Here is a 115,343-nt window from a genome sequence, read left to right as displayed (position 1 = left end):
TATTCGAAAAAGATAGAGATAGTGGCACTTTAATTTCACATCTTAAAAAAGAATACCCAAATGTGTGTAAATTTGTAAATGAAACAAATCATATAGAAAATGATTATATATTCCAATTAAATCCAATGGAGTTTTTCGAAATACCATTATCTTATTTAAACCAGTTAAAGATATTTTGCAATGAAAAATTAACTAACTAATTTAACATATACTATAATTAATTATTTTCTCCGGTACTGGGATTGGGACGGGACTAAAAAATTTGAAAATGTCCTATAATTAGATGGATTTGGTGATACTCTAAAAAATAGAATATAGTATTTTGAATAGTTTGGGATATATCGTACGTTTGGAAAAGAAGAATGGGAATAAGATACAAGATAAATTGAAATACCTAAAAATATACGTTTATCGTGGTGAAAGATGATTAAAAATCATTAAAATTAACCTAGTTTCTTTTCAAAAGCTTACAGTATTTCGGATATTAAATGCAAGATTGAATTATTCATCTTGCATTTTTTTGTTTGAAATATAATTTTTTATTGTATAAATATAGTCTTACTTTTAATAGATAAGCATTTTATAAGTAAAAACAACAGAGAGAAAATAAGTTGGGGAATGGTGGAAATATCAGTTTTACAATAATTTTTGTATTGTATATTGAAAAAATACAAATGTGAATTTTTATAATGAATGATATAATATAATTATAAATATAATTTTTAACAAGGGGTAGTAGTTGTATGGAAATCATTGTTTTATTACTTATAGCATTGGCTATTATAGGAATTCCTTCATATTTGATTTTTCGTATTTTTAAGAAATTCGATGAAAATAAGATTGTTTATTCTCCGGAAGAAGTTACTAAAAGACTTCGAAGAGGATTCTATTTGTCGAATTGGGGGATTGACTTATTATTTGGGGGGATCCTTTCTTTTATAATAATGTTTTGTGACGTTGATGAGGTTTTTATGCTTGTTGTTACAGTTGCTACATTAGTTATTGGGCTTATTGTATTTTTTGTTGGAAGAATTCAGGTGGGAATGATGACAAGATACATTAATTTTTGTAACAGAGAACGTACAGAATTTGAAGAATGGATTTTACAGAATATGCTGGACATAGAAGAAGCGGCTGCAAGTAGAAATGTATTAAATTCTATAACAAAAGTAACTCCTGGAGTTACAGATGATATGATTTCAGCTATGAATAGTAAAGACATAATCAGTGGTTATAGATCAGTAGGAAAAATTTATACTGGAAATAATATTTTTAAAAATCATTGGCCGATAATTTCTATTATAGGGATAATTCTAATCTCTGTTGTAACTACTATAGTAAAATGATCTTTATTGAAAAATTTATAAGAATTGGGTAGTAAAAATATTCGAAAAATATAATTAGTTTTAACGAATATTTCATTAGAAAATGTATGATAAATTTAGATATTAGGAAGTTTGCAAAAGAAACACTGCAGTAAGAGAGGGATTATGAAATTTATTTATATAATTATAGGGCCTTTTGATTCAAAGGTTGATAGGAAAGCCATTGGAAAAAACGATAATGCTGAAATTATTGGTGTTAGAAATTTGGATGAGGCTAAAGTGGTTGCTAAATCTTTAATTGGGATTGCTGATGTGATTGAGCTTTGTGGGGCTTTTGGGGAAAGTGGTGCAAGGGAGATTATTGATGCAACTTGCGGGAAAATTCCTGTTGGCTTTGTTGGACATTTGGATTGCCAAAATGATTTGTTTGATGAAATTTTTTCTTGAATTTTATTTTAAGTGAAATTTTTAACAATTGATATATAATTTTATAGGAATAATTTGGGGAAATTTAATGATTAAAAAAAGGATAATAGGAATTTTTTTATTTATTACTATATTTTTATCTGGATGTGGGAGAGCTTTTATGGCTGATTATTTATTTTCTTCTGATGATGAGGATTTTTCTAACATTCTTACGGATTTTCTTAGTGCGGCTGATGAAAATGATAAGGAAGCTATAAAGAAGATGTTTGCAGAAAATGTAAGAAATAAGGATAAGTTTGATAAGAAATTAAATGATTTTTTGAAATTTTATAAAGTAAATGCTAGATCCAGCGATTTTGATAGGAATGATATTTTGACTCGTACACAAGGCATTCAAGATAAGAGTTATTGGTGTCTGGATGCTGATTTGATGTTGAAAAAGGGTAAGGAAGAATTTTTTATTTATATGAAAGTTGTAACTTCGGATAAAAATAATCCAAAAAATCAAGGGATTCACATTATTGATTTGTCGACAAAAAATGCTTACGAAGATGGATATTTCCTTTGGCATTCTAAAGATGGAATATATGTGCAAAAAGAAGCTTGTGAAGATTACAAAACTATGATTTTGTATGGAAATAGAAGAGAATATGAGCCCGTTGATAGGAAGCTTTCTGTTGATTTTTTTAGAAATTTTATAAGAGAAAGTACTGACTATAAAAAACTTTTAAAAGAAATAGGAAAAGCTAATGGAGAGGTCTTAGAAGATGAAAATGTTTTTGAAATAAGGCAAGGGGTAAGTGAAAAAACTTATGTAATCTGCTATGTTTCGGGAGATGAAATAATTAAAATGGAAGTGGTAAATGAAGATGAAAGACTTGAGACAATTTATTCGAAAGATGGAAAAAGTGATTAAGTTTTTTTCTTGAATGTGTTTTAAATAAAAACAAATCCTCAAATACAAATTTTAGGCTTTTAAAATTTTTGATTTTTAAATTTGAAATCAAATAAATTTTTGCATGAGGATTTGTTTATTTTTTAGTTGTAAGTGCCTTTAAGGCACTTTTTTAAATTCTTATTTTTCAATAAGTTTTGCTAATTCGATTTATTTTTAGAGTTTATTTATTCCACAATTCTTCTGCGACTGGCTTCCAATCTTTGGCGTAGTCTTCGCATTTGTCGCACAAATCGTCTACGTTTTCTTTTTCTAGTATATCTGTGGATTTTGCCATTGATTTTTTCACCATATCTCTTAATAAATTTGGTTTATTTTTTAAAAGATTTTTTAGCAGATAAAAATTTTTAAAAGGGGAAAATATTTGTCTGATTTTAATTTGTTTTTATGTTTGAAATATTTATTTTTCAATTGTTGTTTTATATTTTTTATGATAATATTATAACTAGGTGAGATTTTTGAAAAATCTTTTATCTTAAAAAAATTATTTGGAGGAATTATGCAATTATCGACTTTATCGTCTTTGCAATGGAACCTTATTGCAGGGGGACTTGCAATATTTTTGTTCGGTATTAATTTGATGGGGGATTCTCTTACAAATTTTGCTGGACCAAAACTTAGGGGATATGTAGAAAAGTATACGTCAAATCCTATTAAGGGAATTCTAGTTGGAATTGTTATTACAGGATTAATTCAATCATCATCAGCAACCACCGTTATAGCTATTTCTTTTGTTAGGGCAGGTGTGATGAGCCTTGAGCAAGCAATCGGTGTAATTTTGGGTGCTAATATTGGTACAACTGTTACAGCTGTTTTGATTGGTTTTAATTTAGATTATTTATCTTATTTTATTTGCCTTATTGGAGTTATTGTTTTTTTATTTTCAAAAAAGAGAAAGGGCAAATATATTGGAGAAATTTTAATTGGTTTTGGACTTTTATTTATTGGTCTAAAAATGATGGGAGATAGCCTTGCTGAGCTTAAAAATATTCCAGGCTTTGAAGATATAGTTACAAATCTTGGCAAAAATCCTATAATTGCTGTTTTGGTTGGAGCAGTTCTTACTGCTATTATTCAATCTTCATCTGCTTTTATTGGTATTGTTCAATCTTTGTATGCGTCTGGAGCTATTGGCTTGAATCTTTCTTTAGGATTTTTATTTGGAGCAAATATCGGAACTTGTATAACTGGAATTCTTGCATCTTTGGGTGGTTCTTTGTCTGCAAAAAGAACAAGTTTATTTCATGTATTGTTTAATGTTTTAATTTCAGCAATATTTTTGCTATTATTGGTGCCTTACGAAGGATTTATTTCTTTTGTTTCTGATAAATTTTCCTTTAATCCTATGATGACAATTGCCTTGGGACATTTTTCATTTAACTTTGTGGGTATGATTTTATTTGTTCCAATTATTAAGCAAGTATCAACAATACTTCACAAAATTATTCCTGGTAAAGATTCAATTTTCTCTGACGTTTCAGACATTGAACTTGAAGAAAGTCTAATAAATACTTTCCCAGCAGCAGCTCTTGACCAAGCAAAAACTGCCATTATAAAAGAAAGTAAAATTGCTCTTGAAACTATAAAATCAACTCAAAAATATTTAAATTCAAGAGATAAAAATGATTTATCAACTGCCAATCAAGCTGAGGCTTTGGTAAATGAAATGGATACAAAAATTCAAAAATATATCTTAGATATTTCTAAATCAAATTTGGTAAGTGAGCTTGAGGGAGAAATTCACAATTATTTACAAGTACAAATAAATGTAGAAAGAGTTTCAGACCTTGCTCAAAATCTTGGAGAATATTTTGATGAAATAAATGAGGCAGGAGAAAAATATAATGATGAGGCCTTGGCTGATTTAAATAGTATTTATGAGCTTGTAATTAATAACTATGTAAATGCCATAGAAGTTTTTGAATCTGAAGATTCAGCTTTGTACGAAACTCTCAGAGAAGATGAGGCAAACTTGGATTTATTAGAACAAAATTTAAGAAGATCTCATTATAGAAGACTTACCGAAGGCGAAAAATTATCTACAGTTGCAAGTTCAGTTTTTGTCGATATTGCATCAACAGTAGAAAGAATTGGAGACCATGCCTTCAATATTGCTCGTCTAACAGTTGATCCTGTAAAGGTTCACGGCGAATACGAAAAGCCAGTTGTTAAAATTGATGACATAAATTAAATAAATTTTTAAAAATCTCACGGAAAATTCTGTGAGATTTTTTTGTGTAAATATTGGGTAAATATTTTCTAGGGTTTAAGATAAAGGAGATTTTATGTTAGAAGTTAAAAATTTTACAAAAAAATACAATAATGGCAAGCTTGCCGTTGATGATATTTCTTTTGAAGTGAAAAATGGAGAAATTTTTGGATTTTTGGGGCCAAATGGTGCTGGAAAATCTACAACTATAAAGGCAATTGTAGGTCTTATCAAAAAAACAAAAGGAGAGATCAGTATTGATGGATTAAAATTAGAAGATGATCCTATTTCATACAAAAATAAATTTTCCTATCTTGCCGATAATCCAGATTTATTTGATAAATTTACAGGAGTTGAATATATAAATTTTGTGGCAGATATTTATGGAATTGATGAAAAAACTAGAGATGAAAGGCTCAATACTTATCTTGATTATTTTAATATAAGAGAGGCTATGGCTGATTTGATTTCTTCATTTTCTCATGGAATGAAACAAAAACTTGCAATAATTGCATCCCTTATCCACAATCCAGATCTTTTGATTTTAGATGAGCCAATGGTTGGTCTTGATCCAAAATCTTCTTTTAATCTTAAAAAAATAATGAAAGAAAGAAAAGATGAAGGAAAGATGGTTTTCTTTTCAACTCATATTATGGAAGTTGCTGAAAATATTTGTGATAGACTTGCTATAATTTCCAAAGGAAAAATTGTAGCAGTAGGTTCGCTTTCAGAAATGAGAGCAAATCTTAATGAAAGTAAATCCCTAGAAGAATTATTTTTGGAGCTTACAGATGAAAAATAAAAGATTAAAAATTCTTTTTAGGAAAAATTTTAAGGAAGAAATCGCCCAATATTTGCCAGGAACAAAAGTTTATGGACTTCCAAATGATTATACACTGAGGATTTTATACATACTTTTGATGTATGGATTTTATACTGTTATGGGACTTGCAACATTTTCTTTGTTGGCGTTTTCGTATTTAAGTAAAAATGATGAATATTCCTATTTTTTATCTGCCAGTTTACTTATAAGTATTTTTACAATAATTTTATCGGCGGTTGATTTGATTTCTGATTATTCAAAAAGCAAGGACACAAATATTTTGATGACTATGCCAATAAAAGATGAAGAAATTTATTTGTCAAAATTTCTTGCCATAGTTTTATCCAAATTTGAAATATTTTATTTTTATATTTTGATGATTTTGGTTTATATATTTAATATGGGATTTTCCTTTATTAAATTTTTTGGCTTGATAATAAATTCATTTCCAATATTTGTAACATCAGTTGCCATAATTTCTATTTTTATAATGGTAATTATGAGGTATTCAAACATAAGATTTTACAAAACCAGTTTAAAATTTATTGGATATGGATTTTTGCTTTTGCTTTTGGGCTTTATATATTTTTATTCTTATAGGAAAAATGGAGATGTAAGTATAATCAAGCTAGTAACAAAATTTTTTCTTGACCATAAAGATAAGCTGTCACTTATATTTTTCCATACAAGAATTTACGGAAAAAGTTTAGGAGGAAGTGGAATAGATTTTATTATTTATACTTTCCTTCTTTATATATACACTTTTTTAATCCTATACATTTTGGCAAAGCTTGCATCAAAAATATATTTTGATTCCCTATTAGGAAATGAAAAAAGAAAAATTCACAAGAAAAATATAAAAATATCAAGCAAAAAATCATCAACTATAATAGCGATTTTTAAAAAAGACTTTAAAACTATTATAAAAAGTCCAGTATATTTGTTTCCAATTATTTCATCTATGATTATTTTTACATGTATATGGGGATTTGGGACAATTGAAATGTTTGATTTTATAAAAAAACTTGATATTTCAAATGTAGAAATATATTTATTTATAATTATTGGAGCATTTGTCTTTAGATTTTTCATAACAGCAAACGACTTGGCAATAAATTCTTCCCTTTCAAGAGAAGGAGAAAGCTTGTACCAAACCCTAACCTTGCCAATAAGCCCAAAAGAAAATATTTTGGGAAGAGCCCTATCAATAAATCTTGTAAATTTAATTATAAATATTTCATTTTGTATGGTATTAAAATTTATAATTAAAATAAATATTCTTGTAAGCTTTGTAATTTTTTTGGGATTTACACTTGCAAGTCTTGTTTCATCTTTTTTGGGACTTTTGATGGATGCAAATTCAGTCAACATTCATTGGCAAAAAGAAAGAGATCTTACAAAAGGCTCATCACAAAACGTAGGTTATTATGTAATTAGTGGAATAATAATGACAATAGTTGGAGTTTTTGCGTATTTAATTTATAATTTTACAAATGTTTACTTGGGATTTTTATTTGTAATAAGTTTAATAATAATTTCTATAATTTTTTTATACAAATCATGTTTGAAAAAATATCAAAAAGGATTTTATGATTTATAAAAAATACAAGAGTTTGATAAAAAAAGATTAGTTTATTTATCGAACTCTATTTTTTTACTAAAATTCAAAATAAAAAAATAAATTTTGAAATTATTTCCTAGAAAACGGTATTTTTAAAAGGAAAAATTGAAAGTATTTTCACACTCTAAGCCTTGAAAATGTTTCTAAAAATTCTTGACTTTTTGAAAGTTATTAATTATAATAACAATATAGGTAATTACCATATACGAGGAGGAAAATATGAAAAAATGGAAAACAACTTTGGTGGCATTGTTAGCAGTATTTGCACTTACATCTTGTGGAAATAATAAAGCAAACGATACTAGTAACAATGCAGCGTCAAACAAGTCTTCAGAAACTGAAAAAAGTTCAGATAATTCTGAAAAGGCTTTCGAAGGTAAGACATTAACACTAGCAGGTCTTGACGGCGGATATGGAACAAAAGGCTGGAAAAAAGTTATAGCTAACTTTGAAAAAAAGACAGGCGCAAAAGTAGAAGCAAAATTTGAAAAAAATATTCACGAAGTAATAAGACCAGAAATTCAAGCAGGAAATGCTCCTGACGTAATTTATAATAATATTGGACAAGAATCAGGTCTTACAGAAACAATGATTAAAGAAAAAATGCTTATGGATATAAGCGATGTTTTGGACAAAAAAGTTCCAGGAGAAGAAAAAACTGTAGGAGAAAAAATAATTCCAGGATTTACAGATACTGCTGTAACAAATCCTTACGGCGACGGCAAAACATATCTTGCTCCATTATTCTATTCACCAACAGGACTTTGGTATAACAAAGCAATGTTTAAAGATGGTGGCGGAAAATATGAACTTCCAAAAACAATGGATGAATTTTTAGCACTTGGTGAAGAAGCTAAAAAAGATAAAATTTCATTATTTACATATCCTACAACAGGATATTTTGACACATTCTCATTTGCAATGTTCTACAACATTGGTGGAAATGAATTATTTGATAAGTTGATGAACTACGATGCAAAAGCTTGGGAAAATGAAGCTACACCATATTTTGAAACAGTAGGAAAAATTTTGGAATACTTAAATCCAAATACAGTAGCTCAAGCTAACAACGAATCATTTACACAAAACCAACTACAAGTTATGAAAAACGAAGCATTATTTATGCCAAATGGAACTTGGGTAGTTGAAGAAATGAAAGATGCAAAAGGCGTTGCTGATGGATTTGAATGGGGCTTTATGCCACTTCCTTCAATGAAAGACGGCGAAAGATATGCATATTCTTGGTTTGAACAAATATTTGTAACACAAACTGCAAAAGAACCAGAACTTGCTAAAGAATTTCTTGCTTACTTGTATTCAGACGAAGCAGCAAAAGCATTTATAGAAAACGGTGGAGCAGTTCAACCAATCAACGATGTTGAAAATATGATAACAGATGAAAATCAAAAATTATTCTATTCAATCTATGGCGATGATGTAAAAGCAGCTCTAGGTGGATGGGCAGCAGCTCCAGCAGTTGAAGGTGTAGATATGTCAAAAGAATTATTTGATGCTATAAACTCAGTAGCAAATAAAGATAAATCTGTAAAAGATTGGCAAAAAGATGTAGTTTCTGCTGCACAAAAAATATCAGAAGCTGTAAAAGCTGAAAAGTAATTGAAAATAATTAAGGCGGTCTATTCCGCCTTAAATTTTTATAAGGAGATATTATGAGAAATAGTAAGGAGAAAAAAAGATTTATAGTATTCGGATTATTACCTTCATTGATACTTTATACTATCTTTATGGTCTATCCTACCATAAATGTATTTTATGAGTCTTTGTTTAAAACGGGGGGCTTATCTGGAAATAAAACTTTTGTTGGTCTAGCTAATTTTAAATTATTATTTTCTGATAGTAATTTTATTAGGTCTTTTCAAAATACAATATTTTTAATAGTAATAGTTACAATCGTGACTATGTTTTTGGCAATTATTTTCGCATCAATTTTATCAAGAGAAAAAATAGCAGGCCAAAATTTCTTTAGGATTATATTTTATATACCAAACATCCTTTCTATAGCAGTTATTGCATCAATTTTTGCAGCAATTTATGGAATGGATCAAGGTCTTATAAATGGATTTATGAGATTATTTAATAGTAATCATACAAACATTCCTTTTTTAGGAGATAGGATGTATGTTGTTTATTCAATTGGCTTTGCGATGATTTGGCAAGCGATTGGATATTATATGGTAATGTATATGTCAACTATGAGTCAAATTCCTGAACATTTATATGAGGCAGCAAATCTCGATGGAGCTGGAAAAATTCGCCAATTTTTTGATATTACCTTACCACTTACATGGCAAACAATTAGAACTACATTAACATTTTATGTAATTTCAAATATCAACATAGCTTTCCAAATTATAAAAGCTTTGACAGGCGGAGGACCTGATGGTGCAAGTCTTACCCTATTAAATTATCAATATGAACAAGCCTACACCAATTCATCTTTTGGTTATGGACTTGCTATTGGTGTTGTCGTGTTCTTATTCTCTTTTATTCTTTCAGCAATAATTCATAGATTGACAAAAAGAGATATCATGCAATACTAGGAGAAAAAAATGAAGAAAAAATCAAAACTTTTTAATATATTTATTTATTTGTGTTTGGTTATTTTTGCCTTATCAATTTTAGTCCCAGTTTTTTGGGTTTTTATGGCATCAATAAAAACAAATCCAGAATTTTATGGCAACCCTTGGGCCTTGCCTATGAGTTTTTACTTAAATAACTTTAAAGATGCATGGGCCGCTGCTAATATGGGAGATTATTTTTTAAATTCTTTGATAGTTACAGCAATTGCTTTGGCTTTGCTTTTGCTTATATCACTTCCATTTTCATATATTTTGGCAAGAATGCAATTTAAAGGAAGAAGATTCGTAACTTCATATATAAAAGCAGGTTTATTTATAAACTTGTCATACATCGTTATACCAATATTTTTGATGTTAAGAGATGTTTCAAAATCTATTCCATTAGCTTTATTAAATAATAGATTTGTCCTTGCATTAATATATGCGTCAACAGCAGTTCCATTTACAGTTTATCTTTTGACAAACTTTTTCTCATCAATTTCTAAATCTTATGAAGAGGCAGCTTATATTGATGGGGCTGGTTATTATAGAACTATGATGGACATAATGATACCTATGGCAAGACCAGCAGTTATTACAGTTATTTTGTTTAATTTTTTGATGTTTTGGAATGAATATATTTTAGCCCTAACTCTTATGACTGATCCATCAAAAAGAACCTTGCCAGTTGGATTAATAAATCTTCAACAAGCAGCAAGAGGAGCAGCAAATTATGGAAGACTTTACGCAGGTCTAGTAATTGTAATGATACCAACATTAATAATTTATATTTTAGTTCAAAAACAACTTACTGAAGGAATGATGGTAGGAGGAGATAAGGGATGATAGATAAAAAAAGAGGAAGATTGACTCTTCCAAGTGAAGCTAATTTTTATGATGAAACTTGCGAGATGCTTGAAAAGCTTGGAGCAGATGCAATAAGAGATTCTGATGGAACATATCTTCCAGATGAGATTAAAGATATAGAAGGAGTTGACATATATACAAACTTCTTTCCAACTCGTGGTCACAACGAATTTGCAGAAACTGTTCCTTTTGAAAGATCTAGATTTTTCTTGATAAGTGATTTTGTAACAGCAACTAGCAATATTACAAAAATAGATTTTCTAAAAGGCTATTACAAAAAACAATTAATAGCTGATTATGATTATGATCCAAAAAAATGGTGGCAAGTTTATGATAGAAGCACAGGCGAAGTAGTTGATCCTTCAAATTGGGAAATTGATAAAGAAAAAGATATAGTTAGTGTAAAAACAATTCCTTATCATGTTTATACAGTAAACTTTTTGGCTTATGGAATTTGGGATCCAGTTCAAATGTACAATCACATAACAAATGATTGGGGAGATGAAGTTGCTCATCATATTCCTTTTGATGTTAGATATGAAAAATCTAGCGAATTTGTAGAAAAAAATTTAGAAAAATGGTTACAAGAAAATCCAAAAACAAATGTAGTAAGATTTACAACTTTCTTCTATCAATTTTCGCTTTTCTTTAATGAAGATGCTAAGGAAAAATATGTAGATTGGTTTGGATATTCAAACAGCGTTTCCCCAGAGGCTATGATTGCTTTTGAAAAAGAATATGGTTATAGATTAACAAGTGAAGATTTTGTTGACCAAGGTTTTTATAATAGTAATTACAGAATACCAAGCAAAAAATATTTAGATTACATTGATTTTCAACAAAGATTTGTTTCTAATAAGGCAAAAAAATTAGTTGATCTTGTTCATAAATATGGCAAAAAAGCAATAATGTTTTTGGGAGATCATTGGATTGGAACAGAGCCTTATGGAAAATATTTTAAAAATATAGGACTTGATGGAGTTGTTGGTTCAGTTGGAGATGGAGCAACTTTAAGAATAATTTCAGATATAGATGTTCCTATGACAGAGGGGAGATTTTTACCATACTTTTTCCCAGATGAATTTTATGAAGGAAATGACCCATCAATTGAAGCAAAAGATAATTGGGTAAAGGCAAGACGTGCTTTATTGAGAAATCCTCTTGATAGGATTGGATATGGCGGATACTTATCTCTTGCTTACAAATTTCCAAAATTTATTGATTATATAACAAAAGTTGCAGATGAATTTAGAGAAATTTATGATATTTCATCAAAGGCAAAACCTTATAAGGCTTGTAAAGTTGCAATTTTAAATTCTTGGGGCTCTATAAGAACTTGGGGAGCTTATGTTGTAGCTCATGGAAAATGGTTTAAATTAGCTTATTCATACAGTGGAATAATTGAAGCACTTTCTGGTATGGACATGGATGTTAAATTTATTAATTTTGAAGATGTAAAAAAAGGAATTGATAAGGACATTGATGTAATAATTAATGCTGGAGATGCTTATACTGCATTTTCTGGTGGAGAAAATTTCTTAGATCCAGAAGTTCTTGCAAATATTAGAAAATTTGTTTATGAAGGCGGAGGTTTTATTGGAATAGGAGAGCCAAGTGCTTACCAACATCAAGGAAGATTTTTCCAACTTGCAGATGTATTGGGAGTTGATGTTGAAAAAGGATTTTCACAAGGATTTGATAGATATTTTACACAAGAAACTAAAGATCATTTTATAACAAAAGATTTAAAAGAATATAAATATGGTGAAGAAAAACCAAATGTTTATGCGATAAATGAAAAGACTCAAATATTAAAATATGAAAATAATGAAGTCTATATGGCAGCAAATGATTATGGTAAAGGAAGAAGTTTTTATGCTATGGGCCTTTCCTATAGTTTAGAAAATACAAGATTGTTAAAAAGAGCTATTCACTATGTTTCTCATAAGGAAGATATTTTAGAAAAATATTTTGCTAAAGACATTAGGCTAGAAGTAACTGCTTATCCTGAAATTTCTAAATATTGTGTAATAAACAATTCAAATGAAAAAGTAAAATCTATTGTTTATGATGGAGATAAAAATGCGCACGAAATAGAAATTGATGCAGGCGAAATTATCTGGTTTGAGGAGTAAATATGGATTATTACAAAAAAGAAAAATTAAATAATATTGTACTTTTTATAATATTTGTTCTTGGAGTTATTTTGCAATTTGTAGGACATAGAAAAGCAGGCTATGGCCCACTTTTAATTCAATTTGTTTCACTAGCGCTTATGCTTTTAGTTTTGTTTTTATATAATAGAAGACATGTTTAAGGAGGTTTGATATGGCTGGATTAAAATTCGAGCATATTTATAAAATATATGATAATAAATTTACTGCTGTAAATGACTTTAATTTAGAAATAAAAGATGAAGAGTTTATTGTTTTTGTTGGGCCATCTGGTTGTGGAAAATCTACAACTCTTAGAATGGTTGCAGGACTTGAAGAAATATCAAAAGGAAAGCTATATATTGGAGATAGGTTAGTAAATGATATTGAACCAAAAGATAGAGATATAGCAATGGTATTTCAAAATTATGCTCTTTATCCACAAATGACTGTAAAAGATAATATGAGCTACGCTTTAAAAATTGCAAAAGTTCCAAAAGAAGATATAAATAGAAAAGTAAAAGCGGCAGCAGAAGTTTTGGGACTAGAACAATATCTTGATAGAAAGCCTGCAGCTCTTTCTGGTGGTCAAAGACAAAGAGTAGCCTTAGGTCGTGCGATTGTAAGAAATCCTCAAGTATTTTTGATGGACGAGCCTCTTAGTAACTTGGATGCAAAACTTAGAGTGCAAACTAGAGCAGAAATATCAAAACTTCACGAGCAACTTGCAACAACATTTATATATGTAACCCACGATCAAACAGAAGCAATGACTATGGCAGATAGAATTGTTATTATGAATAACGGAGTTATCCAACAAGTAGATACTCCTATAAACGTTTATTCAAAACCAGAAAATCTATTTGTAGCAACTTTCATTGGTTCTCCACAAATGAATTTAATAAGTGGTAAAATAATAAAAGAAGATGACGATTATTATATGGAAAATGAAAATGTAAAATTCCATATTAGTCAAGAAAAAGCATTAAAACTTCAAGATTTAGGATATTTATCAAAAGATATTGTTTGTGGAATTAGACCTGAGCATATATATGATGGATTTAGAAAAACTAATTCAACATTAATAGGACAAGTTGATTTTGTAGAATTATTAGGAGCTCAACAATATGCTTATATTAAGTGCAAAGAAGAAAAAATTACTTGCGCTTTGAGCGTTGAAAATTTATTGGAAAAGAATAAGGAAATAAAAATATACCTAGACGAAGAAAAAATGCATTTCTTTGATAAAGAAAGTCAAAAAAATATTCTTCTATAAGGAGATTTTAAATGAAAAATGTATTGATAACCGGTGGAGCAGGTTATATTGGAAGCCATGTAGCAGTTGAATTATTAAATAAAAATTACAAGGTTATAGTATATGATAATTTAACAAACTCATCAAAAATTTCTGTAAAAAGAGTAGAGGAAATTACTGGCAAAAATATAATTTTTTATGAAGCTGATATACTTGATGAAAAAAAATTAAGCGAAGTTTTTGAAAAAGAAAATATAGATGTAGTAATCCACTGCGCAGCTTTGAAAGCTGTAGGAGAATCAGTGAAAAAACCTCTAGAATATTATCATAACAATATAAGTGGAACCTTATCCTTATTAAAGATTATGAGAAAATATTCTTGCAAAAATATAATTTTTTCATCATCTGCAACAGTTTATGGAGATCCAGAAAAAGTTCCAATTACTGAAGATTTTCCAAAAGGAATTTGCACAAATCCGTATGGTTGGACAAAATCCATGATGGAACAAATTATGACAGATTTACAAAAATCAGATCCCGAATGGAAAGTTGTTCTTTTGAGATATTTTAATCCGATAGGAGCACATGAATCAGGAAAAATTGGAGAAGATCCACAAGGAATTCCAAACAATCTTTTACCATACATCGCCCAAGTTGCTGTAGGAAAACTTGACTATTTGAGAGTTTTTGGAGATGATTATGATACAGTTGATGGAACAGGAGTTAGAGATTACATTCATGTAGTAGATCTTGCAAAAGGCCATGTGCTTTCTGTAGATAAAATTGATAAGCTAGAAGGAGTTTCAATTATAAATCTTGCAACAGGCAATGGTTATTCTGTACTTGAAGTTTTAAAAGCATTTGAAAAAGCCTGTGGCAAGAAAATTTCCTATAAAATTGTAGAAAGACGAGAAGGAGATATAGCAAAATGTTTTGCAGATGCAAGCAAAGCTTACGAAGTATTAGGATGGAAAGCAGAAAAAGGCATTGATGAGATGTGCGAGGATTCATGGAGATGGCAATCACAAAATCCAAACGGTTACGAAGAAAAGGAGTAATAATGAATACAACATTAGTAGTTCTTGCTGCAGGAATTGGCTCAAGATATGGACAAGGAATAAAACAGCTTGCAAAAATGGATGACAACGGTTATACCATAATAGATTATTCAATTTATGATGCAATAAAAGCTGGATTTAATAAGGTTGTTTTTATAATTAGAAAAGATATAGAAGAAGACTTTAAAGAAATAATTGGAAATAGAATTGAAAAAATAGTAGAAGTAGAATACGCTTACCAAGATATGGATTTGCCAAAAGGATTTGAAAGTCCAAAAGACAGAAAAAAACCATGGGGAACAGTTGATGCTTTACTATCTACAAAAAATATAGTAAAAGAACCATTTTTAATAATAAACGCAGACGATTATTATGGAAAAGGCGTGTTTGATTCCCTACACGAATTTCTTGTAACAAGCGATAAAAAAATCGACGACAAGTTACAAATAGCTATGGCAGGATATAAATTAAAAAACACCCTATCAGATAAGGGAGCTGTTACAAGAGGAGTATCTATAGGAAACGAAGAAAATAAACTAGTAGACATAATAGAAACTCACGAAATAAAATTAGAAAAAGATGGAAAAATATCAAGTAAAGAGAATTTAGATAGCGATATACTTAATCTAGAAACAACAGTATCAATGAACCTTTGGGCATCATTCCCAGAATTTATTGATATGAGTGAAGATTATTTTATAAAATATCTAGAAAAAAATAAAGAAAATTTAGATTCATGCGAATACGTTCTTCCAGAAATGATAGGAGAGCTAATAAAAGAAAATAAAGCAGATGTAACAATTCTTCCAACAAATGACAAGTGGATAGGAATAACTTACAAAGAAGACCTGGTCCCAGCACAAAAATCCTTCCAAAAAATGTTCGACCAAGGATTATACCCAGATAATATTTGGGAAAAATAATAAAGAAAAAATTTTAAAATGAACCCTCTTAACTGACTAAAATCAGTAAAGAGGGCAATTTTTTTGATTATATGGGATTATCAAATAAAATCACGTGAAAAATAATTTATTAAGAACTAATAAAATATTTTTAAATTTTAAGTAAAAATCAGCAATAATTAAGAATATTTTAAAAGTTTGGGTATAAGTAAAGTAATAAAACTTGGAGGGTGGTATGTTTTTATTTTTTGTATGTTTGATTATTCCTATTTCTTTCTTTTTTATGTATTTTTTCTTAAAGAACAAGGCTTATAAAAAAATTTCTAAGTGGTCTGGTTTTAGAACTAGGCTTTCTATGAAAAATGAAAAAAATTGGGAAATTGGAAATCTTTATGCTAGCAAATTGTCTTTGATTTTTGGGATAATTAGTATGGTTATGACCTTGTTTGTTTTTTACAAATATGATTTGAATGATAAAATTGTTTTGATTTTAATTGGAATTCAAATTGTTTTTTTGATTTTGATTAGTGTGCTTAGTGAAATAAAATTATATTTTGTGAATAAGAAAGGGACTGTTTGAAATGATTATTTCATTTTCAAACAGTCCCTTTTTAATTTCTATTTTATATTTAATTCTTTATATTCGTAGCCGTTATCTTCTGCTATTCCTTCGTTTGTAACATATCCATCGTAAGTATTAACTGCAGAAATTATTTCAGGAGATTTTTCGCAGGCATTTTTTAGTCCAAGATTTGCTATTGTTTTTATATATTTCGTTGTTGCATTTGATAGGGCATAAGTTGATGTCATAGCAACTGCTCCTGGAATATTAGCAACAGCATAATGAATTACTCCGTGTTTTACAAAAACTGGATCGGTGTGGCTTGTTGGATGTCCTTTTGTAATATCTGTTGAACCACCTTGGTCGATTGCAACGTCAACTATTACTGAGCCATCTTTCATTTGTTTTACCATATCTTCTTTGATAAGTTGTGGAGCACGTCTTCCTGGAATTAAAACTGTTGAGATTACTAAATCTGCATCTTTAACAGAATCTTCAATATTTATAGGATTTGAATAGAGTGTTTCTATTTTATCTGGGAAAATATCTTGTAATCTGCTCAAAGCGTCAATATTTACATCCAAAACTGTAACTCTTGCGCCCATTCCTACAGCAATTCTTACAGCTCCAGCTCCAACAGTACCAGCTCCAACAATTACAACGTGAGCAGGTCTTACTCCTGGAACTCCTTGAAGTAAAATTCCTCTTCCGCCTTCGGGCTTTGTTAAATATCTTGCACCTTCTTGAACAGCCATTCTTCCAGCAATTTCACTCATAGGAGCTAGAAGTGGTAATTTGTTATCAAGTTTTAAAGTTTCATAAGCTATGCCTGTAACTTTTTTATCGACTAATTCTTTTGTTAATTCTTCATTACTTGCAAGGTGGAGATAAGTATATAAAATCAAACCTTCTCTTAAATATTTATATTCTTCTTTTAAAGGCTCTTTTACCTTGTAAACAATATCAGATTTTTCCCAAACATCTTTTGCTGAATCGACAATTTTTGCGCCAACATCTTCATAATCTTTATTTGTAATACCAGAATTTAAACCAGCATTATTTTCAATTAAAACTTCATGACCAGCTTTAACTAATTCCGCAACAGCGCCAGGCACAGTTGCAACTCTAGATTCTTGGTCCTTAATCTCTTTTGGTATTCCTATTATCATATTTCCTCCTTATATATTTCGAAATATCTCAATTAAAATATACCCAAATCAAATAAAAAATCAAAAATTTTAATTATTTTTCATTAAAAACAAATTTTTCCAAATAGTAAGCAATTCCATCATCATCATTTGATTTTGTAATAAAATCAGCTTTTTCTTTCATAAAATTAGCACCATTTTCCATAACTACACCAAGGCCTGCCATCTCAATCATGGTTTGATCGTTCTCCTCATCGCCAAAAGCAATCACATCTTTCATATCCATATCAAAATATTTAGCAATTTCAACAAGACTTTCTCCCTTGCCAATTCCCTTTGGCATAATTTCATAAAAATAAGGAGTAGATTTTACCTGAGTAGTTTTATTAGAAAATTTATCCATTAATTTTTTTGCATCATCATCAATCAAGTTAGGATCTTGAGAAAATAAAATTTTATTAGGAGCGAAATCCAAACTATAAGCTAAATCATCAATGACTTCATAATGAGTAAAGGCTTTTTGACAAATTTCCTCAAGCTTGTAAGTTTTAGAAGAGCTTGTAATAATTTTATCCTCAGTGTAAATAATATAGTGCATAAAAAGATTTTTTTCGCTAAATTGCAAAATTTCTTTTGCAAGGTCAAAATCCATAGGATGATTAATAATCACATCCTTTGTTTTATAATTAGTAATTCTTCCACCATTAAAATTAGAAATAAGCCCACCATATTTTTCAAATTCCAAAATATCCGCAAAAGGATAAACCCCAAGAGGATCACGCCCAGATGCAATAACAACAATATGACCAAGCTCTTGCGCCTTAATCAAAGCATTTTTAGTTTTTTCAGTAATCTGCCTTTTCGAATTTAACAAAGTACCATCTATATCAACTGCAATAATTTTTTTCATAATTACTCCTTTTCTTTTCATAGTCTAATTATAATAGAGATAGCAATTTATTCAAAAATAAATTTTATTTTAAAATGAGATTTGATTTAAAAATTTTGTTCTTGTAACATAAGTTACCGATTAAATATTTTTTATTTTGTATTATAAGAATGTAAGTAAGATAAAAAAAAGAAAGGATTTTATTATGTTTTGTTTTCAATGTCAAGAAACAGCCGGCAACAAGGGCTGTACTAGAGTTGGTGTTTGCGGGAAAAATGAAAATACTGCCAACAGCCAAGATTTATTAATTTATGTTACAAAAGGACTTAGTGAGGTTGTAAATAAAATTGGAGAAGTTGATTCTAAATATTATGATTTAATTTCAAATAATATGTTTGTAACAATTACAAATGCAAATTTTGATGAGGAAGATATTTTAGATAAAGTAGAAAAAACTTTAAAGGCTAAGGATAAATTAATTGAAGAAAATAAACTTGAAAATTTATCTGATGCAGCAAAATATACAAGTGATGATAGGGATGAGCTAAAAAGAAAAGCTATTGAAGTTGGAGTTTTAAATATAATTAACGAAGATGAAAGGTCTTTGGTTGAACTTGTAACTTATGGTTTAAAAGGAATGGCTGCTTATAATCATCACGCAAATGTTTTGGGCTATAGAAATGAAGAAGTTGATAAATTTATCGCCCAAACTTTGGAAAAAACTTTAAAAGATGATAAAGATATTAATGATTTAATAAATTTAACAATGGAAACTGGAAAACATGGCCTTATGGCAATGGAGCTTTTGGATAAGGCAAACACAGAAAAATTTGGAAATCCAGAAATCACTGAAGTAGATTTTTCTGCTGGAGATAATCCTGCGATTTTAATTTCAGGTCACGACCTTAACGATATGGAAATGTTGCTTGAACAAACAAAGGGTACTGGTGTAGATGTTTATACTCACTCAGAAATGTTACCTGCAAACTACTATCCAAAATTCAAAAAATATGACCACTTCCATGGAAATTATGGAAATTCTTGGTGGAGTCAAAATGAAGAATTCCAAAAATTCAATGGACCAATTTTGATGACAACAAATTGTATAGTTCCACTTAAAAAAGATAATGACTATCTTGATAGGTTATTTACAACAGGAAATGCAGGATACCCTGGTGCAAAACACATAGAAGCGGATGAAAATGGCAAAAAAGATTTCTCTCAAATTATTGAGATGGCAAAATCTTGCAAGGCTCCAGAAAATTTAGAAAATACAAAAATTGTTGGAGGCTTTGCTCACAATCAAGTTGAAGCACTTGCAGAAGATGTAGTAAAAGAAATTAAGGCTGGAAATATTAAAAAATTTGTTGTAATGGCAGGCTGTGATGGAAGACACAAGGGCAGATCATATTACACAGAATTTGCCGAAAAATTACCAAAAGATTATGTGATTTTGACAGCAGGCTGTGCAAAATATAGGTACAACAAATTAAATCTTGGTCATATAAATGGAATTCCAAGAGTTTTAGATGCTGGTCAATGTAATGATTCATATTCTTTGGTAAAAACTGCACTCTTATTACAAGATGCCTTTGGACTTGAATCAGTAAATGATTTGCCACTTGAATTTAATATAGCATGGTACGAGCAAAAAGCTGTAATAGTTTTATTGGCTTTGTTAAGTCTAGGAGTGAAAAATATTCATCTTGGACCAACTCTCCCAGCATTTTTGTCAAAAACAGTTGTGAATTTCTTGGTAGAAAATTTTAATATTTCACCAATTACAAATGTAGAAAAAGATTTGGAAATAATTACTGCATAAAAAGAAAAAATAAATTTATATACATTTAAAAATACTTCCCCAAAATTTAAAAATTTTTTTGGGGAATTTTTTATTTTGAAATTAAAATTTAATTAAATATTTTGGAAAATTTTTTAAATCAAATTTGGAAAAAGTTTTCTTGTATGTTATCATAAACGTAGAGAGGTAATATGTATTATATTGGTATAGATATTGGATCAACTGCTAGTAAGTATGTTGTCCTAAATAATGAAAAAAATGAAATACTTTATAAAGAAGTTATAAGCAGCGGATGGAATAGCAAAGAAACTGGCAGAAAAATAATCAAAAAGCTAGAAGAGTTGGGATATGATAGAAAAGAAAGTCATATCACAGCTACAGGTTATGGAAGAATTGCCGTAGATTTTGCTGATAAAATTATTACAGAAATTACTGCCCACGGCAAGGGCGCACATTTTTTGGGCTCAAAAGATAGAACTATAATCGACATTGGCGGACAAGATACAAAAATAATTGTCCAAAACGAAGATAGGGTTGTGGATTTTTTGATGAATGATAAATGTTCGGCTGGAACTGGGAAATTTTTGGAAGTAATGGCAAACAGGCTTGGTCTTGATTTGAAAGAATTTTTTCAAATGGCAAAGAAAGGCAAGGACATAGAACTTTCTTCAACTTGCACAGTTTTTGCAGAATCTGAAGTTGTTTCTTTGATGGGCAAAGGAACAAAAAGAGAAGATATTGCAAGCGGGGTTATAAATTCTATTGTGTCAAAAGTTTCAAAACTTGCTCAAAAAAAATCTGATACTGATGGATATTTTCTTACTGGTGGTTTTTCAAATAATGAATACATAATGAAAGCTTTGGAAGAAAAACTTAACAGTAGTGTTAAAAGTCATCCCGATGGCAGATTTGCGGGAGCGATTGGAGCTGCTATTTTATGAACATAAAACTAGAAGATTTGAGAAGAGAAGCCTATGTGGATGCAATATATGCAAAAATGGAAAATGACAATGTAGTTGGAGTTTTTTCAGATAAGTTTGATGCTCTCTTAATCTCTTATGGTTTTATTGTTTACCCAATTATTGGACTTGATAGCTATATATTTGATTACTACAAATTAGAAAATGTATGTGATCCAATTAATTCTACAATTGCCTATCTAAAAACTAAAAAATGCCCCTTGATATATTCTTCAAAATTTTTTGTTCTTGATGATTATTGCAAGAAATTTAATGAGTATTTGGAAAAAAATACTAACAAAAAAATTGTTTATGAGAAAGATTTAAAAAAATTTCTTGAAAAATTGGACAATAGAAATTTTGATGAAAAAATATATTTTGAAAGTCTTGGAAAAATCGAAAAAATTAATCAGATATTAAAAGATTTACAAGAAAGTGATATTAGTGGGACTTTGCTTTATAAATTAGAATTTTACATAAGATTTATTAAAAACTTAGATGATAGAATTTCTTTTTTATTAGAGATAAAATCCAAATATAAAAAGAAAAACATAAAAAGAAAAATTATAAAAGCAACTTGTCCATTTGCTATAAGCGATATTATCGACAAAAAAGTTTACGAAAATTATAAAATAAGTAAATCAAAAAAACCAGATTTTACTTTCAAAAATTGTATCTATAAGGCGGATAAAATTTTAACTTATGAGGAGATATAAAATGGATAAAAATCATAAAATGTGGGACGATTTGAGTATGGATCTTGATAAGCACGATTTATTGTGTGAAGTTTTACCACAAGCTTTTGGGGATGTTTTTTTATCACAAGAAAACAGACCAGAAAAAATGGATTATTTTAATGCAGTTACAGCAGATATTCACGGAGTAAGACCTGCTGAATTGATTGAGGCTCAAAAAAATGGACAAAAAGTTATAGGAAGTTTTTGTATCCATGTTCCAGAAGAAGTTGTTTGGGCAGCAAATGGAATTTCTACAGGACTTTGCTCAGGCTCACAATTTTGGGTTCCAGGTGGAGAGAAAAAATTGCCAACAGCAACTTGCCCTTTGATAAAAGCATCACTTGGTGCAAGATTTGATAGAACTTGTCCATTTTTTAGAATAGCAGATTTATTTGTTGGAGAAACAACTTGCGATGGCAAGAAAAAAGCTTGGGAAATTTTGGCAGAAGATGCCCCAATGTATATAATGGATATTCCACAAATGAAAAGGGACGAAGATTTCCAAAAATGGGAAAAAGAAATCAAATTATATATTGATAAATTAGAAGAATTAACAGGAAATAAAGTAACAGCAGAAAGCTTGCACGATGCAATTGTAATGATAAATAACAAAAGACGTGCAATGCAAAGACTATACGATTTTAGAAAATTAGATAATGTTCCAATTTCAGGAAGAGATACACTTTTAATTACACAAATTTCATTTTTCGATGATCCAGTAAGATTTACCCAAAAAGTAAATGAACTTTGCGATGAACTTGACAAAAGAGTTAAAGAAAATGTATCAGTATTTAAAAAAGGAACAAAAAGAATTCTTCTTACAGGAACTCCACTTTCAATTCCAAACTGGAAATTACACCAAATAATTGAAACAAACGGTGGAGCAGTTGTTGGAGAAGAATTGTGTACAGGAATTAGATATATAGAAAATCCAGTAGACGAAACAAAGGGCGATTTGGATACAGAAGTTAAAAATCTTGCACAAAGATACTTGGGAAGTATAAATTGTGCTTGCTTTACACCAAATACATCAAGAATTGATGATATAATAAGACTATATCACGAATACAATGCCGATGGAGTAATCGACATCAACCTTAAATTCTGTAATATTTACGATACAGAAGGATATTTTGTAGAAAAAAGATTAAAAGAAGAAAATATTCCTTGCATTGGAATAGAAACAGACTACACAGACGAAGATGCAGAACAATTAAAAACAAGAATTGGTGCATTTATAGAAATGCTTGACTAATGAAATATTTTATTCTAGTAGAAAATGCAATGATTGCGACAGAGCTTTTAGAAATTTTAAGAAAAGAAAAAATAAAAGCAAGCCTTGCGCCAACACCAAGACAGGCTAGCCATGCTTGTGGAGTATCAGTTTATCTATACAATAAGGAAGATTTAGAAAAAATTGAGCCATTGGCAAAAGAAAATAAGATAAAAATTGATGAAATTTTTGAATCAAATTTAGATTTTAATACAAAAAGAAATAAATTTTTATAAGCAAAAAGCGATGGAGAAAAAACTTCATCGCTTTTTAATTTGAAAAAATTTAATAAAAGATATAATTTTAATAGAGGTGGAAAATGAATTTAAGACAAATACCAATTTTTAAAAATTTATCAGAAAAAGATTTGAAATTTTTACAAGAAAAAATAAAAATCGAAGAAAAAATTTATGAAAAAGGCTCATATATTTTTAAACAAGGCGATATAAAAGAAGATTTATATTTTTTAATAGAAGGCTCAATTTTAGTCGCGAAATTTGACGCAAATGGGAAAAGATCAATAATTCAAACATTCAATCAAAAAGCAATTTTTGGGGAAGTTTATGCTTACCTAAAAGAACCTTACGATTTTTCAGCCTATGTTCAAAAAAAATCAAAATTAATAGTAATAAAAGAATTTAGAAAATTGATAAATGAAACCATGCCAAAATCATTTTTGCTAAATTATATAGATTTAATTAGCAAAAAATGTCTTGTTTTAAGCCAAAAAAATCAAATAACAAATCAATTTACCCTAAGACAAAAAATAGGAAATTATTTATTGATAGAAGAAAATGATGGAAAAATTATTTTAGACCAAACTAGAGAAGAACTAGCAGATTTTCTAGCAACAACACGACCATCACTTTCGAGAGAATTATCAAATATGGCAGATGAAAATATAATAAAAATAAAGGGAAGAGAAATTTATATTTTGGACAAGGACTTGTTGAAAAATTTATTGTAAAAAGTTTATTTTTATACAAAATAATTTATTTTGTTGCTGTAATCTGATATAATAATAAAAGAAATTAAAAAATATATAAAAGGAGGTCTGCGATTTTTTCGCAAGTAAAATGAAAAAGAAAAATATACAAAAAATAGCTTTGATAATGGCTCTTTCAAGCACATTTATAATTAATGGAGCAAATAAGGCTATAGCTGATGAAAGCGTTTATAAAGATTCTACAATTGAAAATCCTTCTGGAGAAAAAGACACAAAGGCAAAAACTTACGAACAAGCAAAAGAAAATTACGATAAGGCAAAAGATAATCTTGACAAAGAAGAAAAAAATCTAGAACAAAGCCAAAAAGATTATGAAAATTCCAAAGAAGAAGAAAAAAATCTTGAAAAAGAAAATAAAAATTTGGAAGAAGAAAATAAAAAAGCAAAAGAAGATTTGGATTCAACAGTAGAAGATTATAAATCCCAAAAAGAAAAAGATTTAGAAAATGCAAAAAATGAAAAAGAAAGTGCCGAAAAAGATTTAAAAGAAAAAGAAGAAAAAACAAATAAGGCAAAGGAAGAGCTTGATAAGGCAGATGAAGAAGAAAAGAAGGCTAGTGCTGACTTTGAAAAAGAGAAAGAAAAAAATCCGGATGCTGAAAAAAGTTTAAAAGATGCCGAAAATAAGAAAAAAGAAGCAGAAGAAAAAGAAAGCCAAGCTCAAAAAGATTTGGATGAAAAAAGTGAAAGCCTAAAACAAGAAGAAGAAAAATTAGCTTCACTGAATAAAGACCAAGAAAATTTGAAAAATGACCTTGATAAAGCAAATGAAGAATTGGCTAAGATAAAAGATGAAGAAAAGAATCTATCAAACGAAATAGATGAAATAAAAAAATCTATTGGAGAAGTAAGCGAAGATAGCCAAAGCTATAAAGATTTACAAAATAAGTTAGGAGAAAAAGAACAAGAACTTGAAAAAATTAAAGAAAATCTTGAAACATCAGAATCAGATAGAAAATCTATTGAAGATAAATTATCAAAACTTCAAAATGATATTGAAAATCTAAAAAAAGAAAATGAAGAATTTAGCAAAAAACTTGATGATTTAAATAAGGAAAAATCACAAAAAGAAGAAAGCAAAACTGAAAAAGAAAATAAGCTGAATGAAGACGGTACTAAGATAGGAAATCTTTCCAAAGAAAATGAAAATTCACAAAAAACTATAGACGAAGAAAAGGAAAATATAGAAAATCTTAATAATGAAAAAACTGAAAAAGAAAATTCTATTAAGGGAAAAACTGACGAAAAAACAGAGCTTGAAAAAACTCTTAACAGCAAAAAAGAAGAATTGAAAAGATTAGAAGAATCTTTGAAGACTGTAAGCGAAGAAGAAAAACAAAAAGCAAAAGAGCAATGGGACAAAGGCTCAGTAGGATTTTTTGAAAAAAATGGTTCAACAAAGGCTGTTGAGGTATTTACAAAACTTCCAAACAATGATAGGGCTAAAAAAATTGGTCAAGAGTATTTGGCTGCAAATAAAAATATGTCACCTGATGATTCTAGAAGTCTTGAAAATATGAAAAAAGCTATTGAAGCTTTAAAAGTTGTTAATGAAAAAAGACAAACCGATGGTGGAATTGATGGAAGAAAATTAAGTATTCTAAAAATCAGCGATTTTGATATGGCAGTTGCCCAAGCAAATGCGAATTATTCAGCTAATAAAATCGAACATGCAGGAATTCATAAACCACCTTTTGAAAATTTATCATGGGGAGGATCTGACAAAGGACAAGCAGCAATTCAAGGCTGGTGGGATCAAGAAAAAATTTTATTTGATTATTTGAGAAAAAAAGGCTGTAAAAGTAGAGAAGAAATGGGAAACTATATAGCTTTACACAGCGACGAAATATTTAAAGATACAGGAATATCAAAAGATTTTCAACAAGTAGGGCACTATACAAATTTAGTTGATGATTTAATGTGGGGACAATTTAAATTTGGAGATTCTAATACATCTGGATATGCTATAAGACCAGGAATGTTTGGATACGTTCAATCTCTTCAATTAAATTATACTAAAGATAATGAAGCTTATTCTATAGAAGAATACGAAAAAAAATTCAACGATTATTGTGAAAATCTTCAAAATTTAATGAAGGGAATAAAGACTCCTAGTAAAGAAGAACTAGCAAAAAATCGAAGAGTTAAAAAAAGAAATTGATGCTTTAGAAAAACAAATTGCAGCTAAAGATTCTGAGATTGCAAAAGAAAATGAAGACCTACAAGCTATAAATCAAGATATAGAAAATAAGAAAAATGAAAATCAAGAAAAAATTAATATACTTGAAGCAAATAAAGAGGAAATTCAAAAATTAGAAGAAGAAAAGAAAGCCTTAGAAAGTGAAATAAATAATTTAACAGCTGAAATTAATGAGCTTGATGCTGAAATTGCAAATCACATAGCTTCTAATAAGGAATACGGAGAAAAATTAAAGACATTAGAAAGTGATTTAGCTAGTACAAATAAAGAGCTTGAAGAAAAAAATAAGGAAATAAAAACACTAGAAGATGCAAAAACAAAAGCAGAAGAAGAAAAAAATAATCTTCAAAATCAAATTTTAAACTTAAATGAGAAAAGAAAAACTTTAGAAAATAATTTGAAAGCTAAAGAAAAAGAATTAGAAGACAAAAAATCAGAAGAAAATTCTAAAAATGAAGAAATAAATAAATTAAATGAAGAAACTAATAAGCTAAATCAAAATATAGAAAATATAAATAAAAATATAAGTGATTTAAAAACTAAAAAAGATGAAGCGGCAAAGGCTCTTGCAGAGGCTAGCGAAGAATTAAAATTAGCAAATGAATTATTAGAACAAAAAAATCAAGAATTTGAAAGTTATTCTACGGCAAAAGAAAATCTAGCTAAGGCAAATAGAAAAGTAAAAGCTATGAAAAAAGTTTTTGAAGATTTAAAAAAATCAAAAGAAGATGCCGAAAATAATTTAAAATTGAAAAATGAAAATTTAGCAAAGGATGAGGCTGATTTTGAAATTGCTCAAAATATTGATGTAAATAATCCACAAAGTTATGAAAATATTGAAGAAATAAATAAAAAGGTAAAGGCAAAAGAAAATGCTCAAATTGCTTTGGATAAGGCAAAAGAAAATCTTGATAGACAAAAAGAAAAAACAAATAAATTAAAAGATGAATTTGACGAAGCTAAAAAAAGATACGCTATGGCTCTTGCAGATTTCAATTTTGCTCAAAAAGATTTGGAAAGATTTATGTCTGTAAATATAAATCTTGATCTTGACGGAGGAGATTTAAATGGAGTTTTGGGAAATGTAGCAATAAAAGGACAAAGAAATACAAAATATAAACTACCAAAACCAATGAAAAAAGGATTTAAATTTTTGTATTGGAAAGATGGAGATATAATTTATTATCCAAATTCTGAAATTTATTTAAAAGATAATATTAATTTAAAAGCTTATTGGCAAGAATTAAAAGAAGGCAAAGAAAAAACACAAAGACCTAAACAAAAAATAAAAACAAAGGATAATCAAAGCAAAATAAAAATTGAAAGTCCATCAACAAATAATCCAAAAACAGGAGTAGGAAATAAAATATCCATAATTCTAACAAGCTCACTAAGCGGATTATTGTATGCTTTATTAAGAAAAAGAAAATAAAAAATTGATAAAATAAAACTACCAGCAAAAAACTGGTAGTTTTATTTTTTATTTATATATATTTTAGGTAAATTAAGCGTTTTATAACAGTTTATATTTATTTATTTATGTAATCTGTAGTCAGTTGAATTTTTTAAAAAAAATTTAATATTTTTCTATAAAAAAAACGCCCCGATAAAGGGACGATATAAACGTGTTGCCACCCTAATTCGCAAAATAAATTTTGCCTCATTAGTAAGACTAAAACGCAGTCAACGGGAAGCTTATGTATTATACTTCCAACTCCAAGCCTCTATTCAATTAAAAATATCATAGTTTCTTTCAGCAAACGAAACCTCTCTGCGATTAATATTTTTTAATTTACTTAACTCTTCTTAGTATTGATAAGATAATACCATGCTTTTTAAACTTTGTCAAATATATTTATAAATATTTTAATATTTCACTTTTAGAGTGCAGCAAAGATTTTTTGATTTTTATAAAAATAATTGAATTTTTAAAATTAAAAACTCTTACAAATTAATGTAAGAGTTCTACCTATAAATTTTCTACCAAATTTTTAATTTTATCTCTAAATTCTTTTGCGATTTTTATATCGAAATTTTCGCCGGCTGTTTGGAAGTAGTGGTTTAATTCTTTTACTGATTTTGCTATTTCTGGATTTTCTTTGCCACTTTCTTCTTTTATTTTGCTTGCTTTTTCTAAGTAGGTATTTATTTCTTCTACAATTTGCATTGTTTTGTGTTCTTGGTCGTTTTCTTCTAGTAAATATCTAAGTGTCCATTTTATATTTGTTGGAGTGATTGTTGCTTTGTGTTCTATCACAATGCCGTTTTCTCTCATTTTATCTATAAATGGAAACAAATCATTTTCTTCAAAATCTTTAAAAAACGCAAAGGTAAAATCAAATTCTTTTATATATTCTCCTTCGGATTCTATTTTTTCAAAACCATCAATTTCTGCAAGGTAGCCTACTTTTTGTTCAACATCTTCCATGCCAATTATTTTTAATTTTACATTTTCTTTTTTGCATAAAATTCTTAATTTTTCTTTTTCTATATCATTAGCGTTAAATAAAATTATTAAAGCCATACAATCTCCTTTTATTTTTAATTATTATTACTATACCCAAAAAGTTATTTTACTCACTTTTGGGTATAATATAATAAGAGAAAAATTTGGGGAGAGATTTATGAAAGATTATAATTATGAAAATACTAGAATAAAAGAAATTAATAAATTGCTTGATGAGGCAAGAGAAGCCCTTGGAGTTTTGCAAAGAGCAAGTATAAGAGTGGGAAAGGCGTCTGATTATTCTATTACAGGTCTTGTTGGACGAAATATTGTTGGAGATTTTTTAAGATCAAATAAAAATAATGTAATTAATAAATCGATTGATAGAAGTCAAGATGTTTTATTAAAACTTCATGCTGATTTATTGATTTTTGATCCAAATCTTGCAAGTATTCTAGATCTTCCTTATAAACTTAGTGAATTTTCAAGACCTAGAAATGCTCTTTCTGATATGAAATTAAGGATTGATATGAGAAAAAAGAAATTGGATATTCAAAAATCTGAAAAAAAACTTATCACTCTTATAAAAAAACTTTCTAAGGAAAAATCTAAGGAAATAAATAAAATCAAAAAAGATATTGAACTTAAATCTTTTGAAAATTAAATATTTTGGGATAATATCACCTTTTTACTTATTTATAAGTAGGAGGTGATTTTTTTATGGAAAAAATTTTTAAAGGAGAAAATATGGATAAATTTAAGGACTTAGTAAAAATATTTTTTACTATTTTTGGCTCTTGGCTAGGATTTTTTCTTGGAGATTTGGATATTTTTATCTATAGTCTTGTAGTCTTTGTGATTTGCGATTATATTTCTGGAATTATAAGGGCAGGATTTGAGAGAAAATTATCATCAAAAATAGGTTTTAAGGGGATTTTGAAAAAAATTATGATTTTTATAATAGTAGGAATTGCAAATATTTGCGATAAAAATTTGATTAAGAACCAAGCTATGATAAGAAGTTCGATAATATTTTTTTATATTGCAAATGAGGGACTTTCAATTCTTGAAAATGCCCTTGCTATGGATTTGCCAATTCCTAAAAAATTAAAAATACTTCTTGAACAATTCAAAGAAGAAAAATAAAAGATTTAGAAAAAGCATTGGACTTTTATGTTCAATGCTTTTTTTGTGTTTTACTTATATTTTTATATTTTACACTCCATTTTTATAAAGATAAAAAGAATAGATCGCAGGAATTATTCCTATTATCATAAATGTTAAAAAAATCAAATATTCATTTCCTATAAAGGGAGTCAATAAGAAAAATATTCCTCCAAGTATAAAAAAATATCCTGCAAGTCTGTGAGTTTTATTCCAATTTTCGTCACTATTTAAAGTCCAAGGAAGTTTGATTCCAACTGTATAATTTCTTTTTGTTTTTGGCAAATAATTTCCAATTAAAATTAAAAGAAAACCTACGAATATAGAAATTATTACCATAACATTGATCTTTTTCCCAAGCCCATAAAAAACGCTGATTACAAAAGTTATGAGCATAACCAAAGGAATTGTTGCCTTGCCGATTGTTATTACAAAATTATTTTTGTCTTTGTTTTTTGGGTCGTTATCAAGCATAAAGCAAGAAAAAATATTTAAAAAAATCAAAAGCAAGGGTGTTGTTATTAGGGTTGTAAATTTACTTGAATAGCCATCGATTTTGTTATTGAATCCCCAATGAGTAGGCAAAGTTTCTGGCATTTTTTTGTAAAATAATAAATTTACAAGGGCAAATAACAAGATAGAAAAAATTACAGAAATCACACTTTCTTTTTTAAATTTAATTTTATTTTTCATTTTCTACTCCTTTAAATTTCACAAACCAAGTCATTATATCCTCAAAAATACTTGTGTTTAGCTCGTAATAAATAAAATTTTTCTTTTTTGTTTCATAAATTAAATCTTCATTTTTTAATAATTTTAAATGGTGGGAGATGGTTGCCTTTGATAAGTCAAAATTTTCAGCAATTTCTCCCGCATTCATAGATCCTTTTTTTCTCAATAAATTTAAAATTTCAATTCTTACTGGATCAGATAAAGCTTTAAAAGTATCAGAAAACAATTTATCACTCCCTTTCAATCTATTTTGATAATTATCTAAATAGTTATCTTTATTATAGAATGTAAAATTAAAAAAGTCAAATCTATTTCGAAAAATATCTAAATAGATTTGACTTATAATTATTTTAAAATTTTTAAAAGGTCCAAGAATTTTTTATTTCATTAAAATTATTTCAATGACAATTACACTAATCACTAGACTTTTTGAATATTTTAGTATTGTAAATATAATAATATAGAAATAAGGAGAATTATGGCTGAAATTTTTTATAGAACTTATCCAAAAAAATTGAATAAAGATAAATCAGATTTGGGTTTTGTGGATATTTATGATCTTGATAAAAGATTTATGCTTGCAAAAATTCTTGGGGCTGATTGTTTGATAATAGAAGATATTTTCAAAAAGGATAAAAATAATTTTTTTGATTACGCGCAAGTTGATAAAAATTTGGGTCAAACTAGAGATTTTGTAGGAGAAATCTTATTGTGCCATGAGATGTCTTTGTCTATAATTTTAAGGATTGATATAAATAAAATAAATGGGCAAATGGAAGCGAAAAATATTTTGGCAATTTTAAATTTCTGGATTGATAAGGGGATTGATGGATTTTTATTTGATGATTGTAAAAATTCTAAAATAAATTTTAGGGAAGTCCTTTTATATTTGAAAAAAACTTACAAAAATCTGATTTTAATTGTAAATACAAAAAATGGGGAAGAATATAAAAATATTTGTAAAATTGTAGATTTATCTTATAAAAGTATGGAAAATGAAAATTTGAAAGAATTTATTTTAAATGAAAATAAAAATTCAAATATATTTTCTTTAAATAATGATTTTGATTTTTCTTGTCTTAATTTTTTGGATTTTAAACATTTTTACACAATATCAGCAAAACTTATAGCTATTATTACACTAATAAGGCAAAATGATATTTTTATTAAAGAAGGGGAAGAAACTTTATATTATTTAGATAAAATTGATTCTAGGATTAGAAAGGAAATATTTGATTTTTATAGGGAGATTTTTTTGGTAAGATATGATTATCTTGATATAATTAGAGGGGGATATTTTCCCATAAAATTAAAGGATAAAGATGTTCTTTCCTATATGTTTTACAATGGGAAAAAAGCTCTTGTGATTTTAAATAATCTTTGTCAAAAAGATATAATAGTAGATTTGCCAAAATTTATTGATATAAGAAAATCAACTTTTGTAATTGGAAATATTTCCAAAAGAACTATTGTAAAAAATATCAATTTGAGAGCTTATGAATCTTTTGTATTTGAAACTTACATAAAATAATTTATAAAAGGAGATAAGAATGGTTGAAAAAAATAATAAATTTGTACCAGAAGTACATTCAAAACTTAGAAAATCTTTTATAACAATGCCTGAAGAAATTTACAAGGCAAGTGGAATAAAAATTTATGAAAAAAGAATAAAATCTTTACTTTTTACAACAGATCTTGCAATAATAAGAAATTCTAATGCGGATTCTATTATGGCAGTTTATCCCTACACTCCACAAAATACAATTGCTCAATCAATAATTTCAACTGCATCAGTTCCTTGTTTTATTGGTGTTGGTGGAGGTACAACTCAAGGAGCAAGATCAAAATATATTGCTTTTGATGCAGAGCTTGAAGGAGCTTATGGTGTTGTTGTAAATTCTCCGATTCCAAATGAAGATATTAAAGCAATCTCAGAATTTGTAGACATACCAGTGATTGCAACTGTAACTGGCTTTAAAGATGATGTTTTGGGAAAAATAGAAGCAGGTGCAGAAATTTTAAATGTATCTGGTGGTCCAAAAACTCCAGAGCTTGTCGCTGAAATTAGAAAAATAATTGGGCATAAATTTCCGATTATAGCAACTGGTGGAAGTAAAGCTGAATCAATTAAAAAAACAATTGACGCAGGAGCAAATGCAATTTCCTACACAGCACCATCATCAGCAGAAGTTTTTGGAGAAATGATGGATAGGTATAGGAAGTAGGATTTATATTTTTTAAAATTTTAATAAGGAGAAAAAATGTATAAGGGCTACATAACAGATATTGAAGGAATAAAAGTAGGTCATGCTCAAAATTTTGATGCGGGAACTGGTCTTACGGTTTTGATTCCTCCAAAAGGAAATACAGCAAGTGTTGATGTAAGAGGAGGAGGTGGGCCAGGAACTCGCGAAACTGATCTTTTAAATCCTGTAAATACTGTAAGCGAAGTTTCAGCTATAGTTTTATCTGGAGGTTCTTCTTATGGCCTTGCAGGTTCAATTGGAGTCGTTGAAGAATTAGAAAAAGATGGAAGAGGATTTGAAGTTCCAAGTGGAATTGTTCCCATAGTTCCCCAAGCAATTTTATACGATTTGGATTATAAATCTTACAAAATTAGACCGGATAAAAAAATGGGAAGCGATGCTTACAAAAATGCAAGTTTTGATGAAAATCGTCAAGGAATAATTGGGGCAGGGACTGGAGCTACAGTTGGAAAGGCCTTGGGAAAAGAATTTTTGATGAAATCAGGACTTGGCTCTGCTACGATAAGCGTTGGCGATTTAAAAGTTTCTGCTATTGTTGCAGTAAATGCCATGGGAGATATTTTTGATGATGAAAAAAATAAACAAATTGCAGGAATTTTAAAAAATAATAAATTCATTCCAACCCTTGATGTTTTAGAAAAAATTTCTGAAAAAAATTCTTTGAACACAACAATTGGAATTGTTGCAACAAATGGAAAATTTAATAAAACTGAGCTTAGAAAAATCGCCTCAATGACTCACAACGGCTATGCCAGAGCAATTAGACCAGTTCACACAATGATGGATGGAGATACAATTTTTTCTCTTGCTACAAATAAAATAAAGGCAGATTTAAATCTAGTAGGAAGCCTTGGGGCAAAAGTTATGGCTCGTGCAATTGCAAATGCAATTTATTTTTCTAATATAGAAAATTCTTCCGAATTTATTTAATAAAATTATTGACTTTTAAAACTAATTATAGTAACATAGATAAGAATTCTCTACTCCGACAAAAGATCGGGGTCAAAGACCAAAGGGAGGTGAATAAGATGAATAACTACGAAGCAGTATTGATTTACAAACCAGAAATTTCAGATGAAGAAAGAAATAAATCTTTAGAAATCTTCAAAGGTATTATAGCTGAAAGTGGAGAAGTAGAATCTGTAGATGACTGGGGAAAAAGAAAACTTGCATACGAAATCAACTACATCAAAGAAGGATATTATTATATCGTTGATTTCAAAGCTAGTGGTGACCACATCAAAGAATTTGAAAGAAGACTTAGAATATCTGATTTAATTCTTAGATATATGGTAATCAGAAAAGAGGACTAAATGAATAAAGTTTTTCTTATAGGAAGATTAACAAAAGATCCAGATTTGAGATACACTCAACAAGGACAAGCAGTTGTTAGTTTTTCTTTAGCAGTTGATAGAGGTTTAAGTAAACAAAAACGACAAGAAATGGAATCAATGAATCGTCCAACAGCCGATTTTCCACGAATTACAGTGTGGGGAGTTCAAGCTGAAAATGTATCAAGGTATCTAAAAAAAGGAAATCAATGTGCGATAGATGGTAGAATCCAAACAGGTTCTTACCAAGATAAAGATGGAAAAACAGTCTACACAACTGATGTTGTAGCAGACAGAGTTGAATTTTTAGAATCAAGATCAGATGGTCAATATCAAAATTATAACAATCCAATGAACCAAGATAATGGTTTTGGAAATATGAACCAAGATAATTCTTACAATAATTCAAATAATTTCCAACAAAACAACAATCAAAACATGAATAATAATGATGACTTTTTTGACGATGACTTTACAGAAATTGAAGACGACGGAAGAATTCCTTTCTAGATTTTAGGAGGATAAAATGCGTAGAAATTTCAGACCAAGAAAAAAAGTCGATCCATTTGTCAAAGACCCTTCAAAAGTAATAGATTATAAGGATATTGATACTCTAAAAAGATTTATTTCTGATAGAGGAAAGATCCTTCCAAGAAGAGTTACAGGACTAAATGCGAAACATCAAAGAGAAATTACAAGAGCAATCAAAAGAGCTAGACAAGTAGCTTTATTGCCATACGAAGATAATTAAAGATAAATAAAAATATAAACTTTCAATAAGCAAGCAAAAGACGCCTAAGGGTGTCTTTTTTTTATATAAAAGTAAAATAAAATTATGGAAATAAATAAAAAAAGATATAGGGATGTGGATTCCTATTTTAAAAGAAAATTTAATAAAAAAATAATAAAAATTCCTCTTGATGGTGGATTTACTTGTCCAAATAGGGACGGAAAAATTTCAAAATTAGGTTGTATTTATTGTTCAGAAAATGGGGCGGGTGATTTTACAAGAAATGATGATTTGGATAAGCAAATAGATTTTCAAATTAATAGATTAAAAAAACCAAATAGAAAAGAAGGCTACATGGCATATTTTCAAAATTTCACTTCAACCTATGGAGATTTTGAAAAAATTAAAAAATTATTTTATAAGGCTATAAATAATCCAAATATTATGGGCTTATCTATTGCAACTCGTGCGGATTGTCTTTCAGATGAAGTAATTGACTTACTTACGTGATGATTTGAATAAAAAAACTTTTCTAATTGTTGAGCTTGGTCTTCAATCTGTAAATGAAAAATCTATAGAATTTATAAATAGAGGATATTCTCACAAGGAATTTGATAAGGGACTTTTAAAATTAAAAGAAAAAAATATAAAATGCTTGGCTCATCTTATAATTGGACTTCCAAACGAAAATTTGAATGATTATCTTAGAGCAATTTCTTATATAAACGAAAGAGAATTTTGGGCAATTAAAATTCACAATCTTTATATAGAAAAAGGCTCTAGAATTTATGATTATTATTTGGAAAATCAAAATGAATTTACTATGACTTTGGATCAGTTTGTCGATTATGTTATACTTATTTTGGAGAATTTAAATCCAAACATAATTGTCCAAAGACTAACCGGAGATGGACGCCGTGATAGAATTATTTGGCCGATTTGGTCAAAAAATAAGGCAAAAGTTTTATCTACAATTGATAAAAAATTAAAGGATAGAAATAAAAATCAGGGGGATTTATGGAAAGAGAAATAGGAAGTTTTTTTATAGAAGGCTATAATTTTGACACAAAAACTTATGATAACAAGGATAATACACTTTTATTGGTAATTGATTTGCAAGAAAAATTGATGCCAGCAATTTATGAATCTGATAAAATAATTAAAAATTCAGCTTGTCTATTAAAAGTTTTTGAAATGTACGGAATTAAAAAAATTGCAACAGAACAATATCCAAAAGGACTTGGACAAAGTGTAGATGAAATAAAAGAAAATCTTGATGATGAGAATATTTTTTCAAAAACTAGCTTTGATGCAATCACAGATGAAGTTTCTTCTTATTTAAAAGAAAATAAAATCACAAATGTAATAATAACAGGAGCAGAAACTCATATTTGTGTTTATCAAACAGTAAGAAGATTGTTGTTTGAAGGATATAAGGTTTTTGTGGTTGAAGATGCTGTATCAAGTTTTAATAAAGAGCAAAAAGATTTGGGCTTAAAATCTATGTCTGATATGGGAGCAAGCCTTGTAAATACAGAAATGCTGATGTTCGATTTGGCAAGTGATGCAAAAGATGAAAATTTTAAAGAAATTTCTAAAATGGTAAAAAATTTAAGAAAATAATTTAGCCTTCTTATGAAGGCTATTTTTGTGCTTATTTTTATTTTTTTTTATAATAAATAATTTCTAAATAATCCTTGATGAATTTTTCTTTTTATCTTATTATATATTGATACAAGTTTGGTTTTTTGTGTTTTAAAATTGTTAAAAATATTAGGTAAATTTGCAATAAGTTTACAAAAAATATTTTATATAATTTAATTGATAAAACCGACTTATTTGCTTGTATTTGACTTTATTTATAATAAAATATATAAGGTAGATATTTTTATTCTATTTGTATTTAAATATTTTGATATATAGGAAAGGAAAATGTATGAATTTACATATGGGACTTGATGTCGGATCTACGACTGTAAAGATTGTTATAACTGATGAAAATTTTAACACTCTTTATTCAGTTTATAGACGACATAAATCAGATGTAAAACAAACAGTTACAAATGTTTTGATGGAGGCCTATGACAGGTTTAAAGATGATTATCTTACCGTAAATGTTACAGGCTCTGGTGGAATGTTTGTTGAAAAATATTTGGGCATTAATTTTGTGCAAGAAGTTATTGCTGAAACAAAAGCTATAAAAAAATTTATTCCTCAAACTGATGTTGTAATAGAACTTGGGGGCGAGGATTCAAAAATAACTTATCTCAAAGGCTCTGTTGAGCAAAGAATGAATTCTATTTGTGCTGGTGGAACGGGCGCTTTTATTGATCAAATGGCAGCCCTTCTTGATACAGATGCTAAAGGTTTAAATGAATTAAGTAAAAATTATAAAAAAATTTATCCAATTGCAAGTCGTTGTGGGGTTTTTGCAAAAACTGACATACAAGCTCTTATGAATCAGGGGGCAAGCAGGGAAGATATAGCAATTTCTGTTTTTCAATCAGTTGTAAATCAAACAATTTCAAATCTTGCATGTGGAAGACCAATAAAAGGAAATGTAACTTTCTTGGGAGGACCACTTCATTTTTTGAAGGCTTTAAGAGATAGGTTTATTGAAACTTTGGGTGAGGAAGAAAATAATTTTTATATCCCAGAAGATGCAGAACTTTATGTGGCAAAGGGTGCTGCAATTTTATCTGAAAATGAAAAGCCAATTTCTTACAAATCTCTTATAAAATCTTTGGAAGAAGATAAAAAAGTTGATATGGAAATGACTAAGAAAATGGATAGGCTATTTGAAGATGAAAAAGATTATAAAAATTTTAAAATAAATCACAAGACAAATCTTGTAAAATATAGAAAAATAGAAGATTATGAAGGAGAAATTTTTCTTGGAATTGATGCAGGATCAACAACTTCAAAAATAGTTCTTATAAGTGAAGATAATGAAATTCTTTATGATGATTATAGGATGAATCTGGGAAGACCTCTCGAAGTTGTAATTTCTATGTTAAAAGATGCCTATAAAAAAATGCCTGCAAAAGCAAAAATTGTCTCATCAGGAATTTGTGGCTATGGGGAAGAATTTATTAGAAATGCTCTCCACATTGATAACGGCGAAGTTGAAACTATAGCTCATTATTCTGCGGCCAAATTTTTCAATCCAGATGTAGATTTTATTTTGGATATTGGAGGCCAAGATATGAAAGCTATGCATATTCGTGATGGAATTATAGATTCAATCCAATTAAACGAATCATGCTCATCAGGTTGTGGATCATTTTTGTCAACTTTTGCAGCAAGTGTTGGTCTTTCTGTAGAAGAATTTCAACAAAAAGCCCTTTTTGCAAAAGAGCCAGCAGATTTGGGTTCAAGATGTACAGTTTTTATGAATTCAAAGGTAAAACAAGCCCAAAAAGAAGGATCAGACGTTTCTGATATAGCGGCAGGACTTTGTTATTCTGTAATAAAAAATGCCATCCAAAAAGTTATAAAAGTTCGTGATCCAAAATCTCTAGGAAAAAATATAGTTGTCCAAGGTGGAACTTTTTATGGAGATGCAATCCTTAGAGCCTTTGAGAAATTATCATCAAGAAGTGTAACAAGACCAGAAATTTCTGGCCTTATGGGAGCTATGGGTATGGCTTTGATTTCCAAAGAAAAATCAACAGACCATTCCAAAATTTTATCGGAAAGTGAAATAGATAATTTTACCTATACACAAAAATCTGCAAGGTGTGGAAGATGTACAAATAATTGTTCCCTACAAATAAATATTTTCCCAGATGGATCAAGATTTATAACAGGAAATAGGTGCGAAAGAGGAGCTGGAGTAAAACAAGAAGAAACTTTGGCAGATCTTAATATGTACAAATTTAAAAATAAACTTTTGTTTGATAGGAAGACTTTGGGAGAAAAAAATATTTTTGGAAAAGTTGGACTACCAAGAGTTTTAAATATGTATGAAGATTATCCTTTCTGGCATGAATTTTTCACTTCCTTAGGTTTTGATGTTATTTTATCGGATGAATCAAATAGAAAAATTTATGAAAAAGGGATTGCAACAATTTCATCAGAAACTGCTTGCTATCCTGCAAAAATTGCCCACGGCCATATAGAAAATTTGCTAGAAAAAAATATAGATATGATTTTTTATCCTGCAATTTTTTATGAGTACAAGCAATTTGATAAGGCACAAAATCACATGAATTGTCCAGTTGTGTCAGGTTATCCTGATGTAATTGAAAATAATGTTGATGGACTTAAAAATGTAAAATATTTAGCACCATATCTTTCATTTGAATCTGAAAAAATTATTGGAGATAGGCTAGTCGAAATTTTTGAAGGCTACGAACATGATGGATATGTTTTGAAGAAAAATCAAATAATAAATGCTGTAAAAAATGCTTGGCAAAAACAAGCTGATTATCATGAAGATATAAGAAAAAAAGGAAGAGAAATTTTAGAATATGTTCATGTAAATAAAGAAAAAGCCATAGTGCTTGCAGGTCGTCCTTATCATATAGATCCAGAAATAAATCATGGAATTCCAGAATTAATTGAATCAATGAGAATTCCAGTTTTATCAGAAGATGCCCTTGCTTATTCAACAGAAGATTTGGAAAAAGAGACAAGAGTTTTGGATCAATGGTCTTATCATGCAAGATTATATAGGGCGGCAGAATTTGTAGGCAAAGATCCTTGCCTTCAATTAGTTCAATTAAATTCATTTGGTTGTGGTCTTGATGCTGTTACAACCGACCAAGTTCAAGATATTTTAGAGGCAAACGGAAAAATTTATACTTTGTTAAAAATTGATGAGGTTTCAAATCTTGGAGCTGTAAAAATTAGAATTAGATCATTAATTCAAGCTCTAGACCAACAAGATGACAAGGAGCTTCATTTAAGAAAAAGAAAAGATAAAATTTCTTATGAAAATCATGAATTTACAAAAGCAATGAAGGAAGAAGGCTATACAATTCTTGCCCCACAAATGGCAAGAGAGCATTTCCAAATTTTGGAAAAACTTTTTAATGGAAATGGATACAAGATAGAATTTTTAAATAAAGTTGACGAGAAAGTAATAGATAATGGATTAAAATATGTAAACAATGATTCATGTTATCCTTCAATTACAGTTGTAGGTCAATTTATGGAAGCTGTAAATTCTGGAAGATATGATCCAAACAAGTTAGCACTTCTTATGACTCAAACAGGAGGAGCTTGTCGTGCATCAAATTATGTAGGCTATATTAGAAAGGCCCTAAAAGATGCTGGCTATCCACAAATTCCAGTTATTGCCTTATCAGCTCAAGGAATAGAATCACACTCAGGTTTTGATTTAAAAAAAGTTTCAAATATTCCTTTACTAGTAAATTCACTAAGAGCCTTGTTATTAGGAGATTTAATAAATAGAGTTTCAAACGCTACAAGACCTTATGAAAAAGAAAAAGGCTCTGTAGATAAATTGAAAGAAAAATGGATTGAAATTTGTAGAGATAATATTGTAAAAATGAGTTCAAAATCTTACAGAAAAATTATAAACGATATTGTAGAAGATTTTGATGAGATTGAAGTTTTAGATATTAAAAAACCAAAAGCAGGAATTGTTGGAGAAATTCTTGTAAAATATTTAAAAGAAGCAAACAACCATCTGCAAGATACCCTAGAAGCTGAAGGAGCAGAAGTAATAGTTCCAGATTTGATAGATTTCTTTATGTATTGTCTTGCAAACACACAAATAAAAAAAGATTTATATGGCAAAAGTCCAATGACAGCATTTTTTGGAAAAACAGCCATAAATACAATAGAATTTTATAGAAAGCCAATAAGAAAGGCTTTAAAAAATTCAAAAAGATTTGATGAGCCAGTCTATATAAATGACGTAAAAGACTTTGCAAAAGAAGTGACAAGTCTTGGCAATCAAGCAGGAGAAGGATGGCTTCTTGCAGGCGAAATGATAGAATTAATTCATCAAGATGCACCAAACATAGTTTGCATACAACCATTTGGTTGCTTACCAAACCACATCACAGGCAAGGGAGTAATGAAAAAAATCAGAGAAATTTATCCACAAGCAAACGTAGTAGCAATAGACTACGACCCAGGTGCAAGTGAAGTAAATCAAATAAATAGAGTAAAACTAATGATGAGTCAAGCAAGAGAAAATCTAAAAGAAAATGTAAAAGCATAAAAAAATCTAGCATTTTGCTAGATTTTTTTTATAAATTTTTCAACATGATTTGTAATAATTCCATTTGGATTTAAAATTTCTAATTTTTCATAATCTTCCTTCTTATTTGAAAACCAAATATTAGTCAAAACTCCCATATTTTTTAAATCAATAATTTCTTTTTGACTAACGGCAGTATTTTTTGGATGATAATATTGCAAATTTAAATCCTTGCAAAGATTTTTAATATTATCAACTCTTTTGCTAGTCAAATAGGCAAGGGGAATTTCAGTGTCAATTTCTCTAATTTTCTTTAAAGAATTTAAATTAAAAGAAGAAATAATAATTTTATCGACCAAGCCATAAGCATAAATTTTTCCCATCAAAAGCTTTTCAATATTTTTGTATTCAATTACATTTGTTTTTACTTCAATATTTGTAATAATATCCTTGTCTTTAAAATAAGAAAAATATTCATCAATATCAGAAATTTTTATATTTTCAAAATCCTTGTCGTAAGAAAAAGAATATTTTTGTAATTCTTCTAAGCTATGATCTTTTATAAAACCAGAACCATCACTTGTTCTGTCAATTTTTTCATCGTGAATTATAATTAATTCCTTATTTTTTGATAAATGAACATCAAGCTCAATAGCATAAACTCCCATTTCATAAGCTTTTTTAAAAGCAAGCATAGTATTTTCTGGATAAAGGGAAGAAAATCCCCTGTGCGCAATAATTTTCATAAAACCTCCTAGTAATTTATACCCAAAATAAAAATATAAATATTTGACAAGACATTTAGAACTTGGTATTATATTTAAGTACTTGCAGGATTGGCGGAATTGGCAGACGCGCAAGACTAAGGATCTTGTGTCCGATTTTAGGACGTGGAAGTTCAAATCTTCTATCCTGCACCAAATTTATGCACTCAAAATTGAGTGCTTTTTTTGTGTTTATTTTTAGATTTTCGTTTTTAAAATATATTTTTTGATTTTCCTATAAAATATTTAAAAAGAATTGAGTTTTAATTTTAAATTAATAAGCAACTTATGAAAATAAATAGTTATAAATTTATCTAAAAGGAAAAGCTTTTTTTGTTTTTATTTTTAACGGATTTTTGAATAAAATTTTGAAAAAATTCAAATATCTATGAAGTCTAGCACTTTAAATATAGACGTTATAAGTTTTGACTTATGATAACGATTATAAATTAATAATTTTACTATTAAAAACGTTTTCTATATAATTATATTTGAAAAAAGCTACTAATATTTATTATAATTGTAAGTGATTTGAAATTAGAAATTGAAAATCGCTTAGTGAATTTATGGAGGAAATAATGACTAAGTTTCGTAGAGAACATGATTCTGTTGGTGAAATGGATATTTTAGAAAATGCTTATTATGGTGCTAATGCCAAAAGAGCTGAGGAAAATTTCCCAATAACAGGTCTTAAAGCTGATGATAAATTTTTGGATGCTATGGTTGAAGTTAAAAAGGCTGCAGCTTTTGAAAATGAAAAATTAGATTTAATTTCAAAAGAGCAAAAGGATGCTATTGTTTATGCTTGTGATAAAATTCTTGCTGGAGAATATAGGGATAATTTTATTGTTGATCCAATTCAAGGTGGAGCTGGAACAAGTTATAATATGAATACTAACGAAATCATCGCAAATATTGCAAATGAAAAACTTGGTGGTGGACTTGGCGTTTATGATAAGGTTCATCCAAATGATGATGTAAATAAGGGGCAATCAACGAATGATGTTATTCCAACAAGTGGAAAGATTGCTCTTGTTAGATATTTTATTGAACTTAAAGATGAATGTGAAAAACTTTTAAAATCTTTTGAAAAAAAAGCGGATGAATTTAAAGATGTTTACAAAATGGGTCGTACTCAATTGCAAGATGCTGTTCCTATAAGTTTAGGTCAAGAATTTAATGCTTATCATTCTGTAATTAAAAGAGATTATAAGAGAATTCAAAAAGCTATTGATGAATTATCAAATGTAAATTTGGGAGCTACTGCAATTGGAACAGGTCTTAATGCAGATAGAACTTATGTAAAAGAAATTGTTGGTGTTTTAAAAGATGTAACAGGTCTTGATTTAAAACAAGCAGAAGATTTGGTTGATGGCACACAAAATTTGGACGGATTTTTATATGCTTCATCAATTTTAAAAACTTTTGCGGTTTCACTTTCAAAAATTTCTAACGATTTAAGACTAATGTCTTCAGGTCCTCAAACAGGAATTGGCGATATTAATTTGCCAGTTAGACAAGCAGGTTCTTCAATAATGCCTGGAAAAATAAATCCTGTAATCCCAGAAGTTGTAAGCCAAGTTGCTTTTGCAGTTTGTGGAAATGATACTACTGTTACAATGGCAGTTGAAGCTGGACAACTTGAACTTAATGCTTTTGAGCCTGTAATATTTTATAAACTTTTTGAATCACTAAGAGCTTTAAAGGGTGCAATTTATACATTAAGAGTTAATTGTATTGATGGTATAACTGCTAATAAAGAATTATTATTAGAAGAAGTTGAACAATGTGTAGGACTTGTTACAGCCCTTGCCCCACATATTGGATATGAAAAATCAAGTAAGATTGCACACAAAGCACAAGAGAGTGGAAAAACTGTAAGAGAAATTGTTCTTGAAGAAAAATTATTAGGAGAAGATGAACTCGATAGGATTTTAGATTTCAAAAAAATGATTACACCTGGAATCTTAGAAGAGGATAAATTGGAAGAAAAATAAATTTTAGATAATAGATATTAGGAGGATAAGATGACTACAAATGAAAATAAAAAAATGAGCGCAACTAAAAAAATATTGTTATCAATGCTCATAGGTCTTGTAGTAGGTATAGGACTTCATTATATAGTACCCGACGGATTTTTTAAAAAATCTGTTTTGATTGATGGAGTATTTTTCTTATTTGGTCAAGGCTTCGTTAGATTGTTACAAATGCTTGTAGTACCACTTGTATTTTTCTCAATTGGTACAGGCGTTATGCAAATGAGAGATGTTTCACAATTTGGAAGAGTTGCTATAAGAACTCTTGTTTTATATTTGATAACTACTGCACTTGCAATTGCCATTGCCTTATTTATAGCAAAGTTATTAAAACCAGGCGTTGGAATGAATCTTGCTGAGGCTACAAAATCAGCGGCGCCAGCAGCAGATGCTGAAGAGGCTCCAACATTAATAGAAACTTTGGTAAATATAATTCCAAAAAATCCTATAGAATCTTTGGCAAACGGAGATATGCTCCAAGTAATTTTTTGGGCATTTTTGTCTGGTATAGTTATAGGAAGATTTGGTCAAGAATTAAAATTATTAGAAGATTTTATGAATGTTGGCAATGATTTTATGATGAAAGTTACAGCATTAGTTATGAAAGCTGCTCCAATCGGAGTATTTGCTCTAATAGCAAGAACATTTACAGATATTGGACTTGGCATAGTAGGACCACTTCTTACATTTTTGGGATCAGTATTAAGCTCAATGGTAATATTGATAGTTTTAGCTTACATTCCATTAATTGCAATTACATCAAAGACAAGTCCTAGCCATTTTTTGAAAAAAGTATTCCCAGTTTATACTTTTGCTTTTTCATCAGCATCATCAAATGCAACAATACCATTAACACTTTCATCATGTGATACACTTGGAGTTCCTAGAGAAATTTCATCATTTACAATTCCACTAGGTGCAACAATAAATATGAATGGTACAGCAATTTATCAAGGATGCGCAGTAATATTTATAGCAAATGCTTATGGAATAGATTTGACATTTGGAAATTTAGTTACAGTAGTATTGACAGCTGTTTTATCATCAATTGGTACAGCAGGAGTTCCAGGAAGTGGAATGATAATGCTATCAATGGTTCTTTCATCAGTAGGTCTTCCAGTAGAAGGCGTAAGCTTAATTATGAGTGTTGAAAGAATTGTAGATATGTTTAGAACAGCACTTAACGTAACAGGAGATGTTGTGTCAACATTTGTTTCTGCAACTAAAGAAAACTTATTAGATAAAAATAGATATTTATCTGATGAAAAGCCAGAAATGGAAGAGGTTGATTTTTAGAATATGAAAAATTTCTTTGTGATTTTGGGAGGAATGGGAACTCTAGCAACAACAAATTTTTTAAATGATTTAAATGAAGCTTATAAGCCAAGCTCAGATCAAGAATATTTAAATTATTTGGTAGTAAATCACGCCACAATCCCTGATAGGACTTCCTTTATATTAAAAAAATCAAAAGAAAATCCATTTGATTTTCTAAAAGAAGATATAGAAAGTGTTGATAAATTAAATCCAGATTTTTATGTGATTACTTGTAACACAGCACATTTTTTCTATGATGATTTACAAAAATTAACAAAAAAACCAATCATAAATATGATTGAGCTTGTTGAAAATAAATTAAATAAAATCAAAAAGCCTTCTACAATTGGAATTTTTGCAACAGAAGGAACGATAAAAAGTAAATTATTTAATAATATAATAGAAAGATGTTCTCATAAGGCTTTCGTTTCATCAAGAAAAATTCAAGATAATATAAATGAATGTCTTTATGGTGATGTAAAAGAAAAAGGGACAATTAATTTTGAAAGATACCACAACACTTTGAAAGAAATGATGGATCAAGGATGCGATTATATAATTATAGGATGCACAGAAGCTTCATATATAAATAGCAAAGATGAAAATTCAAATCTTTATCCATTAATAGATAGTGAAAAAGAATTGGTAAATGAGAGTTTGAAGTTAGGACTTAAACTTCAAAAAAATATAGAAATTTAGGAGCAAATATGTCAGAGATGGACTTGGAATATATTAGAGCTATTTTAAAATATGGTTCTATTACCGCAGCCTCAAAAAAAATTTATATTTCCCAATCAGCTTTAAGTCAACACATCATTAGGATTGAGAAAAAATTGGGAGTTGAAATATTTAATAGGGATTTTAAACCTATAAAACTTACTGAGGCTGGCATAATTTATAAAAAGTCCCTTGAAGATATAGAAAAATTAAAAGAAAATACTCTATTAAAAATTGAAGAAATAAATAAGTTGAAAATCGGAGAGCTATCAATTGGTTCTACCGATTATCAAACTTATTTTTTCCTATCAAAAGTTTTAAAAGATTTTAATGAAGATTATCCAGGAATTAAAATAAATTTATTAGAAGCAAAAACTAATCAGTTAAACACTTTTGCCCTAAATGGTTTGTGTGATTTTTCAATAACTTATGAAACTGATAGGTTTGATGATATGGAAAGCATAAATCTTTATAGAGAAGATGTATATTTGGCTATGTCAAAAGAAAATAAATTAAAAAATGATTTGTCAGGCAAAGGAAAAATAAAAACAATTAGTGCCAAAAAACTTGCAGGGCAAAATATTATAAGAATGAAAAAAGGACAAAATCTTATTTTGCAATACCAAGAGCTTGATGAATTTACAGATAATTCTTTGAATACAGTTTTTGAAACAGATTCAATATTTATAGCTGAAAAATGTGTAAGAGAAAATATGGGGCTTGCCATCCTTCCTCAGACAATGTTAAAAGAAAAAAAGGATGACCTTATATATTTTAAATTAAAAGAAGGCTTATCATCAAGAACAACTATGATAAATTATTCCAAAAATCACAAATTAAAAACTATTGCAAAAATATTTATAGATAGGTTAAAAAGATACGCTAAAGAAGAATTTTAAAATCGAGGTAAAAAATGAAATACAGACAAGAAGAAGATTCTCTAGGGATAGTAAATGTTCCAGCTAATCATTTTTGGGGAGCACAAACTGAAAGATCTTTAGAAAATTTTCCTCAAGAAGTTGAAAAAATGCCACATTCTCAAATTATGGCAATAGCAAGTATAAAAAGATGTGCAGCTATTGTAAATAATAAAGAAAAAAAATTAGATGATAATAAAAAAGATTTGATTGTAAAAGCTTGCGATAGAATTTTAAAGGGAGAATTCGACAATGAATTTCCATTAACAGTTTGGCAAACAGGCTCTGGCACTCAAACAAATATGAATGTCAATGAAGTTATAAGCCATATTGCAAATGAAAATGAAAAAATAATTCATCCAAACGACCATGTAAATATGAGCCAATCTTCAAATGATGTTTTCCCAACAGCAATGCATCTTTCAACTTACAAAAATTTATCAGAAAAATTATTAAAAGAATTAGAAAAAACAATTGATGCAATTAAAAAATTGGAAGATGAAAATAAAAATATAATAAAAACAGGCAGAACTCATCTTCAAGATGCAACTCCTTTAAAACTTTCTCAAGAAATTTCTGCATGGAGAACTTGCCTTGAAAGAGATTTGAAAGTTTTAAAAGAAGTAAAAGAAGAATTGACCTACCTTGCTATAGGTGGTACTGCAGTTGGAACAGGAATCAATGCAAAAAAAGAATTTGGTAATGAAATGGCAAAAGAGCTTTCAGATTTTTATGGTTTTGAATTTAAATCAGATGAGAATAAATTTTACCAATTATCATCAAAATCTGCTCTTGTAAATGTTCACGGAACAATAAAAGCTCTTGCGACAGATCTTTATAAAATTGCAAATGATATAAGATTTTTATCTTGTGGTCCAAGATGTGGAATAAGTGAGTTAATAATTCCTGCAAACGAACCAGGCTCATCAATTATGCCTGGAAAAGTAAATCCAACTCAAGTTGAATCAATTACTATGGTTTGTATAAAAATAATGGCAAATGATTTTGCAATTTCAATGGCAAACACTCAAGGCCAATTACAGCTAAACACATACATGCCTTTGATAATTCATTCAATGGACAATTCAATTACACTTTTGTCTAAATCATTAAAATGTTTTAGGGAAAAATTATTAGAAGGACTTGTTGCAAATGAAAAAAATATTGCAAAAAATTTAGAAAATTCTCTTATGCTTGTAACAAGTTTATCTCCACATATTGGATACGATAAGGCAAGCAAAATTGCAAAATATGCTTATAAAAATAATTTAACATTAAAACAAGCTTGTCACGAATTAAAATATTTAAGCGATGAAGAATTTGATGAAATAGTAAAACCAGAAAAAATGGTATAAGGAGAAAATAATGGAAAATCTAAAAGAAAAAGCACTTGACTTACACAAAGAGATTCAAGGAAAAATTTCAACAGAATTAAAAACAAAATTGGAAAACAAAGATGATTTATCTTTAGTATATTCTCCAGGAGTTGCTGAACCTTGTAAAAAAATTCACGAAAATGAAGACGATGCTTACGTTTATACTGGAAAAGCAAATACAATTGCAGTTATTTCTGATGGAACAGCTGTGTTGGGACTTGGAAATATTGGGCCCAAAGCAGCACTTCCTGTAATGGAAGGTAAGGCTTGTTTGTTTAAAAAATTTGGAGGACTTAATGCAGTTCCACTTGTAATTGATACAACAGATACGGAAGAAATTATAAAATTTGTAAAACAAGTTTCTCCAACTTTTGGCGGAGTAAATCTTGAAGATATTTCATCTCCAAGATGTATAGAAATTGAAACAAGATTAAAAGAAGAATTAGATATTCCGGTTTTTCACGACGACCAACATGGAACAGCAATAGTTACAATTGCAGCTTTAATTAATTCTTTAAAACTTGTAAATAAAAAACCAGAAGAATGTAATGTAGTCATCTCTGGAGTAGGTGCTGCTGGATCATCAATTGTAAGAATGTTAAATGATTTTGGAATTAATGATATTTATGCTTTTAATTCTAGAGGAATTTTAAGAGAAGACGAAAAATATTCAAAAGATTTATACAACAAACTTGCTAAAGAAACAAACAAAGAAAATAAAAATTTAACATTAGAAGAAGCGATGGCAGACGCTGATATTTTTGTAGGAGTTTCTGTACCAAATAAAGTAAGTAAGGAAATGGTAAAATCTATGAGACGTGATCCAATAGTTTTAGCTATGGCAAATCCAGATCCAGAAATTACTTATGAAGATGCAAAAGAAGCAGGAGCAAGAGTTGTTGGAACAGGAAGAAGCGATTATCCAAATCAAGTTAATAATGTTCTAGCTTTCCCTGGACTTTTTAAAGGAGCTTTGTCAGTTCATGCAACAAAAATTACAGAAAAAATGAAAGTTGCAGCAGCTAAAGCTATAGCAAGTTTAATTCCTGATGAAAAAATTTCAGAAGATTACGTAATACCATCAGCATTTGATTTAGGAGTTGCTGATGTTGTTGCAGAAGCTGTAGCAAAATGTGCAAAAGAAGAAGGAATTTCTCAAAAATAAAAAATAATTAAATATTTTAAGTGAAAATAAATTAAATTCTCCCTATTAAAATTAAGAGGGAGAATTTTTTTGTGAAAATTTATTTTTAAAAAATGAATTTAAAGCCATCAACTTGACAAATGTTTTCCTAAATGATAAATTAATATAAATAATATCTAAATTTTAAATTGGATATGTAGTATGTGATTAATGATTATTTTAGTTAAAATCAAATTTTGAAACTATTTTAGTCATTAATTTTTTTGTTTTTAATAATTTGTGCAGATTTTGGAGAGGGAGTTTATGATTAGATCTTATAAATGTATCGACAATCCACAAAATCCTATTAGCTATGACATTTTATTAAATCCAAATAAAATGGCAGATTATGCTTGTGGAGAAAAATTTATTTCCTTGCCTCTTCTTCCTATGATTTCTCTTTGTTTGGGAGTTGAATTTGAAAATGGAATCAAGGCAAATCCGATTTTTGAAAAAATTCAAGATGTAAAACTTGAAATGGATTATGAAAAAGAAGAATACAAGGCAATGGTTAAAGCCATAGAAATTATTGATGATAAAAAAACTGTAATAGAAATGAGAGGGCCTCTTGCTATTTTGGATAATCTTTTGGGAATAGATAAGGTTATGAGGGCTATGAGAAAAAATAGGGAAAATTTAAATTTTCTCTACGATGAATTTATTGAAATTTATCTTGAATATATTAAGAAGATGCAAGAGATGGGAATTACAATTTTTAGTTTTGCTGAAAGCATTTTGGATATAAAATTATTTGGACCAAGAGAAGTAGGAAATTATGTGGATGATTTTTTGCTTAAATTTTTAAAAGAAATAAGAATTTTGCAAAAAGAAAATCCCTTTACCTTTCATCTTTGTCCAAAATCAAGCCTTATCCTTGTTGATTTAGAAAAGGCGGATTTTTCTCCTATTGAATATGAAAGTCCTAAAAAATATATAGATATTTTGTATGAAAATAAGACATTTCTTGGAGATAGGTGTTTGAATTTGGCAGATAAAAAATTTAAAAGTGTAAATAAAATAATTTTGAAGGAGGAATAGATGACTAGTCAAAAAGAATATCTTGATAAAATGGCAGAAATGGTTGTTGAAATGGAAGATGAAGAAATCGGAGATTTATGCCGTGAGTATTTAAATGAAGATTATGATCCAGAAGATGCAATTTTTAATGGATTAATTAAGGGCATGAATGAGGTTGGAAGACTTTTTGAAGAGGAAGAATATTTTATTTCAGACTTATTAATTTGTTCAGATGCAATGTATAACGGCATTGATGTTTTGAAAGAAAAAATTGAAAGCTACGGAGAAAATAATCTTGCCACAGCTGTAATTGGAGTTGTTGAGGGAGATACTCATGATATTGGGAAAAACCTTGTGAAATTGATGCTTGAAGTCAACGGTTTTAATATGATTGATTTGGGAAAGGATGTTCCTTGTGAAAAATTTGTTGATGAGGCAATCAAAAATGATGCTCAATTTATTATGATGTCAACTTTAATGACTACAACAATGGAAAATATGAAAAAAGTAATTGATATTTTAAATGAAAGAAATATTCGCGACCAATTTATTGTAATGGTTGGTGGCGGTCCGGTTTCTGAAAGTTTTGCAAAAGATATTGGTGCTGATGCCTACAGTGAAAATGCAAATGAGGCGGTAAAAGTTGCAAAAAGTTTAATTAAAAATCATGAAAATTGAAATTGAAAATTTGAATAAAATTATTGATTCAAAAGGAAAAAATATCCTAGAAAGTCTACTTGCAAATAATATAAAAATCGATAATTTTTGTAACGGCAAGGGGACTTGTGGAAAATGTAAAATTAAAATTTTAAAGGGAAGTCTTAATCCAATCACATCTTTAGAAAAATCTTTGTTAAGCGATGATGAGATAAATTCAGGGATTCGACTAGCTTGTCTTACTTTTCCAAAATCTGACCTTAGAATTAAAACTATAAACAATGATTTAGATTTTAAAATTTTAGATTATGGAGAAATTCCTGATTTTGAAATGAAATTTGATAAAGGTTTTGGTCTTGCCCTTGACATTGGGACTACAAGTCTTGCTATGTACTTAGTTGATTTATCAAATGGAAAAATAATCGATAAAATCTCATCCATAAATTCTCAGGTAAAATATGGCCTTGATGTCATGACAAGAATTAGTTTTGAATATGAAAATGAGAATGGCAAAAATTTACTTCAAGATGAAATCATAATAAGTATAAATAATTTGATTGATGAGCTTGTAAATAAAAACGAAATTGAAAGAAGTCAAATTAAAAAACTTGTAATTGGGGCAAATACTACCATGCTTCACATGCTAGTTGGCGTTGACGCAAAATCTTTGGGGAAATTTCCCTATAAGGCGAAATTTTTAAATTCTTTAAAAATTAATTCCAAAGATCTTGGTCTTAATATTCCAGCAAAAGTTTATACCCTTCCAAATATTTCGGCCTTTGTGGGAAGTGATGTTGTGGCGGGAATATTTTTGACAGATTTAAAAAATCAAAAAAATACACTTTTTATCGACATTGGAACAAATGGAGAAATAGTTTTAAAAACAAAGGATAAACTTTATGCAACGTCAACTGCAGCAGGACCTGCCCTTGAGGGGATGAATATTTCTTGTGGCATGCGAGCAGAAAGCGGGGCAATTGATTCGGTAAAAATTCAAGATGAAAATATAAATTTTTCTACAATATATAAGAAAAAGCCCAGAGGGATTTGTGGGAGTGGACTTTTAAGTTTAGTATCTCAAATCATTGAAAAAGATTTTGTAAATAAAAGAGGAAGGATTTTAGATCCAGAAAATTAGAAAAAGATGATTATAGGAAAAATTTTATAAGAGAAGATGAAAATAAAAAAGAATAATAATTCTTGATTCGAAGGAAAATATTTATATCAGCCAAAAAGATATTAGGCAGGTTCAACTTGCAAAAGGGGCAATTTTATCAGGATTTTTGATTCTTCTTGAAAAAGAAAATATAGAAATTGAAGATTTAAATTCTGTAATAATTGCTGGTGGCTTTGGAAGTCATCTAAAAAAAGAAGACTTGACAGAAGTTGGAATCTTGCCAAAAAAAGTAGAAGAAAAGATAAGATATGTTGGAAATTCTTCCCTAATCGGAGCCTATATGGCATTGATGAATGAAAATATAATTAGAAAAATGGAAGAGCTATCCCAAAATATTACTTATCTAGACCTTGCAACAAGTGAAAATTATGAAAGAAAATTTGCGAAAGCAATGCAATTTTAAGGAGAAAAAAATGAAAAATTACAAAAAATTATTAACCGTTATTACCCTAACAACTTTAACTCTTACTTCATGTGCAAATAAAAATGAAGAAAAAAATTCTAATAATTCAAATCAAACAAGTGTAGTGAGTATTGAGTCTAACGAAAAAGAAGAGGTCACAAACGTAAGTATTTTAATTAAAGATACAGTAAATGACAAAGAAATTTTAAAAGAAGACGGAAAAATTGATAAGGATGGTCTTCAAAAATACCTTGAAGAAAATCACAAGGCAAAATTTGAAGATGGAATGATGACAGAACTTGAAGGAATAAAACAAGACAAAGAAAAAAGCCAATATTGGATGTATTATGTAAATGGAGAAATGGCTGAAGTTGGAATAGGCGATTACCTTCCAAAAGAAAATGACCAAATAGAATTTAGATTTGAACAAATGTAGATGGATACAAAAAAACTTACAAGGCTTGCAGGTCTTTGCGCAATTTGCGTAATCACAAGGATATATTTGAAATTAATCCCAAATGTCCAAATTCTTTCAGATATAATTTTAATTCTTGCAATAAATGGAAAGCTTGACGAATCTTTGATTGTAAATGCGACTACTATGATCATAACAAGTTTTTTTCTAGGTTTTGGTTATTGGGTTATATTTCAAGTTTTGGATTTTGGAATTTTGGGAATTTCAAATTATATTTTATTTAATAAAATAAAAATTAAAAAAACAAAAATAAATAAGGCAATTGCTCTAGGGATTTCTGGTTTTATATATGGATTTTTGATAACTTTGATGCAAGTTTTTTTGGTAGATGGAAATAAATTTACTTTTTTAGGACTTTATGCTGGTTCAATTCCTTTTGATATAAACCATATGGTAGGAAATATAGTAATATATATTTTTCTTATCTTTAGGCTTGAAAAATATATTACAGGAGAAAAGCATTTTAAAAATTAAGGAGAGATGATGGATAAAATAAAACTTCAAAAAGAAATTTCAAATTATAAACCAGAAATGACTTCAGACGAAAGATTAAAAGCCTATTTTAAAGGAGAGCGAGTTGACCACTTGCCATTTAATCTAATGAGTCTTGATATGGCTTATGGAATGAATTTGGGATACACATTAAAAGAAACTGACCAAATTGAAAATTTAATAGAAATTATTAAAAAAAGATGCCAAGAATATAAAGTTTATGGAATTTCTGAAGGTTTAAATCTTAGGGCAATGGGCTATGCCCTTGGTTCAAGTGGAATTTTTCCAGAAAATGATATAGACCATGTCGAAAAATATTTGTTAGAAGATAAAATTGATATGAGTTTATTAGAAATGCCAGATCCCTACAAAAATAAATTTTTAAAAAGAAAAATTGATAATGCAAGAAGGCTAAAAGAAAATTTCCCAGACCATAAAATTTCTACTTTTGTAGCAGGACCAATGACTGTTCTTTCAGCCCTTAGGCCAATTGAAAAACTTTTGAGAGATTTGAGAAAAAATCCCCAAGGAGTAAAGGACTTGTTGGATTTTGTTCTGGAAGCAAATATGAAATGGATTGAAGTTTTTAATAAAGAATTTGGAGATGTGGGAGTGATGATTGCAGATCCAGTTTCATGTGACGATATTTTAAGCCCAAAACAAGTAAAGGAATTTTCCTTTCCATATTTAAAAGAATTGACTGACAGGATTTATAAAGTTAATAATATAAAGGCAAATCTTCATATTTGCGGTCACACAAAAAGGCAATGGGAAAATCTGAAAAAATTACAAATTGGATCATTTAGTGTTGATAATTGTCATGACCTTAGTGAATGTAAGGAAATAATTCAAGATAAATTATCTTTGATGGGAAATGTTCCGCCAGTTGATGTGATGAGAAATGGTAGCGTGGATGATGTAATAAATTCTGTAAAATCTTGTATAAAAAAAGGTGCAGATAATAAAATGGGCTTTATTTGTGCAACTGGTTGTGCAACACCTGCAAAAACTCCAAAGGAAAATTTGGATGCCTTTGTCTATGCAGTTCAAAAATATGGAGAAGATGCAAAAATCGGAGAAATTCCACAAGCTGTGTGGGAAGATTAATGGGAGGATTTATGAACAAAGAAGAACTTAAAGAAGAGATGAAAAATTATAAACCAGAAATTACTTCATCAGAAAGAATATCTAAATATTTGAGTGGAGAAAGAGTTGATCACATTCCATTTGCAATTATGAGTACAAATAGGATTATTGCAAATCATCTAAATTATACAATTAGTGATATGGAGGATGTGGACAAATTATCAGATATTGTCCAATACAAATACGATAAATATAAAATTGTGGGATTAACCGAAGAATTAAGCCTTAGGACTATGGGCCATGCTGTTGGTTCAAAATTAGTTTTTCCAGAAGATGACATTGATTACATTGAAGAATTTGTAATGGATGATAAGCTTGATATGAATTTAATTGATTTGCCAGATCCTTATACAAATGAAGTTTTGGCTCCAAAATTAGAAAGAGCAAGAATCCAAAAAGAAAGATTTCCAAATATGGCAATAGAAACAGAAATTCCAGGGCCAATAACAACAGCCGCCGCCATTAGACCAATTGAAAAACTTTTGAGAGATTTGAGAAAAAATCCTCAAGGAGTAAAAGAATTATTAGATTTTTGTTTTGAAGCAAATATGAAATGGGCGAAAGCTTTCAAAAAAGAATTTGGTCCAACAAGTGTCATGGTTGTAGATCCAGTTGGTTGCGATGATATTTTAAGTCCAAAGCAAGTTGAAGAATTTTCTATGCCATATTTGAAAAAACAATTGAGCGCATATTACGAATTAAATGGAATAAAAGCAAATTTACATATTTGCGGTCATACAAAAAAACAATGGAAATATTTTAAGGACTTGGATATAGATTTTTTCTCAGTTGATAATTGTGAAGACTTAGAAGAATGTAAAAAAGAAATTGAAGATAAATTAATTGTTGTAGGAAATATTCCTCCAGTAGAAGTAATGAGATATGGGAAGGTTGATGATGTAATAGAATCAGTAAAAACTTGCATAAAAAAAGCAGCTGACGCAAAATGTGGATATATAGCAGCAACCGGTTGTGGTTCTCCAGTAAAAACTCCAATAGAAAATTTGGATGCCTTTATTTATGCAATAAATAAATACGGCAAAAATGCAAAATTAGGAGAAATGCCACAAGCTATAAATGAATAAAAAAATTATAAAAATGAGCCAAAAATTTCTAACAAAAATTTAAGGCTCATTTTTTTTGTCTATCAAAAATATAAAAAATTTTTATTTGAAAATTTATTTTTAATTTTCAAATAAATCCAGATATTTTTCGTATCCTTCTTCTTTTAATTTCTTTTTTGGAATAAATCTAAGGCTTGCGCCGTTTATGCAATATCTTAGTCCGCCTTTTTCTTTTGGTCCGTCAGGAAAAACGTGACCTAGGTGTGAATTTGCATTTTTGGATTTTACTTCTGTTCTTATCATTCCATGAGATAAGTCCTCATTTTCTTTTATATTATTTTCTAGTGGCTTTGTAAAAGAAGGCCAGCCACAACCAGAATCAAACTTATCTAAAGATGAAAATAAAACCTCTCCGCTAATTATATCTACATAAATTCCATCCTTATAAAAATCATTGTAGATACTAGAAAAAGGTTTTTCTGTGTAAGATTTTTGAGTAACCTCATAAGATAATTTAGAAATCTTATTAAGTTTATCTTTTTTTATTTTCTCATCCATAATATCCTCCTTACAAATATTTTACTAATTTATAATAATTTAGGCAATAATTTTAATTTACTTTTAAAATGAATTAATTAGTGATACAATATTTTCAATAATAATGAAAAATGGAGATAAATTATGGGGAAAAATATTATAGCAGACCATGCGAAATGGCCTAGACTTGAAGATGCAATTTTTAAAATTAGCGGAGAGTGTAAAAAAGCAATAGCAAAAAAAGGAAAAGATAAAATTATAAATTCCACTTTGGGAACTTTAATCGATGATGATGGAAATATTATTGCCTTTGATAGCGTTTATGATACTTTAAAAAATATGGACAAAAAAGATATAGCAAGCTATGGAGCAATAGAAGGCGACAAAGAATTTTTGGATCTAGTAATTGAAAAATGTTTTGGAGCTTATAAACCAAATGGATTTATAAAATCAGTTGCAACAGCTGGGGGAAGTGGAGCAGTAAGACATACGATTTGGACTCTATCAGGTGTGGGCGATTATGTAATTTGTCCAAATTGGTATTGGCCAGCTTACGCCACAATGTGCGAAGAATACAATAGAGAATTTTTAAATTATGAATTTTTGGATGAAAATTTTGAATTTAATTTAAAAGAATTTACAAAAGCCTTGGATTTTTCTTTAGAAAAAAAAGATAGGGTAGTGTGCGTTTTTAATTCGCCTGCAAATAATCCAACAGGATTTTCAATTGAAGATTCTATGTGGGATAAAATTTTAGAAATTATAAAAGATAGAGCAGATGATGGGAAATATATTGCGATTTTATTAGATGTAGCCTACATTGAATTTGCAGGAGATGGAAGGCAAAAGAAATTTTTCCAAAAATTTGGAGATTTACCAGAAAATATTATCACAACAGTTGCCTATTCAATGAGTAAATCTTACACAGCTTATGGACTAAGGTCAGGAGCTTGTATAATTGTTTCGTCAAATGAAGAAATTGCAAATCAAGTTTTTGATTCAATGAAACACTCAAACAGGGCAATTTGGTCAAACATAACTCATGCAGGAATGAATATATTGGTAGATTTAGAAAAGGATGAAAAAAAGAAAAAATCCTACGAAAAAGAATTAGAATTTTACAGAATAATGCTTGAAAAAAGAGCCAAAGCCTTCACAGAAAATTCAAAAAAAGTAGGACTTGTTACCCTTCCATATTTTGGAGGATTTTTCATATCAATACCTTGCAAGAATTCTAAAAAAATCGCAGAAAAATTAAAAGAAAAAGATATGTATATAGTTGCAAACAAAGAAGGATTAAGATTTGCAGTATGTGCAGTAAGCGAAGAAAAATGCAAAATTTCTCCAAAGATTATAAAAGAAGTGATAGATGAGATAAATAATTAAAAAAGTTTAAAAAAATATAATGATTTATGCAAAAAAAATAGACCACGATGGTCTATTTTTTTACATATTTTTAATTAATTCAAAAAGCTCAATGGCTGCGGATCTTGGGCCTTCAAATTGCATGTTGTTAAGTCCTAGTTGGGTTTTTATTGTTCCTACTTTTACTTTATTTTCAAATAAGTTATCAAAATATTTATCTAGTAATTTGTCACATTCTTCTCTTTTTTGAACTGGGCCAAATGGATTTGCAAAATATGTTTGAACAAGTCCTGTTTCGGTTGTTGTTCCTTTGGCAAGTCTTGCACCTCTTTTGAAAACTCTTAGGGCTTCTTCTTTTTTATCAAAAATTTCTATTGAATCACATCCGTCAAGAACTGCTGAATAATTGTCAGCGTATAGGAAAAAATCAACTTCATATCCTAAATTTATTTCATCAAAAGATGCAACTGGCATTATTAATCTTGAATTTACTTTGTCAGGATTCATAAAAATTGACCTGTCGATTTGTTTAAAGGCGTAACCTGCATCAAGGTCATCAAGTCTTACAAAGGCTCCAATTTCTGTTCCATAAGCATAAACTTTATTATTTTGAATTCTAAATGAACCCATATCGTCAAAGACTATTGTCATTTCTTTTATATAATCTTTGGCAAGTGATCTGAAAGCTTCTATTGATTCGCTTTTTCCTGCTCCGCTATCGCCAAGAATTACAATATTTACAGTTTTATTATTTTGCAAAACTACAGAAAGTCCTGCACCATGAATTGGCAAATATTCTTTTTTAATATTTATTACGTTATTTAATGTAAGGACCATTTTTTTCAAATAACCAAAATAATCAATTTTATCAGAGTAAGCAATGTAGCCTACATATAATTTATTTTCCTTATCATAGTAAAAAGAATTTTTTCTTTCGCCTTGATCTTTTGGTCCATAAATATAAATTGCATCTGGCGTTTTTTCTTCGATTTCTTTAACGTCAGCTAATTCGAAAAGGTTTGATGCAGAAACCCCATGTGTTAATAAATCTCTATGAAAATATATAAAAATTAAATTATCGCCAACTTTTGCTGGATAACAGAAAAAGTGTGGATAATTTATATTTGTATTTAAAATTGGATTTTCATAAACTTCTTCAAAAACCCCATCTCTCTTGTTTGATTTTGTATAAGTTATATAAGGAGTTTCAATCATAACTTGAGTTATAAATGGAATTTTATTTAAATCTTTATAAATTTCTGGATAATTTTTATTAAATTGCCTAATCATAATAGACGCATCGGCAGCAGCTGGGACTTGCCTATAAACCTTTGGCCATTCTCCAAGAATTGACATTTCAATTCGCCTGTAGGCTTGAAGAATCATATTTTTTAATTTTTCATTTATTTCAACAAAATTTACAACTCCAACTCCTCTTGAATTTTCATTTTGTTTTATTATTGAATATCTTTCAAGATTTCTCCAATAATTATAAAATTCCTCAACTATTTTTAGTAAGCCATCTTTTTCCTTATTTAAATTGTGATATTTATTAATTTTTGATGAAACTTCATCAATATTCATTACTGTTAAAAGTTTTAAAATATCAGTTAGCTCTCTTGCAAGAGAATCGACAGATGAATTTATAAAAAACTGTTCAATATAAGCATATACTCTTGTCGAATCCTTTTTGTGATAATTTATAAAACATTTTGTCAAATCAAGAAAGGATTCACTATTTAAAAGTTCATTTACATCATTAAAAAATTGTTCGGATAAATTTAATATGGCTTTGTTGCCTGTAATCGAAAATTCTTTGCTCATTTTATCTCTCTTTCTTTACTCTTTTCTATTTTTATTAATAATTTTTATTAATTATATATCAAATCCCCATCTAAAACAAGAAAAAAAGATTCTTTATAAGAACATTCATCAAAATCATTTAATAAGTTCTTACAAAAAATCTCATTTTAAAATTACAAATTTATTTTTTTATTTTCCTATAAATATAATAAGAATAAATAAAGGAAAATAAAGTTGAAATTATTAGACTAGCTATAAAAATATAAAAGCAAATATTTAAAGAAAATGATAAGGATGTAAGTGAAATAATTCCGCTAAAGAAAAATAAAATCCCTGCAAATTTTTGAGTTTTTTTCCACACTAAATCATCTTCCATAGCCCAAGATGTCCTAAATCCCATGGTATAATTTCTTTTTATTTTTGGCATAAAAATTCCGCTAATTGCTACAAGCAAAGAAAAAAGTCCAAGTAAAATTCTGCCAACATCAATATTATCATTAAAAGTTTTCCAAACAGTCAAACTTACGATAAGAAAATTTAAAATTGGTATAAATAATAAAAAAATGTGCTTATAATTTTTGTCGTGTTTGTCAGATTTTGGATCAAGGCTAATGATAAGAAAAAATGCTATATAAAGCAAAATCATAAAAGTAATCACAAACAACAAAGCATTAGTTTTATTTGTATAAAAATTAGAATCTGCATACAAATCATAATGAATTGGAATTCTTACTGGAAGCCTATCATAAAAAATAATTGCTATTATTATAGATAAAATAAAAATAATCGTTGCAAAAATTAAATTTTTTTTATTTTCTTTCAAAAAATCCACCTACCTTTCTACTTTAATTAATATCATTATATTAAATTTACTTGCAAAAGTATATAAGTTTAAAAATTTAAAAATAAAATTATTTTGTTTTTTATTTTTAAATGCTATAATAACTATGTATGCGAAACAAGAAAGGAATATTATGAAAGAATATGATGTTGTTGTAGTAGGCAGCGGCGCTAGCGGATCTTTTATGGCCTACGAATTTACTAAATTAAATTCAGAAAAAAAAGTTTGTGTAATAGATGCAGGAAGAAAAGTAAAAGCTAGAAAATGTCCTATATCAGAGGGAAAAGTTAATTCTTGTATAGGATGCAATCCTTGCAATATAATGTATGGATTTGGAGGAGCAGGAACTTTATCAGATGGAAAATATAATATAACAACCAATTTTGGTGGAGATTTACATAATTATATTGGAGAAGATAAGGCTCTTAAATTAATGGAATATGTAGATTCTGTTCTTATGGATTTTGATAAGGGAGATGCTACACTTTATTCAACAGAAAATACAGGATTAAAAAGTGAATGTCTAAAAAATGATTTGCATTTATTAACAGCAAAAGTTCGTCATTTTGGTACAGAAAGAAACAGAGAAATTTTACAAAAAATATACGATTATGTAAAAGATACTGTAGATTTTGAATTTATGACAAAAGTTATAAGTGTAGATTTTGAAGATGGATATTATTTTGTAAAAACTGACAAGAATGAAATAATAAAATGTAAATATTTAGTTCTTGCTGCAGGAAGATCTGGTTCAAAATGGATTTCAGATACTTGCCAAGAATTTGATGTAGAAATGAAAAAAAATAGGGTTGATATTGGAGTTCGTGTAGAAGTTCCAGCAGAAGTTTTTAAACACATCACAGATAAAGTTTATGAAGCAAAAATTGTTTATCAAACAAAACAATATAACGATCTTGTAAGAACATTTTGTATGAATCCTTATGGAGAAGTTGTAACAGAAAATACAAATGGAATTATGACTGTGAACGGTCACTCTTATGCAAACCCAGAACTTAGAACAGAAAATACAAATTTTGCTCTTTTGGTTACAAATAAATTTACAGAACCATTTAAAGATTCAAATGAATATGGCGAATCAATAGCAAGAGTTTCAAATATGCTAGGTGGCGGAGTATTGATGCAAAGATTTGGAGATCTTGTAAAGGGAAGAAGATCATCAGAAAGAAGAATGAAAAAATCTTTCCTAAGACCAACCTTAAATGCAACAGCTGGAGATTTGTCATTAGTTATGCCAAAAAGACAATTAGATGACATAATAGAAATGATTTATGCTCTTGATAAAATTGCTCCGGGAATGGCAAACGACGATACACTTTTATATGGAATAGAAGTTAAATTTTATAATTCAGTTGTAGAAGTTAATGAAGAATTTGAAACAAGCCAAAAAAATCTATTTTGTCTAGGCGATGGATCAGGAGTAACACATTCCCTATCACAAGCTTCAGCATCAGGAGTTGAAATGGCAAGAATTTTAAATGAAAGAGCTTAATAATTTTAAATTTTGATTTAAAAAATTTTGATTTTTAAAATTAAATTTTCAAATAAAAATATTTGACAAAAAATATAAATTCTTGTATCATAACAAAAGAGAGTTAAAGAAGTACCCACAACTCACCTGCCGACAATTTGTTTTCAGGTTACAATCTCTTGTTAGAATAATTTTCTAATTATATTTTGTATTTTATATGGGTACTTTGAGTGCCCATTTTTTTATTTGAATATTTTGGAGGTAACATTATAAAAGATTTAAAAATTAATGACGAAATTAGAGACAATAAGCTTAGACTTATAGACGAAGACGGATCACAAATTGGAGTTGTATCAAAAGATGAAGCTTTGGATATGGCTTATGATAAACAATTGGATCTAGTATTAATGTCACCAAATGCTAAGCCACCAGTTGCAAGAATTATGGATTATGGGAAGTTTAAATACGACCAAGAAAAAAAAGCTAAAGAAAATAAGAAAAAACAAAAAACAACTCAAACAAAAGAAACAAGATTTAGCTTAAATATCGAAGATCATGACCTAGCAACCAAGGCTAATCAAACAAAGAAATTTCTTAACAACGGAGACAAGGTAAAAGTCTCATTAAGATTTAAAGGTAGAGAATTGGGTCATAAAAACTTAGGCTATGATGTATTAGATAAATTTATGGAATTTGTTGGAGATTGTGCACAAGTTGATAAGAAACCAGCAATGGAAGGAAGATCACTTGTACTATTCATTTCACCAAAGACAGAAGAAAAATAGGAGGCAAATATGGCTAAGAACAAAATCAAAACAAAAAGAGCAGCTGCAAAAAGATTTAAAGTTACAGGCAGTGGAAAAATAAAAAGACACAAAGCTTATAAGGGACACCTTACAGCTAAAAAAACACCAGCAAGAAAAAGAAGATTAAGAAAATCTACAATGGCATCTAAAGGCGATACAAAAAATATCAAAAGATTATTAAATATCTAATAGGAGGAAACAATGGCAAGAGTAAAAAGAGCATTAAACGCTAAAAAAAGACATAAAAAAGTTCTTAAACAAGCTAAAGGTTACTACGGTTCAAAATCATTACTTTTCAAAACTGCAAATCAAGCAGTAATGAAATCTTTACAATATGCATTCATTGGAAGAAAAAGAAGAAAAAGAGATTTTAGAAAATTATGGATTGCAAGAATAAATGCAGCAGCAAGAGCAAATGGAACAAGCTATTCTAAATTAATGGGAAATCTTAAAAAAGCAAATATAGATATTAATAGAAAAATGCTTGCAGAAATTGCTGTATCAAATCCAGAAGAATTTACAAAATTAGTAGAATTAGCTAACCAAGCAGCTTAATGATAATAAAATCAGAATCTAACGAAAAATATAAGTATTTAAATAAATTAAAAAAGAAGAAATACAGGAAAAAGTTTAATTCTTTCGTAGTCGAATCAATAAAAATTGTAGAACAAATTCCAAAAGACTTTGAATGTGAATTTGTTTTTGTAAATGAAGATATGAAAGATTATGAAACTAATTTTAAAAAGATAGTTTTTTCAAATAAATTATTTGATAAGCTATCTTTACTTGAAAATCCTGAAGGTGTTTCAGCTTGTTTGAAAATAAAAAATCAAAAAGAAATTTCTTCTGATAAAATTTTACTTTTAGACCATATACAAGATCCAGGAAATCTTGGCACGATTATAAGAAGTGCCGAGGCATTTTCTTTTAAGGATATAATTTTATTAAATTCTTGTGTAGATATATACAATGAAAAAACAATTAGAGCAAGTATGGGTTCTCTATTTAGGTTAAATTTTATCGAATTTGAAATAAATGATTTAAAAAAATTGTTAGATAAAAATTACAAACTGGTTTTGGCAGATATGAATGGAAAATCAGTAGATTATTACAAATCTTGTGATAAAATAATATTAGCAATAGGAAACGAGGCTAATGGAATTAGTAAATCTTTAAAAGATTTATCAAATGATTTTGTATCCATAAAAATGGATGGAAAAATCGAATCATTAAATGCGGCAATTGCTGCATCAATATTGATGAATAATTTTAGCCAAAGCGGATAAAAGCTATACTATCCAAGCAAAGCAAGTGGTAGATGATGAGAGGCCACCTTGTAACGGTATAGTAATTCCCCGCCTAGCTTTGATACGAATTAAGTAGTTGAGACGGTAATGCGTTATAATTATTGAGTGGATTATTACAATCAAATTAGGTGGTACCGCAGATAAGTCTGTCCTTTTACAGGGCAGTTTTTTTGTACCAAAAATTAAAGGAGAAAAAATGAAAGAAAAATTAGAGGCCTTGGTTGAAGAAGCGACTGAGGCAATTGAAAAAAGTGAAGACTTAAAAGCTCTTGACGATTTAAGAGTCAAATATCTTGGTAAAAAAGGTGAAATAACTTCATTAAAGAAAAATATTTCAAAATTGCCAAATGAAGAAAAGCCAATGGCTGGTAAGTTAATAAATGAAATATCAAAAGAAGTTGAAGAAAAATTAGAAAAAGAAAAGAAGAAATTAAAAAAATTCTTTTAGATAAAAAAATTAAAGAAGAAAAAATTGATGTAACTGCAAATTTCGACCTTTATTCTAGTGGACATTTTTCAGTTATAAATCAAACAATGGCAGAGCTTGAAGAAATTTTTCAAAATATGGGCTTTGACGTTGTTGAAGGACCAGAAATTGATACGGTAAAAAATGTTTTTGATGATTTAAATTCTCCAAAAAATCACCCATCAAGATCACTTTCTGACACTTTTTATATAAATGAAAATACACTTCTTCGTCCTCACACATCAAGTATGCAAATTCGTGTTATGAATGAGGGAAAACTTCCAATAAAAATGGTTTCAGCTGGAAGAGTTTTTAGAAATGATGAAGTAGATGCAACTCACTCTCCAATGTTTCATCAATTGGAATGCTTAGTTGTTGATGAGAATGTATCACTTGCAAATTTAAAAGCAACTCTTGAAACTTTTATAAAAGAAATGTTTGGTGACCAAATGAAAATGCGTTATCGTCCTCATCATTTTCCATTTACAGAACCATCTCTTGAAGTTGACGTAACTTGTCCAATTTGTGGTGGCAAGGGATGTCCTGCTTGTTCAAATACTGGTTGGTCAATGGAACTTTTGGGTGGCGGAATGGTTCATCCAAATGTATTAGAAAATTGTGGAATTGATAGTGAAAAATATACTGGTTTTGCCTTTGGTCTTGGTGTTGATAGAATTGCCATGGTTAAGTACGGACTAGATGATATTAGATTACTATTTGATAATGACAAAAGATTTATTGAGCAATTCTAGGAGGGATTATGTTAGTACCTTTAATTTGGCAAAATGATTATATAAAATTAGACGAAGATTTAAAAACAATTACAGACAGATTATCAGAAACAGGATCACACGTAGAAAGTGTAAATTCTATTTCTGATAAACTTGATGGCCTTGTTGTAGGAAAAGTTTTAAAACAAGAAAAGCATCCAAATGCCGACAAATTATTTGTTCTTAAAATTGATGTTGGAGAAGAAATTACTATAGTAACTTCTGCAAAAAATACAAAAGAAGGCGACTATCTTATAGTAATTAAATCAGGAACAGAAATTAACGGACAAAAAATTGATGACCATGAATTTTTTGGAATTGTAAGCGAGGGCATGCTTACATCATACAAAGAAATTGGCTATGATGATTCTGTTATTGAAAAAAAATCAAAGGATGGAGTTATAGTTTTATCTGGAAAATTTGAACCAGGAACTCCTGCTGTTGAAGTTTTATTTTCAAATACTCCAGTAATTGAATATGAAATCACTCCAAATAGACCTGATTGTCTTTCAATTATTGGAATGGCAAGAGAATCTGCTGCATCTTTTGATAAAAAAATTACTTATCCATCATTAGAATACCCAACAGTTTCTGATAAAAAAGAAGATTACTTTAATGGGATTGAAATCAAATCAAAAAATTGTAAAAGATTTACAGGAAGAATTATTAAAAATGTAAAAGTTGGCGAATCTCCTCAATGGCTTAAAAATTGTTTGATGCTTGCTGGAATGAGACCTGTAAATAATGTTGTAGATATTACAAATTTTGTAATGCTTGAAACAGGTCAACCTCTTCATGCTTACGATCTTGAAACTTTACATGATAGAAAAATAATTGTAAGAGATGCTAATGAGGGAGAAATAATTAAAACCCTTGACGGAGAAGAAAGAAAATTAAATGAAGAAGTTTTGGTAATTTCTGATGGAAAAGAAGCAATTGGTCTTGCTGGAATTATGGGATCAATGGATAGTGAAATTACAGAAAATACAAAAACTATTCTTCTTGAATCAGCAAATTTCGATTCTGATAATATTAGAAAATCTTCTAAATTTTTAAATTTAAGAAGTGAGGCGTCATCAAGATTTGAAAAAGAAATTTCTGTAGAAAATGCAGACTTTGCATCAAAAAGAGTGATGAAACTTATAACTGATCTTGGAATTGGAGAAGTTTTAGAAGATCGTTTTGATGAGGGAATAAAAGAAAGTCCAGAAAATAAAGTAAAACTTAGAATCTCTAGATTAAATTCTTTAATTGGAAAAGATTTTTCAAAAGATGAGGCTGTTTCTTATTTAAAATCTTTGGAATTTGATATTGAAGATATTGATGATGACACAATTGAAGCAAATATTCCAAATTTCAGAATGGATATTTCAATTGAGGCAGATTTAATCGAAGAAGTTGCAAGACTTTATGGAATGGGAAAAGTTGAGTCAAAACCACTTTATTCATCTTTGCAAAGAGGAGAAAAAACTCCAATGAGATTATTGAAAGATGAATTGAAAAATAATTTATTTGGACAAAAATTCTCAGAAATTACAACCTATTCATTTATTTCTCCAAGAGATTATGATAAATTGTTGGTTGATGAAAATTCAAAATTAAGAGATTATATAAAAATTATAAATCCTTTGGGAGAAGATTATTCTGTAATGAGAACAACCCTTCTTTCAAATATGCTTGATACTTTTTATAAAAATATTTCCAAAAAACAAAATGATTTGAGATTTTATGAAATTGGAACTGCTTTTATTAAAGATGGAGTTGACCTTCCAGAAGAAAAACAATATTTGACCATGGGTCTTTATGGAGATTATTCTTTCTATGATTTGAAAGATTTCTTTATTAAAGCTATGGGTAAAACTGGTTTTTATGGATTCAGATTTGAAACTGAAGAAAATATAAGAACTTTCCACCCAGGAAGATGTGCAAATATTTATCTTGATGGAGAAAAAATTGGTATTATGGGACAAATTTCCTATGAAGTTATGGAAGAATTTAAAATCAAAAATCCAGCCTTGGCACTTGAAATTGATCTTTCTATGATAAAAGATAAAAAAATCGACCAAGTAAAATACAAGGCCCTTTCAAAATTCCCATCAATTTTACGTGATTATTCATTTACTTGTGATAGGAATGTAGAAAGTCAAATGATTGAAGATATAATTATTTCAAGAGCGAATGGTTTGGTAAGAAATATTGAAATTTTTGATATTTATACTGGAAGTCAAATTGATGAGGGACAAAAATCAATTTCTTACAAAGTTTCCTACGGTAAAAATGATGCTACATTAAAAGATGAAGAAGTAGAAAAAATTGAAAAAGAATTTTTAGAAGATTTAAGTAAGGGAAATATAAACTTGCGTAGTTAGGAGTTAAAGTGGCAGATAATAAAATTGTTGTTAATATTGCTGGCATGGACTACACTTTGATAAGTGATCAAGATGAAAATCAAATTGAACAAATAGCAGCTTATGTCGACAAAAAAATAAGAGAAATCGATAATGACAAGCTAACTCGTGAAAACCAATTGGTTTTGGCATCTTTAAATATTGCTGATGAAATGTATAAACTTTTGATTAAGCATAAAAATTTAAGAAAAGAAGCCGAAGAGCCAATCGAAAATTATCCAAAAATAAAAGAAGCCTATGAAGATTTGGAAGAAGAAAATCAACTTATAAAAGATGATTTTGAAAAATCCAAAAAAGATTTTATGGAATCTATGAAAAAAATCGATGAATTAAATTCTACAATCAATAGGTTAAATGATGAAATTGACAAAAAAAATAAAATAAATAAATCCAAAGATGAAAATCTTCAAAAATTAAGAGAAAATCTTATGTCTTTGCAAGAAGAAAATTTAGATTTACAAAAAGAAAATGAAGATTTGAAAAGAGATTTATAATGAAAGATGTTGAAATATTAGCTCCTGTTGGGAAAATGTCCATGCTTTATGCTGGACTTTCTGCAGGGGCTTGCAGTTTTTATTTGGCACTTGACGATTTTGGAGCAAGAGCCTACGCCAAAAATTTCTCGCTTAAAAATATTGAAGAAGTAATTGATTATGTTCATTTATTTGATAAGAAAGTTTTTATAACTATAAACACTCTTATTAAAGATGAAGAAATTGATAAGGCGATTTTTTATATTGAAAAACTTTTTGAATACGGAGCTGATGCGATTTTGATCCAAGATATTGGTCTATATTCTTTGGTTAAAGATATAAATGAAAATGCAAAGCACAAATTAGAATTTCATGCCTCGACGCAGATGGCGATAAAAGATTATGAGGGAGCAATTACTGCAAAAAAATTAGGTTTTGATAGGGTGGTTGTTGCAAGAGAAACTGAAATTGATGAGATAGAAAAAATTTGCAAAATAGATATTGATACAGAAGTTTTTGTTCATGGATCTCTTTGCGTTTCTTTTTCTGGAGAATGTTTGATGTCATCATATCTTGGAAAAAGATCTGCAAACAGGGGTAGGTGTGCAGGAATTTGTAGAAAAAAATATCAGCTTATAAATGATGGGAAAGTTTTGGGAGAAGATTACTATCTTTCAATGAAAGATTTATCAACCATAGATTTTACTGATGATTTAATAAAAGCTGGAGTCGATTCATTAAAAATTGAAGGACGAATGAAAACTGATGAATATGTCTACAATACTGTAAAAAATTATAGGCAAAAATTAGAGAAAAACTCTTATGATAAGGACCAATTAAGAGATATTTCAAATAGGTCCTACACAAACGGTTTTATATTTGGACAAAAATCATCCTATCTTGCCCTTGAAAATGAAAATAAACACAGAAAAATTGGCGAAGTTTATGAAAAAAATGGTAAGAGATTTTTTAAATCAAATTCAAATTTGATAAAAGAATCAATTCTTCAAGTTACAACTGAAAAAAATAGAAAACTTCCTTTGACCTTGACAGAGGATTTGAAAAAAAATCAAGAATTAGAATTAAAAGATTTCCCAGATGCAAAATTGAATTCAAATATTTATCTTCTTTCTTCAAAAATTTTAAAAGAAAATCTAGACCAAGGTCTAAATTATTACAAAAATTTGCCTTTAGACATAAAATTTGAAGTAAAGATTGGACAAAAGCCAAAAATTACCCTCAAATATAAAGATACAAAAATTTCTTATGAAGGAGAAAATTTGGTTGAAGAAGGAAAAAATATTTCTTTAACGAAAAAAGATATTTCAGAAAATCTTACAAAACTTGGAAATACAATTTATAAGGCTAATGAAGTTGAAATAAATATAGCACCAAATATATTTTTGAGAAAAAAAGATATAAATTCAATGAGAAGAAAAGCAATAGAAATTTTAAATGAAAAAAGACTTTCAATTTACAAAAATAAACCAGTTAAAATTGAAAAAAGAAAATTAAAAGATAAGAAAAATTATAAAAGAGAAAAAACTATAGAACTTTTGTCAAATGACATAGATATTTCTTTATTAAAAGATTTTGACAATATTTATTTGAGAAAATACGACAAAAAGTTTGGTGGGCTAAATATTTTCTATATTATGGATGCTGATAAAAAATATGACCTTGATTTTATTTCTTTTTTAAAAGAGAAAAATTTTAAGGGAGTAGTTTTTAATAATTATAAAGACTTTGTCCTAAAAGATGAACTTTTAAAAAATGGTTTTGAAATTAGGATCGGTAGATACTTAAATGTTTTTAATTCCTATGCTTTTGATTTTTACAGTAATTTTTCTTCAATGATTTCATCTTCAGTTGAAAATTCTTTTGAAAATATAAACAAAAATTCAAGAATTTATCCTACAGAAATTTTGGCATACGGTCCAATTGAGCTTATGAATATGCGCCATTGTCCGTTTTCTGCCATAAAAAAATGTGGGCTTGTTGGCTGTGAATCTTGTAAATTTTCAGATTCAAAAATAAAAGATGAAGACGGAAATCTTTTTGATATAAAAAGAAGGGATGGACTTTCTAGAATTTATTCCAATGAAAGTGCCAACATTGACCTTAAAAAAATTGAAAAATCAGTATCTTTATTGTATCTTGTAAGAGATGATGAAGATTTAAAAAATATAAGAAAAAATAAGATTAACAATCTTGGATATGACAGGGGTGTTATTTAATGCAGGAAAAAACCTTAGAAGTTTTGGAGTTTGGAAAAATTCTTGAAAAACTCCAAACTTATGCAAGAAGTGAACTTGTTAAAAAAGAAATTTCAAAAATAAAACCTAAAAATAATATAAAAGAAATAAAAGATGAACTTGAAAAAACCAAGGCCATGGAAGAGGTTCTTGTAGAAAATGGAAATATAGATATTTTTGGCCTTTACGATTTAAAAGAAATTATTGGCTATGTAAGAAAAAAAGGAATACTAGAACCCTTTGAGCTTTTAAAAGTTTTAGACCTACTTAGGGTTAGCAATTATTTGAAAGAATATGGGGAAAATATTGAAAATCCTTACATAAAAGACTTGTTTGATAGGATTTCAGTAAATGATTTTATAAAAGATGAAATCGAAAGGTCAATTATTTCAGAAGATGAAATAGCAGATAATGCCTCAGCAAATTTAAGGTCTATTAGAAAAAAAATAGGCAAAAAAGAAGCTGAAATTAAAAATAAATTGTCCTTTTATATTTCATCTCCAAAATTTGACGAATCTCTCCAAGATAAGGTTGTTTCAATTAGGGACGGAAGATATGTTCTTCCAGTAAAAACAAATAAAAAAGCAGTTTTAAATGGAATAATCCACGACAGATCCCAATCAGGAAATACACTTTTTATTGAACCAAATGCCATTGTAGAATTAAACAATGACCTTTCAAATTTGCAAATTGAAGAAAGTGATGAGATTAGAAGAATCTTAGATAGGCTTTCAAGATTTGTAGAAGGCTTTGACCAAGAAATTTTAGAAAACCAAAAATTAATTCAAAGAATAGATTTCTTACAAGCAAAGGTAAAATATTTTTTGGCACACGAATACACCATGCCAAAACTTACCGACAAAAAAATAATTAATTTAAAAAATGCCCGTCATCCACTTTTAAAAGGAAATGTTGTTCCGATAGATGTAAAAATTGGAGATGGATACAAGACATTAATAATTACAGGACCAAATACAGGAGGAAAAACTGTATCTCTTAAAACTGTTGGTCTTGTTTCTTTAATGGCTCAAGCAGGATTTTATATTCCTTGTGATGATAGTTTGGTAAATGTTTTTGATGATATATTTTTAGATATTGGTGATACCCAATCAATAGAGATGAGTCTTTCAACTTTTTCAGCGTCTTTAACAAATATTGTAAAAATAACAGAAAATGTCAGCGAAAATTCATTGGTTTTACTAGATGAGGTCGGAAGTGGAACAGATCCAACAGAAGGCGCTGCCCTTGCAATTTCTATTTTGGAATTTTTGAAAAATAAAAATGTAATGACCTTTGCAACAACCCATTATTCAGAATTAAAATACTATGCCTTAGAAAAAAAAGGGGTAATGAATGCAAGTGTTGAATTTGACCTTGAAACTCTATCGCCAACTTTCAAATTAATTATAGGAACACCTGGAAAATCAAATGCTTTTGAAATTTCGAAAAGACTAGGTTTAAATAAAGAAATATTAGCAAACGCACAATCAATTCTTTCTGAAGATAATAAAAATTTCAACACTATCCTTGAAGAGCTTGACCAAAATAAAAAAGAAATGGAAATAAAAAATCAAGAGATAGAAGACTATAAGAAAAAAATTAAAATAGCGAGAAATGATCTTTTGGCTCTTTCAGAAAAAATAAAAAAAGAAGAAAAAGAAATAATTGAAAAGGCAGAAGATAAGGCAAATAAAATTTTGGAAGATGCAAATATGGCAAGTCAAGAAATGCTAAAAATCGCCAAAAAATCAAAAAATGCCAATATTTCTGATATAGATAGGTCCTTAAATGATATTAGAAATAAATATAAATCTTCAAAGATTGACAGGCAAGAAGAAGTATTTAAAGAAAAATAAGCAAAAACGCTCCACAAAATTTAAAGGTTGGAGATACAGTTATAATTGCAGGCTTAAATGAAAAGGCTCAAGTAATTGAAAATCCCGACGAAAAGGGTAATATAAAAGTACAAATGGGTATTTTGAAAATGGATTCTAATATTAAAAATGTTACAAAAGTTAAGTCAGAAAATAAGACTAAAGAAAATACTAACAGAATTTATAAAGCGAAAAAAGCCATGCACATTTCACCAACTCTTGATTTGAGGGGGCAAAGATATGATGAAGCTTTGAGAAATTTTGATAAATACCTAGATGATGCTATGCTCTCAGGCCTTGACCAAGCAAAAATCATCCATGGCAAGGGGACTGGTGCTTTGAGAAATGGCATAAACGATTATTTAAAAAATAATAAAATGATCGACTCCTATAGACCTGGAAATGAAAAAGAAGGTGGATATGGAGTTACAATTGTAAAATTCAAATAATATTGGAGGAAATATGAAAGATTTTAAAGAATTAATAGCTAAAAATCTAGAAGAAAAAGACCTAGGCTTGGATTATGAGAAAATTTATGATTTAATTGAAATTCCACCTCAAGAAAATATGGGAGATTTTGCTTTCCCTTGTTTTACATTGGCAAAAACTATGAGAAAAAATCCTAAACTTATAGCAGAAGAAGTTGCAAGTAGTTTAGAAATTGATGGCGTTGAAAAAATTGTAAATGAAAATGCTTATGTAAACTTTTATCTAGATAGACAAAAAGTAACAAACGATGTAATTAATGAAGTTATAGAAAAAGAAGATGACTATGGTAAAAGTGATATGGGTAAGGGAATCAACGAGCTTGTTGAGTTCTCATCTGTAAATATTGCTAAGCCTTTCCATATTGGTCACATTAGATCAACAGTAATTGGAGATGTTATTAGAAATATTTATGAATATCTTGGATATAATGTAACAGCTTCAAACTATATTGGAGATTATGGTACACAATTTGGTGTAATGATTGCAGCTTACAAACTTTGGGGAGATAAAGAAGCAATCGACAAAGACCCTATCAATGAACTTTTAAATTTATATGTAAGATATACAAAAGAAGAAGAAGATAACGAAGAATATCAAGAAAAAGCTAGACAAGAATTTAAAAATCTTGAAGATGGCGAAGAAGAAGCTATGAGATTATGGCAATGGTTTAAAGACTTATCTTTGAGAGAATTTGATAGAGTTTACGGAATGCTTGATATAAAATATGATAACTATCACGGAGAAAGTTACCATTCACAATGGATGCCAGCAGCCCTTGAAGAATTAAAAGAAAAAAATCTTTTAGTAGAATCTGATGGAGCTTATATTGTAGATTTGAGCGAATTTAATTTGCCACCATCAATGTTAATTAAATCAAATGGTTCATCAGCATATATTACAAGAGACGTTGCTACAGCACTTTATAGACATAGAACTTACGGACTAGATAAAAATATATATATTGTAGGAAGCCAACAAAAATTACATTTCCAACAATTAAAGAAAATTTTATACTTAATGGGACACGAAGATGTAAGCGAAGAAGTTTTACACGTACAATTTGGTATGGTTTCACTAAAAGACCAAGTTCTTTCAACAAGAAAAGGTCACGTTGTTTTCTTAGAAGATGTTTTAAATAAAACAATCGAAAAAACATATTCAATAATGAAAGATAGAGATAACCAAATTGAAAATCTAGATGAGGCAGCAAAAATTGTAGGTATTGGTGCAGTTAAATTCCAAGAATTATACAATTCAAGAATCAAAGACTATGTATTTGATTGGGATGAATTATTAAACTTCGAAGGAGAAACAGGCCCATACGTACACTACACTTATGCAAGAGCAAAATCTGTATTAAGAAAAGCTGGAAAAGAAGAATTTGAACAAATGAATTTTGAAAAATTAAATACAGATGAAGAATATAGTTTGATTAAAGCATTAGAAAGTTTCCAAGACGCAATAATACTTGCTAAAAATAGACTTGAACCATCAGTAGTTGCAAGAAAAGTAATGGAAGTTGCTCAAAAATTCAATAAATTCTACAATTCTACACAAATCTTGGTAGATGATGAAAAATTAAAAGAAGAAAGACTTGCCCTAACTAAAGCTACATCAATTGTAATTAAAAATGGTTTAGGAATATTGGGAATCAAAACAGTGGAACAAATGTAATGAGTGAAAGAATTATAGATTTTTTAGAATGTTCTAAATACGCATTTTCAGAAAGTGTAAAAAAAATAAAAAAATCCTATATTCTTTTCATATCTTTGGTAGTTAGGTCGATATTTGAAGGCATGAAGGGTTTATCAATTTTAAACTCTTCATACCTATCATCATTAATAAATTATTTTATAGAAATATTAATTTTGTGTTTTGTTGCTCAAGCCTTAAGATCAATTGTTCTTTACAATAATACAGGCAAAAAATCCATAGAAAATTCCATATCGAATTTTTTCTATTTAATAATGGCAGCAATGTTTTCAATTTATATAATTGAGCTTATATTTGATAATTTATTGAGTGGACTTGATCCTGCAATTTCTAATTTGCTTAAAATTTTATTTAAATTATTTACATCAGCTGTAATAGAGCTTGTCTATATAGATAGCGTTTATGGATTTAGTATACTTATAGACTCATTTAATTTTGTAAAAAACAATTTTTTTGTTTGGGGAATTTATGCCCTAATATTTATTTTGATAGATTCATTTTTGATAAATAAGATTGTAGTAAACACATCAGCATTTGCAAATGAATTTATATATGTAATATTGCTTGCCCTTTGGGATACAATATCTTTATTATTTAAAGGACATTTATTCAAAACATTATCAAATCATTCCTACAGACAAAGAAAATTTATGAGAGGATAAGATGGCAAAAATTGACCAATATTTTTTGAATTTTACAGATAAGCTTGGCTATATTGACCTAAAAAAAGAATCATCATACGATTTATTAAACAAAACTCCACTAGCTCTTTACACAGAAGACTTATCAGAAAATGTAATAAATGGAGAATTTGAAAATAAAATAAATCTAGATATAATTTTAGACGGCTTAATAATGAACCTTGCCATAGATAAGGATTTTAAATACAAAGATACCTATATAAAAATAATAGAAAATTATATAAAAAATATAGGAGCCTACGCCACACAAAAGGCCCTAAAAAATTTGGAAAACAAAACAGAAAAATCCTTGCTTTTATTGAGAGGAGCTTATATAATAAATCCATTTGATAAATATAATGCCTATAATTATGCAAGAATTTTGTGGCCAAAAGCCTACGAAGATACAGAATACAAGGACGAATTTATCAAAGAATCCCTTAGAATTTTGCAAGATATAATAAGCCAAGACGAAGATTTTCCACTTTCATATTATGAATTAGGAAATATATATGCAAATCTTGGAGAATATATAAAAGCAAGATCCTATTATGAAAATGCTCTACAAAGAACAAAAGACATAGAAGCCCAAAACGAAATAAGAGATAAAATCAAAATGATTTTTGACAATGCCGAAATTGAAGAAGGACTATATTATATAGGAAAAGGAAACTTCGACAAAGCAATACAAATTCTAACAAGGCTTTTATCAAAAACAAAAAGAGCAGACGCTTATTATTATTTAGGAGTGGCCTATCAAAATATAGGACAATACGAAAATTCCATCCTAGCCTTTGAAAATTCCCTAGAAAAAGGCGGAGAATTTAGAGAGCTTTATAACGATTACTCAATAAGCTTATACGCAACAGAAAAACCAATAGATGCAATAGAAATAATAAATCAAGGATTAAAAAAATACCCAGAAGATCCAAGAATGATCTACAATAGGTTGCAAATAAATTTATCACTAAATAATATCAACAAAGCCAAAGAAGATATAGAAAATTTAGAAAGCTATGACGACCTTAGCGACGAATTATCAACAAACTTACAAATAATTAAAGAACAATATAAAATAAATTAATCTCAAATTAAATTTTGAGATTTTTTTATTGCAGTTGAATAAAAATAGAAAAAAAGTATGTTTATAATGTAATAACGTTTACTTTTATAGGAGGAAATTATGAAAATAATTGAAACAAAAAATGCTCCAGGAGCAGTAGGAGCATATTCACAAGGAATAGCATCAAACGGATTTGTATATTCATCAGGACAACTACCATTAGTACCAGAAACAGGTGAATTAATTTCAGATGACGTTAAAAAAGCAACAAGACAATCATTAGAAAATGTAAAAGCTATCGTAGAAGCAGGTGGCTCATCAGTAGAAAAAATTGTAAAAGTAAATATTTTCTTAGATGACGTAAACGACTTTGCAGCAGTAAACGAAGCTTATGCAGAATTTTTTGGAGATCATAAACCAGCAAGAAGCTGCGTAGAAGTTGGAAAACTTCCAAAAAATGGATTATTAGAAATTGAAGCAATAGCAGAAATCTAATAAATTAAGAAAAAAATATTTGACAATAGAAAAAAATAATAATATACTAATATAGCTGTTAACCAACAGCTATATTTTTTTTATCACGTTTAAAAAAGCAAGAAAAAAAGTCTTGACAAGAAAAATAAACGCGATATAATAAAAAAGTCGACATCAAAAAAAGCAGTCGAGAAAAGTAAAAAAGCACAAAAAAAGAAAGAAAAAACTTGACAAGCGAAAATAAAGATGGTAGACTAAAATAGTCAGTTAAAACTGGCGAATGAACCTTTAAAACAAAATAAAACTACAAAGTTAATACTTTGAGACAAACGAAAAATGACAGAAGTCAAGATCAAACAATAATTGAGAGTTTGATCCTGGCTCAGGATAAACGCTGGCGGCGTGCATAACACATGCAAGTCGAACGATGAAACTTAGCTGATTTCTTCGGAATGAAATTAAGTGGATTAGTGGCGAACGGGTGAGTAACACGTGAGTAACCTGCCTTACACAAGGGGATAGCCTTTGGAAACGAAGAATAATACCCTATAAAGTCAAAATATCGCATGATAAAATGACCAAAGATTTATCGGTGTAAGATGGACTTGCGTCTGATTAGCTAGTTGGTGAGATAAAAGCCCACCAAGGCGACGATCAGTAGCCGGCTTGAGAGAGTGTACGGCCACATTGGGACTGAGACACGGCCCAAACTCCTACGGGAGGCAGCAGTGGGGAATTTTGCACAATGGGGGAAACCCTGATGCAGCGACGCCGCGTGATTTAGAAGGCCTTCGGGTTGTAAAAATCTTTTTTATGGGATGAAAATGACAGTACCATAAGAATAAGGTCCGGCTAAATACGTGCCAGCAGCCGCGGTAATACGTATGGACCGAGCGTTGTCCGGAATCATTGGGCGTAAAGGGTACGTAGGCGGCCTAGTAAGTTAGAAGTGAAATAATATAGCTCAACTATATAAAGCTTTTAAAACTGTTAGGCTTGAGAGATGAAAGGGAAAGTGGAATTCCTAGTGTAGCGGTGAAATGCGCAGATATTAGGAAGAATACCGGTGGCGAAGGCGACTTTCTGGTCATCATCTGACGCTGAGGTACGAAAGCGTGGGTAGCAAACAGGATTAGATACCCTGGTAGTCCACGCTGTAAACGATGAGTGTTAGGTTCTTGGAATAATCTGGGAGCCGCAGCTAACGCATTAAACACTCCGCCTGGGGAGTACGCACGCAAGTGTGAAACTCAAAGGAATTGACGGGGACCCGCACAAGCAGCGGAGCATGTGGTTTAATTCGACGCAACGCGAAGAACCTTACCAAGTCTTGACATAATACGGAGGGAATTAGAGATAATTTTCTATGACTTCGGTCTACTGTATTACAGGTGGTGCATGGTTGTCGTCAGCTCGTGTCGTGAGATGTTGGGTTAAGTCCCATAACGAGCGCAACCCCTATCGTTAGTTACCATCATTAAGTTGGGGACTCTAGCGATACTGCCGGTGATAAACCGGAGGAAGGTGGGGACGACGTCAAATCATCATGCCCTTTATGACTTGGGCTACACACGTGCTACAATGGCAGATACAGAGGGCAGCGAAAGAGCGATCTGAAGCGAAACTCACAAAGTCTGTCCCAGTTCGGATTGTACTCTGCAACTCGAGTACATGAAGTTGGAGTTGCTAGTAATCGCGAATCAGAATGTCGCGGTGAATGCGTTCCCGGGTCTTGTACACACCGCCCGTCACACCATGGGAGTTGGCAATACCCGAAGCCTGTGAGCGAACCAATTGGACGCAGCAGTCGAAGGTAGGGTCAGTAACTGGGGTGAAGTCGTAACAAGGTAGCCGTATCGGAAGGTGCGGCTGGATCACCTCCTTTCTAAGAGAAAAAAGTCGGTACGCTGACTTTTACCAAAGAAAATTTAAAAAAACATTGTTTGGAACAAAGAAAACTTTGTAGTAAATTTTTAAAGGTTACATGGGGGTGTAGCTCAGTTGGGAGAGCACCTGCCTTGCACGCAGGGGGTCAAGAGTTCGAATCTCTTCATCTCCACCAAGCCCATAATCGAGGGGTGGAAGATTTCAAAGAAATCTTTCATAATTTTTCAAAGTTTTCGAAGAAAACGAGAAAAATTACGGTAGGTTACAGTAACTAACCAAAGAAAAACTCGAACAGGGCATAAATGCGATGATTTTTGAAAAATCAAAAATCCCTGCATAAGGAATTTCATCAGCTCATAAATTCGCTGTGACAATTCCATTAGAACCTAATAAAATTAAATAGCTATAAATATTTCCAGTCAAGAAAGCAAGGGCACAAGGTGGATGCCTTGGCACATGAAGGCGAAAAAGGACGTAAGTGAACGAAAACTAGGGTAAGCTCACAAAAAGCATTGACCCCTAGGTCTCCGAATGGGGCAACCCGGTTGTGGAAGACACAATCATTACTAAGTGAATACATAGCTTAGTAAGGCGAAACCCTGCGAACTGAAACATCTAAGTAGCAGGAGGAAAAGAAAGAAACATCGATTTTCTAAGTAGCGGCGAGCGAAAGGAAAAGAGCCTAACTCAATAGCGATTTGTTAAAGTTAGTCAAATTATCTGAAAAGATAAACCAAAGAAAGTGAAAGTCTTGTAGACGAAAACATTAATAAACGAGAGGGAAAGTATCACCGGGCACGAGTAACCCGGTGTGAAGATAGGGGGCCCATCCCCTAAGGCTAAATACTAACATGTGACCGATAGTGAACAAGTACCGTGAGGGAAAGGTGAAAAGAACCCCGAAAGGGGAGTGAAATAGAACCTGAAACCTAGTGCCTACAAGCAGACAGAGCGTGAACGAACGTGATGTCGTACCTTTTGTAGAATGGGCCAGCGAGTTATTCTAAATTGCAAGGTTAATGATTTAAGATCAGAAGCCGCAGCGAAAGCGAGTCTTAATAGGGCGGAAGTAAGTTAGAATAGACCCGAAACCGGGTGATCTATCCATGGTCAGAGTGAAGTTGAAGTAAAATTCAATGGAGGCTCGAACCGGGTGCGGTTTAAAACGCATCGGATGAACTGTGGATAGGGGCGAAAAACCAAACGAACCCGGAGATAGCTGGTTCTCCTCGAAATAGCTTTAGGGCTAGCCTCTGACCTAAGATTTTAGGAGGTAGAGCACTGAATGGTCTAGGGCGGATTACCGTACCAAAACCTATCAAACTCCGAATGCCAAAAAATCAAGTCAGGGAGTCAGACTTAGGGGATAAGCTTCTAAGTCGAAAGGGAAACAGCCCAGACCGACAGCTAAGGTCCCAAAATTTGAATTAAGTGGAAAAGGATGTGAATCTACTAAGACAACCAGGACGTTGGCTTAGAAGCAGCCATGCATTTAAAGAATGCGTAATAGCTCACTGGTCAAGTGGGTTTGCGCCGAAAATGAACGGGGCTCAAATTCAATACCGAAGCTTCGGATTAATAGAGGGATTAAGTTTACAAATGAGACTAGGAAATATTTAACAAAAACAGAAGAGATTAAAAAGAAAAACAAATTTCAGACGCAGACATAAAGATAGGATATTAAAGAAAAATATTCAAAAAAACACAAGTCTAAAGTCAAAAGTGAGTAACATAAGAAATTATGAACTAACAATCACTGGTTAAGAGTTAAAAACTAGGACTCATAGCTAAACTTAATACCTCTATTAGTGGTAGAGGAGCATTGTATTAGAGACGAAGCCAAGGCGAAAGCAAAAGTGGATCTAATACAAGAGAGAATGCTGGCATGAGTAGCGAGAAGGGATGTGAGAATCATCCCCGTCGAAACCCTAAGGACTCCTGAGCAAGGCTCGTCCCCTCAGGGAAAGTCGGGACCTAAGCCAAGGCCGAAAGGCGTAGGCGATGGATAACAGGTTTATATTCCTGTACCGCTTGAAGTCGTTAAGAGAGAAGTGATGACGCAAAAGGATAAGCAAAGCCATCAGATGGAAAAGATGGTCTAAAGCCGTAGGAAGAAAAGTAGGCAAATCCGCTTTTCAAAATTCTAAAAGCCGATAGGTATCGAAAACATAAGTAGAGAAGTTGCCGATTCCAGGTTGCCAAGAAAAGTCACTATCCAGACCAAAGCGCCCGTACCAAAACCGACACAGGTAGGGAGGTAGAGAATACCAAGACGCGCGGAAGAACCTTTGTTAAGGAACTCGGCAAAATGTCCCCGTAACTTCGGGAGAAGGGGAGCCTGAGCAATCAGGCCACAGAAACCAGGCCCAAGCGACTGTTTACCAAAAACACAAGTTTCTGCAAAATCGCAAGATGAAGTATAGGAGCTGACACCTGCCCGGTGCTGGAAGGTTAAGGGGAAGGCTTAGAGCAATCGAAGGCTAGAACTTAAGCCCCAGTAAACGGCGGCCGTAACTATAACGGTCCTAAGGTAGCGAAATTCCTTGTCGGGTAAGTTCCGACCCGCACGAAAGGTGTAACGATTTGGGCACTGTCTCAACAAAGGATCCGGTGAAATTGTAGTAGTCGTGAAGATGCGACTTACCCACGCTAGGACGGAAAGACCCCGTGGAGCTTTACTGTAGGCTGATATTGGATTTTGAGATTAAATGTACAGGATAGTTGGGAGACTGAGATATCTGGATGCCAATCTAGGAGGAGTCACTGGTGGGATACCAACCTTTTAATATCAAAGTTCTAACCATAGCCCTTGAATCAGGGCATGGGACATTGTCAGTTGGGCAGTTTGACTGGGGCGGTCGCCTCCTAAAAAGTAACGGAGGCGTTCAAAGGTTCGCTCAGAATGGACGGAAACCATTCGCAGAGTATAAAGGCAGAAGCGAGCTTAACTGCGAGAGCTACAACTCAAGCAGAGTCGAAAGACGGACTTAGTGATCCGGTGGTACCGCATGGAAGGGCCATCGCTCAACGGATAAAAGCTACCCCGGGGATAACAGGCTTATCTCCCCCAAGAGTCCACATCGACGGGGAGGTTTGGCACCTCGATGTCGGCTCGTCTCATCCTGGGGCTGGAGTAGGTCCCAAGGGTTGGGCTGTTCGCCCATTAAAGAGGCACGCGAGCTGGGTTCAGAACGTCGTGAGACAGTTCGGTCCCTATCCAGCGTGGGCGTAAGAAATTTGAGAGGAGCTGTCCTTAGTACGAGAGGACCGGGATGGACGCACCAATGGTGTACGAGTTGTTAGGCCACTAGCATGGCTCGGTAGCTAAGTGCGGGAATGATAAGTACTGAAAGCATCTAAGTACGAAGCATGCCTCAAGATAAGATTTCTCAGAGTAGGTAAAGAAAATACCTTAGATAGGTCCAAGGTGTAAGTGCAGTAATGTATTAAGCTAATGGATACTAAACTTTAAATCTTGACTGGAAATATTTATAGCTATTGATTAAAAGGGTTAAAAAGTTCGTCGGCTTGTTGACAAAGTTGCAAGCAACTTTGAAACACCGCGACATCTGACCTACCAACAATTTGTTACACAAATTGGGTTAGGATCATAATATGGTGACGATGGCAGAAGGGATACACCTGTTCCCATACCGAACACAGAAGTTAAGCCTTCTAACGCCGATGGTACTCGGAGGGAGACCTCCCGGGAGACTAGGAAGTTGCCAAACTTATAAAAATATCTTCTATTTTTAATAATAGAAGGTATTTATATAAGATTTTTTTATTTAGAGTGCTTAGGTAGCTCAATGGTGGAGCACCCGGCTGTTAACCGGTAGGTTGTGGGTTCGAGCCCCACCCTGAGCGCCAATGTTTCTTTAAATAGATATAGCTTCAAGTAGCTCATAACTTAGCATTTATTATAGCGCGGGATGGAGCAGCTTGGTGGCTCGTCGGGCTCATAACCCGGAGGTCGTAGGTTCAAATCCTACTCCCGCAACCATGTGGCGAAGTAGCTCAGTTGGCTAGAGCATTCGGTTCATACCCGGAGTGTCAAGAGTTCAAGTCTCTTCTTCGCTACCATTTTTTTATAAGCTCTTAGCTTATTAACCAGCATGGAGCTTTTAGGCTCCATGGTCAAGTGGTTAAGACACCAGCCTCTCACGCTGGTATCCCGGGTTCAAATCCCGGTGGAGTCACCACTTATATTTTTTTATAATTTTATGGCCCTATGGTCAAGCGGTTTATGATCCTAACCCAATTTATGAAATAAATTGATGGTAGGTCAGATGTCGCGGTGTTTCAAAGTTTTTTGCAACTTTGTCAACAAGCTGACTAAGACATTTGTAGCTTGCTGCAAGTTAAAAAAAAGTATGTTTAATGAATATAATAATGATTGAGGCCCTATGGTCAAGCGGTTAAGACATCGCCCTTTCACGGCGGTATCCCGGGTTCAAATCCCGGTAGGGTCACCAAATGGAAGTATAGCTCAGTTGGGAGAGCATCTGCCTTACAAGCAGGGGGTCACAGGTTCGAGCCCTGTTACTTCCACCATAATATTTTTAATATTAGGCTATTTTAATTATGGCTTAGTAGTTCAGCTGGTTAGAATGCCGCCCTGTCACGGCGGAGGTCGTGGGTTCGAGTCCCATCTAAGTCGCCAGATATTTGTCCTTTTAATTTAGGACTTGGATTTCAATTGAAATCCATTTTGCTGATGTAGCTCAATTGGTAGAGCAATTGATTTGTAATCAATAGGTTGTAGGTTCAAGTCCTATCATCAGCTCCATATTAAGGTTTTCCTTTATATTATAAATTTTAACGTTTATTAAAAATAAAAATAGGAATTGGGTGCTTGCTAATTTAATAATTTATTTTAGCTTTCACTTTGTTATTTCCTTTTATATTATTTGCGGAAGTGGCTCAGTGGTAGAGTATCGCCTTGCCAAGGCGAGGGTCGCGGGTTCGAATCCCGTCTTCCGCTCCAATTTTATGCGGGTGTAGCTCAGTGGTAGAGCCCCAGCCTTCCAAGCTGGTTGCGAGGGTCCGATTCCCTTCACCCGCTCCATTTTTTTTATAAATTATTTTTATTTTTTAAAATTTTGTGGTATAATCTATATTACAGTAGGTAATGATAGTACCATATTATATTGTTAAGATATTAATAAACTTATATTTTTAATTATGCGCCTGTAGCTCAGCTGGATAGAGCAACGGACTTCTAATCCGTGTGTCAGAGGTTCGACTCCTCTCAGGCGCGCCAAATATCTTTTTAGATTATATTTTTAATTTGCGCCTGTAGCTCAGCTGGATAGAGCAACGGACTTCTAATCCGTGTGTCAGAGGTTCGACTCCTCTCAGGCGCGCCAAATATCTTTTTTAGATTATATTTTTAATTATGCGCCTGTAGCTCAGCTGGATAGAGCAACGGACTTCTAATCCGTGTGTCAGAGGTTCGACTCCTCTCAGGCGCGCCAATATTTTTATAAAAAATATTGAGCGGTATTAGCTCAGTTGGATAGAGCGACTGGCTACGGACCAGTAGGCCTGGGGTTCGAATCCTCAATGCCGCGCCAGAATTTTAGATCTTTAGTTTTGCTAGAGGTCTTTTTTATTGCTTTTTTATTTTTTCTAATTATTTTGTATTTATCTTTATATGCGTTGATTTATTTTTTGTAAATTTGCATAAAAAAACTGTTGCAAAATTTTTTTATAATCAATATTGAGTCTTTGAAATTTTGAATTTCTCTAATTATTGATTATTTTTATTTTGCAACAGACATTTTTTTCTATTTGATTTCTATGCTTGGATTATCTTTTGTTAAAAAGTGAATTTCTACTTTTCCTTCCAAATATTTTTCTAAATTTTCTGCTAGATAGTTTATTGCTTCTTTCAAATCGTCTTTTCTATCTGGATCTATGTTTTCCATAAAAAGTATTGCGTTTTTTGTATCTTCTGTTATCATTGTTCTTTGGCAATCTCTCCAATTAAAACATCTACAAATTGCGCCTTTTTCATCTCTATAGCATAATTCGCCTTCTAGGGTTGGGGAGTCTTTGTCATCTCCTATAGCTTGGAAAGGATCATTTCCTTCTGTGATTTCAAGTTTTACATCGCCTACAAATTTGTCTATATCTTCAGCTCCGCATGGTAGGGCATAATTTAATGATGCAGCATTGTAAATGTCAACTAGTGGATTGATACTTCCAACGTCTTTGTCTTTTGCCACTCTTTTTAATAGGGCTTCTATTGAACAGCGTGCTCCTTTTTTTGTTTTGAATAATTTAAAGGCATCTCTCCACACTTTTATTACTGGATTTTCGCTAAATACTGGTTTTGTAAGATAATCTAGAGCTTTTTCGTTTGCATTATCAAGTTCGTCTCTTATTTCTCTATTTGATTTTTCTTCCATTTTTATGTCTTTAAATAGGATAAGTCCTATTTCTGCTTCAGGGAATAAATCCCAAAAAGATTCGCTTGCTATAAATTTCATAATTTTCTCCTTTTCTTTTTTCCTACTATATTATATTTCCTTCAGAGTCTTGGTAGTTTATTGTTGTCCTAAATTTATTAGGGGATACACCAATTATTCTGCTAAAGGCTCTTTGGAAAGTTCTTGTTGAATTATACCCGACTTTCATTGCTATATCTATTATTTTTAAATCTGTTGTTTTTAACATTTCACATGCTTTTGAAATCCTAAGAAAATCTAAATATTCGTAGAAATTTTTTTCAAATTGGAAATAAATTAATCTGTTTACTTCAGATGTTGAAATGCCAAATTCTTTGGCTACTTTTCCAATTGTAAGATCTGTGTCAGTATAGTTTTTGATTTCATAATTTATAACACTATCAAGAAGTTTTGCCTCAGATTGTTTGAGACTAACTTGTTTAATATTGTAATAATTTCTAAATTCGCCAGGATTGATTCCTTCAGTATTTTCAAATATTTTTGTAAAGTGTGATGAGTCTGTATAGCCAACGCGTTTTGCAATTTCATTTAGACTTTTTTCAGAAAACATTAGTAAGTCGATTGCTTTTGAAAATCTAATCCTATTTAATAATTCTGAGAAAGTAAATCCAATGTTTTCTTCTAAATATTTTGTAAGACTTGATTTGCTAATGAAAAATGTAGAGGCAAGTCTGTCAAGTGTTAATTTTTCGCTCATGTGGGAATACATATACCTAAGAATTTGATTAATTTGAATTTGATGTTCATAATTTTGCTTGGTACTTATTTCATTTTTGTTTTCAAATCTTAAAAATTTAATTAAAATTCTTATAATTGATGAAATAAGATATTCATCAGAATATGGTTTTTCATCAATTTCTTCTTGGAAAGAGTCATTTCCGACTTCGTCTTTGATTTCAATAAAGGAATTTTTCATATCATGAAAAGCCTTGCTATCAAGAATTTTTATAGGATTTTTTGATAAAACTTCTATAGAATTTATTTGATTTTTCCTAAAATTACAAATATTTTTCAAATCGTCATTTATAATTTGAAAATTGTATACGATTTTGTAAAATTCCAAATCTTCTGTAACATCAGTGATAGTTGTAATATCCCAAGGCAGAATAGAAATCATGGTATTTTTTTCGATTAGATACTCAACCCCGTTTATCATAAATTTTCCCTTGCCTTTTTTGAACAAAAGAAGTCTTGCTGTACTGTGAATTAAAGTAGTGGTAGAGCTGTCTTGAAATTCTACTTCAAAATTACATATTTTTGATAAATCTGAAATTGCAGAAATTTTGGTTTGTATATTACTTATAACCATAAATAACCTCTTTAATTTTAGTTTGATATATACTTATATTATATAATATTTTAAGCTAATTTACTAATTTTTAGCCATTTATTAATAATTTTTCATAAAAACACTTATAAAAACATTTTCATTTGAATATAATTTACAATAAACTATCCGAAATTTGTCGTGTAAAAATGAAACGGTTAGAGTATACTATTGATGTAAACGATATGAGTGGCTCTAAAATTTATCTTGAATGAAAAAATCAAAACGAAACTTTATTCAAGTAAAGAGATACACTCTATTTATATATATTTTAGGAGGAATTATGAAAAAGATTCAAGTAACAAGCGAGATTAAACCACTAAAAAGAGTTTTGGTTCACAGACCAGGAGATGAATTATTAAATTTAACTCCATCAACTCTTGAAGAACTATTATTCGATGATATTCCAGATCTAGCATTAGCTCAAGAAGAACATGATAGATTTACAAATATCATGAGAGATAATGGAGTAGAAGTTGTTTATCTTGAAGATTTAATGACAGAAACATTAGATGCTAACGAAGGTTTAAGAGAAACTTTCTTAGAACAATATTTAAGTGAAACAGGATGCGAAGATAAAGAAATCCTTGCAAAAGCTAAAGAATATTTAGAAAAAATTGAAGATACAAAAGAATTTGTTGAAAAAACAATGGCTGGTTTAACATTAAAAGAACTAGGACTTTTCACAGAAGAAGATCTTCATGAAATGGTTGTAGGAAAATCATATCTTGCAATTAACCCAATGCCAAACCTATACTTTACAAGAGATCCATTTGCATCAGTAGGAAACGGTGCAGTTATCAATAGAATGTATTCTGTAACAAGAAATAGAGAAACAATCTACTGTGATTATATCTTTAGATTCCACCCAGAATACAAAGGAAATGTTCCAAATCTTTATGGTAGAGATAACGAATACCATATAGAAGGTGGAGATACATTCAACGGTAATGAAACAACACTATTAATTGGTATTTCACAAAGAACACAATATGAAGCAATCAAAGTATTAGCTAAAAAATTATTCTTTGGAGAAAATGAAAACAAGATTGAAAAAATCTACGCATTAAAAATCGATGAAAACAGAGCATTCATGCACTTAGATACAGTATTTACACAAATCGATTACGATGCATTCACATACCATCCAGCTATAATCAAAGAAATGGAAGTTAAAATCATAACAAAAGATGAAGCAAACAATGATTTACACATTGAAACAGCTTCAGGAAAATTAGACGAAATCTTAGCAAAAGCACTAGGAATCGAAAAAGTACGTCTAATCCCATGTGGTGGTGGAGACCCAATAGCTGCAGAAAGAGAACAATGGAATGATGGTTCAAACACATTAACACTTGCTCCAGGAAAAGTTTTAGTTTACAAGAGAAATACAGTAACAAACGAAGTACTAAGAAAAGAAGGTATTGAAGTATTAGAATTAGATGCATCAAACCTAACAGTAGGTCGTGGTGGTCCAAGATGTATGTCAATGCCATTAGAAAGAGAACTATAAGAAGTAAGTTAGTCACAAAATTTAAACAAAGTTATAATATAAAATATTGAAAAAATTTCAAAATAAGGAGATAATAATATGCCAGTAAATTTACAAGGACAAAGTATACTAGGATTAAAATTCCTAACAGAAGATGAAATCAAATACCTAATAGATCTAGGTGAACAATTCAAAAAATTAAAATTAACAAGAACACCACATAGATATCTAGAAGGAAAAAATATAGTATTATTATTCGAAAAAACTTCAACAAGAACACGTTGTTCATTTGAAGTAGCTGGAATGGACTTAGGAATGGGAGTAACATACCTTGATCCAGGTTCAAGCCAAATGGGACACAAAGAATCAATCGAAGATACAGCAAAAGTATTGGGAAGATTTTATGATGGAATCGAATACAGAGGATTTGACCAAGAATTAGTAGAAAAATTAGCTAAATATTCAGGAGTTCCAGTATGGAATGGTCTTACAGATGATTTCCACCCAACACAAATGATTGCTGATATGCTTACAATCAAAGAAAACTTTGGTTACCTAAAAGGATTAAATTTTGTATTTATGGGCGATTGCAGAAACAACGTAAGCAACTCATTAATGGTAGCATGTGCTAAACTTGGAATCAACTACACAGGTTGCGGTCCAAAAGAATTATGGGCAGATGAAAAATTAATTGCAGAAGCAAAAGAATTTGCAAAAGTTCACGGTTCAAAAGTAGAATTTACAGAAAACGTAGAAGAAGCAGCAAAAGGTGCTCACGCAGTTTATACAGACATTTGGGTATCAATGGGAGAACCAAAAGAAGTTTGGGAAAAGAGAATTGAATTACTTCATCCATTCCAAGTAAACCAAAAAGTTATGGATTTAGCAGATGATGATGCAATCTTCTTACACTGCCTACCATCATTCCACGATCTTCACACAACAACAGGTATAGATGTAAACGAAAAATTCGGAGACAAATATGACCTTGATGGAATGGAAGTAAAAGACGAAGTATTCCTAGGAAAACAAAGTAAAGTATTTGATCAAGCAGAAAACAGAATGCATACAATCAAAGCAATTATGTATGCAACATTAAAATAGAAAAAATAAAAATAGAAACGGATATATTTAATAGATGACAAAAAAAAGATTAGTTATCGCTCTAGGGGGTAATGCTTTAGGCAATACCCCTCAAGAGCAATTAGAATTAGTAAAAAAGACAGCTAAAACAATAGTAGATTTATCAGAAAACTACGATGTAGCAGTAGGACACGGAAACGGTCCACAAGTAGGAATGATAAATAACGCAATGGAATTTTCAGCAAACAAAGGTGGAAATACACCTGAAATGCCATTTCCAGAATGTGGCGCAATGAGCCAAGGATACATTGGTTATCATTTATCACAATCAATAAGAAATGAATTAAAAAACAGAGGCAAAGATTCCGAAATAGCTTGCGTTGTTACACAAGTTTTAGTTGACAAAGATGATGAAGCTTTCAATAAACCAACTAAACCAATAGGAAGTTTCTTAACAAAAGAAGAAGCTGAAGCCAAACACGAAGAAAACGGCTACGAATACGTAGAAGATGCAGGTAGGGGATACAGAAGAGTTGTAGCAAGCCCAATACCTAAAGAAATCATTGAAATAAATGTTGTGGAAAATTTGGTTTCAAATGGTAATATAGTAATAACAGTTGGTGGAGGTGGTGTACCGGTAATAGATACAGAAGAAGGATTACAAGGTGTGCCAGCTGTAATAGATAAAGATAGATCATCTGCATTATTAGCAAAAGAATTAAATGCTGATATGTTAGTAATATTAACAGCAGTTGATAGAGTTATGATCAATTTCAACAAACCAAATCAAGAAGAAATCAAAGAAATGACTGTTAATGAAGCTAAAAAATATATTGAAGAAGGACACTTTGCTCCTGGTTCAATGTTACCAAAAGTAGAAGCTTGTTTAGAATTTGTTGAAAAATCAGAACAAGGTCTTGCACTAATTACATCTTTAGAAAAAGCAGCTGAAGCATTAGAAGGAAAGACAGGTACTATAATAAAAAAATAGGAGAATACTATGAAAAAAGGTAAGAAAAAATCACTAAGTGCATTTTCTATCTTGATGATAGTTCTAGCTGCTGTATGTTTAATAACTTTATTAGCTAGTGGTCAAGCAATCGATTCAGATATTATTAAATCATTAGACCCAGGCAAATATGAAGATCTTATAAATGCAGTTAAAGCTGGAGAAACAGTTACTGTACAAAGTGCTAGTTTAAGTGACTTTATTATGGCTATTCCAAATGGATTTATGGATGCCGCAGATCTAATTATATTTATTTTATGTATTGGTGGATTCATCGGTATAGTAATGAGTACTGGTGCTATGGAAGCAGGAATTCGTTCCTTAGTAAGAAAAAACAAAGGTAAAGAAGGAAGACTAATTGCAGTATTAATGTTCCTATTCTCAGTTGGTGGATCAACATACGGAATGGCAGAAGAAACAATTGGTTTTTATCCATTAATCACAGCAGCAATGGTAGCAGCTGGACTTGATACAATGGTAGCAGTAGGAACAGTTCTACTTGGAGCTGGAGCCGGAGTACTAGGTTCTACAATCAACCCATTCGCTACATCAGCAGCTATGGGAGCATTAGAATCAGTTGGTATAAAATCTAATGCAACAACAGTAATGGTTATAGGTGTTATCCTTTGGTTGTCAACAGATTTAATCGTTATAAAATTTGTATTGAATTATGCTAAAAAATTATTAGAAAACAAAGAATCTTCCGTTCTAAGCGCTGACGAAAAAAACGCTATGGAAGAATATTTCTCTAACGATAACGGAGAAGAATTAGAATTTACTGGAACACACAAAGCTGTATTAACAGTTTTTGCTATAACATTTGCAATAATGATTATATCATTAATTTCTTATGTAGACATCAATTTCCACGGAGACGAAGAAGCTTATTTGAAAGCATTTGGTTGGTCAGATTTCTTGACAGGTAATCCATTAGGATATTGGTACTTCAAAGACTTAGCAGCACTATTTACCCTATCTAGTATAGTAATAGCTATAGTTGCAAAAATTGGCGAAAAAGAATTTGTAGATGGATTTATCGCAGGAGCTGCTGATTTATTATCAGTAGGTTTAATCATAGCAGTAGCAAGAGGAATTACAGTAGTAATGAGCTCTACTCACTTAGATTTCTACATCCTACAAAATTCAGCTAAATTGCTAAGAGGAGTTTCTCCATTTGTATTCGCACCACTTGCATACTTGATTTACATGTTACTATCATTCTTAGTACCATCAACATCAGGACTTGCAGCATTATCAATTCCAATCATGGGATCTCTTGCTCATCAATTAGGATATGACCCTAACATAATGATCATGATTTTCTGTGGCGCTTGTGGACTTGTAAACTTTATTACACCAACATCAGGAGTTGTAATGGGTGGACTTGCAGCAGCAAGAGTAGAATATTCAACATATTTGAAATGGGTAAAGAAACCATTCTTTATAGTAATGATTGCAAATATTGTAATTTTATCAATTGCAATGGCTGTAATGTAATAAAAACAAAACTAACAAACTCAGATTTTTCTGGGTTTGTTTTTTATTTCAAAAAAAATAAATAAGAAATTAATTATAAAAAATTAAAAATAATTTTAGAAGAATCATTTAAAGAAATTTACAAAATCAAATTTATACTTATCTATAACATATTATTTACAATTTTTTATATAATAATATAGGAAAGAATAATAAGGAGGAATAGATGGCTAGAAGAAATCGTGGTTCTGGTGGATTTTCTAATTTTCTTTCAGGACTTATAGGAGCTGTTTTGGGTGGATTTTTAGTTTTTTCACTTTTGGGTAGCTCATTAAAAACATCAGATAATAATAAAAAAGAAGCTAATACAAATTCAAATACCAAAAAAAATAATGTAGTAAATATAACAACAAACGATGAGATGACAATGGAAAGAGCAGTTGTCGAAAAAAGTATAGATTCTGTTGTAGGAATTACAACAAAAACAAAAACTACACAAAATACAATTTTAGGTCAACAAACAGGCTATGTTGAAGGAGTCGGCTCAGGCTCAATCGTTACAAAAGATGGATATATTTTGACAAATTCACACGTTGTAGGCAATGGAGATGCAAGCGAAATCAATGTTTTGTTTTCAAATAATAAAACAAAAAAAGCAAAACTTGTTTGGAATGATACAACCTTGGACCTTGCAGTTATAAAAGTCGAGGCAAATAATTTAAAACCAATCGACTTAGGCGATAGCGATACAGTAAAAGTAGGAGATAAATCAGTAGCAATAGGTAATCCATTAGGACTTCAATTACAATCAACAGTTACAAGCGGAATAATTTCAGGACTTGATAGGACAGTTTCATTCCAAAATGGAGCACAAATGGATGGATTAATGCAAACAGACGCTGCAATAAATTCCGGAAATTCAGGAGGAGCCTTGCTAAATTCAAAAGGACAACTTATAGGAATTAATACAGCAAAGGCAGGAAATTCTGATGGAATAGGATTTGCAATTCCAGTAAATTTGGCAAAAAAAGTTATAAAAGAAATAGCCAAAAACGGCAAATTTAATTCAGTATATTTGGGAATTACAGGAATAAATTTGGATTTACTTTTACAATACAATAATATAGATAGCAAAAACGTAGGAAGTGAAGACGGAGTATTTGTACAATCAATCTCAGATGATGCGAATAATTATTTCAGAAAAGGCGATATAATTACAGGAATAGATGGACAAAAAGTAAAAGATATGTCCAACCTAAAAAAGATTCTATTAAATTATAGCGTAGGAGATACTTGCAAAATTCAAATTGTAAGAGCAGGCGAGAAAAAAGAAATAGATTTCAAATTTACAATGGATTCATCAAACGTAGAAGAATTTAAAGAGGCAAATCCAAAAAAAGAAGACAGTAAAGAAGAAAAAGAAGGTCAACAATTGCCAGATTGGCTAAGACCATAAAAAATAAAGACCAAAAACATGGGTAAAATTGATTAATTTGCCCATGTTTTTTATTGGAAATAGTTTAGAAATTTTCGAATTTTCCTTTATGGATAAATATTTAAAATATTTGACAATATATATAATGTTTAGTGAAAGAATATTTAAAAAAATAAATAAAAGGAGAAAATTTATGAACAAAAATAAGAAAATTATAAGCGCAAGTCTAGCCTTGGCACTAGGAGTAAGCTTATTAATTCCTGATGCAAAAGCAAATGAAGAAAAAACACTAGAAAAAATCTTAAAAGAGCCAGCTAAAACTAGTGAAACAGTAAAAACAGAAGAAAAACCAACTGTAGAAGATAAAAAAATTACTATAAAGAAAGCTCCAGTAAATGAAAAGGGAGAAGAAAAGCCAGATGACGAAACAGAAAAGCCAGACGGCGAAACAGAAAAACCAGAAGGCGACCCAGAAAAACCAGAAGGCAAAATAGAAAAACCAGAAGGCGATCCAGAAAAACCAGAAGGTGATCCAGAAAAGCCAGACGGCGAAACAGAAAAACCAGAAGGCGGAGAAGAAAAGCCAGACGGCGAAACAGGAAAACCAGATGACAAAACAGAAAATCCAGAAACTAACGAAGAAAAACCAAAAGACGAAAAGAAAGTAAAACCTAAAGAATATAAAATGAGTGAACTTTTAAATGAAAAGGGTGCTTTTGAAAAATGTAAACAAGGAGAGTTAGGTTTTTTGGGTTTTGAAATAATGAATGGTATAAATGGAGAACCTCCTGCTCCTGAAGAAGAAGTTGATGCTATGAGACGTAAATATGAAAAATTACAAAAAGCAACAACTTGGGAAGAAATTTCAAAGATACTTGGTTATGTCAAAGAAAAGTTCGCAAGGGATCTTTTGTATGGAAAGGGCGAAAGCGATGCTTATGATCTAGAATTGGTAAAAATCATAGACGATATGGCAAATCAAAAACCACAAAATCCTAGCCAAAAAATCCTAACAGAAAAAATAAAAAAACAGGCACAACAAATACAGCAAACACAGCAAATACAGGCAATAAAGTAAATAATGCTGGAGAAAATGTACAAACAGGAGTTGGCAGCCTATCAGCAATTTTGGGCTTATTAGGAGCATCAAGCCTAGGTTTATTTAAAAGTAAAAGAAAATAATAAAATTTAATATTTTAAAAAATTAAAAATTCAAAAATGAGTATCAACCTTGTCTTTGTGACTTGGTTTGATACTCATTTTTTATCGAAATTATTGAATTTTAAATAAGAGCCTACTTTAAAGGAAAAATTAATTGATAATTTTTTTTAAAAACTTAAATCTAAATATAAATTCTTATGGTTCTGTAAATAATTTTGTGTATCAATATTTGTCAATTTTTAGTAAAAGAGCTTATCTTAATTTACATAGTCTTGAAAATAATAAAATTTAAAAATGTAAAAATGAGTATCAACCTAGCCTTTAAGACCTTGGTTGATACTCATTTTTTAAAAATATATTAAAGAGTTTGTGAGTTTATTTTCTTTTCTTTTTTAAAGCAAAAAGAGCTGATAGGGAAAGTGCCAAGGAAGTTCCTGCAAAGGATAGGCTTTCAATTCCTGTTTTTGGAGAGGTTATTCCTTGAGTCTTTCTATTATGTTCATTGTTTTGAATATTTTTATTTTTATCTTTTTGAATATTTTGTTTTTTCCCTTATCACTATCTTGTGGTTTAGTGCTTTCATCTTTTGGCTTTAATTTTACATTATTTAAGGCGTCGGTTAATTTGTTATTTAATGAAAGAATATCATTTATTGTTAGATTTTCGCCTTTAAGAGCTTTTTCTATTTCTTCAATTACCTTATTTAAATTTTTATCATTTATTTTCTTGCTAGTTTTTAATAAATTTTCAAGCGACGCTTTTGCTTTTTGGATAGATTCTTTTTCTTTTTGTAAGCTTAGGGCGTCTTTTTTATTTTTAAGATTATCTTTTGCTAAATCAAGGTTATCTTTTGCCTTGTCTATATCTTTTTGCAATTGTGTTTTTTCATCATGTGCTTTATTAAGTCTAGCTTTGATTTCATCTTCTTCTTTTTGTGCTTTTTCAAGCATTTCTTGAGCTTTTTGAGCTTCGTTTTTTGCTTTATTATATTTTTCCTTAGCTTCATTTATTTTTTCATCGTCTATTTTTTCTGGCAAATTATTTGTAAGATTTTTTATCAAATCTTCAAGTTCTTTGACCTTTTTGTCAGCTTGATCTTTTTGGATTTTTGTTTTATTCAAATTTTCGCTGGCTGTGTTTAGGTCTTCGTTTGCCTTTGCTATCAAATTTTTATTTGCTTCAATTTCTTTTTTCTTAGAATCTAGGAGATTTTTTGCTTCTTCTAATTCTTTTTGTGCTTGTTCGTATTGGGCATTAGCTTGGTTGAAAGAATCGGTTAAATTTTTAAGATTTTCTTTATTTTTATCTACTTGTTCAAGCAAAATATTTGCACTTTCTAAAGCTTTTGCATAAGCTTCTGCTTGTTCAACTTCTTCCAAAGACTCTAAATAAATATCAGCTTTCTCTTTTAATAGAGGAAGTTTTTCCTTTAATATTGCAAGATTATTTTCAAATTCTTCGGAATATTTTTTTATAAGTTTTTTGGCTTCTTTTTTGAAAATCTCATCTCTACTTGAATCGTAAGCAATATTTTTTTGCTCTTGCAAAACTTCACATGCATGTGATAAATTCATCCAAGCCTTGTGGAATTCATCATTAATCATTTCGTAATCATGTCCTTTGCCATTTCTTTTTAAATACAAGTCACCTAATTTATTATTTGCAGCTTTAGCTTTTTCTTCTAGATTATCCTTGTTTAATTTTCCATCTAAAATTTCTTGTATTACAATATTTTTGGCATTTGCTTGGCTTTTTTCTTTGATATTTTCTTTGAGATCATTGAAATTAGTATTATAATTTCTAAATATGTCAAATTCTTTTTCAGCCTCTTTATATAAATTTTTGTAATCTTCGGTAATTTTTTTGCAAATTTTATCAATTTCTTCTATTTGCTTATTTAAATCATCAATTTCATTTTGTTTTGCCTTATACCCATCACTATTCGGCTGAAGCCATTTAATATTTTCTTTGGCTTCTAGCAAATTTTGTTTAAGTTCTGACTTTTTATCGCTTATATCAGTCTTGTCTTTTTCATAATTTTTAATAGACGCATAGAGTTTATCCAAATCTTCATTTTGAGAATTTAAAGAATTGCGTGAATCATCAACTTTTGATTTCGATTTATCATAATTTTGATTTTTTTCTGTCAAATCTTCTTTTTGATCTTCCAAAAAATTATCAGAATTTTTTTTCGCTTGGTCTAAATCTTTTTTTGCCTTATCTTTTTTCTCCAAGGCATCACTTGCTTTTTTCTTTGCTTGATTCTCATAAATATCTTCTTGAGCTTTCTCATTTTTCTTAGCATCATCAAGCTTATTATTTGCCAAGTCTAGGGCTTTTTTCTTTTCGTCAGCATTTTTTTGAGCTAAATTTAAATTCTCTTTTGCTTTTTCTTGTTGATTTTTAGCGATATTAAGTTCTTCTTTTGCTTTGGCTAAATTTTTGTCAGCCTCAACTTGTTTATTCTTTTTTTCGCTAAGATTTATATATTCGTCACTTGCCTCACTTTGTTTTTTGTAAGCAGAAATAAAATCATTATCAGCTTTTTTCTTATTTTCATTGGCTTTATTAAGTTCATTTTGTAAAGATAAAACTTTTTTATCAAGTTCTATTTTTTCATTTTCTTTAGCTTTTAAATTTTCATTTGCAAGATCTAATTCTTTTTGTGCCTTGCTAAGTTCATTTTCAAGATTTTTTTCATTTAAATTATCAGCAAAGCCAGTAGAATTTTCTCTATATTCTACCATATTTTCATCATTATTAGATGCGTAAGAATTATAAACGGGATTAACAACCCCCAAGCCCATAGCCAAAATTAGGGCAGTAGCGAATTTTTTATTCTTTTTCAAAATTTAAACCTCCATAATGTTAAATTTTTTCTATTAAATTATAATTTAATAAATAATGATTATTTGATTTTCATTTGAATAGTAATTTTTTAAATTTCAAATCATTTAAATAAAAAAATTTAAAAAAGCAAATTTAAAAATAAAAATTCAAAGGAAATAATTCATAACAATAATCATTATCATAAATATGATAACAAAAATTTTTTTCTTTGAATATCAAAATATTGTCTTTTATTGAAAATAATATTAAAAAATAATTGTACAAAATAAAATTTGTAAAGTTAAATAAGAAATTTTTATTTTCAATTTTAAAATATTTTGAAAATTTTCAGAATTAAAAATATTTTCAAATTTTAAATTAATTTTGCTTGAAAAAATTTTATTTAAGATTGAAAATTCAAGAAAAAAATAGTCAAGAAAAAGTCTTGACATTAGATTGAATTGCTAGTATACTTTATAGGTCAAGAAAAATACTTGACGGGTGAGAATATGGAAAAATTAGTACAAGTTGCAAGATTGTTTGACACTTATGGCTCTCTTTTAAATGAAAAACAAAAAGACGTCATAAATTGTTATTACAATGAAGATTTATCATTAAACGAGATAGCAGAAAATAACAATAAATCAAAACAGGCAATTTCTGATATGATTCAAAGGTCTGTTGACAAGTTATTTGAGTTTGAAAATGAGCTTTCTTTAATAAAGAAAAAAAATCAATTAAGAGAAGATTTGTCTTTGTTAAGAGAGTTGATCGAAAGTTCAAATCAAAGTGAAGCTATGGATATGATCGATGAAATGATAAATAAAATTTAGGATGTGAAAATATGATTTTTTCAAATCTTTCTGAGAAGTTACAAGAATCTTTAGGAAAACTTACAGGAAAAGGAAAATTAAGCGAAAAAGACATCGACAATGTAGCCAGAGAAATAAAACTTTCTTTGCTTGAGGCTGACGTTAATTACAAAGTAGTTAAGGAGTTTGTCAAAAAAATAAAAGAAAGAGCTATGGGTCAAGATGTCATGGAATCTCTTACTCCAGGTCAAACTGTAATTAAGATTGTAAATGAAGAACTTACAAATCTTATGGGTAAGGAAAATTCTAAACTTGAGCTAAAGGGATCTACTCCTCACGTTGTGTTGATGGTAGGTTTGCAAGGTTCAGGTAAGACAACTCACTCTGGAAAACTTGTCAGGAAATTAAAAAAGGAAGGCAGAAATCCTCTTTTAGTAGCTCTTGATGTTTACAGACCTGCGGCAATTGAACAATTGAAAGTTGTGGGCAAACAAGCTGAGGTTGAAGTTTTTGAAAAGGGAAAGCAAGATCCTGTTCAAACTGCAAATGAAGCAAAAGAATATGCTAGAAGAAATAACAATGATGTTGTTATAATGGATACGGCTGGACGACTTCAAATCGATGAAGATTTGATGGATGAGCTTAAAAATATTAAAAAAGTTGTAAAACCTGACGAGATACTTTTGGTAGTTGATGCCATGGTTGGACAAGAATCTGTAAATGTTGCAAAAACATTTGATGAATATCTTGATATTACTGGCGTTATTCTAACAAAACTTGACGGAGATGCAAGAGGTGGAGCAGCTCTTTCAATTAGACAAGTTGTAGGAAAGCCAATTAAATTTATTGGTACAGGCGAAAAGCTTGATGATCTTGAAGCCTTTCATCCAGACAGGATGGCATCAAGAATTCTTGGCATGGGAGATGTCTTATCCCTAATTGAAAAGGCAGAAAAGCAAGTTTCTTTGAAAGATGCAAGAGAGCTTGAAGAAAAAATGCGAAACCAATCCTATACTCTTGATGATTTTGTTGAACAAATAAATCAAATAAGAAATATGGGACCGCTTGAAGATTTACTTGCTATGATTCCTGGAGTAAACAACAAAATGCTAAAAAATGTAAATGTTGATGAAAAAGGATTTGTAAGGATTGAAGCTTTAATATCTTCTATGACAAAAGAAGAAAGAGAAAAACCTGAGATTATTGGCAAAAGCCGTAAGGAAAGAATTGCCAAAGGCTCTGGGGTTGATATGAATGAATTAAATAAATTATTAAAGCAATTCAAAGAACTAAAGAAAATGATGAAACAATTTACTAATATGAAAAAGGGAAGAAAAGGCAAAAGAAAATTCAATATGCCTTTCTTCTAAAAAATACGGAGGTTATGATGGCAGTTAAAATTAGATTAAAAAGAATGGGACAAAAGAAAAGACCATTTTACAGAGTAGTTGTAGCAGATTCTAGAAGTCCAAGAGATGGAAAATTCATCGAAGAAATCGGAACATACAATCCAGTATCTGAACCAAAAGAATTTAAAATTGACAACGAAAAAGCTAAACAATGGATTAAAAATGGTGCAAAACCAACTTCTATTGTTGAAAAATTATTTAACGACAACAACGTTTTAGCATAATAAAATGAAAGAATTAGTCAAACTAATAGTTACAGAACTTGTCGAAGACAAAGATGCTGTAGGAATAATATTAGAAGAAGACAACGGAGAAGTTAACATAAAAATTAACGTAGCAGAAAAAGACAAGGGAAGAGTTATAGGAAAGGGTGGAAATATTATTAATTCCATTAGAACTATTGCTCGTGCTTGTGCAGTCAAAGAAGATGTTAAGGTTAATATAAGAATATGAAAATAACTGTAGCAGAGATACTTACAACACACGGGATAAAAGGAAATCTAAAAATAAAATCTTATTCAGATAATGAAAAAAGATTTGAAAAAGGATCAAAACTTTTACTTGATGGAAATTTAGTTACAATCGAATCATCTTTTAAGCATAAGGGTAGTATCATCATAAAACTCAAGGAATATGATGATATTAATGAGGTAGAAAAGTTTATTGGACACGAACTTACTATTGAGGATAAGGACTTAGAAAAATTAAATGATGGAGAATATTATTTATTTGATTTGATTGGCCTAAAAGTTTATGAAAAAAATCAAGAACTTGGTTTTATAAAAGATGTCATCACTGGAGTTTATCCAAATGATATCTATGTAATAGAAAAAGACGGAAAAGAAATTTATTTTCCAGCCTTAAATGCTACAGTAAAAAATGTTGACTTAGAAAATAAAAAAATAGAAGTAGAAAACTTCAAAGATTATGAATAAAATAACTATACTTACACTTTTTCCCGAATCATTCGAATTTCTAAAAAGCTATGGAGTTATAGGAAAGGCAATTGAAAAAGGACTTATTGAAATTAATCTTGTTGATATAAGAGATTATAGCAAAGACAAACACAACAGGGTTGATGATACAGTTTTTGGTGGGGCAGCAGGAATGCTTATGAGGCCTCAACCGATTTATGATGCTCTAATAGCAAATAAAAGTTCAAAATCAAAAGTAGTCTACATGTCTGCAGCAGGAGAAATCCTAAACCAAAAATTAGCAATCAAATTTGCAGATTTTGAAGACTTGGTAATAATTTGCGGTCATTACGAAGGAATAGATGCAAGAATTACCAATCACTATGTTGATTATGAAGTTTCAATTGGAGATTATGTTTTAACCGGTGGCGAAATCCCTGCCATGGTGTTAATAGATTCTCTTTCAAGATTTATTGGGGGAGTTGTTGGGAAAAAAGAATCATTAGTTACAGATTCACACTACAATGGTCTACTACAATATGATGAGTACACGAAGCCTAGAAATTTTAATGGATATATGGTTCCAAAAGAACTTTATAGTGGAAATCATAAAATAGTAGAAGAGTGGCAAAAGAAATCATCTCTTCAAAAAACCAAAAGAGTAAGAAGAGATTTATACGATAGATATATCAAGGAGGATCACGATGGAATTAATCAAAAAAATAGAAAATGAACAACTACGTGAAGATAATCCAGACTTTAGAGTTGGAGATACTGTAAGAGTAAGCTACAGAATCAAAGAAGGAGACAAAACAAGACTCCAAGACTTTGAAGGAGTAGTAATCAAAATAAATGAAGGAAATCTTGGAAAAACTTTCACACTTAGAAGACTTTCTTATGGTGTAGGAGTAGAAAGAACATTCCTTTATCACTCACCAAGACTTGAAGCATTCAAAATCGTTAGACGTGGTAAGGTAAGACGTGCAAAACTAAATTACCTAAGAGGACGTCAAGGTAAGGCTGCAAAAGTTAAAGAAAAAACAAATTATTAATAAAAAGGCCCAAAGGCTCATTGAATTAGGGATTTTAGAAAACTGATTTAAAGAGTATTTAGGTGTCAAGATAAAAGGCTATGAGTTTAATGCTCACAGCCTTTTTCTTATATACTCTTGAAAGTATTATCTGAGTTTTCGTTTATTGTTTTAAATCCACTTTTTATTGCTAGTAAAACTCCTACAATCATAAATACAAATACTACTATTAGAGGGATATAATTCATATTTGTTATCAGACCTTTTACCGCAAATACTAATTCATAGTTGCTTCTATATGCTCTCAATGCAATTCCCATAATGAACATAAAGATATAGGCTAAGAAAATATTTTTAAACAATATTTTTCCTTCTCCAAAGACCATCTTTTCCATTTGTTTTTCTGTCATACCTGTAGTGGATAGAAGTTTAAAATCATTGGCTCTTGCTCTAAGGTTTCCTTTAAAACTATTGTAGGCGTTGGAAAGAGCAATTGTTATAAGAATGATTTGTATGCCAAGATTTAATAGTTTTTCATTTCTCATTTGTTCTTTATTCATAGCAGCTTTTATAATTTCTGTAGAAGTTCCATGATCTGATTTTGGAACATAATTTGAAATCACTTTTTCAGCATCATCAAAAACTTTTTCTTTGTTTTTATCGGCTTTGATTTTTACAAAGTAATAATAAACTGGGTTGCCTTCATCTATTCCATATTCATCAATAAATTTTTTCATAGCACTTTCACTTGTAAAGATAGATATTTGATTGTCATTATAAGCTTCTATATTATAAGGCATTTCATCGATACTTGAATCTATTTTTATAGGCATGGACTTACCATTTGCATTATATTTTAAAGTTACTTTTCCTGTATCCTTATCAGAAATTTTTATATATTCATTAAAAGAATAAGGACTTCCACTATTTTTTGGAATTTTATTTAGTAGTAAATACTTTGCATTCGAAATATTATTTTCTTTTAAAAGCTTTTCAAAATCTTCATCTGTTAGGGCGTATATGTTGGAATACAATTTATCTTCCGGTATTTTACCGCTCTTTAAAGCTTCCTTTAAGTCTTTAGAAATAAAATTTTTATTTTCGTCAAGGTAAAACTTAGTATCATTTCTTTGATATACATGCAATTGGTCTATGCCTTCAACTTCTTCTATATCATGAACAAGGTTTTTATCCAAAAAATCATCTACATAAATACTAGAGTCAAAATTGTAAGGACTTTGGTAGTTATTATATTTTTCCTCTAAACTTTTATATGCCTGACTTACTAAAACTGTCGTCAATAAAAAAGCTGATAGAGCTATTGATATCACAATAATTCTATAGGTTGAACGATAAGACCTGTAATAATCTTTTGCTAAAGTCTTTTCTATTGGTCCATTTATTTTTGATTTTCCTAATTTTATATTTTTTTCTGTAATCCCATTTAAACCTTCGACAACATTTATCTTCGCACTTTTCTTGGCAGGGATCAATGCTGAAAAATACACCATTATCAAGGATAACAAAACAATTATTAAAATAGATATAGGGCTTGGAAATATGAAATGGAAATCCATAGATTTTACACTTTGACCTAAAATATTTGATATGTTTTGATAAGATTTTGTATTATTAAGCCACATCAAATATAAGAGCAGATTTGCAGAAGCCAAAGATAAGATTGTTCCCAAGGCTATTGGTAAGGTTGAAAGTTTAAATGCTTTCTTTCGAATTAATTGCTTTACCTGCTTATCTGTCATCCCAGTGCTTTTTAATAAAGCAATTTCCTTTAGATCCCTATTGTTCCATACATTAAAAGCCCCATAAATGATAAAAGCAAAAAGTAGGCAAAGAAAGAAGGCTGCTCCATATTGTTCTAAAGCTGAGTTTACAACACTTTTTGGTGGAATAATTCCTTTTGGATAGACCATTTTATATTCTAAGATATCTTTATTATAAAATACTCTACCAATGTCTAAGGCATGGTTCTCGTCAATATTCATTTCTGATAAAATTTTCCTAGTTTTTGTATAAGTATCTCTTATATTTTTATACCAAATTTCTGCTTCGGTACCAACATTTTTTTCAAACAAGACTTTTTTATCATCACTTTTAGATAAACCTACAAGCATAGCCTCTTCAAATGAATAGCTAAAATCATCATAAGTACCAACTATTTTATAAGTTTTATCACGAACATTTATTTCAGAACCCAAATCATATTCTTTATTTTTTATTAAAAATCTCTCTGGAACTAAAAGTTCATTTGCTTTTTCTGGCTTTTTTCCTTCCTTAATATCATAACGTAAAAGGCTTGCAGGATCTCCATTTTCATAAATATTTGCATTTAAATCTGTCTCTATGATTTTATTAAAAGAAATTTTTTCTATATCCGTATCATTTATTAATTTATCATAAAAACCTTGGTCAATTCCACTTATATTCACATGATAATCTCCAAAAGTTTTCTTTACATACTCATACTTGTCAGTTTTTAACGAGTTTAAGATAAAAATTACAGTTCCTAATAACATTACCGCTAAAAGTATGGAAATTTTAATAGCAAAACTGTCTTTCTTATTATCTTTTACAGCTCCATCAGCTAGGTCATTAATAATTTTCATAAGTTCCATCTCCTAAGAAATTTAACCTACCATCTACCATTCTATAGACCTTATCACAAGAATTTGCTACTTTTTCATCATGAGTAATGATCATAATTGTAGAATTTAATCTTTTATTTATAAGTCTGAAAAGTCCTGTGATTTCTTCTGAGTTTTTTCTATCAAGATTTCCTGTAGGCTCATCTGCTAGAATGATGGCAGGTCTTGTAATAAGACTTCTAGCAATAGCAACCCTTTGTTGTTCTCCGCCTGATAACTGCTTTGGATACCTATCAAGTTTTCCTTCTATTCCTAATATTGACAAAATTTCCTTTAAATATTCTTCATCTACTTTTTTATTGTCCAATAAAAGAGGAAGTAGGATATTTTTTCGAACGTTGATATTTGGAATCAAATTAAAAAATTGGTAGACAACTCCAATATTTCTTCTGCGAAATACTGTCATTTCGTCTTTGTTAAACTTGGTAATATTTTTATCTTGAATAAATATATCCCCACTTGTTGGTGTATCTACTCCTGCTAATAGATGAAGCAAGGTAGACTTTCCTGACCCGCTATCTCCAATAATGGCGACAAGATCTCCTTTCTCCATTTCAAAATTCACATTTGATAGAGCGTGTACTTCTACTCCACTATTGTAAGTTTTTGTTAAATCTACTGTTTTTACAATATTCATATTTAGTCCTCCTTATCTTTCTTAGATGATATTAGACTTAAGTGACTGGAAAGTGACTAGAAAAAATGACTGTGCTTTATTTACACAGCCATAATTAATCAGTTATAAAATCTCAGTTCAAAGGCATTTGATTTTTTCCCCTTATGATATAAAAGCTCTCCATTTTGTCTTTCCATTACAGATTTTGCCATAGGAAGCCCGATTCCATAGCCTTTCGAATTTGGATCCAGCTTATAAAAACGTTTAAAAACTTTTTCTAACATTTCACGATCCAAACCTTTAGAAAAATCTTCTACAAAAATACTTTTATATAGATTTGTTTCTTTAAGTTGGATTTCTATCTGTCTACCTTCTGTAGCTTCTATACCATTTTTCATCACATTGAAAAGTGCTTCATAGGTCCATTTCTTATCGCATATAAGATCAAAATCATCTCCATAAAGAGGAATTTCAATATTATCTTTTATAAAATAATCTTTTAGGTTTCGTATGATATCTTCAACTAACTCTCTAGCTGATATACTATCTTTTGCCATTTCTATTGTCCCAGAATCAAGGGCTGCCAATTTTAATAAAATGTCAGATAAGTTATGGAGTCTAAGTAAATTATCTATAAGTCTTTCTATATATTCTTCTGAAACATTATCAATTTCGTCTTCTAATAGGTCTAACAATAATAGTGATCCAGTCAACGGAGTTTTTATTTGATGGGCAATGTCTTCAGTATATTCTCTTAAAGTTTCCTTATTTTTCTCTGCATTTTCAGCTATTCTCTTGTTTTCTATAATAATTTTAATAATCTCATCTCTGAGTTTGCCAAATTCATCGTCTATAATTTCATAATTATCCGAGTCTATATCAAGTGAATGGAGGAGGCTAAATATATTATTAATCTTATCCTCAAGAGCTTTCTCTTTTTCCTTTCCAATTTTTGAAATAACTATAAACAGAATTATATTTATACCTAGAAAGCCAATAAGTGTTAGAATATCGAATCTTGGATTGAGATAAATTACAAACAAAGACATCAATAAATTTAAAATTAATACAAGTAAAATATTTTTGTTTTTACTCATTGTCCCACCTATATCCTATTCCTCTTATTGTTTTTATATGATTACCATAATCTTCAAGTTTAGATCTGAGTCTTTTTATGGTGACAGTTAGGGTATTGTCATTAACTTCATAAAAATCATAACCCCAAACATAATCTAAAATTCGTTCTCTTAGTAAATTTATATTTTGATTTTCTAAAAGCATTTCCAATATAGCAAACTCTTTTAAGTTAAGGTCTAAATCTTTTCCATCTATCGAAGCTTGTTTTGATATAAGATCTAAAGATAAATTTTCAAAAGTCAGCTCATCAACCTTTTTTATTCTTCTGCTAAATACATTGTCTATTCTCGCCTTTAGGACAGGGAGAGAAAAAGGTTTTGTAATATAGTCATCTGCTCCTTGGGAAAGACCTTTTATAACATATTCATCTTCATTTTTTACAGTAAGCATTATTACAGGAATGTCAGAAAATCCTCTCAGCCATTTTAAAAAATTAAAGCCTGATCCATCTGGAAGATTAGCATCAAGAAGAATTAAATCAAAATCATTAAAATTAAGATTTTCTGTCAGAGAAAGCTTGTTATAAATAATAGTTTCAATATTATGTTTGTTTAAGTAAGTTTTAACAGCAAAAGCAATTGTGCTGTCATCTTCAATCATTAGTATTTTCAATTCTATACTCCAAAAATTGCGATATAACACTTAAAATGCCTACAAATCCTCTTATATTTTCATACTTACATTATCATATCGACATATTTTTATGGTGTAGAAAGTTGTTTTTATGGCTTTTTGTAAGTCTAGTTTATTCATCTTTCAACTGTTAATTTTTTAAAAATTATCATAGGATAATATCGTAATATACTTCAGACTAAGCCTCTATTTTCTATATTTTTTCTACAATATTATATCATATTTTAAAAATAATCTTTAAGGCTGTCTTGGTATTGGAAATTTTTGAAAATTTTTATGAAGGAAATATATTCTTAATTAGATTACAAAGGTGTTTTATTTTATATAAACACAAATATTTGTGATAAAATATAAGATAAAGATTAGGAGGATATATGAATATAAATTGGTATCCGGGTCATATGAAAAAGACCAAAGAAGAAATTAAAAATTCTTTAAAACTTGTTGATATAGTTTTAGAAGTAATAGATGCAAGAATTCCAAAATCTTCAAGAAATCCATTGATTACTGAAATAACTGAAAAAAAAGATAGAATTATTATAATGAATAAAACTGATCTTTCAGATCCAGTTGAAAATGAAAAATGGATAAAAAAATTTGCTGATGATGGAATAAAAGCGATAAAAATGAATGCAAAAGAAAAAATAAATACAAAAGAAATTTATAATATTGCAAAAGAAATTCTTTTTGAAAAATTTAAAAAAAATGAAGAAAAAAATATTGAAAATGAAAATATTAGGATGATGGTTGTAGGAATTCCAAATTCTGGGAAATCTACTTTTATAAATAATATTGCAAAAAGAAAGGGAGCAAGGGTTGGAAATAGACCTGGAGTTACTCAACAAAAACAATGGATAAAAACAAAAGAAAATATTTTGCTTTTGGATACACCTGGTGTTTTGTGGCCAAAATTTGATGGGCAAACAGGACTTAATTTGTCTTTTACAAATGCAATTAAGGATGAAATTTTAAATATTGAGGAATTGTGCCTTAAATTTATTGAATTTATGAAAGAATTTTATCCAAAAAATTTGGAAGAAAGGTATAAGATAGATTCTAATAAAACTGCTCTTGAAATTTATGAAGAAATCGGGATAAAAAGAGGGGCAATTATTAGAAAAGGCGAAGTTGATTATACAAGATGTGCAAATTTAATTTTTAATGATTTTAGAAGTGGAAAACTTGGAAGGATAACAATTGAAAAAGCCTAGATATTCTGAATTTAATGATAAAATAAAAAATGAAATTCATGAAAAATATGAATTGATTGCAGGAATAGATGAAGTTGGAAGGGGGCCTTTGGCAGGACCTGTTGTGGCTTGTGCAGTTATAATGAAAAAAGATTCTCATATTAAAGGAGTCACAGATTCCAAAAAATTATCAAAAAAGAAAATGAAAGAACTCTACCAAAAAATTATAGATGATACGATTTCCTATTCTTTTGGTTATGCAAATAATATCCTTATTGATAAAATTAATATAAAAGAGGCAACGAAACTTGCTATGAAAGATGCCCTAGAAGGTCTTAAAAAAAAGCCTCAAATTGTTTTGATTGATGCTGAAAGAATTGATACGGATATTAAACAATTAAATATAGTAAAGGGCGACTTGTATGAATATTCTATTTCATGTGCATCAATTCTTGCTAAGGTTAGAAGGGATAAAATAATGGAAAATTTCTCAAAAATTTATCCTCATTATTCATTTGAAACAAACGCAGGCTATGGAACAAAAAAACACTACGATGGTCTTGAAAAATATGGGGAATGTCCAATTCATAGAAAAACTTTTTTAAGAAAATTTTATGAAAGGCAATTATCTTTTCTATGAAAAGCAAAAAAAGAACAATAGGAGATTTTGGGGAGGATATAGCCTTAAAATATTTGGAGAAAAAAGGTTACCAAATTTTGGATAGAAATTTCATAAAACCCTACGGAGAAATTGATATTATTGCAATAAAAGATGATATTTTGACCTTTGTGGAAGTTAAAACAAGAAAAAATGATGAATTTAAGCCTGCAAGTTTGGATGTTGATTATTATAAACAAGAAAGAATCAAAAAAACAGCCCAAGCCTATATTATGGAAAAAGATTTGGGCGAATTTTTGATCTCTTTTGATGTGTGCGAAGTTTATCTTGAAAATAAAACAATTCATTACATAAAAAACGCTTTTGGTGATTAGATGGACAAAAAAGATTTGTTATTATATTTTAATTTTATAAATTTACAAAACAAAATAATTTTGGATTTTTGTGAAAATCTTGATATGGATAATTTTTTTGACCTTGATAGGAAAATTTTTGAAAATTTATCTAAGATAAATAAGGAAAAGATATTTTCTTCTAAGAATTTAGAAAATTTTAAAGCTTATAGACAAAAAGTTTTTAATGGTCCTTATAAAATTTCTACCATATACGATGATAATTATCCGGTAAATTTATCCTACATAGATGACAGGCCTGCTCTTTTTTATTACAAGGGAAAGTTGGAAAAAGAGGACAAAAACGCCATAGCCTTTGTTGGTGCAAGAAAATGTACTGATTATGGGAAATGGGCTTGTAAAAAAATCGTAGAAGGTTTTAAGGATACAAATATTAGGACTGTATCAGGTCTTGCTTATGGAATTGATGCAATTAGCCATAAGGTAAGTCTTGAAAATAATATTAAAACTATTGGAGTAATTGGCTCAGGTCTTGATATAATTTATCCCAAGGCAAATAAATATTTGTATGAAAAAATGCAAGAAAAGGGAGTAATAATTTCGGAATTTCCCTTAGAAACTCCGCCAAATGCCTACAATTTTCCAAGAAGAAATAGGATAATTTCTGGACTTAGCAAGGGAGTTTGTGTGATTGAGGCAAAGGAGAAATCTGGAACTATGATTACAACAAATTTTGCCCTTGAACAGGGAAGGGAAGTGTTTTGTCTTCCAGGAAATATAAATTCGATTTATTCAAAGGGATGCAACAAATTAATTCAAGAAGGATCCAAACTTGTAATGGATGCAAGTGATATAATAGATGAAATTGAAGATTTTAAAAGTATAAATAATAAGAAAAACAAAATTAATCTTGATGGACTTGATAAAGATGCGGCAAATGTAGTAAAGTATATAATCGACAAGCCATCTTCAAATGCAGATGAGATTTCGCAAAATCTATCCATTTCGATTGAGGATGTAAATTATATTTTGATATTTTTGGAATTAAATGATTATATAGAAAATATGGGAAACAATGAGTATGTGTGTAAAGGGGATTAAATGGCAAAAAATTTAGTAATAGTAGAATCTCCAACAAAGGCTAAGTCAATCACTAGGATGTTGGGCTCAAATTATAAGGTAAGAGCAACTTATGGTCATCTTAGAGATTTGCCAAAGTCTAAACTTGGAGTGGATATAGAAAATAATTTTGAACCAAAATATATAAAAGTTCGTGGAAAGGCAAAAACAATCAATGCCTTAAAAAAAGAAGCAGAAAGCGTAGACAAAGTTTATCTTGCAACAGACCCTGATAGGGAAGGCGAGGCAATAAGCTGGCATTTGCAATATCTTTTGGGACTTGATAAAAATGAATTAAACAGAGTAGAATTTCATGAGATAACAAAAAATAATGTAAAAAATGCTATCAAAAATCCAAGAAAAATCGACCAAAATTTGGTAGATAGCCAACAAGCAAGAAGAATTATGGACAGGATAGTAGGTTATGAAATTTCTCCAATTTTGTGGAAAAGAGTAAAATCTGGTCTATCTGCAGGAAGAGTCCAATCAGTTGCTTTAAAACTAATTGTAGATAAGCAAAGAGAAATTGATTCTTTTGTTCCTGAAGAATATTGGACAATTACAGCCAAGCACAAAGAAGATAAAATTGAATTTGAATCAGAATTTTATGGATCAAAATCCAAAAAAATGAAAATTTCAAATGAAAATGGGGCAGAAAAAATCCTAAATAGGATTGATAAGGACAAGTTTGAAGTTGTAGATATTCAAAAAACAAAAAAGAAAAGAAAACCACAAAAGCCATATACAACTTCAACTTTACAACAAGACGCCTCAAATAAATTAGGATTTTCTACAAAATATACAATGTCTCTTGCCCAACAATTATTTGAAGGAATTGATTTAGGAGAAAAGGGAAGAGTCGGTCTAATTACTTATATGAGAACAGATGCCACAAGACTTTCAAATGAAATTATTGGAGAAAGTTTATCATATATTAAGGAAAAATTTGGAGAAAAATACGCATCAAAAGGAAATTCTTATTCAAAAAAATCAAAAACAAGTCAAGATGCTCATGAGGCAATAAGGCCTACTTCAATTTACAATGATCCAATAAGTGTAAAAGAATATTTAACAGACCAACAATATAAACTCTACAAATTAATTTGGACAAGAGTTGTTGCAAGTCAAATGACAGATTACGAATATTTGTCAACATCTCTTTCTTTTGATTCAAATGGAGTGATTTTTAAAACAAATGGAAAAATAACCTTGTTTGATGGGTTTATGAAAGTTTCAAATGCAAAAGAAAATGAAAATATCCTACCAGATTTAAAAAAGGGAGATATTATAAAAGCACTTGACATTAAAAAAGACCAACATTTTACTAAGCCACCAGCAAATTACACAGAGGCAAGTCTTGTAAAAACTTTGGAAGAATATGGAATAGGAAGACCATCAACCTATTCATCAACAATAGCTTCAATTATTTCAAGAAATTATGTAGAATTTGAACAAAGAAAAATTCTTCCGACAAAACTTGGAATAAGAGTAAATGATTTTTTACAAGAAAGTTTTGACGACATAATAAATGTAGAATTCACAGCGAAAATGGAAGATGAACTTGATAAAATTGCTCAAGATGAAGTTTATTGGAAAGATGTCTTAAAATCTTTTTATGAAGGATTTGAAAAAGATTTAAAACAAGTTTCAAAAGATAGGACAGATTATAAGGTAAAAGATAAAGTTTTGGATGAAAAATGTCCAAAGTGTGGCCATCCGCTTGCAGAAAAACACGGAAGAAATGGAAAATTTATTGGATGTACAAATTTCCCAGAATGCGATTTTACAAAATCAATTATAAAAACAACAGGAGTAAAATGTCCAGAATGTGAAAATGGAGAAATAATAGAAAAAGTTTCTAAGAAGGGCAAAAGATTTTACGGCTGTTCAAATTTTCCAAAATGTGATTACGCAACATGGGATCCACCAACAGGAGAGAAATGTCCAAAATGCGGAGACCTTTTAGTCCACAAAAAAAATAGATCAACTGATGAAATAAAATGTAATTCTTGTGATTACGTTAAAGAAAAAAGAAGATAAAATTTTTTATTAAAAAAGCAGGCTTTATGCCTGCTTTATTTTTTTAAAATTATTTAATTTCTTCAGAAAACCCTTCAAGTTTTGATGTACAATGAGGACATCTTGTTGCTTCTATATTAATTTCTGATTTACAATGAGGGCAAATTTTTGTTGTAGCTTCTACAACTTCTTCTTTTTTTGCCTTGTTCAATGCTTTTACAATTAAAAATAGGAATAATGAAATAATTAAAAATGTAATAATTGCATTAATAACGCTACCTATTTGTAATTTTGCTCCAAAAAAATTAACTGCCAAATCTTCGTAATCAACTCCTGCTGTAAGTCCTGAAATAATTGGCATCAAAATTCCATCTACAACAGCAGTTACAATTGCAGTGAAAGCAGAGCCCATGATAAGACCTATTGCCAAGTCAACTACATTTCCCTTTGAAATAAATTCTTTAAATTCTTTCCACATAATATCTCCTTATTTCTTATTTGTCTTCATTATACTCATATTTTTATAAATGTGTAGGATAGAAAATATTTTAAAAATAGTATAGTGATTATAAGGAGAAAAAATTTATGAAAAATTTACAAGTTGATGATGAATTTTATAAAAAATTATCTAAATATGCTGTTTTTATTCCTATAATTAATATTGATGGGAAAGACCATATTTTATTTGAAGTTAGGAGTAATCTCATTTCTCAAGCTGGCGAAGTTTCTTTTCCTGGTGGTGGAGTAAATGAAGGAGAAAAATTTGAGATGGCTGCCATTAGGGAATGTAGGGAAGAATTAAATTTAGATGAAAAAGATGTTTCTTTGATTGGTTATTCTTCTATGATTTTGTCTTCTTCAAATAGGCTAATCAAAGCTTATTATGGAAGAATTAATAAAAATTTTGAAAATATTTCTTATAATATGGAAGTTGATTCTATTTTTACGGTTTCTATTGATTATTTGAAAAAAAATCCTCCAGAAAAATATACGGCAAAACTCAAAATGGATTTGCCAGATGATTTTCCTTTTGAAAAAATTCCTAATGGAAAAAATTATAATTTTTGGCAAAGATACCATACTTTTTATTTTTATAATACAAAACCTGTTATATGGGGAATGACTGCAAATGTTTTGAAAGATTTTTTAAAATTTTATAAATAATTATTTCTTATAAAGATTTATAATTTGTGGTAAAATTAGTTTATAGGAGAATTGTTTGTAAGAAAGAAAGATGTGGTTATGAAAAGTTATATTATAGAAAAATTAAAAGATTATTCCAAATCTAATGAAAAAGTCAAGGCGATTTTTTTTGTAAAGGAAGATAATAATAATGAATATTTTGCAAATATTTATCTTGTTTTGAGTGATATTATTATTTCAAAAATCAAAGAAGATTTGGAAAATATTTTTGATGATTATGCAATGATTAATAAAAGAAAAGATTCTTTTGAGCTTGATAAAAAAAATCAACAATTTACAAAGTTCGAACTTTATACTAATGATTCTACAAAAATTTCCATAAATTTAATTTTGGAAGATAAGGCAAATGATTTTATAAAATTGTGTCCGGGAAGTATTGAATTTATTTGTGATAAAATGAATTTAGAAGAAGAAATTGGTGAGAAAAATATTGTTTATAGTCTTGCTCGTGAATTTGAATTTGATGAGTGTTGTAAGAACTTTTTTTCAAGCTGTTTGGATGTTTCTTTTAATCTTATGTCAAGAGATCTTATTAGTGCAGGTTATAGAATGCAAAGTGTAAGGGATTATCTATATAAATTATTAAATTGGTATATAATTGATAAATTTAATAAGGGCAAAGATGCTGGGGAGTATGGACAAAATTTAATTCATACTTTGGAAGCTGATATTAAGGAAGAATTGTTATTGACCTTTAAAACAAATGATATTACTGAAATTTATGGGGCAATTTTTGCAGCTTGCCAATTGTTTAGAAAAATTGGTATGCAACTTTCTGAAAAATTCGATTTTTCTTATCCAAAAAAAGATGATGTTTATACACTAAAGCTTTTGAGAAAAAATTACAAAAAAATGGAATCGCTACAAGTATAGGGGGATGAATGAAAAGGAAAAAAATTATAGCATTTTTATTGGCGTTTTTGTTTATATTTTCTCCAATCAAAACTTTTGCTGATGATACGGTAGCAAAAGACGGAGATAATATTGTTGGTGCTGATAAATTTGTAAAAGCGTACTTGATTGGAAATCAAGAAAGTGGAGATATTTTTTATCAAAAAAATGCAGATCAAACTTATCCAATAGCATCAATGAGTAAGCTTATGACATTTTTACTTGCAAGAGATGCAATCGAAAGTGGAAAAATTTCTTTTGATACAAAGGTTAAGGGGACTAAGGAAGCCGAAGACTTAACAGGGCCAGAATATTCTGCAATGGGAATTAAAGAAGGCGAACAGTACACAATAAAAGAATTGCTCACAGGTCTTATGGTAGTTAGTGGCAATGATTGTGCAAATCTTTTGGCAAGTACAATTTCAGGAAGTGAAGCTAATTTTGCCAATGATATGAATAAAAAAGCTCAAGAATTAAATTTGAAAAGTCAAAAATATTACAATGCATCAGGAATAAATACAGAAGATGATAAACAAAATTCATCATCTGCAAAAGATTTATTTGAACTTACAAGAATAATTGTTGACAAGTATCCAGATGTTTTAGAATATTCAAAAATAAATGAGATTAATGATAACAAAAAAGATATTCACAAAAAATCAACTATTCCACTTAGGGACGAAATAAAAGGCGTTGATGGATTAAAAACAGGAACAACAGAAGAAGCAGGTCATTGTTTAACAACAACCATCGATATGAACAAATTTGATCCAAAAAATGAATTTAGGGCAATAGGAATCGTGATGGGAGCTGAAGAAAATGAATTTAGAAATTCAGCTATGACCGATTTAATCTATTACGTTTCAAGATATTTTAATTATAAAAAACTTACAGATAAAGATTTGCCTAGCGATTCAATAAAAGTTAATTCCGTAAAAGAAGGATATGTAGAATTATATCCAGAAAAAACAGTTGGCTTTATAATTAAAGACAAAGCAATGCCAAGTGTGAAAATTAAAATTAATAAAGATATAAAAGCACCAATCAAAAAAAATGAAAAACTCGGCAAGGCTTACATAAAATATAAGGACAAAGCATACGAAGTTAATTTGATAAGCAAAAAAGATCAACAAAAGGCATCAAACTTTACTAGAGTAAAAAGAACAGTATCAGATGCTTGCAATTTTTTGGTAGAATGTATTATAGCTAGATAGAAAAAGTTTTACTTTTTCTATCTTTTCTGCTATACTATTGGGGTAGGTCCTGGTAGCTCAGCTGGATAGAGCACCGCCCTCCTAAGGCGGGTGTCGGAGGTTCGAATCCTCTTCAGGACGCCAAATATTTTTAGCTATTGCAAATTTTAAAAAAATGAGCGATAGCTTTTTTTGTTGAAAAAAACTTTAAAATAATTTAAA

103 protein-coding genes, 17 tRNA genes, 3 rRNA genes, 2 pseudogenes and 1 other annotated feature (1 of these 126 only partly in view) are annotated in these 115,343 nt (G+C 29.8%); of the genes and pseudogenes, 106 read left to right on the top strand and 19 right to left on the bottom strand.

From position 1 onward, the window contains the following. The 4 genes from I6H46_RS00875 to I6H46_RS00860 all read left to right on the top strand — a co-directional run. A protein-coding gene (locus I6H46_RS00875) for a hypothetical protein (protein WP_200225914.1) crosses the window boundary here: on the top strand, window positions 1-200 show its 3' portion. The gene continues 100 nt to the left of window position 1, outside the view; only the last 200 of its 300 coding nucleotides appear in the window; its start codon lies off the left edge, out of view; its stop codon occupies window positions 198-200. Window positions 201-743: 543 nt separating this feature from the next. Continuing rightward, a complete protein-coding gene (locus tag I6H46_RS00870; protein ID WP_019118448.1) occupies window positions 744-1,346 on the top strand; it encodes a hypothetical protein in 603 nt (200 codons plus the stop codon). 144 nt (window positions 1,347-1,490) lie between these two features. After that, window positions 1,491-1,772 (top strand): DUF6506 family protein, encoded by a 282-nt coding sequence (locus I6H46_RS00865; RefSeq protein WP_019118447.1) that lies wholly within the window; start codon window positions 1,491-1,493, stop codon window positions 1,770-1,772. A 139-nt stretch (window positions 1,773-1,911) separates the two neighbouring features. Then, on the top strand, window positions 1,912-2,667 hold the full coding sequence (locus I6H46_RS00860; protein ID WP_234287372.1) for a DUF5104 domain-containing protein: 756 nt from the start codon (window positions 1,912-1,914) through the stop codon (window positions 2,665-2,667). A 202-nt stretch (window positions 2,668-2,869) separates the two neighbouring features. Here I6H46_RS00860 and I6H46_RS10180 read toward each other — a convergent pair whose 3' ends face one another. Further along, on the bottom strand, window positions 2,870-2,995 hold the full coding sequence (locus I6H46_RS10180) for a hypothetical protein (protein WP_267907445.1): 126 nt from the start codon (window positions 2,993-2,995) through the stop codon (window positions 2,870-2,872). A 210-nt stretch (window positions 2,996-3,205) separates the two neighbouring features. Between I6H46_RS10180 and I6H46_RS00850 the strand changes: the two genes are divergently transcribed. From I6H46_RS00850 to I6H46_RS00795, 12 genes are all read left to right on the top strand, one after another. Further along, on the top strand, window positions 3,206-4,897 hold the full coding sequence (locus I6H46_RS00850) for a Na/Pi cotransporter family protein (RefSeq protein ID WP_019118443.1): 1,692 nt from the start codon (window positions 3,206-3,208) through the stop codon (window positions 4,895-4,897). A 94-nt stretch (window positions 4,898-4,991) separates the two neighbouring features. Next, the gene (locus tag I6H46_RS00845) at window positions 4,992-5,717 is read left to right on the top strand and encodes an ABC transporter ATP-binding protein (protein WP_019118442.1); all 726 of its coding nucleotides are present in this window, start codon (window positions 4,992-4,994) and stop codon (window positions 5,715-5,717) included. Beyond that, entirely contained in the window at window positions 5,707-7,338 is a 1,632-nt protein-coding gene (locus I6H46_RS00840) for a hypothetical protein (protein WP_019118441.1), read from the top strand. The genes I6H46_RS00845 and I6H46_RS00840 overlap by 11 nt, the downstream gene beginning before the upstream one ends. 240 nt (window positions 7,339-7,578) lie before the next feature. Then, entirely contained in the window at window positions 7,579-8,976 is a 1,398-nt protein-coding gene (locus I6H46_RS00835; protein ID WP_019118440.1) for a carbohydrate ABC transporter substrate-binding protein, read from the top strand. Between the two features lie 53 nt (window positions 8,977-9,029). Then, the gene (locus I6H46_RS00830; protein ID WP_019118439.1) at window positions 9,030-9,920 is read left to right on the top strand and encodes a carbohydrate ABC transporter permease; all 891 of its coding nucleotides are present in this window, start codon (window positions 9,030-9,032) and stop codon (window positions 9,918-9,920) included. A 9-nt stretch (window positions 9,921-9,929) separates the two neighbouring features. Next, window positions 9,930-10,784, top strand: coding sequence for a carbohydrate ABC transporter permease (locus I6H46_RS00825; protein ID WP_019118438.1), 855 nt, complete (start codon window positions 9,930-9,932; stop codon window positions 10,782-10,784). Beyond that, window positions 10,781-12,940 carry a 1,3-beta-galactosyl-N-acetylhexosamine phosphorylase gene (gene gnpA, locus I6H46_RS00820; RefSeq protein ID WP_019118437.1) on the top strand — a complete coding sequence of 720 codons (2,160 nt, stop codon included), beginning with the start codon at window positions 10,781-10,783 and terminating at the stop codon, window positions 12,938-12,940. Before I6H46_RS00825 ends, gnpA begins: the two co-directional genes overlap by 4 nt. Before the next feature lie 2 nt (window positions 12,941-12,942). After that, complete coding sequence (locus I6H46_RS00815) at window positions 12,943-13,122, top strand: DUF6903 family protein (RefSeq protein WP_004839238.1); 180 nt, start codon at window positions 12,943-12,945, stop codon at window positions 13,120-13,122. Window positions 13,123-13,133: 11 nt separating this feature from the next. Next, on the top strand, window positions 13,134-14,234 hold the full coding sequence (locus I6H46_RS00810; protein WP_019118436.1) for an ABC transporter ATP-binding protein: 1,101 nt from the start codon (window positions 13,134-13,136) through the stop codon (window positions 14,232-14,234). A gap of 11 nt (window positions 14,235-14,245) precedes the next feature. Continuing rightward, on the top strand, window positions 14,246-15,271 hold the full coding sequence (gene galE / locus I6H46_RS00805) for a UDP-glucose 4-epimerase GalE (RefSeq protein WP_004839236.1): 1,026 nt from the start codon (window positions 14,246-14,248) through the stop codon (window positions 15,269-15,271). A 2-nt stretch (window positions 15,272-15,273) separates the two neighbouring features. Next, window positions 15,274-16,194 carry a nucleotidyltransferase family protein gene (locus tag I6H46_RS00800; protein ID WP_019118435.1) on the top strand — a complete coding sequence of 307 codons (921 nt, stop codon included), beginning with the start codon at window positions 15,274-15,276 and terminating at the stop codon, window positions 16,192-16,194. 214 nt (window positions 16,195-16,408) lie between these two features. After that, the gene (locus I6H46_RS00795; RefSeq protein WP_019118422.1) at window positions 16,409-16,753 is read left to right on the top strand and encodes an SdpI family protein; all 345 of its coding nucleotides are present in this window, start codon (window positions 16,409-16,411) and stop codon (window positions 16,751-16,753) included. A gap of 38 nt (window positions 16,754-16,791) precedes the next feature. On the opposite strand, the gene ald is transcribed toward I6H46_RS00795, so the two are convergent. Both ald and I6H46_RS00785 read right to left on the bottom strand, forming a co-directional pair. Then, on the bottom strand, window positions 16,792-17,904 hold the full coding sequence (gene ald, locus I6H46_RS00790) for an alanine dehydrogenase (RefSeq protein WP_019118421.1): 1,113 nt from the start codon (window positions 17,902-17,904) through the stop codon (window positions 16,792-16,794). A 73-nt stretch (window positions 17,905-17,977) separates the two neighbouring features. Beyond that, window positions 17,978-18,793, bottom strand: coding sequence for a Cof-type HAD-IIB family hydrolase (locus I6H46_RS00785; RefSeq protein ID WP_019118420.1), 816 nt, complete (start codon window positions 18,791-18,793; stop codon window positions 17,978-17,980). 184 nt (window positions 18,794-18,977) lie between these two features. Between I6H46_RS00785 and hcp the strand changes: the two genes are divergently transcribed. The 8 genes from hcp (at window position 18,978) to I6H46_RS00745 (ending at window position 28,180) form a co-directional block, all read left to right on the top strand. Beyond that, the gene (hcp, locus tag I6H46_RS00780; RefSeq protein ID WP_019118413.1) at window positions 18,978-20,594 is read left to right on the top strand and encodes a hydroxylamine reductase; all 1,617 of its coding nucleotides are present in this window, start codon (window positions 18,978-18,980) and stop codon (window positions 20,592-20,594) included. Between the two features lie 170 nt (window positions 20,595-20,764). Then, window positions 20,765-21,514 (top strand): acyl-CoA dehydratase activase, encoded by a 750-nt coding sequence (locus I6H46_RS00775; protein WP_019118412.1) that lies wholly within the window; start codon window positions 20,765-20,767, stop codon window positions 21,512-21,514. Continuing rightward, window positions 21,511-22,248, top strand: coding sequence for a hypothetical protein (locus I6H46_RS00770; RefSeq protein WP_019118411.1), 738 nt, complete (start codon window positions 21,511-21,513; stop codon window positions 22,246-22,248). Before I6H46_RS00775 ends, I6H46_RS00770 begins: the two co-directional genes overlap by 4 nt. A 1-nt stretch (window position 22,249) precedes the next feature. Further along, window positions 22,250-23,524, top strand: a complete 1,275-nt coding sequence (locus I6H46_RS00765; RefSeq protein WP_039920570.1) for a double-cubane-cluster-containing anaerobic reductase — start codon at window positions 22,250-22,252, stop codon at window positions 23,522-23,524. Beyond that, window positions 23,524-23,778: a DUF3343 domain-containing protein gene (locus I6H46_RS00760; RefSeq protein WP_019118410.1), complete on the top strand. Its 255-nt coding sequence runs from the start codon at window positions 23,524-23,526 to the stop codon at window positions 23,776-23,778. Before I6H46_RS00765 ends, I6H46_RS00760 begins: the two co-directional genes overlap by 1 nt. An 83-nt stretch (window positions 23,779-23,861) precedes the next feature. After that, window positions 23,862-24,509 (top strand): Crp/Fnr family transcriptional regulator, encoded by a 648-nt coding sequence (locus tag I6H46_RS00755; RefSeq protein ID WP_019118409.1) that lies wholly within the window; start codon window positions 23,862-23,864, stop codon window positions 24,507-24,509. A gap of 109 nt (window positions 24,510-24,618) precedes the next feature. Next, on the top strand, window positions 24,619-26,709 hold the full coding sequence (locus I6H46_RS00750) for a hypothetical protein (RefSeq protein ID WP_200225912.1): 2,091 nt from the start codon (window positions 24,619-24,621) through the stop codon (window positions 26,707-26,709). Window positions 26,710-27,145: 436 nt separating this feature from the next. Then, window positions 27,146-28,180 (top strand): coiled-coil domain-containing protein, encoded by a 1,035-nt coding sequence (locus tag I6H46_RS00745; RefSeq protein WP_200225910.1) that lies wholly within the window; start codon window positions 27,146-27,148, stop codon window positions 28,178-28,180. A gap of 175 nt (window positions 28,181-28,355) precedes the next feature. Continuing rightward, window positions 28,356-28,565 (bottom strand) — a binding site (T-box leader). 152 nt (window positions 28,566-28,717) lie between these two features. Here the strand turns inward: I6H46_RS00745 and I6H46_RS00740 are convergent. Then, window positions 28,718-29,272 (bottom strand): DUF3783 domain-containing protein, encoded by a 555-nt coding sequence (locus tag I6H46_RS00740; RefSeq protein WP_019118407.1) that lies wholly within the window; start codon window positions 29,270-29,272, stop codon window positions 28,718-28,720. 100 nt (window positions 29,273-29,372) lie between these two features. Here I6H46_RS00740 and I6H46_RS00735 point away from each other — a divergent pair, with 100 nt between their 5' ends. Both I6H46_RS00735 and I6H46_RS00730 read left to right on the top strand, forming a co-directional pair. Further along, window positions 29,373-29,858, top strand: coding sequence for a hypothetical protein (locus I6H46_RS00735; protein WP_019118406.1), 486 nt, complete (start codon window positions 29,373-29,375; stop codon window positions 29,856-29,858). A 56-nt stretch (window positions 29,859-29,914) separates the two neighbouring features. Then, window positions 29,915-30,340: a phage holin family protein gene (locus I6H46_RS00730; protein ID WP_019118405.1), complete on the top strand. Its 426-nt coding sequence runs from the start codon at window positions 29,915-29,917 to the stop codon at window positions 30,338-30,340. A gap of 69 nt (window positions 30,341-30,409) precedes the next feature. On the opposite strand, the gene I6H46_RS00725 is transcribed toward I6H46_RS00730, so the two are convergent. Both I6H46_RS00725 and I6H46_RS00720 read right to left on the bottom strand, forming a co-directional pair. Continuing rightward, the gene (locus I6H46_RS00725; protein WP_019118404.1) at window positions 30,410-31,051 is read right to left on the bottom strand and encodes an SdpI family protein; all 642 of its coding nucleotides are present in this window, start codon (window positions 31,049-31,051) and stop codon (window positions 30,410-30,412) included. Beyond that, entirely contained in the window at window positions 31,041-31,316 is a 276-nt protein-coding gene (locus tag I6H46_RS00720; protein ID WP_026074061.1) for an autorepressor SdpR family transcription factor, read from the bottom strand. The genes I6H46_RS00725 and I6H46_RS00720 overlap by 11 nt, the downstream gene beginning before the upstream one ends. Before the next feature lie 252 nt (window positions 31,317-31,568). On the opposite strand from I6H46_RS00720, the gene I6H46_RS00715 reads away from it, so the two are divergent. The 10 genes from I6H46_RS00715 (at window position 31,569) to I6H46_RS00675 (ending at window position 41,614) form a co-directional block, all read left to right on the top strand. Continuing rightward, window positions 31,569-32,621: an alpha-amylase family protein gene (locus I6H46_RS00715; protein ID WP_019118402.1), complete on the top strand. Its 1,053-nt coding sequence runs from the start codon at window positions 31,569-31,571 to the stop codon at window positions 32,619-32,621. Window positions 32,622-32,640: 19 nt separating this feature from the next. Further along, the gene (locus tag I6H46_RS00710) at window positions 32,641-33,315 is read left to right on the top strand and encodes a beta/alpha barrel domain-containing protein (protein WP_019118401.1); all 675 of its coding nucleotides are present in this window, start codon (window positions 32,641-32,643) and stop codon (window positions 33,313-33,315) included. 36 nt (window positions 33,316-33,351) lie between these two features. Further along, on the top strand, window positions 33,352-34,287 hold the full coding sequence (locus I6H46_RS00705; protein ID WP_019118400.1) for a P1 family peptidase: 936 nt from the start codon (window positions 33,352-33,354) through the stop codon (window positions 34,285-34,287). Window positions 34,288-34,385: 98 nt separating this feature from the next. Then, complete coding sequence (rpsF, locus tag I6H46_RS00700) at window positions 34,386-34,670, top strand: 30S ribosomal protein S6 (RefSeq protein WP_019118399.1); 285 nt, start codon at window positions 34,386-34,388, stop codon at window positions 34,668-34,670. Beyond that, a complete protein-coding gene (locus tag I6H46_RS00695) occupies window positions 34,671-35,198 on the top strand; it encodes a single-stranded DNA-binding protein (RefSeq protein ID WP_019118398.1) in 528 nt (175 codons plus the stop codon). 16 nt (window positions 35,199-35,214) lie between these two features. Further along, window positions 35,215-35,439, top strand: coding sequence for a 30S ribosomal protein S18 (gene rpsR, locus I6H46_RS00690; RefSeq protein ID WP_004815577.1), 225 nt, complete (start codon window positions 35,215-35,217; stop codon window positions 35,437-35,439). An 84-nt stretch (window positions 35,440-35,523) separates the two neighbouring features. After that, a complete protein-coding gene (locus tag I6H46_RS09565; RefSeq protein ID WP_234287371.1) occupies window positions 35,524-35,928 on the top strand; it encodes a hypothetical protein in 405 nt (134 codons plus the stop codon). Then, a complete protein-coding gene (locus I6H46_RS09560; RefSeq protein WP_234287370.1) occupies window positions 35,912-36,451 on the top strand; it encodes a radical SAM protein in 540 nt (179 codons plus the stop codon). The genes I6H46_RS09565 and I6H46_RS09560 overlap by 17 nt, the downstream gene beginning before the upstream one ends. Beyond that, window positions 36,436-37,041, top strand: coding sequence for an isochorismatase family protein (locus I6H46_RS00680; protein ID WP_019118396.1), 606 nt, complete (start codon window positions 36,436-36,438; stop codon window positions 37,039-37,041). The genes I6H46_RS09560 and I6H46_RS00680 overlap by 16 nt, the downstream gene beginning before the upstream one ends. Window positions 37,042-37,354: 313 nt before the next feature. Then, on the top strand, window positions 37,355-41,614 hold the full coding sequence (locus tag I6H46_RS00675; protein ID WP_200225908.1) for a 2-hydroxyacyl-CoA dehydratase: 4,260 nt from the start codon (window positions 37,355-37,357) through the stop codon (window positions 41,612-41,614). A 17-nt stretch (window positions 41,615-41,631) separates the two neighbouring features. Here I6H46_RS00675 and I6H46_RS00670 read toward each other — a convergent pair whose 3' ends face one another. Then, window positions 41,632-42,339, bottom strand: a complete 708-nt coding sequence (locus I6H46_RS00670; RefSeq protein ID WP_200225906.1) for a glycerophosphodiester phosphodiesterase family protein — start codon at window positions 42,337-42,339, stop codon at window positions 41,632-41,634. A gap of 84 nt (window positions 42,340-42,423) precedes the next feature. Here I6H46_RS00670 and I6H46_RS00665 point away from each other — a divergent pair. From I6H46_RS00665 to I6H46_RS00600, 15 genes are all read left to right on the top strand, one after another. After that, window positions 42,424-42,513 (top strand) — tRNA-Leu (locus I6H46_RS00665). Between the two features lie 422 nt (window positions 42,514-42,935). Then, window positions 42,936-44,354, top strand: a complete 1,419-nt coding sequence (locus I6H46_RS00660) for an aspartate ammonia-lyase (protein WP_019118333.1) — start codon at window positions 42,936-42,938, stop codon at window positions 44,352-44,354. Window positions 44,355-44,384: 30 nt separating this feature from the next. Next, window positions 44,385-45,689, top strand: coding sequence for a dicarboxylate/amino acid:cation symporter (locus I6H46_RS00655; RefSeq protein ID WP_019118332.1), 1,305 nt, complete (start codon window positions 44,385-44,387; stop codon window positions 45,687-45,689). Window positions 45,690-45,692: 3 nt separating this feature from the next. Continuing rightward, a complete protein-coding gene (locus I6H46_RS00650; protein ID WP_019118331.1) occupies window positions 45,693-46,409 on the top strand; it encodes an aspartate/glutamate racemase family protein in 717 nt (238 codons plus the stop codon). A gap of 8 nt (window positions 46,410-46,417) precedes the next feature. Then, window positions 46,418-47,326, top strand: coding sequence for a LysR family transcriptional regulator (locus I6H46_RS00645; RefSeq protein WP_200225904.1), 909 nt, complete (start codon window positions 46,418-46,420; stop codon window positions 47,324-47,326). 14 nt (window positions 47,327-47,340) lie between these two features. Further along, complete coding sequence (locus I6H46_RS00640) at window positions 47,341-48,699, top strand: class II fumarate hydratase (protein ID WP_019118328.1); 1,359 nt, start codon at window positions 47,341-47,343, stop codon at window positions 48,697-48,699. A gap of 10 nt (window positions 48,700-48,709) precedes the next feature. Continuing rightward, window positions 48,710-49,885, top strand: coding sequence for an NAD(P)-dependent malic enzyme (locus I6H46_RS00635; protein WP_019118327.1), 1,176 nt, complete (start codon window positions 48,710-48,712; stop codon window positions 49,883-49,885). Between the two features lie 282 nt (window positions 49,886-50,167). Beyond that, on the top strand, window positions 50,168-50,941 hold the full coding sequence (locus I6H46_RS00630; RefSeq protein WP_019118326.1) for a uroporphyrinogen decarboxylase family protein: 774 nt from the start codon (window positions 50,168-50,170) through the stop codon (window positions 50,939-50,941). Next, the gene (locus tag I6H46_RS00625) at window positions 50,942-51,598 is read left to right on the top strand and encodes a corrinoid protein (RefSeq protein ID WP_019118325.1); all 657 of its coding nucleotides are present in this window, start codon (window positions 50,942-50,944) and stop codon (window positions 51,596-51,598) included. It begins immediately after the preceding gene. After that, window positions 51,588-52,715, top strand: coding sequence for an ASKHA domain-containing protein (locus I6H46_RS00620; protein ID WP_267907444.1), 1,128 nt, complete (start codon window positions 51,588-51,590; stop codon window positions 52,713-52,715). Before I6H46_RS00625 ends, I6H46_RS00620 begins: the two co-directional genes overlap by 11 nt. Window positions 52,716-52,767: 52 nt before the next feature. After that, window positions 52,768-53,157 (top strand): ASKHA domain-containing protein, encoded by a 390-nt coding sequence (locus I6H46_RS10175; protein ID WP_325100616.1) that lies wholly within the window; start codon window positions 52,768-52,770, stop codon window positions 53,155-53,157. Between the two features lie 10 nt (window positions 53,158-53,167). Next, window positions 53,168-53,593, top strand: coding sequence for a DUF4430 domain-containing protein (locus tag I6H46_RS00615; protein WP_019118323.1), 426 nt, complete (start codon window positions 53,168-53,170; stop codon window positions 53,591-53,593). Continuing rightward, a complete protein-coding gene (locus I6H46_RS00610; protein ID WP_200225902.1) occupies window positions 53,594-54,106 on the top strand; it encodes a hypothetical protein in 513 nt (170 codons plus the stop codon). A 9-nt stretch (window positions 54,107-54,115) separates the two neighbouring features. Further along, a complete protein-coding gene (locus I6H46_RS00605) occupies window positions 54,116-55,231 on the top strand; it encodes a uroporphyrinogen decarboxylase family protein (protein WP_019118320.1) in 1,116 nt (371 codons plus the stop codon). Window positions 55,232-55,242: 11 nt separating this feature from the next. Next, the gene (locus I6H46_RS00600) at window positions 55,243-56,355 is read left to right on the top strand and encodes a uroporphyrinogen decarboxylase family protein (RefSeq protein WP_234287369.1); all 1,113 of its coding nucleotides are present in this window, start codon (window positions 55,243-55,245) and stop codon (window positions 56,353-56,355) included. A 99-nt stretch (window positions 56,356-56,454) separates the two neighbouring features. On the opposite strand, the gene msrB is transcribed toward I6H46_RS00600, so the two are convergent. After that, a complete protein-coding gene (gene msrB, locus I6H46_RS00595; RefSeq protein ID WP_004839190.1) occupies window positions 56,455-56,892 on the bottom strand; it encodes a peptide-methionine (R)-S-oxide reductase MsrB in 438 nt (145 codons plus the stop codon). 123 nt (window positions 56,893-57,015) lie between these two features. On the opposite strand from msrB, the gene I6H46_RS00590 reads away from it, so the two are divergent. Further along, the gene (locus I6H46_RS00590) at window positions 57,016-58,257 is read left to right on the top strand and encodes an aminotransferase class I/II-fold pyridoxal phosphate-dependent enzyme (RefSeq protein ID WP_200225900.1); all 1,242 of its coding nucleotides are present in this window, start codon (window positions 57,016-57,018) and stop codon (window positions 58,255-58,257) included. Between the two features lie 60 nt (window positions 58,258-58,317). On the opposite strand, the gene I6H46_RS00585 is transcribed toward I6H46_RS00590, so the two are convergent. Together I6H46_RS00585 and I6H46_RS00580 are read right to left on the bottom strand one after the other, a co-directional pair. After that, the gene (locus tag I6H46_RS00585; protein WP_019118316.1) at window positions 58,318-60,060 is read right to left on the bottom strand and encodes a hypothetical protein; all 1,743 of its coding nucleotides are present in this window, start codon (window positions 60,058-60,060) and stop codon (window positions 58,318-58,320) included. Window positions 60,061-60,220: 160 nt separating this feature from the next. After that, window positions 60,221-60,862 carry an SdpI family protein gene (locus I6H46_RS00580; RefSeq protein WP_070604854.1) on the bottom strand — a complete coding sequence of 214 codons (642 nt, stop codon included), beginning with the start codon at window positions 60,860-60,862 and terminating at the stop codon, window positions 60,221-60,223. A gap of 151 nt (window positions 60,863-61,013) precedes the next feature. Here I6H46_RS00580 and I6H46_RS00575 point away from each other — a divergent pair, with 151 nt between their 5' ends. The 32 genes and pseudogenes from I6H46_RS00575 (at window position 61,014) to I6H46_RS00420 (ending at window position 84,610) form a co-directional block, all read left to right on the top strand. Beyond that, on the top strand, window positions 61,014-62,390 hold the full coding sequence (locus tag I6H46_RS00575; RefSeq protein ID WP_019118313.1) for an NAD(P)/FAD-dependent oxidoreductase: 1,377 nt from the start codon (window positions 61,014-61,016) through the stop codon (window positions 62,388-62,390). Between the two features lie 209 nt (window positions 62,391-62,599). After that, entirely contained in the window at window positions 62,600-63,154 is a 555-nt protein-coding gene (infC, locus tag I6H46_RS00570) for a translation initiation factor IF-3 (RefSeq protein WP_019118312.1), read from the top strand. Window positions 63,155-63,163: 9 nt separating this feature from the next. Continuing rightward, window positions 63,164-63,364, top strand: coding sequence for a 50S ribosomal protein L35 (gene rpmI, locus I6H46_RS00565; RefSeq protein ID WP_004839184.1), 201 nt, complete (start codon window positions 63,164-63,166; stop codon window positions 63,362-63,364). Between the two features lie 12 nt (window positions 63,365-63,376). Next, complete coding sequence (gene rplT, locus I6H46_RS00560; protein WP_004839183.1) at window positions 63,377-63,730, top strand: 50S ribosomal protein L20; 354 nt, start codon at window positions 63,377-63,379, stop codon at window positions 63,728-63,730. Next, on the top strand, window positions 63,730-64,461 hold the full coding sequence (locus I6H46_RS00555; RefSeq protein WP_019118311.1) for a TrmH family RNA methyltransferase: 732 nt from the start codon (window positions 63,730-63,732) through the stop codon (window positions 64,459-64,461). Before rplT ends, I6H46_RS00555 begins: the two co-directional genes overlap by 1 nt. A 217-nt stretch (window positions 64,462-64,678) precedes the next feature. Continuing rightward, window positions 64,679-65,700, top strand: a pseudogene (pheS, locus tag I6H46_RS00550) (phenylalanine--tRNA ligase subunit alpha). A gap of 8 nt (window positions 65,701-65,708) precedes the next feature. Continuing rightward, window positions 65,709-68,087, top strand: a complete 2,379-nt coding sequence (gene pheT / locus I6H46_RS00545; protein WP_019118309.1) for a phenylalanine--tRNA ligase subunit beta — start codon at window positions 65,709-65,711, stop codon at window positions 68,085-68,087. Window positions 68,088-68,095: 8 nt separating this feature from the next. After that, the gene (gene zapA, locus I6H46_RS00540) at window positions 68,096-68,620 is read left to right on the top strand and encodes a cell division protein ZapA (protein WP_019118308.1); all 525 of its coding nucleotides are present in this window, start codon (window positions 68,096-68,098) and stop codon (window positions 68,618-68,620) included. Continuing rightward, a complete protein-coding gene (locus I6H46_RS00535; RefSeq protein WP_200225898.1) occupies window positions 68,620-70,836 on the top strand; it encodes a peptidase U32 family protein in 2,217 nt (738 codons plus the stop codon). Before zapA ends, I6H46_RS00535 begins: the two co-directional genes overlap by 1 nt. Next, a pseudogene (locus I6H46_RS00530) lies at window positions 70,836-73,177 on the top strand (endonuclease MutS2). Before I6H46_RS00535 ends, I6H46_RS00530 begins: the two are co-directional and overlap by 1 nt. Window positions 73,178-73,190: 13 nt before the next feature. Next, a complete protein-coding gene (gene argS, locus I6H46_RS00525; RefSeq protein WP_200225896.1) occupies window positions 73,191-74,891 on the top strand; it encodes an arginine--tRNA ligase in 1,701 nt (566 codons plus the stop codon). Further along, window positions 74,891-75,592, top strand: a complete 702-nt coding sequence (locus tag I6H46_RS00520; RefSeq protein WP_004839175.1) for a hypothetical protein — start codon at window positions 74,891-74,893, stop codon at window positions 75,590-75,592. Before argS ends, I6H46_RS00520 begins: the two co-directional genes overlap by 1 nt. Before the next feature lies 1 nt (window position 75,593). Next, window positions 75,594-76,694, top strand: coding sequence for a tetratricopeptide repeat protein (locus tag I6H46_RS00515; RefSeq protein WP_019118304.1), 1,101 nt, complete (start codon window positions 75,594-75,596; stop codon window positions 76,692-76,694). A gap of 99 nt (window positions 76,695-76,793) precedes the next feature. Then, window positions 76,794-77,168 carry a RidA family protein gene (locus I6H46_RS00510; RefSeq protein ID WP_019118303.1) on the top strand — a complete coding sequence of 125 codons (375 nt, stop codon included), beginning with the start codon at window positions 76,794-76,796 and terminating at the stop codon, window positions 77,166-77,168. Window positions 77,169-77,506: 338 nt separating this feature from the next. Further along, window positions 77,507-79,032: ribosomal RNA gene (locus tag I6H46_RS00505) — 16S ribosomal RNA — on the top strand. A 101-nt stretch (window positions 79,033-79,133) separates the two neighbouring features. Continuing rightward, window positions 79,134-79,209 (top strand) — tRNA-Ala (locus I6H46_RS00500). A 242-nt stretch (window positions 79,210-79,451) separates the two neighbouring features. After that, a 23S ribosomal RNA gene (locus I6H46_RS00495) occupies window positions 79,452-82,517 on the top strand. A gap of 131 nt (window positions 82,518-82,648) precedes the next feature. After that, window positions 82,649-82,765: ribosomal RNA gene (gene rrf, locus I6H46_RS00490) — 5S ribosomal RNA — on the top strand. The 16S, 23S and 5S rRNA genes sit together here with 15 tRNA genes alongside, the layout of an rRNA operon. 64 nt (window positions 82,766-82,829) lie before the next feature. Beyond that, window positions 82,830-82,904: transfer RNA gene (locus I6H46_RS00485), tRNA-Asn, on the top strand. 56 nt (window positions 82,905-82,960) lie between these two features. Beyond that, window positions 82,961-83,037 (top strand) — tRNA-Met (locus I6H46_RS00480). Window positions 83,038-83,040: 3 nt separating this feature from the next. Then, window positions 83,041-83,117 (top strand) — tRNA-Met (locus tag I6H46_RS00475). A gap of 44 nt (window positions 83,118-83,161) precedes the next feature. After that, window positions 83,162-83,236 (top strand) — tRNA-Glu (locus tag I6H46_RS00470). Window positions 83,237-83,434: 198 nt separating this feature from the next. Beyond that, a tRNA-Glu gene (locus I6H46_RS00465) sits at window positions 83,435-83,509 on the top strand. Window positions 83,510-83,512: 3 nt separating this feature from the next. Further along, window positions 83,513-83,588, top strand: a tRNA-Val gene (locus I6H46_RS00460). Window positions 83,589-83,620: 32 nt separating this feature from the next. Then, window positions 83,621-83,697 (top strand) — tRNA-Asp (locus tag I6H46_RS00455). 50 nt (window positions 83,698-83,747) lie between these two features. Beyond that, window positions 83,748-83,823: transfer RNA gene (locus I6H46_RS00450), tRNA-Thr, on the top strand. A 123-nt stretch (window positions 83,824-83,946) separates the two neighbouring features. Next, window positions 83,947-84,021: transfer RNA gene (locus I6H46_RS00445), tRNA-Gly, on the top strand. A 7-nt stretch (window positions 84,022-84,028) separates the two neighbouring features. Then, window positions 84,029-84,102 (top strand) — tRNA-Gly (locus I6H46_RS00440). 118 nt (window positions 84,103-84,220) lie between these two features. Beyond that, window positions 84,221-84,297: transfer RNA gene (locus I6H46_RS00435), tRNA-Arg, on the top strand. Window positions 84,298-84,326: 29 nt separating this feature from the next. Then, a tRNA-Arg gene (locus I6H46_RS00430) sits at window positions 84,327-84,403 on the top strand. Window positions 84,404-84,434: 31 nt separating this feature from the next. Beyond that, window positions 84,435-84,511, top strand: a tRNA-Arg gene (locus tag I6H46_RS00425). A 22-nt stretch (window positions 84,512-84,533) separates the two neighbouring features. After that, window positions 84,534-84,610 (top strand) — tRNA-Arg (locus tag I6H46_RS00420). Window positions 84,611-84,823: 213 nt separating this feature from the next. Here the strand turns inward: I6H46_RS00420 and I6H46_RS00415 are convergent. After that, on the bottom strand, window positions 84,824-85,528 hold the full coding sequence (locus I6H46_RS00415; RefSeq protein ID WP_019117389.1) for a B3/B4 domain-containing protein: 705 nt from the start codon (window positions 85,526-85,528) through the stop codon (window positions 84,824-84,826). 25 nt (window positions 85,529-85,553) lie between these two features. Continuing rightward, window positions 85,554-86,816, bottom strand: a complete 1,263-nt coding sequence (locus I6H46_RS00410) for a helix-turn-helix domain-containing protein (protein ID WP_019117390.1) — start codon at window positions 86,814-86,816, stop codon at window positions 85,554-85,556. A 301-nt stretch (window positions 86,817-87,117) separates the two neighbouring features. Between I6H46_RS00410 and arcA the strand changes: the two genes are divergently transcribed. The 6 genes from arcA (at window position 87,118) to I6H46_RS00380 (ending at window position 94,407) form a co-directional block, all read left to right on the top strand. Then, a complete protein-coding gene (gene arcA / locus I6H46_RS00405) occupies window positions 87,118-88,347 on the top strand; it encodes an arginine deiminase (RefSeq protein ID WP_019117391.1) in 1,230 nt (409 codons plus the stop codon). Window positions 88,348-88,425: 78 nt separating this feature from the next. Beyond that, on the top strand, window positions 88,426-89,430 hold the full coding sequence (gene argF / locus I6H46_RS00400; RefSeq protein WP_019117392.1) for an ornithine carbamoyltransferase: 1,005 nt from the start codon (window positions 88,426-88,428) through the stop codon (window positions 89,428-89,430). A 34-nt stretch (window positions 89,431-89,464) separates the two neighbouring features. Then, complete coding sequence (gene arcC, locus I6H46_RS00395) at window positions 89,465-90,400, top strand: carbamate kinase (protein ID WP_004839169.1); 936 nt, start codon at window positions 89,465-89,467, stop codon at window positions 90,398-90,400. Window positions 90,401-90,409: 9 nt separating this feature from the next. Next, entirely contained in the window at window positions 90,410-91,915 is a 1,506-nt protein-coding gene (locus tag I6H46_RS00390) for a YfcC family protein (RefSeq protein ID WP_019117393.1), read from the top strand. Window positions 91,916-92,120: 205 nt separating this feature from the next. Beyond that, window positions 92,121-93,350 carry a S1C family serine protease gene (locus I6H46_RS00385; RefSeq protein ID WP_019117394.1) on the top strand — a complete coding sequence of 410 codons (1,230 nt, stop codon included), beginning with the start codon at window positions 92,121-92,123 and terminating at the stop codon, window positions 93,348-93,350. 172 nt (window positions 93,351-93,522) lie between these two features. Next, window positions 93,523-94,407, top strand: a complete 885-nt coding sequence (locus I6H46_RS00380) for a peptidase (RefSeq protein WP_234287368.1) — start codon at window positions 93,523-93,525, stop codon at window positions 94,405-94,407. A 458-nt stretch (window positions 94,408-94,865) separates the two neighbouring features. On the opposite strand, the gene I6H46_RS09555 is transcribed toward I6H46_RS00380, so the two are convergent. Both I6H46_RS09555 and I6H46_RS00375 read right to left on the bottom strand, forming a co-directional pair. Further along, entirely contained in the window at window positions 94,866-94,916 is a 51-nt protein-coding gene (locus tag I6H46_RS09555) for a hypothetical protein (RefSeq protein WP_234287424.1), read from the bottom strand. A gap of 47 nt (window positions 94,917-94,963) precedes the next feature. Next, the gene (locus tag I6H46_RS00375) at window positions 94,964-97,339 is read right to left on the bottom strand and encodes a coiled-coil domain-containing protein (RefSeq protein ID WP_234287367.1); all 2,376 of its coding nucleotides are present in this window, start codon (window positions 97,337-97,339) and stop codon (window positions 94,964-94,966) included. Between the two features lie 489 nt (window positions 97,340-97,828). On the opposite strand from I6H46_RS00375, the gene ylxM reads away from it, so the two are divergent. Genes ylxM through rplS form a run of 7 tightly spaced genes read left to right on the top strand, consistent with a single transcriptional unit; the run spans window position 97,829 to window position 101,506 of the window. Beyond that, on the top strand, window positions 97,829-98,152 hold the full coding sequence (gene ylxM, locus I6H46_RS00370) for a YlxM family DNA-binding protein (RefSeq protein ID WP_070606408.1): 324 nt from the start codon (window positions 97,829-97,831) through the stop codon (window positions 98,150-98,152). Window positions 98,153-98,163: 11 nt separating this feature from the next. Beyond that, window positions 98,164-99,501 carry a signal recognition particle protein gene (gene ffh, locus I6H46_RS00365; RefSeq protein WP_019117399.1) on the top strand — a complete coding sequence of 446 codons (1,338 nt, stop codon included), beginning with the start codon at window positions 98,164-98,166 and terminating at the stop codon, window positions 99,499-99,501. A gap of 17 nt (window positions 99,502-99,518) precedes the next feature. Next, window positions 99,519-99,764 (top strand): 30S ribosomal protein S16, encoded by a 246-nt coding sequence (gene rpsP / locus I6H46_RS00360; RefSeq protein ID WP_019117400.1) that lies wholly within the window; start codon window positions 99,519-99,521, stop codon window positions 99,762-99,764. Window positions 99,765-99,768: 4 nt separating this feature from the next. Further along, window positions 99,769-99,993 carry a KH domain-containing protein gene (locus I6H46_RS00355; RefSeq protein WP_019117401.1) on the top strand — a complete coding sequence of 75 codons (225 nt, stop codon included), beginning with the start codon at window positions 99,769-99,771 and terminating at the stop codon, window positions 99,991-99,993. Then, entirely contained in the window at window positions 99,990-100,475 is a 486-nt protein-coding gene (rimM, locus tag I6H46_RS00350; RefSeq protein WP_019117402.1) for a ribosome maturation factor RimM, read from the top strand. The genes I6H46_RS00355 and rimM overlap by 4 nt, the downstream gene beginning before the upstream one ends. Further along, window positions 100,468-101,187: a tRNA (guanosine(37)-N1)-methyltransferase TrmD gene (trmD, locus tag I6H46_RS00345; RefSeq protein ID WP_200225894.1), complete on the top strand. Its 720-nt coding sequence runs from the start codon at window positions 100,468-100,470 to the stop codon at window positions 101,185-101,187. The genes rimM and trmD overlap by 8 nt, the downstream gene beginning before the upstream one ends. After that, window positions 101,159-101,506, top strand: coding sequence for a 50S ribosomal protein L19 (rplS, locus tag I6H46_RS00340; RefSeq protein ID WP_004816243.1), 348 nt, complete (start codon window positions 101,159-101,161; stop codon window positions 101,504-101,506). Before trmD ends, rplS begins: the two co-directional genes overlap by 29 nt. Window positions 101,507-101,613: 107 nt before the next feature. Here the strand turns inward: rplS and I6H46_RS00335 are convergent, their stop codons facing one another. From I6H46_RS00335 to I6H46_RS00320, 4 genes are all read right to left on the bottom strand, one after another. Beyond that, entirely contained in the window at window positions 101,614-104,109 is a 2,496-nt protein-coding gene (locus tag I6H46_RS00335; RefSeq protein ID WP_200225892.1) for an FtsX-like permease family protein, read from the bottom strand. Beyond that, window positions 104,096-104,785 carry an ABC transporter ATP-binding protein gene (locus tag I6H46_RS00330; protein ID WP_019118457.1) on the bottom strand — a complete coding sequence of 230 codons (690 nt, stop codon included), beginning with the start codon at window positions 104,783-104,785 and terminating at the stop codon, window positions 104,096-104,098. The genes I6H46_RS00335 and I6H46_RS00330 overlap by 14 nt, the downstream gene beginning before the upstream one ends. A gap of 98 nt (window positions 104,786-104,883) precedes the next feature. Next, window positions 104,884-105,861 (bottom strand): sensor histidine kinase, encoded by a 978-nt coding sequence (locus tag I6H46_RS00325; protein ID WP_019118456.1) that lies wholly within the window; start codon window positions 105,859-105,861, stop codon window positions 104,884-104,886. Beyond that, a complete protein-coding gene (locus tag I6H46_RS00320) occupies window positions 105,854-106,513 on the bottom strand; it encodes a response regulator transcription factor (protein WP_019118455.1) in 660 nt (219 codons plus the stop codon). The genes I6H46_RS00325 and I6H46_RS00320 overlap by 8 nt, the downstream gene beginning before the upstream one ends. A 395-nt stretch (window positions 106,514-106,908) precedes the next feature. Between I6H46_RS00320 and ylqF the strand changes: the two genes are divergently transcribed. From ylqF to topA, 5 genes are read left to right on the top strand one after another with little or no spacing between them, the layout of a single operon-like run. After that, the gene (gene ylqF, locus I6H46_RS00315) at window positions 106,909-107,745 is read left to right on the top strand and encodes a ribosome biogenesis GTPase YlqF (RefSeq protein ID WP_019117404.1); all 837 of its coding nucleotides are present in this window, start codon (window positions 106,909-106,911) and stop codon (window positions 107,743-107,745) included. Continuing rightward, the gene (locus I6H46_RS00310; protein ID WP_019117405.1) at window positions 107,732-108,364 is read left to right on the top strand and encodes a ribonuclease HII; all 633 of its coding nucleotides are present in this window, start codon (window positions 107,732-107,734) and stop codon (window positions 108,362-108,364) included. Before ylqF ends, I6H46_RS00310 begins: the two co-directional genes overlap by 14 nt. Further along, on the top strand, window positions 108,361-108,717 hold the full coding sequence (locus I6H46_RS00305) for a YraN family protein (RefSeq protein ID WP_019117406.1): 357 nt from the start codon (window positions 108,361-108,363) through the stop codon (window positions 108,715-108,717). The genes I6H46_RS00310 and I6H46_RS00305 overlap by 4 nt, the downstream gene beginning before the upstream one ends. Continuing rightward, window positions 108,718-109,797, top strand: coding sequence for a DNA-processing protein DprA (gene dprA / locus I6H46_RS00300; protein WP_200225891.1), 1,080 nt, complete (start codon window positions 108,718-108,720; stop codon window positions 109,795-109,797). It begins immediately after the preceding gene. Then, the gene (gene topA, locus I6H46_RS00295; protein WP_200225889.1) at window positions 109,798-111,855 is read left to right on the top strand and encodes a type I DNA topoisomerase; all 2,058 of its coding nucleotides are present in this window, start codon (window positions 109,798-109,800) and stop codon (window positions 111,853-111,855) included. A 49-nt stretch (window positions 111,856-111,904) separates the two neighbouring features. Here the strand turns inward: topA and mscL are convergent, their stop codons facing one another. Further along, on the bottom strand, window positions 111,905-112,312 hold the full coding sequence (gene mscL, locus I6H46_RS00290) for a large conductance mechanosensitive channel protein MscL (RefSeq protein ID WP_019117408.1): 408 nt from the start codon (window positions 112,310-112,312) through the stop codon (window positions 111,905-111,907). A gap of 107 nt (window positions 112,313-112,419) precedes the next feature. Between mscL and I6H46_RS00285 the strand changes: the two genes are divergently transcribed. From I6H46_RS00285 to I6H46_RS00270, 4 genes are all read left to right on the top strand, one after another. Next, window positions 112,420-112,998, top strand: coding sequence for an NUDIX hydrolase (locus I6H46_RS00285; protein WP_019117409.1), 579 nt, complete (start codon window positions 112,420-112,422; stop codon window positions 112,996-112,998). 78 nt (window positions 112,999-113,076) lie between these two features. Next, complete coding sequence (locus I6H46_RS00280) at window positions 113,077-113,910, top strand: aminoglycoside 6-adenylyltransferase (RefSeq protein ID WP_019117410.1); 834 nt, start codon at window positions 113,077-113,079, stop codon at window positions 113,908-113,910. Window positions 113,911-113,918: 8 nt separating this feature from the next. Then, window positions 113,919-115,142, top strand: coding sequence for a D-alanyl-D-alanine carboxypeptidase family protein (locus tag I6H46_RS00275; protein ID WP_019117411.1), 1,224 nt, complete (start codon window positions 113,919-113,921; stop codon window positions 115,140-115,142). Window positions 115,143-115,188: 46 nt separating this feature from the next. Continuing rightward, window positions 115,189-115,265, top strand: a tRNA-Arg gene (locus I6H46_RS00270). Window positions 115,266-115,343 lie beyond the last annotated feature (78 nt).

The sequence above is a fragment of the Anaerococcus obesiensis genome (assembly GCF_016599815.1).
Lineage (GTDB): Bacteria > Bacillota > Clostridia > Tissierellales > Peptoniphilaceae > Anaerococcus > Anaerococcus vaginalis.
The sequence above is the reverse complement of the archived record's forward strand: the minus strand, read 5'-3'. Positions and strand labels throughout refer to the sequence as shown.

What these genes read in the sequence shown, in the direction of transcription:
- I6H46_RS00675 (WP_200225908.1), top strand. Translation starts at nt 37,355, where the DNA reads ATGAATTTACATATGGGACTTGATGTCGGATCTACGACTGTAAAGATT.
- hcp (WP_019118413.1), top strand. Translation starts at nt 18,978, where the DNA reads ATGTTTTGTTTTCAATGTCAAGAAACAGCCGGCAACAAGGGCTGTACT.
- I6H46_RS00605 (WP_019118320.1), top strand. Translation starts at nt 54,116, where the DNA reads ATGGATAAAATAAAACTTCAAAAAGAAATTTCAAATTATAAACCAGAA.
- I6H46_RS00830 (WP_019118439.1), top strand. Translation starts at nt 9,030, where the DNA reads ATGAGAAATAGTAAGGAGAAAAAAAGATTTATAGTATTCGGATTATTA.
- I6H46_RS00585 (WP_019118316.1), bottom strand. Translation starts at nt 60,060, where the DNA reads ATGAGCAAAGAATTTTCGATTACAGGCAACAAAGCCATATTAAATTTA.
- I6H46_RS00390 (WP_019117393.1), top strand. Translation starts at nt 90,410, where the DNA reads ATGAAAAAAGGTAAGAAAAAATCACTAAGTGCATTTTCTATCTTGATG.
- I6H46_RS00535 (WP_200225898.1), top strand. Translation starts at nt 68,620, where the DNA reads ATGAAAGATGTTGAAATATTAGCTCCTGTTGGGAAAATGTCCATGCTT.
- I6H46_RS00410 (WP_019117390.1), bottom strand. Translation starts at nt 86,816, where the DNA reads ATGGTTATAAGTAATATACAAACCAAAATTTCTGCAATTTCAGATTTA.
- ylqF (WP_019117404.1), top strand. Translation starts at nt 106,909, where the DNA reads ATGAATATAAATTGGTATCCGGGTCATATGAAAAAGACCAAAGAAGAA.
- I6H46_RS00750 (WP_200225912.1), top strand. Translation starts at nt 24,619, where the DNA reads ATGAAAAAGAAAAATATACAAAAAATAGCTTTGATAATGGCTCTTTCA.
- pheT (WP_019118309.1), top strand. Translation starts at nt 65,709, where the DNA reads ATGTTAGTACCTTTAATTTGGCAAAATGATTATATAAAATTAGACGAA.
- I6H46_RS00330 (WP_019118457.1), bottom strand. Translation starts at nt 104,785, where the DNA reads ATGAATATTGTAAAAACAGTAGATTTAACAAAAACTTACAATAGTGGA.
- I6H46_RS00840 (WP_019118441.1), top strand. Translation starts at nt 5,707, where the DNA reads ATGAAAAATAAAAGATTAAAAATTCTTTTTAGGAAAAATTTTAAGGAA.
- gnpA (WP_019118437.1), top strand. Translation starts at nt 10,781, where the DNA reads ATGATAGATAAAAAAAGAGGAAGATTGACTCTTCCAAGTGAAGCTAAT.
- I6H46_RS00835 (WP_019118440.1), top strand. Translation starts at nt 7,579, where the DNA reads ATGAAAAAATGGAAAACAACTTTGGTGGCATTGTTAGCAGTATTTGCA.
- I6H46_RS00810 (WP_019118436.1), top strand. Translation starts at nt 13,134, where the DNA reads ATGGCTGGATTAAAATTCGAGCATATTTATAAAATATATGATAATAAA.
- I6H46_RS00775 (WP_019118412.1), top strand. Translation starts at nt 20,765, where the DNA reads ATGTATTATATTGGTATAGATATTGGATCAACTGCTAGTAAGTATGTT.
- I6H46_RS00335 (WP_200225892.1), bottom strand. Translation starts at nt 104,109, where the DNA reads ATGAAAATTATTAATGACCTAGCTGATGGAGCTGTAAAAGATAATAAG.
- I6H46_RS09565 (WP_234287371.1), top strand. Translation starts at nt 35,524, where the DNA reads ATGGAAATAAATAAAAAAAGATATAGGGATGTGGATTCCTATTTTAAA.
- I6H46_RS00785 (WP_019118420.1), bottom strand. Translation starts at nt 18,793, where the DNA reads ATGAAAAAAATTATTGCAGTTGATATAGATGGTACTTTGTTAAATTCG.
- I6H46_RS00380 (WP_234287368.1), top strand. Translation starts at nt 93,523, where the DNA reads ATGAACAAAAATAAGAAAATTATAAGCGCAAGTCTAGCCTTGGCACTA.
- rplT (WP_004839183.1), top strand. Translation starts at nt 63,377, where the DNA reads ATGGCAAGAGTAAAAAGAGCATTAAACGCTAAAAAAAGACATAAAAAA.
- I6H46_RS00655 (WP_019118332.1), top strand. Translation starts at nt 44,385, where the DNA reads ATGACTACAAATGAAAATAAAAAAATGAGCGCAACTAAAAAAATATTG.
- I6H46_RS00845 (WP_019118442.1), top strand. Translation starts at nt 4,992, where the DNA reads ATGTTAGAAGTTAAAAATTTTACAAAAAAATACAATAATGGCAAGCTT.
- I6H46_RS00520 (WP_004839175.1), top strand. Translation starts at nt 74,891, where the DNA reads ATGAGTGAAAGAATTATAGATTTTTTAGAATGTTCTAAATACGCATTT.
- I6H46_RS00555 (WP_019118311.1), top strand. Translation starts at nt 63,730, where the DNA reads ATGATAATAAAATCAGAATCTAACGAAAAATATAAGTATTTAAATAAA.
- I6H46_RS00860 (WP_234287372.1), top strand. Translation starts at nt 1,912, where the DNA reads ATGGCTGATTATTTATTTTCTTCTGATGATGAGGATTTTTCTAACATT.
- I6H46_RS00670 (WP_200225906.1), bottom strand. Translation starts at nt 42,339, where the DNA reads ATGAAAATTATTGCGCACAGGGGATTTTCTTCCCTTTATCCAGAAAAT.
- arcC (WP_004839169.1), top strand. Translation starts at nt 89,465, where the DNA reads ATGACAAAAAAAAGATTAGTTATCGCTCTAGGGGGTAATGCTTTAGGC.
- argS (WP_200225896.1), top strand. Translation starts at nt 73,191, where the DNA reads ATGAAAGATTTTAAAGAATTAATAGCTAAAAATCTAGAAGAAAAAGAC.
- I6H46_RS00620 (WP_267907444.1), top strand. Translation starts at nt 51,588, where the DNA reads ATGAAAATTGAAATTGAAAATTTGAATAAAATTATTGATTCAAAAGGA.
- I6H46_RS00640 (WP_019118328.1), top strand. Translation starts at nt 47,341, where the DNA reads ATGAAATACAGACAAGAAGAAGATTCTCTAGGGATAGTAAATGTTCCA.
- rpsR (WP_004815577.1), top strand. Translation starts at nt 35,215, where the DNA reads ATGCGTAGAAATTTCAGACCAAGAAAAAAAGTCGATCCATTTGTCAAA.
- I6H46_RS00660 (WP_019118333.1), top strand. Translation starts at nt 42,936, where the DNA reads ATGACTAAGTTTCGTAGAGAACATGATTCTGTTGGTGAAATGGATATT.
- I6H46_RS00735 (WP_019118406.1), top strand. Translation starts at nt 29,373, where the DNA reads ATGAAAGATTATAATTATGAAAATACTAGAATAAAAGAAATTAATAAA.
- I6H46_RS00635 (WP_019118327.1), top strand. Translation starts at nt 48,710, where the DNA reads ATGGAAAATCTAAAAGAAAAAGCACTTGACTTACACAAAGAGATTCAA.
- ffh (WP_019117399.1), top strand. Translation starts at nt 98,164, where the DNA reads ATGATTTTTTCAAATCTTTCTGAGAAGTTACAAGAATCTTTAGGAAAA.
- rpsP (WP_019117400.1), top strand. Translation starts at nt 99,519, where the DNA reads ATGGCAGTTAAAATTAGATTAAAAAGAATGGGACAAAAGAAAAGACCA.
- I6H46_RS00770 (WP_019118411.1), top strand. Translation starts at nt 21,511, where the DNA reads ATGAACATAAAACTAGAAGATTTGAGAAGAGAAGCCTATGTGGATGCA.
- ylxM (WP_070606408.1), top strand. Translation starts at nt 97,829, where the DNA reads ATGGAAAAATTAGTACAAGTTGCAAGATTGTTTGACACTTATGGCTCT.
- I6H46_RS00680 (WP_019118396.1), top strand. Translation starts at nt 36,436, where the DNA reads ATGGAAAGAGAAATAGGAAGTTTTTTTATAGAAGGCTATAATTTTGAC.
- I6H46_RS00795 (WP_019118422.1), top strand. Translation starts at nt 16,409, where the DNA reads ATGTTTTTATTTTTTGTATGTTTGATTATTCCTATTTCTTTCTTTTTT.
- I6H46_RS00600 (WP_234287369.1), top strand. Translation starts at nt 55,243, where the DNA reads ATGAACAAAGAAGAACTTAAAGAAGAGATGAAAAATTATAAACCAGAA.
- trmD (WP_200225894.1), top strand. Translation starts at nt 100,468, where the DNA reads ATGAATAAAATAACTATACTTACACTTTTTCCCGAATCATTCGAATTT.
- I6H46_RS00730 (WP_019118405.1), top strand. Translation starts at nt 29,915, where the DNA reads ATGGAAAAAATTTTTAAAGGAGAAAATATGGATAAATTTAAGGACTTA.
- I6H46_RS00715 (WP_019118402.1), top strand. Translation starts at nt 31,569, where the DNA reads ATGGCTGAAATTTTTTATAGAACTTATCCAAAAAAATTGAATAAAGAT.
- I6H46_RS00645 (WP_200225904.1), top strand. Translation starts at nt 46,418, where the DNA reads ATGTCAGAGATGGACTTGGAATATATTAGAGCTATTTTAAAATATGGT.
- I6H46_RS00870 (WP_019118448.1), top strand. Translation starts at nt 744, where the DNA reads ATGGAAATCATTGTTTTATTACTTATAGCATTGGCTATTATAGGAATT.
- I6H46_RS00275 (WP_019117411.1), top strand. Translation starts at nt 113,919, where the DNA reads ATGAAAAGGAAAAAAATTATAGCATTTTTATTGGCGTTTTTGTTTATA.
- rimM (WP_019117402.1), top strand. Translation starts at nt 99,990, where the DNA reads ATGAAAATAACTGTAGCAGAGATACTTACAACACACGGGATAAAAGGA.
- I6H46_RS00615 (WP_019118323.1), top strand. Translation starts at nt 53,168, where the DNA reads ATGAAAAATTACAAAAAATTATTAACCGTTATTACCCTAACAACTTTA.
- I6H46_RS00815 (WP_004839238.1), top strand. Translation starts at nt 12,943, where the DNA reads ATGGATTATTACAAAAAAGAAAAATTAAATAATATTGTACTTTTTATA.
- I6H46_RS00800 (WP_019118435.1), top strand. Translation starts at nt 15,274, where the DNA reads ATGAATACAACATTAGTAGTTCTTGCTGCAGGAATTGGCTCAAGATAT.
- I6H46_RS00385 (WP_019117394.1), top strand. Translation starts at nt 92,121, where the DNA reads ATGGCTAGAAGAAATCGTGGTTCTGGTGGATTTTCTAATTTTCTTTCA.
- I6H46_RS00610 (WP_200225902.1), top strand. Translation starts at nt 53,594, where the DNA reads ATGGATACAAAAAAACTTACAAGGCTTGCAGGTCTTTGCGCAATTTGC.
- arcA (WP_019117391.1), top strand. Translation starts at nt 87,118, where the DNA reads ATGAAAAAGATTCAAGTAACAAGCGAGATTAAACCACTAAAAAGAGTT.
- I6H46_RS00765 (WP_039920570.1), top strand. Translation starts at nt 22,250, where the DNA reads ATGGATAAAAATCATAAAATGTGGGACGATTTGAGTATGGATCTTGAT.
- topA (WP_200225889.1), top strand. Translation starts at nt 109,798, where the DNA reads ATGGCAAAAAATTTAGTAATAGTAGAATCTCCAACAAAGGCTAAGTCA.
- I6H46_RS00280 (WP_019117410.1), top strand. Translation starts at nt 113,077, where the DNA reads ATGAAAAGTTATATTATAGAAAAATTAAAAGATTATTCCAAATCTAAT.
- rpmI (WP_004839184.1), top strand. Translation starts at nt 63,164, where the DNA reads ATGGCTAAGAACAAAATCAAAACAAAAAGAGCAGCTGCAAAAAGATTT.
- I6H46_RS00755 (WP_019118409.1), top strand. Translation starts at nt 23,862, where the DNA reads ATGAATTTAAGACAAATACCAATTTTTAAAAATTTATCAGAAAAAGAT.
- I6H46_RS00865 (WP_019118447.1), top strand. Translation starts at nt 1,491, where the DNA reads ATGAAATTTATTTATATAATTATAGGGCCTTTTGATTCAAAGGTTGAT.
- rpsF (WP_019118399.1), top strand. Translation starts at nt 34,386, where the DNA reads ATGAATAACTACGAAGCAGTATTGATTTACAAACCAGAAATTTCAGAT.
- I6H46_RS00725 (WP_019118404.1), bottom strand. Translation starts at nt 31,051, where the DNA reads ATGAAAAATAAAATTAAATTTAAAAAAGAAAGTGTGATTTCTGTAATT.
- I6H46_RS00625 (WP_019118325.1), top strand. Translation starts at nt 50,942, where the DNA reads ATGACTAGTCAAAAAGAATATCTTGATAAAATGGCAGAAATGGTTGTT.
- I6H46_RS00650 (WP_019118331.1), top strand. Translation starts at nt 45,693, where the DNA reads ATGAAAAATTTCTTTGTGATTTTGGGAGGAATGGGAACTCTAGCAACA.
- ald (WP_019118421.1), bottom strand. Translation starts at nt 17,904, where the DNA reads ATGATAATAGGAATACCAAAAGAGATTAAGGACCAAGAATCTAGAGTT.
- I6H46_RS00415 (WP_019117389.1), bottom strand. Translation starts at nt 85,528, where the DNA reads ATGAAATTTATAGCAAGCGAATCTTTTTGGGATTTATTCCCTGAAGCA.
- I6H46_RS00740 (WP_019118407.1), bottom strand. Translation starts at nt 29,272, where the DNA reads ATGGCTTTAATAATTTTATTTAACGCTAATGATATAGAAAAAGAAAAA.
- I6H46_RS00710 (WP_019118401.1), top strand. Translation starts at nt 32,641, where the DNA reads ATGGTTGAAAAAAATAATAAATTTGTACCAGAAGTACATTCAAAACTT.
- I6H46_RS00285 (WP_019117409.1), top strand. Translation starts at nt 112,420, where the DNA reads ATGAAAAATTTACAAGTTGATGATGAATTTTATAAAAAATTATCTAAA.
- galE (WP_004839236.1), top strand. Translation starts at nt 14,246, where the DNA reads ATGAAAAATGTATTGATAACCGGTGGAGCAGGTTATATTGGAAGCCAT.
- I6H46_RS00630 (WP_019118326.1), top strand. Translation starts at nt 50,168, where the DNA reads ATGATTAGATCTTATAAATGTATCGACAATCCACAAAATCCTATTAGC.
- dprA (WP_200225891.1), top strand. Translation starts at nt 108,718, where the DNA reads ATGGACAAAAAAGATTTGTTATTATATTTTAATTTTATAAATTTACAA.
- rplS (WP_004816243.1), top strand. Translation starts at nt 101,159, where the DNA reads ATGGAATTAATCAAAAAAATAGAAAATGAACAACTACGTGAAGATAAT.
- I6H46_RS00355 (WP_019117401.1), top strand. Translation starts at nt 99,769, where the DNA reads ATGAAAGAATTAGTCAAACTAATAGTTACAGAACTTGTCGAAGACAAA.
- I6H46_RS00850 (WP_019118443.1), top strand. Translation starts at nt 3,206, where the DNA reads ATGCAATTATCGACTTTATCGTCTTTGCAATGGAACCTTATTGCAGGG.
- I6H46_RS00575 (WP_019118313.1), top strand. Translation starts at nt 61,014, where the DNA reads ATGAAAGAATATGATGTTGTTGTAGTAGGCAGCGGCGCTAGCGGATCT.
- I6H46_RS00825 (WP_019118438.1), top strand. Translation starts at nt 9,930, where the DNA reads ATGAAGAAAAAATCAAAACTTTTTAATATATTTATTTATTTGTGTTTG.
- I6H46_RS00515 (WP_019118304.1), top strand. Translation starts at nt 75,594, where the DNA reads ATGGCAAAAATTGACCAATATTTTTTGAATTTTACAGATAAGCTTGGC.
- mscL (WP_019117408.1), bottom strand. Translation starts at nt 112,312, where the DNA reads ATGTGGAAAGAATTTAAAGAATTTATTTCAAAGGGAAATGTAGTTGAC.
- I6H46_RS00590 (WP_200225900.1), top strand. Translation starts at nt 57,016, where the DNA reads ATGGGGAAAAATATTATAGCAGACCATGCGAAATGGCCTAGACTTGAA.
- argF (WP_019117392.1), top strand. Translation starts at nt 88,426, where the DNA reads ATGCCAGTAAATTTACAAGGACAAAGTATACTAGGATTAAAATTCCTA.
- I6H46_RS00695 (WP_019118398.1), top strand. Translation starts at nt 34,671, where the DNA reads ATGAATAAAGTTTTTCTTATAGGAAGATTAACAAAAGATCCAGATTTG.
- I6H46_RS00325 (WP_019118456.1), bottom strand. Translation starts at nt 105,861, where the DNA reads ATGAGTAAAAACAAAAATATTTTACTTGTATTAATTTTAAATTTATTG.
- I6H46_RS00510 (WP_019118303.1), top strand. Translation starts at nt 76,794, where the DNA reads ATGAAAATAATTGAAACAAAAAATGCTCCAGGAGCAGTAGGAGCATAT.
- I6H46_RS00705 (WP_019118400.1), top strand. Translation starts at nt 33,352, where the DNA reads ATGTATAAGGGCTACATAACAGATATTGAAGGAATAAAAGTAGGTCAT.
- I6H46_RS00760 (WP_019118410.1), top strand. Translation starts at nt 23,524, where the DNA reads ATGAAATATTTTATTCTAGTAGAAAATGCAATGATTGCGACAGAGCTT.
- msrB (WP_004839190.1), bottom strand. Translation starts at nt 56,892, where the DNA reads ATGGATGAGAAAATAAAAAAAGATAAACTTAATAAGATTTCTAAATTA.
- I6H46_RS00305 (WP_019117406.1), top strand. Translation starts at nt 108,361, where the DNA reads ATGAAAAGCAAAAAAAGAACAATAGGAGATTTTGGGGAGGATATAGCC.